The organism is Nostoc sp. C117 (assembly GCF_043099735.1).
Lineage (GTDB): Bacteria > Cyanobacteriota > Cyanobacteriia > Cyanobacteriales > Nostocaceae > Nostoc.
On record NZ_CP170991.1, the window covers coordinates 4847916 to 4963258 of the forward strand.

Consider the following 115343-nt stretch of genomic DNA (forward strand, 5'->3'; position numbering starts at 1 on the left):
AATGCTGCAATTTCTAGAATTAGGACGAGAGTTTACGAATAATTCTGCCGATCTAATATTACTGAAAAATGTTGTTTTTCAGCATAGCAAGCATATTAAAAGAGCGCTTGGTGTTAATTTCGCTGGAGAGAAAGAACAACTTTCGGGAATCAAAATACTCAGCCGACTGTTAAATTTATTGGGTTTAAAACTAAAGCGAGTAGATGAAGTTTATCAAATCGATTCAGCAACCCTAAATGATGGTAGGGAAAAAATATTTGCAGTTTGGCAGCAACGAGATGAGTTAATGTTGGCTCATCTTAAGAGTGGCGGCTATAGAGTGACCAATTATTCTTTAGATTGGAAGCTTGAGATTATCCAAACGAAGCCTGAAAAGGAAGAAAATAGATTATCTACACCCAATACAGTTCGGATAAGATAAGTTGCCTATCGATGCTTATTAGAGATGTTGCATTGCAACATCTTTACACACTATGAGAGATATACTTATTAATCAAATCTGGCAATATGACTAAAATTTATCTTGCTTGAATTGCAGGTTTTATCAGATTAAATACAGCTTTTAATGGACGGTTATAAAAGATTTAGCGAAGATTAATAATGAGCTATGGCAGCATATGGCTTAGTTCCCCGCATCAAAAATCTGTTGTGCAGTTAAATTTAATTGGGGAAAGGTAGGTGATAAAATCGCAGTGTTGCCTTGAAAGGGTGTCATTTGATATTCATCATCAACTAATTCGCATACGAAAATAGTGGGTTCTTTGGGGTTACCAATAAACTTTCTTGCACCCAAGGCAGCATAATCAACAATCCAATATTCAGGAATGCCCATTTCTTCGTAATCTCTAAATTTATTGTAGTAATCATCTCGCCAGTTAGTTGAAACAACTTCAATAACTATTGGAACCGATGCTGCAAGGCTTACTGTTGACTGTTTTTCAAAAAGCAGTTCATTGTCGAGATTATCAAGATTTAGGAGCAACACATCAGGCGAATAAGCCGATTCGGCAGAAGGAGTTTTGATTAATGTAGTTTTGGGTATAGTGTATGGCAGGTTTAAGCGATCGAACTCGACAGTTAGCTTACGGGCTATAAATCCTACAACTTTCTCATGTTTTCCGGTTGGAGGTGGCATTTCAATAATTACTCCCTTATGCAATTCATAGCCTTTATTATCGTCAGGATACCATTCAATAAATTCATTGAAGGTAACTAATTTGGGTAAAGCTTGGGTCATAATCTTACCTCCACATAGGTTTTACTTTCTCAAAATTGTCTATGTAAAGCAGTATTTTGATCGTCAAAAATTACATATACCGAGTTAGTTGCACGCGGTAACGGTCTTTTTTTGTAACAGCAATTTCCCCAACTTCTAAACGCCCTTTAGAGCGAATGGCGATTAAGTCGCCTGATTTCAGTTGAGAACTAGCTTGGGTAACTTCCTTCCAATTGACGCGGACATCGCCAGCATCGATTAAATCAACCATTTTGCTGCGGGACATGCCAAAACCAGCAGATGCGATCGCATCTAATCGCAAAGAAGCCTCCACAGTCGTTAATTCTTTTTTCTTCGGTTCTCGAACCTTTAACTCCGTTATCTCAATTTGCTGAGTTTTCACCGGAACCGATCGCACCTGTTGCAGACTCATTGCCAAAAACTCTACCAACTCTGGCGCTACAATGGCTTGCGCCCCTCTTTCTCCCAAGACAATAATATCTCCCGTCTTTTCACGGACAATTCCCGTCCCCAGCATTGCGCCTAAAAAGTCGCGGTGAGAGGCGGTATCAAACAGGAAATTGCCGGCAATTTCTACTGCAACCAGGCTGACTTGAGATTGATCTAACGGCAGTTCCGAACGAGCGATCGCTATTCTTTGGCGTTCAGCTTGGGGATATCCACCCCATACAACTAATTGCACATCCGTTAATCGACTAAACACCCGTTGAATTTCCGCCAATTCCGGAGGAGATAAAAAATCCGTTACAACCACTTCCCAAGTTTTAATAGCTTGTTCTGCCTGGTCAATTACACGGGCTACAGTATCTCGATTTTCAACACCTTTTAAAAGTTCTTCTCGTGGTAACATTCTGAAAAATTATGAATTAGTCATTTGTCATTTATCTTTTACCAATGCCCAATGTTCCATGCCCCTCTTTAAAACTGTCTTGATTGTAACTTCAATTCCCATTTCAGCAGATTTTCATCTCTAGCAATTTGTTGCATTCCTAGCTTTTCCAGAATGCGAATTGAAGCACTAAGATCGTCTGGAGAATGAGCGATAATTTTTTTGAGTTCTGGTTGAGTAAAGGCAAAATTCACTAATGCTTCTACTGCTTCAAAAGCAAATCCCTGCTGACGATAGGCCGATATTACTTCATAACCAATTTCTACAGTTCCTTGTTCATTCGGTTTGCCTCCAAATCCCAAATCACCAATCAGGGTAGAATCACCAATGTGAATCATCAGCCACATACCCCAACCTAACTGGGAAGGATCGTCTATTAGCATCTGGGCATACATTGGGAAAAGATCTAGCACCTCACATGCATACCAATCCTCAGGAACATTTACCCCTAAGAGGGTTTCTAGTTTAGATTTATTTTTTGTCACAGCAGCTTGCGCCACTTCCAAAGAACAAGGAAGCAACTCAAGTCGCTGTGTTGTAATATGTAAACTATGATTCATTTGCTACACGCTAGTTGTGTCAGCATAACCCTGAATATTTTCTGGTTCAAATTGTCGTAATATTTTGGTTGCTTGCCGAGTTAGAGTTTCAGAACCTTCAACGGCAACTAAATATTTTCCTGCATCCAAGCGGTTGCGGTAGGGTAAAGCATCACCACTACCCACAAGTAAACCAACTCCACCACCGACAAACACACCACCCATAGCACCACTAGCAGCACCCAGCAACCCTCCAACAATGTGATTGCCAACTTCACCCGCCCAGGCAAAAGTATCTAAACCAGTAATCAGGCTGAAGGTAAAACCTGCAAAAAAGCCGAATGGTATCAGCCAGGTTGCCATGATTTGTGCTTGTTTTTTGGCTTGGTCTTTGGGGTCAATTAAGCCAAATTCGTCAGCAGTTTTATACCCTTTCCCCAAGATAGTACTCTTTATACCTTCTTTTTCTAAAGCTAAATAAGCAGCTTCAGCTTGAATGCGGTCTGGTAATACGGCAACAAGGTAATTCATTGATTTTACAATAGTCATCTAATAGAAGTTTTGCCTTAATTAACAGCGTATCAGTCCTGGGGCAATACGGTTCGGTTAAGCCAAGAGACGCGATAAATCGCCGTCCAGACGAAGGATTAATTATTGTAGATACGGCGATTTATCGCGTCTTTGTGATTGAAAATTCTCATCAAAAAGCCATAACCGAACCGTATTGAGTCCATTGACATAAGCCGATCACTTTAACAAATCGAGTGGCTCACAAAAATTGTTCACGCCTTGCTTGAGGACATAAATTAAAACAGGCGTTGCCAAAATTTTCGGAAATGTTGGCGTTGTTTTTAAATGTTCCATCATCTTCTGAACTGAAGTATTCAGCAAATCTTCCCGATATTCTTGTTCACAAATGACTGCACGCCACCTTCTAGCCAAAGCATCTAACCACTCGGAATTTGCCCTTTCTGGTTGTTGTCCGGCGCGGATAGCTAGCGTCATCGCTGCATCCTCTAAATCTCCATCACAGTCTTCAATCAAGTCCAGCGCTTCCATATCGCTGGGATCATCTGCCAATTGAGAACGAAACTGGGCAATTTCTTTGGACGTTACTTTAGTCATGAGTCTTTGACAAGGCGAGCAATCGAACATTCAGTTATGTTAGTTCAATTTTCAGTAATAATTTACATGAAAATTGGGGATAGAGCATGGGGCAAAAGAGTGCTGTTAGCGATAGCTGGGCGTTTAGCCTGTGCTGAGTTAGGAGTTTTGTTTGTCCCCTTGTCCCCTCATCTTTTTAACAAAAAGCCTCATTTCCCAGTCTAATAACTGAAAAATGAGGCTTCTGGGAGCTTTTCATAAGAAATGCAAAACCGTAATTACGAATTACGAATTACTACCGTAGTCCTCTGACGGTAACAGAACGTTGTAGTTGAGCTAAAGCACGGTTGTAATCCAAAATTGCAGTGACTCGATTACCTTCAGCTCTTGTTAAGTCGTTTTCAGAGTTAATAACATCAGTTTGAGTACCTACACCAGCTTGGAATCGTAAACGTGCTAAACGTAAAGCCTCCCTTGCTTGTTCTAAAGCGGTATTAGCAGTTTGAACATTCTCCAAATTAGATTGCTGGTTAGAAAAGGCTTGTTCTACTTGAAAGCGAATTTGGTTACGCTGCTCAGAAAATTGAGTTTCGGCGATCGCAATATTAACTTTCTGTTGATTTGCCCTTGCCCTTGCTGCTCCCCCATCATACAAATTGAGGGTTGCTCTAACTCCGAATGAATAACCATCTGTAACGCTGACGCTATCATCAAACTGGTCTAACAGGTCATAGCTGGCTACCAAGCTGATTTGAGGACCTAACTCTGCCAGAGCCTGTCTACGCTGTTGCTCGTTGATATTACGTTGCGCTAGCTGTTGTTGAAGTTCTGGACGATTTTGAAAAGCTAGTACAATACTTTGTTCTAGCGTCTGGTTCCAAAGACCAGCTAATTGTACAGGGTCGGCGGCACTGATGTTGATCCCCTGGGGTAAACTGATCCGAGTAGCCAACTGACGACGAGCAATTTGCTGCTGAGATCTAGCATTAGTCAAATCTTGTTGGGCATTTGCTAAGTTTACTTGCGATCGCAGCACATCAAACCGCGTACCAACTCCCGCTCGCTCTAAAGCTTCTGCATCACGTAAACTAGCCTCGGAGTTCTGTACAGCCGACTGGGCAATGCGTACTTGTTCATCTGCTTGTTGTAAATTGTAGTAGTCAGTCGTCACATTCAAACGGATTGTCTCGGACTGAGTTTCTACAGCCAACTCATTGAAGCGTACCTGTTCCCTAGCAGCGTTTCTACGAGCTGTACCTAATCCAGAAGTGTATAGGTCATATGACAGTTGTGCTTGACTAGAAAAAGATGTACTAGGTTTATCTTGGTTAGAAATTAAGCCATTTTTGCTACTTAGTGCATCCTGAAGCTGACTACTAGCAGATTGACTACGAGTTAGATCTGCACTAATTCCCAAAGTCGGCAATAAACTCGCTTCCTGCTCTTTTAGGGCATATCGGCTGCGTTCTAACTCCAACAGAGACACCTGTAGATCGTGGTTATTACGCCGTGCTAACTCCAAAGCCTGTGCCAAAGTAATCGGCTGATTTCCCTTGAATGTCACTTCCTCCGGTTTAGTAGGAAATTGCAGGGGATTGGCATTAGGAATCAGGTTCTGAGGAATTTGCACCGGACCTGAGGGCACAGGAGTAACAGTTGTTGGCACAGTGGGAGCTGGTGTTGAACCTGCTGGTGCAGGAGTTACGCTTCCTGGTACAGTCAGAGTCGGCGTTGAATCTGTCGGAACCGGGGTGGTATTCTGAGCCAGACGTTTACCAACATCATTTTGTTGTAAGCACGTACTTGAGGCCAATAGCAAAGAAGCCAAGCCATCAGTTTTGCTTTTTCCCAACTCTTCCTGTTGACACCTCTGCGCTGACATTAGTTTTGCCGACCCTACACCTGTGGGTGAAGTTTGTAAAAATGTCTGCAACTGAGTTATATTACTTACCTTTGGAACCACTGGCTGCTGTGAAGAAGACAGGGACAAAATTTCTGTCTGGACAGAAGGGGATTTTGCAGTGTAGTTGGGAACTACTATGCTTTTTACTTTCTGCCAGCTACTTGAATTACTCTGTTTTTGGTTCCTTTGGGCAGAATGGCTAATATCTGGTTGTTGGGAAGAACCAGAAGTGGGTGTCAAATTAAAAAAGTTACCTTCATTTTTGTGAGGTACTTGTCCTATTGGCACATCAGTATTTCCAGCCATAAAAACTGGAATACTCTTATTACTTAAAGGCTTGACACTTAACTTAGTAAAACCAGGAGCAGGTAATAGGGTTGGAATACTAACATCTGCCGTTTTTGGCAATTGCGTATTCATGATGTCCACACCCAAGGCTTGACCATAGATAGAAGTCAAAACACTAGGAGAAGACGCCAGCTGTACCCCAGTTACTTTCACAGTCCCAGCCCACGCAGGCTGAGTTGTTAAGACCGCTGCTGTCACACCAGGTAAGAAACTATGGAATAATTGCTGTCCTTTCACCGCATCCCCTCACACGAAAATCAATCTAGCGGCAGAAAACCTTTCTTCACCACAGAATATAGCACGATACTAAATTTAGGAAAGAATATACTACGATACTAAATTTAGGGTTCGGAACTCTGTTTGTCTTCAAAACGTCTAACAATGCGAGAAAGTTCCGCCTTTTCATCGATACTAACGCGAGTAGGAGCACCGCTGATAATCCGTTCGTAGTTTCGGAAAGAATCTTTAATATCGGGCCCGTCAGCAGTGATATTATACTCACGAATCCCTTTATCATGCCAAGACCCGCGCATTTTAAATACGTTAACTGCCCGCGACATTTCTCCGCGAATTTCTACGTACTGTAACATTAAAATTGTGTCGGTGATCGTGGAAATATGAGAGTCAGTAATCGAATGCGCTCCCAAAAATTGGTCGGTTGTGTTAGTAAAGAAACCAGTAATTTCTTCTTGTTTAGCATAACCTGTAACACCAATCACAAACTGCCGAAATGCATTATTGCTCACTCCTCTCGCTAGAGCAGAAAGTGAGTCAATGGCGATGCGAGCTGGTTTAAAAATGGCAATTTCCGATTTAATAATTTGTAAGTGGTCTTCTAAACCAGTAGATTCAGGATAGGTACAAATGATTTTGAGTAAACCCTGATGTTCTAATTCCTCAAAATCAATTCCCCAAGAAGAAGCATTCCGAGATAGTTGGGCACGTGATTCTTCATAAGCAAATAATATCGCTTGTTCTCCATTTAGGCAGCCATCTTGAATAAACTTACTTACTAACAGCGTTTTACCTGTACCTGTCGCTCCTGTTGCTAAAATAATTGAATCTTTAAAGAAGCCACCACCACACATTTCATCTAAGGTTTTGACACCAGAAGATACCCTGACATTAGAAGAACGTTGAGTTAAGCGCATTGCTCCCAATGGAAAGATGTTGACTCCTTCGTTAGTAATTGTGAAGGGATACTCGCCTTTCATGTGAGTTGTACCGCGCAATTTGAGAATTTCAATTGTCCGACGGCGACGTTCTCCTTCTAAAACGTTGCGAACAATTACTACATTATCGGAAACAAATTCTTCAACTCCAAAAGAGGCAACAGGACCATATTCTTCGCTACGTTCAGTGGTAATAATAGTCGTTACACTGAGTTGTTTCAGACGTGCTACTAGCCGAAAAATCTCGCGCCGCACTACTCCCATAGCTTCATACTGCTGAAATACTGCTGTTATGGAGTCAATGGAAACTCGTTTAGCTTTATATTTGCGAATAGCATATTGTAAGCGTTCAATAAGTGCAGAAAGGTCAAAATTACCAACGATATCTTGACCTTCTGGATCGGGAGATGCATCCAAAATAAATAACTTGCCTTCCTCAATGAGGCGTGGCAAGTTCCACCCGAAAATATGAGCATTTTTAATAATATCGCTTGGCGATTCTTCAAAGGTAACAAATACTCCTGCTTCATCAAAGTAGGTAATACCGTTATAAAGAAACTGTAGAGATAATAAAGTTTTTCCTGTACCTGAAGTACCGCTAATCAAGGTAGTTCTAGCAATGGGCAATCCACCATGACTAATATCGTCAAACCCCTCGATCATCGTCCGAATTTTTTCTACACCCCCAATTAACGGTGCTTTGTTTGGTTCTAGTTGCTCTTTTTCACTCATTGCTTGATAACAAATAGGTATTAAACCCGGTTTTTTACTAAAGTTTGCGCTCAATTTTATTTATAATTAAATGTTTTATTCTTCAAAATTTTCTTCACTTAGTTCTTCATACAGTAAATCTAATCCAATCAATACTCTTTCTCTATCTGAAAGATCTCCAATAATTTTGCGAACAGGTGGAGGCAAAATTTTAGATAATGTTGGCGTCGCCAATATTTTATCTTCTTCAGCCAACTGCGGGCTTTTCAGGACATCAATCACTTTTAAAGCATAAACACCTTTAAACTCTTGTTCTAAAATCTCTTTGAGTGTTTTTAATGCCCGTACTGAGTTAGGAGTGTTCCCTGCTACATAAAGCTTGAGAACGTAGGTCTTTCTGGCTTTATTCATACTAGTTACAGGCTAATTATTAAGAAGATAAATACAAGATACATTTGGGAATTGAAAGTAAGTAACAGAAGTAGATTGTGCAGATTTGAACATTGATAAATTTAATTTATTTAGGAATCGAACATCTGTAGACTTCGCACAAATGAGCCAGTATATCTATCAAAGTCAGACGGTAATCAAGTAACGTTTCATCGCTCCTTCCTTCTAATTTTAGCTGTTTGGAAAATTCATCAATTACTTCCATGTGAATTTCGATAATTTGTGGCACAGGAATATTAGCATAAAATATAGTGTTGATAAATTTATCAATTTTTTCCTTGAGTGTTTTATCTGTGGTAAAATAATCTATAATAATCTGACTATAAGCTGATTTAAGCTCGTTCAATAGTTGTTGACGTTCGGCTGAAGTCATTTGCTGGAAATGCTGCTGGCTTTTTTGCATATTACTGGCAAATACATAGAAATACTTGCCATTGTGTGGCTCAATTTGGTTTTGTTGAAGCTTATTTGGTAAATAGTTGATTGTTACAGAGGTAGTTGCAGCAACAGGGAGGTAGCAAAATTGGGTAATAATGGCGTAAATAAACTTACCTATCCATTGGCTGACACCTTTTTCGTTGGCTAAGTCATATGGATTACTTAAATCTTTATTAACATCAGGTTGTAAAAACAATATAGGTAATAACATTTATTGTCTATCTATCTTGTCGATCGACTTGACCGAGAAACGTCCGCTGATATTTATGGCAAACGCTTCTAGGGTAATACTGAGTGTGCAGTAAATTTGTGGTTCCACCCCAAAAAAAATAACGCTCTGCGTTAACAGATACTTTTAGCCACTCAATAACTTGGCGTAGCGACTGGGTGGTAGGACTTAGGAGGTATTGGATAAGGTCTGTCTGGGTAATTTATTACTTGTCTATCTATATCTATGTATACAAATAGATAGACTTTTTAATTTTGCTCCTTGATAAGATACTTAAACGAACTTAAAGGATTGTCGCATTCTAAATCATTATAATTCCTCAAGGTTCTAAAGCGAATCTTTGGAGCCATAATTGTTTTAGCCGTCGCTATCGATGAGGAGTTTAAATACCAGTAAGACACTGGTGAGGCTAGTTGCTAGAAATAAGGAGCAGCAAAAACAAAGGTCGCCTCTCTGAAAAACGTAGGATGCAATACAAGTGTCCACGATCGCAAATCCCGTTGTTTTAATGGCGTTGAAATCGTAACCAAAATTGCTTATATGAGTCTTCTTAAAGGATATGGCTTCAGGCACACAGAACATCAGCAGTTGGCAGATGGCAATGCCGGACGTTTCCACAGGAAGAATGAGCCCCAAAGCCTTATGTCAATGCTAGATTATCCGCTTTATGACTTTCAGGCAACCGTACCTAGCTGCCCCCAAACAACAACTCTGGCAGTGGTGCTGGAAATTTTTGAGCAAGAGCAGTGCGATCGCCTGGTAGTGGTCAACCAACAGCAATGTCCCATCGGATTGCTGTACTCTGCTCGTTTAATCCCAAAATTATTAGGCCATAGTGACGATAAAAATTTAAATTTACAGCAATCACTCTCCATCTGGGGGGAAGCTCTCATTGAGCCAATACAGACAATACCAGCTTGTGAGTGTGTAGAGCAATTGAGCTGGCGTTTGTCCGATGGACAAGCCCAAAAGCAGCAGAACTTAGATTGGGCGTTGATTGACTCCAATGGTGAATATTTGGGGCTGGTGGATACTTCACGCTTGTTACGATTTTTAGCTAAGGAGAAAACTACTGGGTTACTGAACTCTGGCGAGCATCGCCATGAGTACGATCCTGTGCCAAGAAAATCGCGATCGCAGACGCCAAATCAACCCAAGCCATTCATACATCAACCACTAGTACAGTTGCTAGAAAGACTACCTTGGCCTTTGATGTTGGAAACAGGTACTGGCGAGGTAATAGCTCAAAATCCTGCTTGGTGGCAGCAATTAGGAATTTTAAAAGACCCAGAAGGAGTTAAGCAACAGGTGGAGGCAATACTTGCCCCCATCGGAGCCAAAAAACCAGAATACCTCAACCGACAAGCAATTAAGGTTCATCCCAATGGTGGTGAAGAGCAATCAACGCCACGGCTATCTGTCAAGAGTGAAGCGATCCAATCAGGCTTGTCTTCCTTCTCACCAGGGACTCATGAGCTTTCCGAACAGCAAACAGCCGAAGAAACAACATCTACTCGCTGCTTTTTGGATAGCCAGGTGGGTACTTGTACTTGCGTTGTCGAAGTGCAAAATGGTCAGGAAAGAATTTGGCAGTTTGCCAAAATCCCATTAGATAACCCTGAGTTAAAAGCGATGAGTACTGAGTCAGAAGTTCTACTTACCACTGATTTGTGGTTAGTATTAGCAACTGACGTCACCGAGCAGCAACAGCTTTGCAAAGAACTAGCAGCCAAAAATGCCGATTTAATTCAACTAAATCGCTTGAAAGATGAGTTTTTAGCTTGTATTAGTCATGAACTGAAAACTCCTCTAACTGCCGTTTTGGGATTGTCGCGGTTGTTAGTAGATCAGCAGTTGGGAGAACTAAACGAGCGTCAAGCCCGTTATGCCGGGCTGATCCATCAAAGCGGACGCCATTTGATGAGTGTGGTCAATGACATTTTGGATTTGACCCGTATGGAAACCGGACAAATGGATCTAACATTAGCTCCAGTCACAATTCGGGCGGTGTGCGATCGCGCCTTATCTGAGAGTAAAGCCATTCACACTCAAACCGGGAAAACCACATCTTCCTCCCGAAGCCAAAATGTCCGTTCATCTGCTCCCCAATTCAGTCTCTCCATTGAACCGGGTTTAGACCAGATCGTGGCAGATGAATTGCGATTGCGCCAGATGCTCATACACTTACTTTCCAACGCCTTTAAATTCACCGAAATATCAGGCGAAATCGGGCTGCGGGTGAGTCGTTGGGAAGGATGGATTGCCTTTACAGTTTGGGACACAGGCATTGGTATTCCCGAACATCAGCAACATTTAATCTTTCAAAAATTCCAACAACTAGAAAATCCTCTCACTCGCCAATTTGAAGGCACAGGTTTGGGGCTGGTATTAACTCGCGCTCTGGCTCGCCTCCACGGAGGAGATGTGAGCTTTTTATCTCGTGAAGGTAAAGGTAGTCAGTTCACATTGCTGCTACCCCCCAGTCCCCCAAAAGTAGGTTTTTCTGAGCCAGATATAGAAGTCATAGAAGACACACAAACACAACATCAACAAACCCGAACTCGTCAGCATATGACGACATCTACACAGTATTATCCTGCTAGTTCTCAACGGTTGGTTTTAGTAGTCGAGGCAGTAGCTCGATATATTGAAGATTTGACCGACCAACTTAAAAGCTTAGGATATCGCGTAGTGATTGCGCGATCGGGGACAGAAGCAGTAGAAAAAGCTCGGCGCTTGCAACCAATAGCAATATTTCTCAATCCGTTGTTACCCTTGCTCTCAGGCTGGGATGTCTTGACCTTACTCAAATCGGACACTGCAACCCGTCATATATCTGTAATTTTGACAGCCACAGCAGCCGAAAAGGAGCAAGCATTTGCCAACCGAGCCGATGGTTTTTTAAGCTTACCAGTAGAGCATCAGCTTTTGGCGCCAGTCCTAGAAAAATTATGTACTGCACAAGCAAGTCTTCAGCTAGGGTTAAACAACGGCGCAAGTATCCCCACTAAGACACCACTGCGAATTCTCCGGTTGGTGAATCCTGAGTTGGAACTCGTCAATCCCCACTCTTCACTTCGAGAACATCGGGTAATTGAAGTAGATGACCTAGATCAGGCAGAACTCTTGGCGCGGGTGTGGCAGTTTGACGTAATTTTGCTAGATGTAGACACCACCACTGCCCAAACTTATCTCCAACAACTAATCCAGCACCCACGCTTAGCGGCTATACCGTTGGTTACTTGCGATGTCGCAACCACCTTAATAGCCTCTAAAATACCAGGGTTATCTGTATTTCCTTACTTAACACCATTTGGTAAAGACAACAGCAGTCGTACCGAGAAAACAGATGCCTTGCTATCAGTACTGCAAATTGCTTCTGGTGTGTGTTGCCCTCCCAACATTTTAGTAGTGGATTTGTCCATGCTGCGTGATTTACCACAGGGAAGACGCAAGCAAATCAAAGGCGATCGCCCAGAAAAAAATTGCTCAATCAGTAGTGAAACTGCTGAACGAGGAGCTGAATGGTTCCAAGCTTTAATTCAGTACCTACAAACAGCAGGTTTCAAAGCGGCAATGAGTCCCTGTTGGGCAGAAGTGTTACAACAAATTCGTCATCAAAGCGTTGACTTAATCCTAATTTGCTTAGGAGAATCTGCTATTCATAAAGACGTACTCAAAGCATTGAAAACCTTGGGAGAGTCGCCTTTGAAGTTACCACCAATTTTAGTACTCAACCAGAGATTAAATCCTTCGGAAACTATTTCCCAGGGTGGGGTAACTTACGATAAAATTGACGACCGGAAGAAGAATGCTTTGGAATCGATAGAAACTATTGTGCGGACGATCGCTACCCAAATATTACCGCGATCGATATCAATGGAAGACCTATTAAACCAGATCAATCAAGCTCTAGCTGTCAATGGTTACAATCACAAATGTTAATCGGCATTGGGCGTTAGGAGTGCTGTTAGCGATAGCGGGGCGTTTAGCCCGTGCTGTACATAGATAGCGGGGCGTTTAGCCCGTGCTGAGTTAGGAGTTTTGTTTGTCTCCTTATTCCCTTGTCTCCCTCATCCCCATTCCCAATCCCTATGCCCCATTACGATATGTCTATTTTTTCATTTTTCTTTTTAATAAAAGGAACGCGAATCAAATTATAAGCACCCTTGGTAGATAAATTCTTGTAATCATCTGGCTGTAAATCCATTTGTAGAAGCTTTTTCTGCTCAGCCAACAACAGTAGTGAAGGAGGTTTTAGTGCTTTGGCTGCTTGATTTTGAAGATGCTCTAGAGTCTCTTGAGGAAATCTGAAATAATTTACCTGACTGTGACTATAAAATACTACACTAGGCTTCTTAAAGCCAAGCATCACCACTTCTTCATTTGGTTGTTTTACTTGGTGTATAATTGCAGACAATTCTCTTAAAGGTAATTGTCGTTCGCGATCGATAAAAAAGGAAGCAGGGGTTAAAACAAAAATCAAAAATCCCACAAATCCCAATAAATTAATACCGATGATGTAGTTCCAACGGCGACTTAGTAGTAACCCGGCAACCAAAATAGCACAAACAAGCCAAGTTACGCCACCGATGACTGGTAATCCAGATTCCTGAATTAATTCGTGGAAGTTAGTTATTGCTGGATCGCTACCTAATATTTGGGTGATGTTAAACATTGCCGTTGATAAAACGGATAAAACCACTACATTCACCCAACCACTAACTCGCAGAAAAGAGGAGGAAACAAGAATTGTTCCTTTGTCTTTGGTATTTTGAAAAATATCGCTCCAGAAAAGCGCCACTAGAATGGCTGCTGCTGGCATTAAAGGCAATACATAACTGGGGAGTTTGGTAACCGCAATGCTAAAAAAGCCAAAGACACCAGCAAACCAGAACCAGGCAAATAAACTCAATTGCTGAAAACGCTCAAGGGATCGCCAGTGCGATCGCTGCCAAAATTTCAGCCTGAATATTGCCACTGGTAAATATACTGAGTATGGTGCAAATCCTAGCAGTACGATCAGAAAGTAAAAATACCAAGGTGCTGAGTGACCATTCACTACTTCTGTAAAACGTTCCAGGTTGTGATAACCAAAAAAGGCATTAATATAATCCCAGCCATTGCGCCAAGTCACTAATGCATACCAAGGCACTGATAAACCAAAAATTACCAGTATACCTACCAGTGGGCGCATTTCCCGGAATACCTCTCTAAACCTGCCCACATAAAACAAAAAAGCGACAACAATCAGCCCAGGTAAAACAATCCCCACTGGACCTTTAGTTAAAATCGCACCAGCAATTAGCACATAACAAGCTAAGTACCACTGATTGGGAAACGGGGATCGGGCATGGGTTATTTCCCTTGTATTCCTAGTCCCAAGTCCCCAGTCCCCAGTCCCTTCCTTTGCGTAACCTAGAAAGAAACACAACAAAGCTGATGCCATGCAGCCAGTAAGCAGCATATCGGATACACCAGTTCTCGCCCAAATAATTGTTTCGCCATTGAGCGCCATAATCGCTGCTGTTAACAAAGATATTAAGTAGCGGCGAGTAGGACGCGAAACTTGCTCTAATTCGTCTTGTTTAGCCAAATACCAATGTATGGTGTAAAAAGCCAAACAAATTAACCCGAATGCGGCGATGGCCGAAGGAAGGCGTACTGCCCACTCATTCACGCCAATAACTGCATAGGCGATCGCCTGACACCAGTAAATTAAAGCAGGTTTATCGAAACGAGTGTCACCATCGAAAAATGGGGTGATCCAATCGCCTGTGATTAACATCTGACGCGACGCTTCTGCAAACAGTGGCTCTGTCTCATCAATCAAGCCAATGTTGCCCAAATTCCACCCAAAAGCTATCCAGCCAATCAGTATCAACAACAAAACCGACATAGTTACACCAAGGGTTGGATTCCTTGCTATTTTGTTGAACCACTGATCGACAGTGCCTTTAACACTCAATTTCATTCTCATTAGTCAATAGTCAACAATCATTACTCAATAGTCGTTAGTTAGCTATATTTTGTTCTTCTTAAAGAAAATAAGTGCTGAATCAGCGATCGAGCAAAATTAATTATACGTGTTTAATGGAGTATTGGGCATGGGGAGATGAGGGAGAATAATAACTCCTAACTCAGCACTCCTAACTCAGCACTCACTACTCAGCACTCAATACTAGTTGCCATTCTTTGTTTTGGGAATTCCACTGAGGTAATTGAGTTTCACCAACAACATAGGGACCCCAGTAGCGGCGGGAACCATCTTGTGCAAAAGCAACTAAAATATCTCCCTTTTCCAATTTCAAATTATTTTGAGGTAGAGATAAAATCAGCCCCTTGTCACTACCTTCTTGGGGAGCAAAATCCCAATGTGCTGGGACATCATATTGAGTCTGTTTAACACCAGAGCCTTTTGCTACAGACTGTCGCGCTAGTAAAGCTAGGCGCACAGGCTGATTTGTTCGATTGCTCATCCGCAAATTTCCTTGATTTTTGGCTTTCGTAGTTGATTTATCTCGATTTGCCAAGACAGGATAAGTCTTTTCTCTAGTGCTATGTTGTACTTCTTTGCTTGGGTTCGTTGGTAGAGCCGATATGCTACTAGGGGAGATATCTTTTGCAGTTGAAATTGTTGTAGATGAAGTTGTCTCCAACTGTTGAGTATCAGGTGGCAGTTGTGAAGATGTATCTGGGTTGGCGGACTCAAATGATACGCTCACTCCCAAGCATCCCACTAGAGCAATAAGCAGTCCCAAGCAACAAGCCGTAACACCGACGTTACGATAAATTGAAGATTTCATATTGATAGTTTTTAGAAATAAATATTTGTCTAGACTTGACCAAATAGTAGCCTATTATCACAAAAGGCAATCACAAAAAGTAGCCTAATATAAATTTTCCGAAAATTAGGGTGAGGAATGTATTATAAATATCATTTGAAGTAGGAAACATTTGGAGGAAATAATTCTTTGGCTCTTTGATTAACAAGGGATGTGTAGATCCATTGCTTAGTATTTTGTCCATAATTTTGCATAAAAATAAGAAAATTAGATACTGAATCAGGGAATTCATTTGTATGTATCAAACAAGAAAAGTTACCTGAAACTGCTAGTACAGTACGGCATAAATCCAGCTACCATCTCAATTAACTCCACAAGGGATAAGCAAGGTGCTTGAGCAACTCGTCTTAAAGTTAGGCAAACTTCCGCTACAGTGTCTTAGCGGCATCAACAAGCTATCGATCGCCTAACCTTAGCCAAACCTTAGATAAATCTAGGTCATATGTTTCATCTGGGAACTGAAAAACACCCCATTTAAGAAGCTCTGTACTTCCCTAAAGATGATAAGATATACGAAAAATTTGAGTAAACACTGGAAACCCAGTAGACATCTACTATTTATAATAGTAACAAATAAGCTGATGCTAAAACCAATATTTTCAATCTCAATATAAATATATTTCAAGATATGTTGACTTTTTGCCAGAAGTCCCTTTAATGCAAAACACTCGTCTCAATAACTTGTTCGATGCCATTGCTAGAGTGTTGGGGCAATGGTTTTTAAATCCTTGGCGGCGACTATCGTTGCTGATAATTAGTTTTTTATTCGGTTTTTTTCTGGGAAACGCAGTTTCCACCACAGCCGGTCAAAGGGCAGAATTAGACATTGTGGCAGCTGGTTTTTTTGTACTATTCACGGAAATTACCAGCAGAATATTTTATAGTCGCAGGTTTTTGGAAAGGCGATCGCTCTTGGTGGACTCATTAAATCTACTCAAAGTTGGTTTCACCTACAGCCTGTTCCTCGAAGCCTTTAAGCTGGGATCGTGAAAAGAGGCAGAGGGGCTGAGGGGGGAATTTATGAGTTTGTGGCTGAGTGAAATTTTAGTTTCAGAAGTAACTGAAAGTTGGCAGCAGGAATCAAGAGAAGCGGCTTTGGCAGATAAGTTGAGGGCTAAAGCTTTTGGCATCACGCCGGAAAATGTCGATGAGGCGATCGAAAAGCGATGGCATTTACTAAAATCTGTGTTCCCAGCTTTTAGTGAATTTTGCCAAACTACCTTCCAAGTAGAACCCAAAGAAATGTTACAGGTTTTGTGGGACTTGTGGTTGCCTTTGGGAATCAAACTCGCATCGCATCGCCAAGAGTTGGGACGCCCTCTGATTCAGGGCATATTGGGAGGACAAGGCACCGGTAAAACCACAATGTGCAAAATTCTCAGTTTAATTCTCGATCGCCTGGGATACCGGACTGTGAGTTTGTCTTTGGATGACTTATATAAAACTTACAGCGATCGCCTACTTTTAACACAACAAGATCCCCGCTTGATTTGGCGAGGGCCACCAGGAACCCATGATGTAGATTTAGGCTTAGATTTACTAGATCAAATCCGTGAATTGCAAAGCCCAGTCATGGTTCCGCGCTTTGATAAATCTGCTTATGGAGGCGCTGGCGATCGCACTACTCCAGAAATCGTTACCAATATAGATATTGTACTATTTGAAGGTTGGTTTGTGGGTGTACGACCAATTAACGCAGATATATTTGATACTCCACCACCGCCAATTGTCACAGATGAAGATAAAGCATTTGCCCGCGACATGAATCTTCGCCTCCACGATTATCTACCACTGTGGGAGCGATTAGACAGCTTAATTGTGCTATATCCCACCGATTACCGCTGTTCTTTAGAGTGGCGCAAACAGGCGGAACAGCAGATGATTGCTGCGGGTAAATCGGGGATGAGCAATGCAGAGATAGAGCAATTTGTCAATTATTTTTGGCGATCGCTTCACCCTGAATTATTCATCAAGCCGTTGGTAAAAGATGCAACAGCGGTTGATTTAGTTATTGAGATTAATGGCGATCGGAGTATTGGTACAATAATTCGTAATTCGTAATTCGTAATTCTTGTAGAGACGCGATTCATCGCGTCTAACTCCTACGGATTTGACCCCGATTTAGAAGCATTACTAAACAACCAAGACAAAAGATTAGCAACCGTAGCAGCCCCAAAAGAAAATAACGCAATAATTGCATCACGAGGTAAAACGCCATCTAACCAGCTACCCTGTATTTGAGAAACAGGAAAATTCTGATCTAGACCAATTTGAATCTCTTTAGTTTTCCCAGAAAAGCGGGCTTCTATACCCTTTTTAGGAACAATTTGTAGATGGCGTATCAGTTCAATATTTAGAGGAGTATCAGGGTTTTCTCCCATGAGAAACTGATTTTGCTTAATGTCCTGTTCCTGATTTACCATGCGGATTTTACCTTCCACAATAGTAGAAATTTTTAAATCGTCTCTGGCATCTTTACCATTTCTGTCCAAATCTAGAAATTTCACATCTTTAGTTTCTATCTTTTCTCTAAACCATTGTTCTGATTCATATTTGGGAGCTTTGGCTAGGGTGAAATAAATATTGGTATTTTGCGCGATTTCTAAGTTAAATTTTTTGGTTCTTCAGTACATAATATGCTTAACTAATAGGTTAAATGCCAATTTAACAAGCATCTAACTCGGAAATTATCAAAGTTTCTAAATCCATAGCCGGAACGTTTAATTAGCTTAAGTTTGTTATTAATGCCTTCCACAACACCACTAGTTGTCCCATTATCAAAGTAAGCAATAATCTCATCAAACCAACGGATAATAGTATTGTTACTCTTGGGAAAATATTTTTTAGCTTTTGCTAACCACATCCCGAGTTTAAAAACTCCCGGATACCAGTTATCTGTCTTATTGAAAATCTTTCTAATTTTTTCTTTTAATTCATGCATTTCTTTGAGAATAGGAGATAAATTTTTCACTTGATAAAGTTTGTTTATCTGCTCTTCATTTAAGTCTGACTCATTTTTCAATAAAACGTATTTACTATTTTTTAGTCCCGACAATACTTTTTCGTACTTAGATTTTTTTGATAATGATTGCGCTTTTTTAACTAATTCTTCTAGATTCCGCTTCTCTTGTTTTCTTTGTGTATCTAGTTCTTTATTGATTTGTGTCATCACATGAAATCTATCTGCTACTACTTGAGCATTGGGCATTAATTCTGTTACTACATTTTTGTAACCTACCCACAAATCTATACTCACTTCCTCAATTCGTGCTAAAACCTCAGTTCCCCACTCTATAAGGGTTTTCTTTACTACCTCTTGTGTGCGCCCACTTAACAAAGTTATTAATTTAGATGTATCTAAATCTATTAATACTGCACAGTAATTACCCTTGCCTTTAACTAGAGCTATTTCATCAATTCCAAGCCTTTTTATAAAATCAGGTTTGTTATCAGATAATTTTTCTGAGGCATCTTTTAACATTCTTTCTATTTCTTCTGTTGTCACTATCCCTTTATTTGCTACACTATGGATATCATTTTCTACAACATCTTGTATTATCTTGTCTGCTAGCCGTTTTGTATAAGTTCTTTTCTTACTTACAAAATCTAGCTTTTCACTAAACGGTTTTTCACATTTTTCACATTTGAATTGTCTCCTATTTATTTCTAAAAATACTGGCTTTTCTCCAAAAGGTAAGTCTTTAACAACGTATCGATGATTTTGATGTAATCTATGGCTTTTTGTACCACAGCGAGGACAATTACTGTATGATTTTGTTGATTCAGTTTGTAAAATCATTCCTATCCCCTCATGAATCCGATGAGATATAACTTTCACATCTTTTAAATCAAGAAGCGCTGTTAGGATTTTAATATTTTGTTTCCTATTCATGACTGTAAATACACCAAAAAATATTTCTCTTGTAATTACAGCTAATAACAAATATGCTTTATAAGTCAATTAGGTCAAAGTTTTTTCTCAATAGCTGATACGATTATTTTTATTTATTAAGCTTTTTGGCTAACAATTTAGCATAACAAGTGCTGAAGAACCAATTTTTTATTATTTGGATTGACAATAAATTCTAATGGTGTTTGCGTATCAGGTTGATTTGGTGATTTTGAATCTAGTAATTCATAGCCTTCTACTATAACTTTGATTGGTTGTTCGCCTAAATATAGTTCTAATGTATTTTGGTTGCTTTTTAAGTCTAATTTAGAGCTAGATTGCAGAGAAAAAGCCAATTGATTGCGATAAAAGTCATAACTTAACCCAGATACTTTTGTATTTGGTTGCAGCCGTAGTTCCTCTAGGTTGATATCACTTCTTGCTTGGAGATTAGCCGGGGCAATAATCCATCTACTCTCGCTATCTTTAAGCTGAATTTTTAAGGAGTCTAACTGATTAAGTTCTGGCCAAGTTTCGCTTTGAAAACTGCCTGTGAAAGTTAGAGTTTGTCTGCCTTCATTTTCTAGTTCTTTAATGCCGCGAATATTTTGAAGAAAGAGTTTTGATTGTTCTCCGTTATAAATAAAACTCATTTCTTGAAAAATGATATTCCCTTCAAATGTATGTGTGCCAGGTACAACAGCAGCAAAGGTTACGATAGTCAATAATAAAAGTAACAGCAACACCAACAATAATTTTTTATGATTTGAAATAGTTCGTAGTAAGCGTTTTAGCACTGAAGTGCTTACTACAAACAAAGCAGTTAGATATGTTTTCAGAGAATTCAACAATTGGCGAATTTTGATGAAGTTGGGAAACTTGTGTTTGGCTTTTTGCCGAGATGCCATGATTTATTTCAACCAATTTGGGTTATGTTCAAATACAATTCGCCTTTCGATGCGATCGCTAGGTTCATCTCTTCGGTCAATATTAGCAACATAGTGCAGTTCATAGCGCCCTGCTGGGGCATTACCATCCCAGGTAAAAATAGTTTCACCTTTTTTCGGGTTAGGGCGGGAAGTGCTATAGATTGCTGGTTGACCTTTGGAGAGGATTTCAAAGGTAGTAAATCTAACTCGGTCTTGGGAATAAAAGACAAATTCATACTTACCAGAAGTTTGCCCCAGAATGACTGGAACATAAACAGGCTGGGAACCAAGGTTATAGGATGCCACAGCGCGAAGGCTGTTAGCTGGGATTTTTGCTTGTCTGAGAACATAAGTATCCCAGCTAAAGCTGAAACGCGAACCATTATTAGACAATAACAAGTCATCCATTTGATAGTGATAATTATCACCCAATGATTTCACTATTACTTGAGGATTTTTACCGCCACTGATGCGGGGAATTTGCACCGTGAGGGTTTTGCCAAAACTGGTTAGGTTTCGGGTAGCAATAGAAATCAGGTTCAAGCTATTGCCGCTTAATTGTTCTTCTTTGATTCCTTCGCAGCGATTGGGTGGTTTGCGCTGGATATAATCGGTAGATTTGGGGTTCCCTTCTGGGCAAGCAGCAGCAGGAAGATGGCTGACGCTAAGAATTAATAGGCTGGCAAGAATAATTTTATAATTCATAGTTTGTTGTAGAGACGCGATTCATCGCGTCTATTTAATGTTCCAAGTGGACAGTTGTTTTTGAATCTCAGACATGGGATAAGCGAAATCTCGGCCTTCACCTTTTCTTGCAAAGACGATGCCTAAAAGTTGATTTTGCGAGTCAATTACAGGACTGCCAGAATAACCTGGTTTGAGTCCAGCTTGAGATATTTCTAATCGCTGGTTTTGATAGCTGATTTTTCCTGATTGCATAGACCAAGATTTATCTTCACCCCTTTGAGCAGAATGACCGATAATCCGAATGGGCATTTTCGGGTTGATCGCACTTGAGGAAATAGGTAGAGGCTGGATATCTTCTGGTAGATTACCACTAACTTCCAAAACAGCTAAATCGAGTTGTTCGTCAACAGAAGTCATTTTGAAAAGCTTGGCATCTCGCCGCATTCGCACTCGGTTTGATGGCGGTGAACTGAAAAATTCAATTTGAATATTTTTACCCTGTTCATAGCCATCAAAAATGACATGACGATTAGTGAGGATTAATGTTCGGTTGTCTTCTCGCTTAATTACTACACCAGTGCCGATCTCTGTTCCCTGGCGTTCGCGGGTAGAAAACTCGGCAGTGATGCGTACCACAGAACGCTTAATGGGTAAAGTTGGATCGTTCTTAGGCAACCATTGGCGATCGTCTTCTACCCCCTTAGCTTGGGTATCGTCTTTCGTTTTCCATAACTGCCTTGCTTCTATATTATTGTTACTGGCATAGATAAAATTGGGGTCAATCTCTTCTGCTTTGTCAAACTGTTCAATGGCTTCTTTTAGTTTCCCTTGCTCTTGGAATGCTAAACCTAAGCCATTGTGAGCAGCAGTATGAACTCTGGTTATATTTACAGAATTATCGTTTATAAATATTGGCAATATTAGGTCTTTTTGGTAGGCGGTAACTGCTGCATCTAATTTATTCTGCTCTCTCAGGGCATTGCCGAGATTGTAGTAACCTACAAAAGCGGAGTTGGGGTTGAGTTGAATTGCTTTTTGGTAGGCGACAACTGCTGCATCTAATTTATTCTGCTCTCTCAGGGCAATGCCGAGATTGTAGTAAGCATAAGGATTGTTGGGGTTGAGTTGAATTGCTTTTTGCAAAGCGACAACTGCTGCATCTAATTTATTCTGCTTTCTCAGGGCATTGCCGAGATTAAGGTAAGCCAAAAAAGTTAAGTTGAGGTTGAGTTGAATTGCTTTGTGGTAGGCGGCAACTGCTGCATCTAATTTATTCTGCTCTCTCAGGGCATTGCCTAGACCGTTGTAAGCCAAAAAAGTTAAGTAGGGGTTGTTGGGGTTGAGTTGAATTGCTTTTTGGTAGACGGCAACTGCTGCATCTAATTTATTCTGGTCACTCAGGGCATTGCCTAGACCGTTGTAAGCCAAAAAAGTTAAGTAGGGATTGTTGGGGTTGAGTTGAATTGCTTTTTGGTAGGCGGCAACTGTTGCATCTAATTTATTCTGCTCTCTCAGGGCATTGCCTAGACCGATGTAAGCAAGAGCATCGTTGGGGTTGAGTTGAATTGCTTTTTGGTAGGCGGCAATTCCTGCATCTAATTTTTTTTGGTCACTCAGGACATTGCCGAGATTAACGTAAGCCTTAACATAGTTGGGGTTGAGTTGAATTGCTTTTTGGTAGGCAGCAACTGCTGCATCTAATTTATTCTGCTCTCTCAGGGCACTGCCGAGATTGTAGTAAGCAATAGCATTGTTGGGGTTGAGTTGAATTGCTTTTTGGAAAGCGGCAATTCCTGCATCTAATTTTTTTTGGTCACTCAGGACATTGCCTACACCGATGTAAGCATTAGCCAAGTTAGGGTTCAATTGCAAGGCTTTCTGGAAAGATGCTAATGCCTCCTTTAGTTTACCTTGAATATTTAGCGCACTCCCTATACCAATGTAAGCTTCAGCATTATTAGGATTGAATTGTAAGGCTTTCTGGAAAGATGTTAATGCCTCCTCTGATTTCCCTTGAGCATTTCGCACATTCCCTATACTAACGTAAGCTTCGGCATCATTAGGGTTGAGTTGTAATGCTTTCTGGAAAGATGCTAATGCTTCCTCTAGTTTCCCCTGTCGTCCCAAAGCATTACCCAAACTGTTATAAGCTTTGCCATTATTGGGTTCAACTTGTAAAACTTTACGCCAAATTGTCTCTGCTTGGGAGTTATTACCAAGTGTTTCGGCAGCCTCCCCTTGTTGAAATAGCTGTTCAATATTGTTTTGAGCAACTACAAACTGGGGTGTGGTAGTCAAAGATAGAATTAAAAATAAAGTAGTAAATATACGGTTGTGCATATTAATGCTAATAAGTTGCCTGATTGTATCAGGATTCACAAAAAACTCGCCAAAAACCGCATGAATCTTTAATACATAGTTGTGAACGAGGCTTTGAACTCCGTTAACGAGTCTTTGATACTCGTGAATGAGGTTTTGAACTCCATTAATGAGTCTTTGATACTCGTGAATGAGTCTTTGAACTCCATTAATGAGTCTTTGATACTCGTGAATGAGTCTTTGAACTCCGTTAACGAGTCTTTGATACTCGTGAATGAGGCTTTGAACTCCATTAATGAGTCTTTGATACTCGTAAATGAACCTCAGAGCTTCGCCGATGAACCTCAGAGCTTCGCCGATGAACCTCAGAGCTTCGCCGATAAACCTCAGAGCTTACGGTTTACACAGAAGTCTAAAGTAGTTTATAAATCTGGGTTTTACCCCACCCTAACCCTCCCCTTGGAAAGGGGAGGGAACTGGATTTCCGGTTTCCCCCCTTTCTAAGGGGGGATTAAGGGGGGTAATTCACACCGTAGCCTTTTAGGAGAGAGGAATAGAAGTGAGGTAAAAGTTTATTACATACAAAAGCGATCGCTGAAATAATTCTTAGAGGGTAATTGTTACCTTAGCTTGTATGTTGCCTTAATCATCAATGATTTTAAAGCTGACAAATTGCTTTTAAAGCTTGTAGCAACTGACTCGATCGCTCTTTTTCCATTAAGTTTAATTCTGGCAATAAATAATAAATAGGGGGATTTCCTCGTTCGATATAGACAAACTGATAACTTCTACCATTAGTTGCTAATCCCCAAACTGATTTTTGATTCTCTAAATTCTTATAAGAGTATGTAAGTAACTGAGGCAAACCTGTTGATATATCAACTTGACAATTTTTCGATTCAATCAACAGTACCCAAAAATATGTTTGAGGTTTTGTATGTTTACCTTTACTAACAGCTCAAATATCAAATCTACCTTTAATTTTGATATCTTCATCTTCAACTTCAATCTCGGCAATATTCTCCTCTAAAACAATCTCGATCGGATAGCGATAAAAACCAGCTAATCTTAGTAAAGGCGCAACTGCAAGAAACTTTACCTGACCCTCAGAAACTTTGCCTATTGTAAGGTATCTATCAAAGTCATTCTGAATTTGTTTGAGTTCCTGCTGTTTTGCTTCCGTGAGAGGTTCGAGAGATAAGTAGTTAGAAAATGAGTCACTATATTGTTCTTGAAAGCCAAACAGACGCTGAACTTCTTCTAAGGATAAATTACGAGCGTTGAGAATTGTCATACATTTTTGATTGATTCAGGTGCAACTAAATTCAAATTCTCTATATAAAATCTATATTAACCCCTGGACGATTACATGGAATACAAACAATTAGTAGGGTGGCACAGATGTGCCACCCTACCGTGAGAGAAATTCAATCTAGCTTGAAAATACTACACAGTAAATGGTTTGCGATTACGATCTATCAGACGATCCCATTGCATAGTTAAGGTGCTTCCCATTTTTTCCTGTTGTTTTGCCCACACCGATAGTAAGTCTAGGCAAGAGTGATCTATATAAGCCAAGTCTTGCATATAAACATGCAATTCACTTCCTGGAGGCACAAGTTCTAAAATGTTCGCTAATTTTGGTAGTCTCACAAATGTTGCCGCGCCTTGTAAATGAATGTCTATTCGCTGATTGTCTTCGTGCTTAATAACTTGGATATTCAGCACAGACATTTTGTGAATTAGCAACATTCCTGTTAACAGAATACCAATTAAAACACCTGTGATTAGGTCAGTAACAACAATCCCGATGAAAGTGGCAAAAAATATGATCATCGGAAAACGTCCATACTTCTTTAACTGGCGAATATGTTCTACTTCGATTAGTTTGTAACCAGTAACAACTAGAATTGCTGCCAGACTAGAAATCGGAATTATTTTTAGCAAGGTTGGAGCTGCAATTACTAAAATTAACAGCCATACACCGTGAAGTATTGTTGATAATCTCGTTTTAGCACCAGCTTCTACGTTTACAGAACTGCGGGCTATCACTCCCGTCATTGGTAAAGCACCCAACAACCCACATATAACGTTACCAATTCCTTGCGCTCTTAATTCGCGATCGAAATCGGTTCTTCGACCGGTATGCAGTCGGTCTACTGCTACGGCTGAAAGCAAACTTTCTGTACTAGCAATGAATGCAATCACCAGCACATCAAGCAAAACTGGTGCCTGAATGAGGCGTGGTAAGCTGGCAGGTATTGGTAATTGAATTGTTTGTGCCAGATTTGCAGGTATATCAACATACTGAATTGGCAATCGATACACTGTAGCAATGGTGGTGGCAATTACAACACCTACAAGCGCGCCAGGTACTAACTTCAAACTACTGGGTTTAAATTTTTCCCACAGCACAAGAGTGATGATAGTTGTTAGACCTATTAATGCTGCAATGTGATGAACGCTACCATTAATAGGAAACAGAGCTTTGTAAATGGCGTTGGGAATAGAAATTAAATTCTCGATGCCGTGTACACGTGGTTGATCGTCTAGCATGACATGAAATTGGGAAGCGAAGATTAATATCCCAATACCTGCAAGCATTCCATAGATGACAGCCGGTGACATGGCGCGAAACAACTGGCCAAGTTTAAATATACCTGCGAGTAATTGAATTAAACCCGCTAGCAGTAGAATTGGCCCAACCATTTCAATGCCATATTGTTGAACTATTTCGGCGACAATCACCGCCAGTCCCGCAGCCGGTCCGCTGACAAGCAAAGGTGAACCGGAAACAGCACCAACAACAATTCCGCCTACTATTCCTGTAACTAAGCCGCGAGATGGGGGAAGCCCTGAAGCGATCGCAATACCCATGCAAAGAGGGAGGGCGACAAGAAATACCACAAATGATGCTGGTACTTCACTAGTAAATGAGGATTTATCTATGATTGCTTTCAAATTTCTCATTTGCTTCTCCTCCAATGAAAAGTTTTTAATTTTTGGCTAGCAAGGTGAACTGTTCCAATGCAGCGGAAACTAGGTCTGCATTGAATAGTTCAAACATATTTACGGAGTTTTTATTACAGCATAATTGTACTGGTATGGTTAGCCCTCAAATAGTAAGCTAAAAAGCATCAAGTAACTTGACTTACAGTTATAGCGATTATTTACCAGTTATAGCTACTATTTACACTTCTTAATGATTACAAACGAATCTATGATAACAATATGGTTATCTGATTGGTATGACATAACTTTTTTATTCGATTCGTTGTAAAATCTTAAGTTAAACTAAACAATAAGTTATAGTTACCCAAAATAAGGTATAATATAGTTCGTTATAACTTGATTTGATCTTGGGAATCTTAACCTCCAACTGCTACCTATCCCAAAAAATCAACTTAACAAGCATATTGCTCATCATTCTCGGTATTTTGAGAAATTATTTTTGAAATTCTCTCAGCGTTTGACGGGATTCATCCAAGATTCTAATCGGCTAAATGCTTGGGAAGAAAGTAACGTCAAACATAAATAAACCACTGCTACACCTGCGTAAATCTCAAAGGCGCGATAGTTGTCAGCAACAATTAATTGTCCTTTACGTAGCAATTCTTCAAACCCAATCACAGAAACTAAACTAGTATCTTTCAATAAACTGATAAACTCATTACCTAATGGTGGAATCATCCGCCGGAAAGCTTGGGGAAAAATCACATACCTCATGGTTTGCACAGAACTCAAACCTAATGATTGTGATGCTTCTGCTTGTCCTGGTTCAATTGATTGAATTCCAGCCCGGACAACTTCGGCAATATATGCAGCACAATTCAAACTTAAAGCAATCACCCCAGCAGTTAGGCGATCGAAACTAAATGTAAAACCAAGTTCTTGCAAAATTGCTGGTAATCCAAAGTAAATCATAAAAATTTGCACCAGCAAAGGTGTTCCCCGAAAAAAATCTACATACGCCCTCGCTAACCACCGCACAGGTGCAATACGAGAAAGGCGAATAATACCAATGAGTGAACCGCCAATTAAACCAAATACTACAGAAAGTACCGTTAATTGTAACGTTATTAATGCACCCTGCAATAGACTGGGAAAAGCTTGCAAAATCACACTAACCGAAGTCAATTGTTGGGCTGCGTTACTGTTAGCTTCATCCTGAAATGGTAATTTAGCTGGTAATGATGGCGGTTCAGCTTGAAACCATTTTTGGTATATTTGGGCATAAGTGCCATTTTTCAGCACCCGATCTAAACCATCATCGATCAATGCCAAATTGGGCGAATTTTTAGCTGTAGCAAAGCCATAAAATTCCTCTGTTAGCAATTGCTGTACTACTTTTATTCCCTTGAGATTGCCTGTATTAATAGCATATAAAGTTACAGGTGCATCATTAATTACTGCATCTACATTACCATTGGACAATTCTTGCAGGGCTATGGGTGCTGAATCAAAACTGCGAATTTGCACTCCAGGAACACTCTTAGCTTTTGCAGCCCCAGTTGTGCCAATTTGTACTGCAACTTTTTTATTTTTGAGACTGTCCAAACCAGTAATATCTTGATTGTCTGCGCGAATTGCGATCGCCAACCCAGCTTTAAAATAAGGACGGGAAAAAGAAACTGTCTTCGCCCTCTCCTCTGTAATGGTGATGGAACTACTAGCCACATCTACAGTTTTGGCTTGCAAAGCTGAAATCATACCATCAAAAGGTAGACTTTGGAAATCAACTTTAAACTTAGCTGCAAGTGCGATCGCATTCATCAAATCAATCGAAAAACCTTGTAATTCACCACCTTCTTTTTTAAACTCAAATGGTGGAAACGTCGGTTCGGTAGCAATCCGGAGAGTTTTTGTCCCGCCAGGGTTCACAGCACAGCCAGCTAGTAATAAACAACTAAAACTTATAACTATAGATAGGCGCAGCCAACGGATAAAACCAAATTTAGTCATATTTATCAATACTTTTTTCTCACGCAAAGGCAAGGCAGCGCGGTCTTCTCCCAAGGGGAGACACCAAAGGCGATAGCGGAGCGTTAGCGAGTCCGCGAGCGTCTGGGGATTTCCCCAATGAGCGACTGCCGCGCAGAGGCGCAAAGAAGAATATTTCCCTCTGCGCTCTTGGCGGTTGGTTAAAAACACTACAATCAACTGTAGAGCAGCTTGACATAAGTAATGAATAATTCTATCCCCGCTATTATTTTTGACAATATCGAAAAAAACTTTGGTTCTCTAAAAGTTCTCAAAGGAATCAGCGGCGAAATCCATCGGGGAGAAGTCGTTGCAGTTATCGGTTCCTCCGGGTGTGGTAAAAGTACTTTACTGCGCTGCTTTAACCGTTTAGAAAGTATTGACAAAGGACGCTTGATAGTCAATGGTATGAACGTATCCCAACCCAATGTCAACTATACTCAACTGCGGGAACTACGCACCCAAGTAGGTATGGTTTTTCAGCAGTTCAACCTGTTTCCCCATCTCAGTGTCTTAGAAAATATGACACTCGCACCGCGTAAAGTCTTAGGTAAAACAGCGAAAGAAAGCGCCCAACTAGCGGGATTATATCTGGAAAAAGTCGGTTTATTTGACAAAGCCTCAGCTTATCCCGAACAACTTTCTGGGGGACAAAAGCAACGAGTAGCGATCGCCCGTAGTTTATGTATGAATCCCCAAATTATGCTATTTGACGAACCCACAAGCGCCTTAGATCCCGAACTCGTTGGGGAAGTTCTGCAAGTCATGCAACGATTAGCCGCAGAAGGGATGACAATGGTGGTTGTCACCCATGAAATGCAATTTGCCAAAGAAGTAGCCCATCAAGTGATATTTTTAGACAAAGGTATTGTGGCAGAACAAGGTTCAGCCTATGAAGTTCTCACCAATCCGCAAAGCGATCGCTTACGTACTTTTCTCAGTCGCCTGCAAATAATTCGTAATTCGTAATTAAAGACCTCCTTTAAACTTACAACTTTTCTACTAAAATTCAACTCATCACTCAGCACTCAGTAAGCACTCACTACTCCTCAAAGGTATTCACGCAAGAAATCAAAGGGATCGTCTTCCCAACAAGGTTCAGGTATTAACCAAAGCAAATTAGTGTGGATGTCGGTTTCAATGTCATCGCCATCATCCCTATCAAATAGTTCTATCAAAGCTGTCCAGTCACGTTCTCTAAGTGATGTTAACGATGGGGCATATACTTGGATATTATTTGGGTAATTCACACGCTAATTTATAATTTAGTGCTGCAAAAAACTAGTTTAAAGGTTTGGAAATAATCGAATTTTAGCTTTTATAAGCGCAGTTTAATAGTTACATTGATATGATAATTTACGACCACTATTATGAGTGTCTCACAACTTAAATAGGACTACTATAGTATTTCTTACATAATTCCCAGCTTAATTTATTCAAACCGGAAAAATCTTTCGGGTTGCATCTCTACTACTTCTACCCCAAAGACTTCTGCAAAAGACTGTGCTATGTAAAAACGCACTTCTTGGCAAGTGATACCTGGAATCCATTCGGCTAAACTGCCTACAGCTTTATCGGGGATGCCGCAGGGTACAATGCGCTCAAAGCCTGTCATGTCTGGACACACATTTAATGCAAAGCCGTGCATGGTAATCCAACGGCTGACTTTAATCCCAATAGCTGCAACTTTTCGCCCTTGTAACCAAACGCCAGTAAAAGCCGGAATTCTTTCTCCCTGCAATCGATAAACTGCCAATACGCGAATTATTACTTCTTCAAGTTGCCGTAAGTACCAGTGCAAGTCTTTACGATAACGTTGCAGATTTAAAATTGGATACCCCACCAGCTGACCAGGACAATGGTAAGTAACCTCGCCACCTCGTTCAACTCGACGCACATCATATTGACTTTTGTCAATATCAAATTTGAGAAAATCTGAGTTGGCTCCTTGTCCCAAAGTGTAAACAGGTGGATGTTCTAACAAAATTAACACGTCATCTAGAGTTGGGTCTTGGATGCGCTGATTCAGGAGCGATCGCTGCCATCCATGAGCTTCTAAGTAAGGGATTAATCCTTGGTTATATAACAAACAACGGTTTAAGTGTGGACTGATACTATAGATCATGTCAAAAATCAACTGTATAACGAACTAAATATATTTCAACTTCCAAGCTTGGAGTCAACAATTGTCAAGCTTTGCAAAGGATTTTAAAGGAAAGTCAAGGGAACATGCATTAGAAAATACAAAGTGCTAGCTTGAATATATAACCTCAATAGGTTTTTAGGAGGAATTCTCTGCAATAAGCATCAGGCCAAGAGAAAAGAAATCAATGCACTGGCTGATGACTCCAATAGCATTGTTTGCTTATCCAACAAGAGCAACTTCCACAAGACTTGTGTTCTTTATCAACAACGAGCAAACCTCAACCGAACACAGAAGGAGCAACTATCAACAGTTCTGTAAGCCTTGCTTTAAAAGAAAAGGTAGTCACAGGAGCTACAATTAGATTTACTCACCAAAGAGTTCTAAGTAGACATCCAATTGGATATCAGCGCAGACATGAGGAGGTAAATCAATGATATATCTTGATAAAAACTCAGACGCAGCAAACTTAGAGACAGCTGACCAGCAGTACATAGAAATACTTCACAATTTGTTTTGGCGGGAGTAATATACATTACCGCAACTTCTTTTCATACAAAGCAAATTCACACATCCAAATATTCAGCGGGAGAGTTTACATGAAGCTTGTCATCCACGGCAAAAATATTGAAATCACGGATGCGATTCGTGAGTATGTACATCAAAAGATTGAAAAAGCAGTTAGTCACTTTCAGAGCATTACAAATGAAGTGGATGTGCATCTTAGCGTCGCCCGTAATCCCCGAATTAATACTAGACAAGCGGCTGAAGTAACTATTTATGCTAACGGTAGCGTTATCCGTGCGGAGGAAAGCAGCGAGAACTTATACGCCAGCATTGACTTAGTTGCAGATAAAATTGCTCGTCAACTGCGGAAATACAAAGAACGGCGTCAAGACCAGAAAACTCATGCCCTACCAACAGAAGTAGTTGTTACAGAGTCGGTGGTCACAGATTTAATTGGCGATCGCACTCCCGAACTACCCAACGAAGTTGTTCGCACCAAATATTTTTCTATGCCGCCGATGACACTTGCAGAAGCTCTTGAACAACTGCAACTCGTAGGACACGATTTTTATATGTTCCGCAACACTGAGACAAACGAGATTAATGTCATTTACGAACGCAATCACGGCGGTTATGGCGTGATTCAACCCCGCAACAGTAACGGTCATACCAACGGCAATAACGGCAAGTCAGCCCACGCTAATATTGTCATGCCGGAAAAATCACATTCTAATAAATAGGGTATGGGATATGGGGATTGGGAGGATGAGGAAACAAGAGGACAAGGTAGATTACTAAACCCAATCCCCAATTTCACAACTTGTTGCAAAGTTTTCAGTGCTTCCTCAACATGACCTTATGAGAATTGCTGCAACTACCAGTTGTGCTGGTCAAGAACGATAACGTTCCTCTTCGACTTTAGTTTTAGCGATCGCGCACTCACCTGTTCGATTGAGCCGCTGGGATAGCTGCCTCTATTGCTTGGAATATCTCAGTATTTTGTATTTTGTGAGACACCAATGACAATTCCTTGAGATGCACTGTATTTGATTTCTATTTTTGGAAACAATACTTAATTTACAACTATTTGAGCCTTAACTGAACCGTCTTGTGTTATAACATTGTACGGATGATGTTCAGTGAATCTCGCATAACTTAAGGAGTACTCAGAGTGAATCAGATACAACTAACTTTGATTATTGGTTACTTGTTAATGACATGCTATTTTTTAAGCAATTGGTTTATATTTTCGCTACGTCATCCTACTTCTGCTCCAGAAGATCAATTTTTATCGTTTGTGATGTTTTTGATCGCCACTATCTTCTGGCCTCTGATGATTATAATGTCTTGCTTAGAAATGTTAAAAAATAAGAAAATAGATATTAGTAAAGTAATTCCTGTTCTATTAGCAATATTTGTATTTAGTATTTCTTACTATCTGACTTATCTTTATGAACACGGATTTTGCCCTGATTTCGTATGTTACTATGCCTCTTAATTAAGCTACTTGAATTTGTCTCTTAGAGAAATTTGACTACTATTAAATTCGTCTTTAATTTTTCTTAGTATTACTTTTTAAAATCACTTCTGCAAAATATTTAAAAGTTCTAATTTGTTACGAACAACATATATACAAAAAGAAGTCCGACTATCGAACTTCTCTCTACAACAGACTACCTAATTTTACTTATCAGGCATAGCCAGTCACTTTTCAATTTGGAATTTACTTATTAACGGCGTCTACCGGAACCAAATGAGCGAGTGCCTGAAGAACGTCGGTTAGTACCAAAACCACTACCAGAATTACGTTTGGTAGTACTAGATTTGCCAGAGGGTTGCAAGTTACTACCACCAAAACCAGAACCAGAAGGACGGTTATTACCTGTAGTGGTACGGGGTGTATTGCGTACAGTTGAACTACCAGGATATGACCTTCTAATTGTTCCTGTACTGCGGAAAGCGGTGCGATTTCTCTCAACTGCGGGTGGTTCGTTATAGCGAGTTTGGTAGCTTTGAATTGCTTGGCCATAGCTGCTACCGTATCCACCGAAACCACTTAACCCTCCTCCTGGTTGATAGACAGGGGGTACATAGTATTGGGGTCTAAACAATAAACTACCGATCGCCTGACCCGCCAAACTACCAGCCACAGACCCGGCAAACGGTGTCCAGAAGCTATTTTCTTGGCGGACTACAACCGTTTCTTGTTTTCCTGTTTCGGGATTAGTTTTGTTCTCAGTAACATTGTGGACATACTGAATTTTAAAATCTTCCGTTAGATATAAAATTGGCTGTCCCTTTTCTACCTTCAGATAAGTCTTCTTACCTTGCTTGATTTCATCATCAGTTAGCCGTGCCATTTGCAAATTTTCAGTTGCAAAGGTTGGGGGTGTGTTGTTGAGTAAAAACAGGCTGTATTCCCCACTTGCATCGTCATAAGTAGCTTGTTGTATTTGATACTGCCCATCACTCAATTTGCCACTAGCCGCAGTTTGGCTAACGTTCTTAGCTGGAGGATTAGCTTGCTCTGGGCCTCCACAAGCGACAGTTGTCAAACACAAACTCAGTGCTAAAAAAACGACTGTAAATTTACGTACTATCGTCATGATCATTGCATTATTGTCCTATCTCCGAGCTTAACAATTTCTGGATGTGAGTAGTAAGTAGGGACTACCCAACATATAGCAGAATTCAGAAGTCAGAATTACTATAGGCTGAGTTTCTCTAGTTCACTAACTTGAAATCTGCTGTATTACAAAGGAATCAATTCGGGATAATATTGCAACAGATGATCGCTAGTAAGTTCATCGCCTAACTGCGCTGGCGAGAAATGTACTTGGATTGCTCGTAGTTTACGTTTGTAATGCAAATTAATTAAAGCTTTCAAAGCTTCTTTCAGTGATTGAACGTTAGAAAGAGCGGTTTCCAATTCTGGTACTTCTCCTTCATAAGCTACTGTAATCATCACAATTACGTTGCGAGTTACGGGTATAGATAAAGGTTCATTAAATCCAGAGTCGGAACTGTAATCTGGTTCGCTAAGATATCTTTGGGCGGAGTCGGTAAATAATTCATTTACATAATCTCCTGCGTCCCCTTCATCCCAAAATACATCGCCTTCATTAGCAGCAGAAAGCCAGCAATCATCATATTGCAAGAGGGTTTGGGAGAGTTCTACCAATGCTTCTCCTAAAACTTCTAAATCCCCATCGGCATCGATCGCATCTCGTGCTGCACTATTTAACGATCCCAAAATTGGTGCTACCTCACCTCCCCCTAAGTGCAGAAATAGCCGAAAGACCACATACCGATTTCGACCAATCATTTTATTAAAGGTATCGCGCATCTGTTTCTCCAAAATTTTGTTTTGTCATTTGTCATTTGTAATTTGCTAGTCTTCCAATGCCCAATGCCCGATAACTAATTACTAATATAATGAAACCCTTTAACAAAATCCATAATCATATTTAACGAAGGTAATATATATTTTGTTGATTCACTAGATATATCATCATAGCCTGAAGCATTGAGAGTAGAACGATTAATAAATCTTTTACCAAAATTGGGATTGTCATAGACAATCAAAGTGTGGGCGCTGGAGTTTGTTAAAATTATTTGGGTTGGGGCTTTACAAAAATTCAACTTTGCAGCTACTTCTATATTTTTTTTCATCTGTTTAATTGTTGTAGCTTTACTCATAGCTTGCTCTAGAAGAATATTTAATTTTTTCACAATATCGGGTGATTTTAGCGAGCTTAAATCTGGGTTGGTAACAATCTCATTGTTAATTATTTCCAGAATATTGAAAATATTATTTTGGGTAGATACCGCATCGAGAAAAGGAAGGATGGCAATATAAGCAGTGGGAAATAATGCTTCGTCGCTATCTACGCGGAAGCTAAAAATAGTGCGACGAGACCCATTTTCCATGCTTGGGGGTTGTTTTATTCCCCGATATTCTTGAGCAATTTGATAGTAAGCACCTGCAAGGGCAAAGTTAGCTTCGTGTTCTAGGGCTGCATCAACAATAATACGGATTGTTGGCGGTGTTTCGTTAAAGAAATCTCGTGAGTCTTCGGAATGAAATTTTTGAATGATTGAGCGATCGCCTGTAGGGCTAAGATCGATCCATTCACAAGTCATACCTTCGGTTTTTAAACCAAATCTAGAGGTAGCATAAAGTTTTGCACCTGTTAAAGTGGCTCCTGTTAAGTCAGCACCAATCCATTCCGCCCTAATTAATTTTGCTTGAGTTAAATTCGCATGTACTAAACTTGTATTCGTTAAATTGGCATTGCTTAAATCTGCACCAATTAAATTCGCACCGCTCAATTTTGCGCCACTCAAATCTGCCCATCGGAGGTTCGCGCTGCTCAAATCTGCCCATCGGAGGTTTGCGCCGCTCAAATCTGCCCCGCTCAGATTAGCATGGCAGAGATTCGCTTGTCTGAGTTCGGCATCTCGCAAATTTGCGCCGGTGATATCAGAACGATTGAGATCGGCAGCATTTAAGTTAGCCATTTCTAAGTTAGCCCCGGTGAGGGAAGCGCCTCTCAAAACAGCCTCATTTAGGTTAGCGTGACGGAGATTCGCTTGACGGAGAGTCCCCTCTCGCAAATCAGCACTGCTGAGGTTAGCCTCGAACAGATCGGCACGACTGAGATCGGCGCGAATTAACTCGGCACGGATTAGTGAGGCTCCTCTGAGTTGAGCGCGACTAAGATCTGCCCGAATCAAGTTAGCTACGTTCAGACTGGCATTATTCAGGATCGCGCTGCATAGATTTGCACCACTCAATCTTGCTACATTCAGCTTGGCATTGCTCAAGTTAGCTTCACTCAGATTTGCACCGCTCAAGTTAACTATACTCAAATTAGCATGGCTCAAATTCACGCCACTGAGTTTAGCTCCACTCAAATTAGCCTCAGAGAGTTCAATACCACTAAAGTTTAAGACTCCTGCCGCGTATTTTTCTAGTAATTCCTCTACAGTCATTGATGCTACCTCTGGGATGCCAACTTATAAGTTGGTAAAGTCATAAAAAATAGAATGTCAAAATCGAAAATGAATATTGGAATTTTAGGACTAGGACTGATAGGCGGATCTTTAGGTTTTGATTTGCGATCGCAAGGACATCATATCTTAGGAGTTAGTCGCCGTGAAACCACTTGTCAAAAGGCTGTTGCCCTCGGCAGCGTTCATCAGGCATCAGTTGATCTGAGCTTGTTAGCAGCCGCAGAAGTTGTATTTATTTGTACACCTTTAGCCCTTATTGTGCCCCAATTTGTAGAATTAATCCCTCATTTGTCTCCCACTACAGTTGTGACTGATGTGGGTTCGGCGAAAGCACAAATAGTCGAAGCTATTTCTCCCCTTTGGGATAACTTTATTGGTGGTCACCCAATGGCAGGAAGCACAGACAGTGGAATCGAAGCTGCACAACGAAATTTATTTGTCGGTAAACCTTATGTACTAACACCCCTTACCACAACACCAACCACTGCAATTACAATTATTGAAGAAATTGTGCGATCGCTAGGGGCGAATATCTTTCATTGTCAGCCAGAACAACATGACTGCGCTGTAAGTTGGATTTCTCATTTACCTGTAATGGTTAGCTCTTCGTTAATTGCTGCTTGTTTAAATGAAACCGATCCAGAGGTTTTACAATTAGCCCAAAAGCTAGCTAGTTCAGGTTTTCGAGATACCAGCCGCGTAGGTGGTGGAAATCCAGAGTTGGGAATTATGATGGCACGCTATAATCGTCAAGCATTACTGCGATCGCTCCAACAGTATCGCCACAATCTCGATGACTTAACCAACTTAATTGAGCAGGAAAATTGGGCACTTTTAGAGCAAAAGTTCAAATTAAGCCAACAGGCACGACCTAATTTTGTTGAGTAGTTGTAATCGGGTACGTTAGGCTATTGATAACGTACTCATTGCTATATTTGGTTAATTAATTGCTGATTCGTTGTAAATGCTTTTTGAGGTAGTTGATGAACTTTTCTACCTCCTTTTTTGTCAAATAAACCTCAAAATTCAAAATTTATCCGTCAGAAATTATCCAAAAATGCTACTCAACAGTTTGATAATTACCAAATCGATGTACGATACAAATAAAGAGGAGTCAGTATTCAGAATACCCCATGTCTAAAGCCAAAAGTTTTATAGAAGAAGAATTCAGGGGTCAGAATGGGCTACGCCCCGCTACGCTAACAGAAATCAGAATCAATGGGAATTGAAACCGATCTCTGATTCAATATCTCTCAATTTGTATAAGTGGTGGAATTCAAGCCGTTTATTCATCCAGGATTTGCACAAAATCACTTCTGAACTCTGGCGACTGACGCCTTTATTCTTTCTTGTTAAAATCCGTTGCTCTAGACTCTTATTCATCTGCGAGTTCTCTACTAGTTATTCTGATGACTGACGCCTTTATTCTTCTGTAAATTTCTAAAAATAAACAATGGTAGAACGCCCAATCAAGAAATCAGAACGTCAGTCTCAACCAAGTACTGACAACAATGCGGAAAATTTGGATTCTAAACCTCCTATTGAATCCAACCCCAAAATCTCAAAACCAAGCCAGAATCGCTCATCCGATCGCTCATCCGGTAAAGGAAAAAAAGGATCGTTTGGGGATGACAACAGACCGCCCTCTAATCCTGCACTAATGCGGGGACCAAAACCTGTTAAACCTCCAGTCAAAGTCCAAACAGAAGTTGAAACTGAATCTGTTTCTGAACCTGTTTCTGAGGAATCTCAAGATTAACATTTTGCAGAAGTCTTCACCACAAAAAAGGCATTTATGCTGAAGGCAAGGTGAGCTATATTTACACGTTTTTAAGCGGATAAATATAGCTCCCTTAATGATTGTTCTGGATCTAATAAATTACTTAATGTAATTTTATCTTGATTATTTAAGCTATTTTGATTTCTGATTACTGAAATATTGGCAAGTTAATATCTAATTACTACTTGATTGACTTTAGCATTATTCTCGATGAATTCCGGAAAAACATATAGATTTATCAGTCAATTATTGACTATCAAAAAAGCACTACATGAACGTGGGGAGACATATTCACTAATAGCGATCGCCTTTGCAATAGTTATAGCTTTAGAATACATGACACCGCCTGAGTACGTCTTTGGTTACCTTTACACAGGCACGATTTTGTTAGCAGATTCTCGATTGAATCGCAAAGCAGTATTGGGAGTAACTTTTGCAGCTACAGGATTAACATTGTTAAATTTGTTTATCCCAGGAGGAGAAATAATTAATCTCCCAACATTAGCAAATAGGTTAATTGCAGTATTGGCTTTGATAGTAACTGCTTGGTTAAGCAATCGCAACCGCCGCAATGAAGAAGCGATCGCTTATACTCAAGCACAATTACGCTCCCAAGAACAACTAGCGGCAATGCGTGAAGATTTTGTTTCTACTCTGACTCATGACTTAAAAACACCCCTACTTGGAGCAATTGAAACCCTAAAATATTTGCAAAATGAGCAATTTGGTGAAGTCACACCAATGCAAGCAAAAGTACTGCAAACAATGGCTCGTAGTCATCACAGTACACTGCAATTAGTCCAAACTCTTTTAGATGTATACCGCAATGATGCCGAAGGGCTAAAACTACAGATATCGCCGATTAATTTAGCCACTGTGGCAGAAGAGATCGTAGCCACCCTGACTGAATTAGCGAAAACACGTCAGGTTTATATTTCTCTACACTATGGCGAATCAGATTTTCGCAGCTTTCTTTGGGTAAATGGCGATTCCTTGCAACTAGGGCGAGTTTTCACCAATCTTTTGAGTAATGGCATTAACCATACTCCTCGGGGCGGTAAAGTAGAAGTAGTACTTGAAAGTAATTCTAGCGATCAAGTGGTAAAAATACTCGATACTGGTTCGGGCTTTACTGAAGAAGAGTTGCCACACTTATTTGAAAGATTTTATCAAGGACATAGCGATCGCCACCTCTCAGGATCGGGACTAGGGCTTTATTTGACCAGACAAATTATTACAGCTCATGGGGGTACAATTTGGGCAGAAAATCGCTCACCACGAGGCGCAGTGTTTGGTTTTCGACTCCCTGCTTGTCCACCACCAGGGAATTGAGGAGATGAGGAAGAAGAGAGAGAAATAAATAACTAATGCCCAATGCCCAAATAAGAAATAACAAATGACAAAAATCTTACTGGTTGAAGATGATGAATTATTTCGGCTTGGTTTGCGGATGCGGTTGCAACAAGAACCCAGCTTAGAAATTGTCGCAGAGGCAGAAGATGGGGAACAAGCTGTAGAGTTAGCAAATCGTTATCCCCTGGATTTGGTTTTGCTGGATATAGGTTTACCAGGCATTGGTGGGATTGAGGCTTGCCGTCAACTCAAGCAGAAACACCCAACTGTACCAATTCTGGTTTTAACGTCTCGTTCTGAAAAACCCCTGATTTCGCGGTTAATTGCGGCTGGGGCACAAGGTTACTGTCTCAAAGGTATACCAGCTGAGTCTCTGATTTTAGCAGTGCGATCGGTTGCAGCAGGTGCTTCTTGGTGGGATCAAACGGCGACAACAGAAATTAGAGCAGCTTTTGAGGGTAATTCTACGGCAGTGCTAACTGCAAAAACTGACGAACACCTAGAAAATCCTCTAACAAAGCGGGAACAAGAAATTTTGGCACTGGTAGCAGCTGGCAAAAGCAATCAAGAAATTGCTGAAATTCTCTACATCGCCCCTGGTACAGTACGAGTTCACGTCCATGCGATATTGCAAAAATTAGAAGTACGCGATCGCACTCAAGCCGCAGTCTTAGCGATCCAAAAAGGATTGGTAGCACCAGAATTATTGATTAATTAGATTCATTCATCTAGCTGCTAAGGCTGATTTAAGTGCAAATATCGTGTTTTTTACTTACAAAGAGCATAAGTTGCTTTTTTAATAAAGGCGATCGCTAAGTCCTAAAAATAAATCTTAAAGACAGAAAATTTCTAAACTATATTAGAGTCACTCTCATTTATTTAAGTATAATTACGGTTGATTGTATTCTCTCTACAGTATAAATTTTGTTATCCTGGCAAAATATAGATAAAACATAGCTTAATTTTTCTAGGGTGTATTTAATCGTATAAAAACTAGAAATATTGCGGTTTTTTCCAATAAACAAGAGGTTTTATTACCAATTGGATTTGGCGATGGAAGCGAATGATTCAACATTCGCTTCCTGTTTGGTGTTGTGTGATAAATGCTATTAACGTAAACGCTTAGAACTAACAAGTATCTTATTCAATCCAGAGTTTTATTACAGGACAAAAATATATGACCACAGAAAATAATCCTTCTAAAACCCTAAATAATTCTGCTAAAAAGTTGCTAGAAGCAGGTAGAAATATTGTCTTTATAGATACAGCAGTTCTCGATTACCAAAGCCTGGTAGCTGGTATCACACTCGGTAGTGAAGTCGTTATCCTTGACCATAATCGAGACGGTTTAACGCAAATCAGCGAATTTCTGGCAGGATGTAAATCTAACTCAGTTCAATCAGTTCATATTGTCTCCCACGGCGGTGAGGGAAGTTTGCAATTGGGGTCAACTTACCTTAGCCTCACTAACCTTAATAGCTATGCAAATCAGTTACGAAAGTGGGCAAATGTTTTAACTGATAAAGCTGATATTTTACTTTATGGCTGTGATGTAGCTAGTGGTGAAGGCACAAAATTTGTACAGCAGATTAGTCGAATTACTGGAGCAGATGTTGCGGCTTCCACAGACAAAACCGGAAGTGCAGCTTTAGGTGGTGACTGGGATTTAGAAGTGAAGACAGGGAAAATAGAGGCTTCTCTGGCATTTAAACCGGAAGTAATACAGGCTTACCAATCGATTTTGCCAGTTAGTTTTACTGGCACATACACTCAAAACTTCAACACATTAAATACTGCCGGAACACCAGCTTGGGTTAATGATTCAACTCTTTCAGGCTGGTATTCCACAAGAACAACTTACAGCCTTGGTTCAGGCACTAATAACACAGGTGGATTGTACAGTTTTGGTACAACCACAGAGCGGGCACTCGGTTCTGTAGCTTCTGGCACTACAGGAAATATTTATTATGGGTTGCGCCTCCAAAATAATACAGGTTCACCTATTACTAAGTTGCAAGTAAATTATACAGGTGAACAATGGCGTAATGGTGGAAATACATCGCAGCAACAGCTCAAATTTAGTTATCAAACTGGGTCAACTGTCACAAGTTTAACAACAGGAACGTGGACGCCTGTCACATCACTAGATTTCACCGGGCCAATTGCAAATGCAACCGCAGGTTCTCTGAATGGTAATCAAACTGCCAATCGAACTGTCATAACGCCTGTAATAGTTAATCTAGCTACCCCAATCGCTAACGGTGAAGAGATTATATTGCGTTGGGAAGATATAGATGATGGAGGTAACGATCATGGTTTAGCCATTGACGATGTATCTGTCAAAGTAGATGGCACTACCTATATAGTAACTAACACCAATGACAGCGGTGCTGGCTCCTTAAGGCAAGCTATTATCAATGCCAATAACGATCCAGGGATTGAGACAATCCTCTTCGATCCGACTGGAATATTCGGTGATGCCACCCCCGACACCATTACCCTCACTTCTGGCGAATTGGATGTTACTCAAGGAGTCATCATTCAAGGAACTGGGGCTAATAAACTTACCATCAGTGGTAACAATACTTACCGTGTTTTTAATGCCAGTGCCTCCCTCTCAATTGATGGGTTGAATATAACTGGGGGAAAGGCAGCAAATGGTGGCGGGATCAACAGTACCAGTAGTGTCACAGTCAGTAATAGCACTTTTTCTGGGAATACTGCCACCACCAGCGGCGGCGCCATTTATAGCAGTAGTAGTGTCACAGTCAGCAATAGTAGTTTTTCTGGTAACACCGCAAACACTAACGGCGGCGGGATTTACAGCAGTAGTGCCACAGTCACCGATAGCAGTATTTTTAGCAACATAGCCAACCTTGGGGGAGGTATTTACAGCACCAATGCCACAATTAGCAATACTACTATTTCTGGCAACACTGCTAACAGCAATGGCGGCGGCATCTTCAGTAGCGGTAGTAATAGTAGTGTCGCTATAAGCAACAGCACTATTTCTAGCAATACGGCAAAAACTCATGGTGGCGGCATCTACAGCACCAATAATACTACAGTCAGCAATAGCACTATTTTTGGCAACACTGCTGATAGTGATAACAATACCCAAGGTGATGGCGGCGGCATTTATAAATCTGGCGGCACAGCAAGCATCAGCAATAGCATCATTGCTGGCAATATTGACCCAGGTAATGAAGGAGCCGATGTCTATGGTAATAACTTCAATACCAATGGTTACAACCTAATTGGCAAAATTGCTGGTAAATCATCTGGGACTCTGGGTACGGGTACAGATATTATTAACCCCAACCCCGGACTCAAACCGCTAGGAGATTACGGTGGTTCTACACAAACTCATGCTCTATACTTTAGCAGCCCTGCCAGGAATGGTGGCGATCCGGCTTACAGTGGTGGCTTAACGAACGATCAGCGTGGCACAGATTTTAACCGGATTGAAAGCGGGAGAATTGACATTGGAGCATTTGAATATGTGCTTCCAAAACTCAACTTTGGTGCTGCTACATACAATACGACAGAAGATACTACCGCCACTACAATAACTATTTCTGTTACCTTGGATGCCTCTCCGGAAACTGCTGTCACAGTTCCTATTGTTGTCAAAAACACTAGCACAGCTACTAATGGCAACGATTACACTTTTTCCCCCACTAGCATCTCTTTTACTGCTGGGGCGACAGGCGCAAATTTAACACAGCTAATTACTTTTACTATTAACCCAGACGATTTACCTGAGAATGCAGAAACAGTTGTACTCAACTTCGGTACGCCAACAGGCGCTGATTTGGGGACAATAACTGAAACTACTCTAAATATTGCTGCTAATGATGCGATTCAATATGCAATTTCTACTCCTACCTCAAGTTTAACTGAAGGTAATAGCGGGACTCAAGCTATTACCTTCACGGTTACTCGCAGTGGTGGTATTGGCGTGGCTAGTACCATAGATTATGCTTTTGGCGGTGCGGCAACTTTTGGCAGTGACTATAACAATATTCAAGTTACGGGTGGAGGAACTGCTGCATCCGGGACTTTAAGCTTCGCTGTTGGGGAAACCACAAAGACAATTACAGCTAATGTTTTGGGTGACAACACATTTGAAGCCAATGAAGACATTAATGTTATTCTGAGTAACCCCAGTATCATAACTGGAGCGCCAAATTCCACAATTACTAACAGTTCGGCGACAGTAAACATCATCAATGATGATAGCCAACCAACTATTAGCATCTCAGATGTCTCGGTTACTGAAGGGAATACAGGTACAACAACTAACGCTAACTTCACTATCAGTCTTTCTAATCCCAGTTCTCAGCAAGTTACTGTAAATTACAACACGAGTGATGCCACTGCTCAAGTTGCTGACTCTGATTACAATTCTGCTTCCGGGACAGTTACTTTCAATCCTGGGGAAACCAGTAAAACCCTTAGCATTGGTGTTGTAGGCGATAACAAATTTGAAACCGACGAGACATTTTCCGTCAATCTTTCGGCTCCGACAAATGCCACAATTACTGATGGTTTAGGATCTGCTACCATCATTAACGATGACAGCCAACCAACTATCAGCATCTCGGATGTCTCAGTTGCTGAAGGTAATACAGGCACAACAAATGCTAACTTTATTGTCACTCTCTCCAATGCCAGTTATCAGCAAATTACTGTAAATTACAATACTAGTGATGGTACTGCTCAAGTTGCTGACTCTGATTACAACTCTGCTTCTGGGACGATTACTTTCAATCCTGGGGAAACGAGCAAAACTCTTAGCATTGGCGTCATCGGTGATAACAAAGCTGAAACCAACGAGGCATTTTCTGTCAATCTTTCGGCTCCGACAAATGCCACAATTACTGATAGTTTAGGAGTTGGTACTATCATCAATGATGACAACCAACCAACTATCAGTATCTCAGATGTCTCAGTTAGTGAAGGCAATACAGGTACAACAACTAATGCTAACTTTACTATTAGTCTCTCCAATCCTAGTTATCAGCAGGTTACTGTAAATTACAACACGAGTGATGGTACTGCTCAAGTTGCTGACTCTGATTACAACTCTGCTTTAGGGACAATTACTTTCAATCCTGGGGAAACGAGCAAAACTCTTAGTATTGGCGTTATCGGCGATAACCAAACTGAAGCCGACGAGACATTTTCTGTCAATCTTTCGGATGCGACAAATGCCACAATTACTGATAGCTTAGGAGTTGGTACTATCATCAATGATGACAACCAACCAAATATCAGTATCTCAGATGCCTCAGTTACTGAAGGCAATACAGGTACAACAAGTAATGCTAACTTTACTATTAGCCTCTCCAATCCTAGTTATCAGCAGGTTACTGTAAATTACAACACGAATGATGGCACTGCTCAAGTTGGTGATTCTGATTACAACTCTGCTTCCGGGGCGATTATTTTCGCTCCTGGTGAAACGAGCAAAGTTATTAGTATTGGTGTCATCGGCGATAACAATTTTGAAACCGACGAGACATTTTCTGTCAATCTTTTGGGTGCAACAAATGCCACAATTACTGATAGTTTAGGAGTTGGTAGCATCATTAACGATGACAGTCAACCAACTATCAGCATCTCAGATATCTCACTTCCTGAAGGCAACACAGGCACAACAAGTAATGCTAACTTTACTATCACTCTCTCCAATCCTAGTTATCAGCAGGTTACTGTAAATTACAACACGAGTGATGGTACTGCTCAAGTTGCTGACTCTGATTACAATTCTGCTTCCGGGGCGATTATTTTTGCTCCTGGCGAAACTAGCAAAACTCTTAGTATTGGCGTCATCGGCGATAACCAAACTGAAGCCAACGAGACATTTTCTGTGAATCTTTCAGGTGCGACAAATGCGGCGATTGCAGATAATTTAGGAGTTGCTACCATCATTGATGATGATAACCAAACAACTATCAGCATCTCTAATATTTCCCTTCTTGAAGGGAACGCAGGTACGACAACTAATGCTAACTTTACCGTCACTCTCTCCGCAGCGAGTTTACAGCAGGTTACTGTAAATTACAACACGAGTGATGGCACTGCTAAAGTTTCTGACTCTGATTACAACGCTGCTTCCGGGACGATCGTTTTCAATCCTGGCGAAACCAGCAAAACTCTTGGTGTTGGTGTCATCGGCGATAACAAATTTGAAGCCAACGAGACATTTTCTGTGAATCTTTTGGGTGCTACAAACGCCACAATTACTGATAGCTTAGGAGTGGCTACTATCATCAATGATGACCAACCCCCAAGCATCAGCATTGCAGATGTATCACTGAAAGAAGGCACAACTGGGATGACAACTAATGCTAATTTTGTTGTCACTCTCTCTAATGAATTCTATCAACCGATAGTCGTAAATTACAGCACGGCTGATGGTACTGCCCAAGAATCTGACTCGGATTACAATTTTGGGTTGGGTACAATTGTTTTCAACCCTGGCGAAACTAGCAAAGTTATTAGTATTGGCGTCAGAGGTGATAATAAAGTTGAAGCCAATGAAACATTTTTTGTCAATATCTCTGGTGCGGCAAATGCTACGTTTGCTAATAACCAAGGAATCGGTACTATCCTCAATGATGACCGCTAATGGTTGACATGTTAGGAGCATCCTTTTTTGGAAGAGATAAAAGATGATCCATAATTATATAGCCATTTATTAAAATCATCAGGAAGTGTCGTTTGCTGCTGCTGTGTCTGCTCACTAGATGTCACAGTATTGACATCATAGTAGCGCATCTCACCCAAAGCACTACGAGCTTGAATGATTTTTGTACGCTCAATGCGACTCTGTTCGTAGCTAGTTAGAGCATCTTGCAGAGTAGCTGAGTGGGAAAAACACTCTCCGAGTTCGTATGCATCTTCAAAAGTGGTATTGGCTCCTTGTCCCATAGCCGGTGCCATCGGATGAGCGGCATCACCTAAGAGAGTGACTCTGCCTTGGCTCCAGTGGGTTAAGGGGGGGCGATCGCAAATCGGTCCTTCCCAGATTTGCTCGGCTGGTGTCGCTTGAACCACCGCTAGAAAAGATTCGTCCCAATCGGCTAATTCTTGGAGAATGCGAGATTTGACCTCATCGGCGCTGTGAGAAAGAGAGTAATCAGGTGACAACTTCCGACTAATCCAACTGGTATAACCATCCCCCACATTCAGAATGTACATGAACTGTTTGTTGCCCTTCACAAAAACGAGTTCATATTCATTAAATAGCTCGTGGTGATATTTGATGACGGCACGCCAACACATACTACCAATATAGTTAGGCTCACTCTCGCCAAATAAAGTTTCTCTGATTACAGAATTGACGCCATCAGCGCCAATCAGCAAATCTGTATATACTGGTTTTTGACCATCAAAATGAATTTCCACACCGTTTTCATCTTGCTCAAAACCGATGCAGCGATGATTGAGGTGAATGATTTCAGAGGGCAATCTCGATGCGATCGCTTGCTGTAAACGATACCACCAAACTGTCAGTAATGGCTGTCCGTATTCCTCTAAGTATTTAGTTTGGTTAGCACGAATTGTTTCATTGCGAATATTCTTTAAAACCGTGTGGTGAACCTCACAGCCCGAACTTTTGAGAGTTTCAACTATTCCCGGTGCGATCGCCTCCAAGGAGTTCAAGCCATTAGGAGCCAGTCCTAGTCCCGTTCCCGCCGGACGAAATTCTTGGGCTTTTTCGTACACTTGAACATCAATACCTTGGCTTTTCAGTGCTATGGCAGTAGCCAAACCGCCCAGACCTGCACCGATAATCGCAACTTTATTTACTATTGGTTTAGATAATTTCTGAGTTAGATTTATGTTCATAATGAGAAATCAGGCTGACAAACTCAAATAAATACAATTGCGTCGATTTTGGTAGTAAACTCTGAAAATTCGACTTTACATATCTCAAAAACCTACTGTACTGAACAAAACTTACTGTATCATTTTTGTATTCAAAAGAATTGTGGACAGGAGTTTGTATTAAATATGGAAGAAAATTCCTTAGCTTCAATCAATTCAAACTCTCTGACCCAGGAATTGAAAATATCCGGTTCAGAGGAAGTAGAATTATCACTGAATATCAATAACATATCCTACTCACTAAAGCTAGAACCTCGGGTCACTTTACTTGATGCACTACGGGAAAAGCTGGGTTTAATGGGTACAAAAAAAGCTTGCGATCGCGGTGAATGTGGTGCATGTACTGTACTAGTTAATAATCGGCGAATTAACTCCTGTATGACCTTAGCAGTCATGCACATTGGCGCTGCCATCACCACAATTGAGGGAATAGCCCAAGATGGGAAACTCCACCCTTTACAAACAGCTTTTATTACTCATGACGCCTTTCAATGTGGATACTGCACATCGGGACAAATTGTATCTGCCGTGGGGATGATCTTAGAAGATATGCCAAAATCTGAAACAGAAATTCGCGAAAAAATGAGTGGAAACCTTTGCCGCTGTGGAGCATACCCGAATATTATTGCAGCAATTCAGAATGTGGTAGAGGAAATGGAAAATGCAGCCATTTAGTTATGCTAAAGTTAGCTCACAAGAAAGAGCGATCGCCACAATTGAGCAAGATAAAACTGCGGTATTTATTGCTGGTGGTACTGATTTATTGGGGTTAATGAAAGATGGAGTACAAACAGCGAAGAAATTAATTGATATTAATAGCTTACCTTTAGCAGATATTGAATTTCAAAATAATGGAGTTTCCATTGGTGCAATTTCCCGAATGAGTGATGTAGCTTTTCATCCTCAAGTTCAAGAGTGTTATCCAGTAATTAGTCAGGCTTTATTACAAAGTGCTTCACCACAGCTGCGAAATATGGCAACCGTAGGCGGTAATTTACTACAACGAGTCCGTTGTGGCTACTTTCGCGATCCAGTTTTTCCTTGTAATAAACGGACTCCAGGTATAGGTTGTGCAGCCATTACAGGTCATAATCGAATGCACGCAATTTTCGGAGCTAGCGAACATTGTATAGCCGTTCATCCCTCCGATTTAGCTGTAGCTTTGACGGCATTAGATGCAATTATTTGCATTCAAAGTGTAGAAAAATCACGTCGAATTTCAATTCATGATTTTTATCTGTTACCAGGCGAGACACCAGAAATAGAAACTGTATTGCAGTCGGGAGAATTAATTGTTGCCATTGAAATTCCCAATTTTGCATCTAAATCTCATTATTTAAAAGTTAGGGATCGTGCTAGTTATGAATTTGCTCTGGTTTCCGTAGCTATTGCCTTAGAAGTAGAAGAAGATATTATCAAATCAGCCCGAATCGCTTTTGGTGGAGTAGCGCCTAAACCTTGGCGTGGATGGGAAACTGAGGAATTCATCAAAGGAAAACCAATTAATCTAGCTACATTCACAGCCGCTGCGGAAGTCGCAATCAAAGAAGCGAAACCGCAAACACACAACGAATTCAAAATTGAATTAATCAAACGCGCTTTGATCCGTGCGTTGTCAAATTCTTAGCCTCACGCAGAGGTGCACAGAAGTGCGAAAAATCGGACAAACCTCTCCAAAATTTAACTTTCCAGTTATGAATAAAATTATCGGAGAACCAATAGATCGCGTTGATGGTAGGCTGAAAGTAACGGGAGAAGCACCATATACAGCCGATGTACCCATAGAGAATTTGACTTATGGCGTAATTTTTGCAAGTGCGATCGCCAATGGTAAAATTCTCCAAATAGACACATCCGCAGCCGCAGCCGTTCCTGGTGTAATAGATATCATTACTTACGACCAAACACCATCTTTGGTAAAAATACCCTTCTTTTCTTCTCCAGAAAGTCAGTCAATTGAGAAAGATGACAACATCTACTACAATGGTCAACACCTGGGCATTGTAGTTGCCCAAACTTTAGAACAAGCCCAAACCGCCGCTTCTCTCGTAAAAATTATCTCCGAGGAAGCACCGCCAACAATGACATTGGCACAGGCTGAAATATTTGAGCCAGAAACACTATATTTTGGTATGATGCCAGGTACAATTACCAGAGGCGATATTGAATCAGGGAAAGCACAAGCAGATATTCTCGTGCAGCAAGTTTATTCCACGCCAATGGAACATCATAATCCCCTAGAACCTTCTGCAACCATAGCCATGTGGGAGGGGGATAATTTAACATTGTATGAAACTACTCAAGGCGTTTCTGCAACTCAAAGAGCGATCGCATCTGTTCTGAATATTCCCCAAGAAAATGTCCGCGTCATCTCCAAATATTTAGGCGGAGGATTCGGTTGTAAAGCACTATTAAGGTCTCATACTATTCTGGCAGCGATCGCCGCCAAACAAGTCAATCGACCTGTAAAAGTTGTCTTAACGCGATCGCAAATGTATACAAGTTGCGGCTACCGTTCCCAGACGCAACAGCATCTAACGCTAGGTGCAACCAAGTCAGGTAAACTAACAGTCATTACTCACACTGGCACATCCTTAACTTCTCTATTTGGGGACTTTGTGGAACCCGTTGGTGCGGCAACAATAATGATGTACGCTTGTGACAACTTAGAAGTAAAATATCGTTTGGGACGGATCAATGCTGGCACACCAACCTTCATGCGCGGTCCTGGAGAAGCAACAGGAATGTTTGCCCTGGAATCGGCAATGGATGAACTAGCATCTGCCTTAAATATTGACCCCATTGACCTGAGACTGAGAAATCATGCAGATGTCGCTCCCAATACAGGATTACCTTGGTCAAGTAAATCCCTGAAACAATGTTATCAAAAAGGCGCAGAAATTTTTGGTTGGTCACAACGTAACCCAATTCCCCGTTCCCTGCGAGAAGGTAATTTTTTCATTGGCTGGGGAATGGCAAGTGCGACATTTCCCAGCAACTCAGCTTCAGCATCAGTCAAAGTAGAAATTTTTGCCACTGGAGAAGTTAAAGTCCAAACTGGGACTCAAGACATCGGTACAGGAACTTATACAGTGATGACTCAGGTAGCTGCTGAGGTATTAGGCTTACCAGTGGAATTTGAACTCGGTGATAGTCATTTTCCCAAAGCCCCCATCACCGGGAATTCAATGACAGTAGGTAGTGTTTCCCCGGCGGTACATCAAGCAGCGATCGCCGCACGAGATAAAATAATTAAAATGGCGATCGCCGATGTAGATTCACCTCTGTATCAATCTCAAGCAGAAGATATTACAATTGAGTCAGGGCAAATATTCTTAAAACAAAATCCATCCCAGCGAGACAGTTACACCGATATTTTGCGCCGTCAGGGATTAGAAAGTTTAGAAGTCACAGAAGAAACCTCACTTAACCCAGAAAGTAAAAAATACGCCAAACATTCTTTTGGTGCCATCTTCGTTGAAGTCGCTGTTGATGAACTTTTGGGAGAAATCAAAATCAGACGTTGCGTAGGCGTTTATGATGCAGGACGAATTCTCAACTTCAAGACAGCACGGAGTCAAGTTTTGGGTGGAATTACTTGGGGAATCGGGATGGCCTTGATGGAAAAAACCGTAATGGATGCGAATCAAGGCAGAATAGTTGGTGCAAATCTTTCAGACTACTTGATTCCCGTTCATGCAGATATCCCAAATATGGAAGTCCAATTTATTGAAGAACAAGATGCTTATGTAAACGCGCTAGGAACCAAAAGCCTCGGAGAACTTCCCATAGTTGGCGTAGCCGCAGCCATATCGAATGCAGTTTATCATGCTACAGGTAAACGGATTCGTGACTTGCCAATTACACCAGATAAGTTGCTGTGAGTGAAATTGAAACCTACAGAAGAATTGAGCCGATAACCTTCACGGCTTAGTAATTTAACTGACCACTTTTACCACTATTTTCATAGCATCTTGTAATTTTGCTTCACCTTCTGAATCAATACAGTTCAGATAAGCCCAAAACCCTCATGTAGAGACGCGATTTATCGCGTCTTATCTACGACCAATGACCTTTAAGTAAACCGTGTTGCCTTCTGAATCTAAATTAGCTAAATTAGCTAAATTACCTTCAAGAACAAGTAGTGTTAACACAGATCCTTTGCTAGGATTGTCAGGACAGTTAAAACATTTATCATCCTTTTGAGATAGAGACGTCTTGCTTTTTCTATTGTTCACTTCACGCTTTTTTTTTGTATCAAACATCTTCATATTTCTCACAAACTTAAGTGCCGTTCCTAAAGCAGACAAGCCCATTATGCTAGAAATGATCGCTATAATCTCCATAATTTCCTCCGAATTAAGACATCGCTAGATACTTGCAAAAAAGACTGGTAGCAAAAGAAAAGAAAAATATAGCTGCCGTAGTATAAAATATCATTCTATAATCGGGTGGACTAGTTGTTGTTCGACTATCTACTCCAAGGTACCTGATGAAAGGATAAAGCAGCCCAGCAGTTAAGGTAGTCAAAAAGCAACTACCGACGATTAGAATTTCATACCATTGATTTAATTGAGACCTAATTAGGATATTACCTATTGATTCCGCCCCAAAAGATACAGCAATTATTAGTAACTGCCCATCTTTGTAATGTTCATAGTCAAACCATGGTTTTGCGTCAAATAGCCTAACCAGACAATCAATTCCTAATGGAAGCACTGAGACTACAAATGTAAATAATAGCCAAACAAGTACTTCTTTTGGTATTGGAGGCAACATAATTATGTTAGATCAATATAATAACGTATTGTCTAACAAAAAATAAATTCAAATTGCAGAAAACATACAAAAAGCTTAGTCAAAATTGTTTGTTAATGTAACTTTTTTAGGAAAAAAATTGTTCGTTAGTATAACTTTTTTAGGAAAAAATTATATTTATATTTTCCGCTTACCTAATTCCTGCAAGCGGTTTATCTTTGAAGTCAACAACCCAGCAACAGATGCGTAGGTTAGGTGAAAAGTAGTGAAACCCAACGTCAAAACTTTAATTTTGACGTTGGGTTTCGTTCCTCAACCCAACCTACATATATCTCTTCCTCTCTGCGCCGATCACTGAGTGTTGATCATTAAGGGTAGCCGAAATGAGCCGAAATGCTGCGCCTCTGCGTGAGATAAAAAGTATTCCCCCTCGGCAACTTTCTAAACTTCCAACTTCACACCTCGAATGGAATAATCCAACAACTCCATCGGATGAATAACCGAAATTTTCTTCCCCTGCAACTGCAAATGCTTAGTAATTTGCAAAGTACACCCCGGATTAGCAGAAGCAATTAATTCAGCACCAGTATTTAACAAATTTTGTACTTTTTGCTGACCCAATTCTTCCGAAACTTCTGGTTGCAACATATTATAAACCCCAGCGCTGCCACAACACAAAGCCGCATCTATCGGTTCTTTCAACTTCACTCCTGGAATTTGGCGTAACAACTGACGCGGTTCGACGCTAATCTTTTGTCCGTGCAATAAATGGCAAGCATCTTGATAAACTAAATTCAGAGGTTCATCAGTCAACGGTGATAGTTTCGTTGTTAACCCAACAGTTGCCAAAAACTCTTGAGCATCTTTCACCTTCGCCGCAAAATCCTTTGCCTTTTCCCGATATTCTGCGTCATCTTCTAAGATATGTCCGTATTCTTTCAAAGTATGACCGCAACCAGCAGCATTGATAATCACAAAATCCACATCAGTCTCAGCAAAACTATCAATCATCTGCCTTGCTAAAGCCTTCGCCTGTTCTGTTTGTCCTTGGTGTTCGGGAAGCGCTGCACAACAACCTTGAGATTTGGGAATCACAACTTCACAACCGTTCGCTGTTAAAACTCGCACCGTCGCTTCATTTACTGGAGAAAAAAACAGCCGTTGCACGCATCCCAAAATTACCCCAACCCGATAACGTTTCTCACCGTTAGCAGCAATCACAGTCGGCAAATTATCTTGAAAAGATTTGAGAGTAATTTCTGGCAGAATAGATTCCATTGCTGCCAACCGGGGAGATATTTTCTTCAGTAAACCCGTAGTGCGAAATAACTTAGAGAAACCCAACTTTTGATAAACCAACAACGGAACTAATAAAACGCGTAAAAGATGAGGATAAGGAAACAGAGAAAATATCAATTGACGAATTAATTTATCTGGTAAACTGCGGGGATAATTGCGTTCAACTTGGTGACGAGTTGCAGAAATTAACTTGTCATATTGCACACCAGAAGGACAAGTACTCACACAAGCCAGACACCCCAAACAAGAATCAAAATGTTCTACAGTTGCCGTATTGAGAGCAATTTCACCCTCATTAATTGCATCCATCATATAGATGCGTCCTCTCGGAGAATCCATCTCCTTACCCAGCACCCGATAACTAGGACAGGTCGAAAGACAAAAGCCACAATGCACACAACTATCAATCAACTTAGGCTCAGGTGGATGATTTTCATCAAACCCTTTCAAATTCTTCAAACTAGCCGTCTTCTTAACAGAATTTTCAGAAACTTGCATAATTAATTCTTTTCCCCTCTCTTCCTTAGCACCCTTTGCGTCTTTCTCCCTTGGCGTTAGCCTCTCCCTTTGGGAGAAGGGGAGACGCTAACGCAAATGCGGTTCGTTTTCTTCCAACTTAAATTCCACCCACAAACCGACCAGGACTTAAAATATTCTTACTATCAAACTGTTCCTTAATCCCACGCATCAACGGCAAAGCATTCCCCGTATAACCCCAAACATCTACTTGTTCTTTAACCCCCACTGGTGCATCCAGAATTGTTAAAAAACCACTATTAGCTTGAGTCCTTAGGCGCAGCCCGCCGTAGGTATCGCCTCCGCCGGAGTGTAGCTTATCGCGCATTTGTAAAACCTGACTTTTATCCTCTAATTGTAACAAACCTAAACCACTACTAATATGAATTAAACCCAACTCCACCTGAGACAAAATCTCTATGGCAGCAGTAGGTAACACTCCTATCTTGCAGGTAATTACGGATTCTTGCACAGGAGAATGTATTCGTTCTTGCAATCTTTGCCATAGATTAGCTTCATCTGCATCAGCATAAATTGCCCCATCTAAATCCAACTTTTCTCCTAATGACAAAACTCGGTTTGACTGTTCCTTAACACTTTCACTAATACTTTGAAACCGAGCAATTAAGCCCAACCCTTCACCCAAACCCAAGCTAGACACCAACTTAGTTGATAACAAATCAGCCTGGACTGGTGTTAATGCCGAACCTCGCAGAATATCAGCGGCTTGAGATACAGCCTCAGCTTTCCCAGTTAGTACCACCGTTGCCGATGCTTCTTGTAACGGGTACAGTCGGAAAGTTAGTTGACTAATAACTCCTAATGTGCCGTAAGACGCAGTAAACAACTTCATCAAATCATATCCGGCGACATTTTTAACTACTCTTCCTCCAGCTTTGGCAATTTGTCCATCAGCACGCACAAAAGTAATACCTAGTAATTGGTCGCGCACACTACCATAACGTTGTCGTAGAGAACCTGTATCACCTGTAGCGACAATACCGCCAATAGTTGCCGACTCTGGTGCAGTGGGGTCAAGGGCGAGAAATTGCCGTGACTTTGCCAAAAGTGCTTGGAGATGAGAAAATTTCATCCCAGCTTCTACAGTGACAGTCAAATCACCCACAGCGTGTTCAATCAGTTGGTTAATGCGTTCTGTACTGACTACAACATCAACGCCCTTAGCTAAACCACCCCAAGAGAGTTTACTACCACTACCACAAGGGAGGACGCCCCAGTTATTTGTGTAAGCTGTGGCAATAACTGCGGCTAGCTGTTCTTGGGTGCGGGGATAAACGATACAACTGGGGGAATGTCCAGAAGCTATTGCCTGTTGAATACGTTTTTGCTGACCGAGTTCGATATTTTTCCAAAGGCAAACAGCATTTTCTTCACCGACGATAGATGTAAGAACAGAAGCGCACATGCCTTGCGGCTTGTCGTTAGACATCGCTTTCATTAAGTTTATTTTTTTACGCCCTACATCTAATTTACTGGTTAACCTGACCAAAAAAGCGCATTCCCAATGTAACAAAGACGCAGGTCAATGCAACAAAGGCGCAGGTCAATGCAACAAAGGCGCAGGTCAATGCAACAAAGGTACAGGTCAATGCAACAAAGGCGCAGTTTAAGACAATACGGTTCGGTTAAAGGGGAAAGGTTAAAGGGACCCATGTTTTGAATACATCCTTTCCCCTTTACCCCTTCCTTTCCCCAGACCACACTCGATTGTGAAAAATGCTTATCCGAACCGTATTGCAGTTTAAGAAACTTGTATGTACACAGATTAAATATTTTCGGACTTAGACTGTCTAAGATCAAGACTCAAAAATCTAAGCCAGCTTTTGACTCTCTTTAAAAAAAAGTAACAGATGGGTAAAAATTACCCCTCTGCTACAAACAAACGGAGGTATAAACTTTGATTATTTAATTGGCATGAACCAATTCTTGAGGCGCAGCAGCATCGTATTCTACAGCTTTCACAAATTCCTTGAGAACGTCTTTAAGTCTTTGGTCAATTTCTTCATCTAACAGAAGGCTATTGTCAGCTTGTCGTTGAATTTGTTTATCTACCGCATAAACAGTAGCTAGAATATGCCGCGCTCCTAATTCAGATAACACAGGTTTTAGGGCATATTCAATTGCCAATAAATGAGCGATCGTACCACCAAGAGCAATTGGTAATATGGGTTTACCTGTTAATGATTTTTGTGGCAACAAATCTAAAAATGTTTTCAGTACTCCTGTGTAAGCAGCTTTGTAAATTGGGGTGGCAATAATCACACCATCTGCCTTTGCCAGTAAAGCTTTTGGTTCTTCTAAAGCAGGACTATCATATCGTCCAAAAACTAAATCTTCAGCAGGTAAGTCCCGAACTGAAATAATGTCTACATGCAAGCCTTCTTGTTGTAAAAGCTTGGCGGTATATTCGACAAGACCGTAAGTTCTAGATGGATGAGTTGGACTACCAGCGATCGCTAAAACATTTGTCATTTTATCAAACTCCTATTAATGGGTATGCGGATTGGGGACTGGGGACTAGGGACTAGGAGACAAGGAGATAAACAAAACTCCTAACTCCTAACTCAGCATTCCTAACTCAGCACGGGCTAAACGCCCCGCTATCCATGTACAGCACTCAGCACTCCCAATGCCCAATACCTTAAACTTTACTAGGATATGGATGTAGCTTTCTGTTTGTGTTGCTGAGGAAAATCTTCATTTGCCACAATCTCGCCAAATGGACTCAAGACATGTTGCTTTTGTACTGCGGGTAGATTTTCTAATGGCAGGTGAGGGAATAGAAGTTCTGCAACTCGATAAGCTTCCTCTAAGTGGGGATAACCAGAGAAGATAAAAGACTCAACACCCAAAGCAGCGTATTCCAATATCCTGGCTGCAACTGTTTGCGGATCGCCTACTAAGGCAGTTCCGGCACCACCCCGTACTAAACCAACTCCCGCCCAGAGGTTCGGACTAATCTCTAATGCCTCTCGATTACCGTGGTGTAATTGAGTCATGCGCTGTTGTCCAACTGAATCCATCCGCGCATAGGCTTTTTGGGCTTTAGCGATCGCTTCTTCATCTACATACTTAATCAATTGATTCGCCGCATCCCAAGCTTCACTCTCGGTTTCCCGTACAATCACATGTAGCCGAATCCCAAACCGCAAGGTTCTTCCTTCGGCCTCTGCCAATCTGCGAACTGAGGCAATCTTCTCGGCTACTTGCGCTGGTGGTTCGCCCCAAGTCAGATAAACATCTACGTGTTTAGCAGCAATTTTTTGAGCAATGTCAGAAGAACCACCAAACCACAAGGGCGGATATGGCTTCTGCACTGGTGGAAACAGCAGTTTACCATCTTGAATGTTGAAATAGTCGCCCTGAAGATTAGCTGATTCACCACTGGCGATCGCTCGCCATACTGTCAAAAATTCATCTGTTAATTCATACCGCCGATCGTGACTCAAATGCAAGCCATCCCCCGCTAACTCTATGGGATCGCCCCCTGTGACTACGTTAATTAGCAAGCGTCCTCCAGAAAGGCGATCGAAAGTTGCCGCCATTCGCGCTGCTACTCCCGGTGACACCAAACCAGGACGAATGGCTACCAAAAAACGCATCTGTCGCGTTAGTGATACCAGCGTTGACGCTACAATCCAAGCATCTTCGCAAGAGCGACCTGTAGGTAGCAATGCCCCTGTGTAGCCAAGGTCATCCACCGCTTGAGCAATCTGCCGCAAATAGGGAAAGCTGACTGCTCGTCCGCCTGTAGCAGTTGCAAGATAGCGCCCGTCACCGTGGGTTGGGATGAACCATAGTAGCTGCATAAGTTCTGTCCTTTTAAACTACGGTAAACACACAGAAATACCGCTCTTTGTTTATCGCTTTAGAGTATTGCATATTCCACTTAACTAAGCAAGAATTTTTAACTCCTGTATCTCTATCAATTAAATGTATATTTAAGTTGTAAGCTGTTCTCACTTTTCACAGGAACTAGTAAAATCCTCATCCCCTCTACTCAAGTGGATCGGATTCCCGTCCAGTATTTGGCTGAAAAATAATTTGTTGTTTCTTAGCTAATTTTAATCAGACTATCAGGGCTAATTCAGAGCGATCGCTGATTCTAGTACTTAAAGCAGGGAATACCGTACTGGAGTTGATTGGCCAGTTAACCAGAAAATAGAAAATAATAGATGTATGGATAAACGGTATTTTTTACAAGCTAGTGCAGTAATAGTCGGCACAGCAGTGTTATCAAGGTATATCAATTGGGAGTCAGAAGCGATGACAACTTCTAAAAGTGGATTTGAAATTACCAAACCGGAAGAAGAGTGGAAGACGATTTTAACACCAGAACAGTTTAGTGTATTGCGTAAACATGGGACTGAACGCCCTTATACCAGCCCACTTGATAAGGAATACGACAAAGGTACTTATTTTTGTGCTGCGTGCGAACAACCACTTTTTACATCTGATACCAAATTTAACAGTGGTACTGGCTGGCCGAGCTTTTTTAACCCGATTGAAGGTGCGATCGCCTTCACTGTAGATAAATCGTTGTTTATGACCAGAACTGAAGTGCATTGTAGTCGCTGTGGTGGTCATCTAGGTCATGTCTTTGATGACGGTCCTGCACCCACCGGCAAGCGCTACTGTATGAATGGTGTTTCGCTGAAGTTTGTTCCCGCGTAATTTTAGGATGCGTAGGTGCAGCCCGTCGTAGATATCGCATTGCCAACCATCAAAGGTGAGACAGTGCGATGGCTCTAGCCTATTCTCTGAAAAAGTGCGCTAGATATTGGTCTAGCGCACTTTATAACTATTCCTTTGATTGATTCTGAATTCTTGTTCAACTATGCTATGTCCGATATTTTATCTAAAAGTTATTGCTCAAGAAGTTGATCCTACCTTGTTCGCGATCGGCTGCTGAGTCTGCAAGATTTTGTCTCTTTTTTCTCCAGCGATCGAGAGAGTAAATATTAAAGCTATTGGCTGCAAGCAAAATAAACAGCACAATCCCGTAAAAAAGCATAGAAGTAGCTGCACTCCAGTTTTGTACCGATGTTACCCCCAATTTTAGAACAATCATCAAGACAAAGGTGACAATCAAAGCGCTTCTGGTTGCTAGCCCAAGTGTGATTAACACACCCACAATTAACTCTATCGGGGGCACTAGGTAGGAATTAATTCTCACCAAAAATTCTGGAAAATAAGAATCTGCCAATTGTTTGACAGTTTCTTCAGCGAATCCAGGGATGTTCAAAATCCGAGTGAATCCGTGATTGAAGTAATTCACACCGATGAGAATTCGTAGTAACAAATAAGCGATCGCAACATCCTTTGGTTTGAGACTAATATAGGTTTTATTTTCAGTCATTTTCTGAACTCCAACTATGGTATGCCAACGGTGATTGATGAAAAGAAAGGCAGAAGGCTTTGAGGGCTAACGTTTTTTCACAGACAGAATTAAGCGAACAGAGCGATCGCGTAACAAGTAAGTGTGAAGCCAAGTGAGTAAGACTAACAAACGACTGCGGTAGCCGGGAAGATATACTAAATGAACTCCTAGCCACATCAGCCAAGCCAAACAGCCAGTAAAAGCAAATGCCCCAATTTTTCCTACACCTGAATAACAGCCAATGATTGCTAATCTTCCCTTGTCAAAATAACTAAAAGGTTTTGGCAATTGACCTCGAAATTGCCGCTGAATATTTCGGGCTACAGCAACACCTTGCTGAAGTGCTTCTGGTGCAACTCCAGTTAATGATTTACCGTTCTTTTCTACTACATAAGCTAGATCTCCAACAGCATAAACATTGGGTTGCTCTAGCAATTGTAGGGTGGGATGAACGAGTAACTTTCCCTTATTTGCGAAAGATACCTCTTTTGATGTTGTGGGATAATTTGCCTCTAATCCCGCAGTCCAAATGACCGTTGCAGTGGGAATTACCTCATGGTTTTGCAGATGTACAGATTCAAAAGTCACTCTAGTGACTCTCGTTTGCAGATAAACCTCCACTCCCAGCTGATGTAATCGTTTATGGGTGTAGGCTCCCAACTTTTTTGGCAGTTCGGCTAATAAGCGATCGCCAGATTGCATCAGAATCAACCTCACTTCCTTTACAAGTGTGGGATAGTCCCGACGCAACTGACCTCGAACCATTTCCACAAAAGCACCCACCACCTCAACACCGGTTGCGCCACCGCCGACAATCGTAAACGTCAGCAGTTGTTGGCGTCGTAATGAATCTGATTCTTTGATAGCTTGCTCAAAACAAGAGAAAATCTGATTGCGGATGGCGATCGCTTCTTCTAATGTTCTCATCGAGAAAGCAGATTCTGAAGCTCCAGGAACTCTCAAAAACTGGGTGCGGCTTCCAGTTGCTAACACCAGAAAATCATAGGTGATTGAACAACTATCTGTTTCAACAGTTTGTCCTGAAAAATCAATTTGCTCAACCTCAGCCATCAAAAACTGAACCTTCGGCTTATTTCCCCAGAAAGAGAATGGCCGTAAAATCGTGCGGATCGGATAAGCAATGTACTCTGGTTCCAATTGACCTGTTGCAACTTGATACAACAACGGTACAAAGGTGTGATAGTTGTGGCGATCGATTAATAATACATCTGCACCACAATTAGCTAAAGATTGGGCAGCTTGCAACCCACCGAATCCAGCGCCAACAATGACAACGCGGCGACTGTTCATCCTTCCCCTCTTGATTTACTTAGCTAGTCAGTCAAGTTATTAACTGTCAATATATTGATAATAATGGCACTAAGATAAGTTCACTGTTTCCGGTAAAAATTTGCCAGTCAGTCATAAAATTAATCAGTTTAGAGTTTGTTTTCGGTTAGTAGTTGTTCGGGTGGTAGTAAATTGGGATCATCCCACAATAAGCATAAATGGTTAATATTCTTGTTGCCTTCTGCTTTTTTGTTTTTAAATTGGGAGGGTAATTCTTTTAAAGATATATCATTATCTTCATTTTTCAAAATCCTATTGAATTCGTCTTCAATATCAGGAATATGTTTACGAGTGCATAATGCTAGAGGAAGAGCAGATTTGAAAATAATCTTTCCCAACACCTCTTCTTTTTCAAAAACACTTGTGATTTTTACGGCGATTACATCTTCATGTTTGACTTGATCGAATAAAGTTTTTTGATTATCACTAGAGGCTAAAACAAAAATACTATTAGCATATTCTTCTGATTGATTGTTGAATATATTTGCTTTTTCCCGCCATTGAAAAACAGGTGAACTTTTACCTCTTAATCTATCTGAACAACGAATCACTACTTCATAATCTTCAGAAATTCCTGTGGTAAAATCTTCTGCACCTTCTTCATATTATTCAGTTTTCCAACAATCAAAATCATGATTCATTAATTCTGATTGCAATAAAATATGAATTCTTTTTATTGATTTATTAGCTTTAATTAAACTTTGTTGGAGGAAATTTATTGTAATCTTAGGTAGATTACTTAAATTTTTATCTGTAATAATTTCTGATTTATTTTCAACTTTAAGTTGTTCGCAATCTGAGAAAGAATCTCGATGATTTAGATTTTCCTCTAATTCAAACTGAACCATCATTTCTAAATCATTTTTAGTGGGATAGGCACTAACAATGGCTTTAACTAACTTTTTGAGTTCAGCACCAGATAGGTTCATAATCAATCTTAACGACTTATGTAAAAATTATCCCCAGAGGGGACCCCACCTTCCCTTTTTCCCGACTTCTGCAAGAAATCTTTTGAATTGTTACCCCTTCCCCAAGCGGGAAGGGGTTTAGGGGGTCAGGTCTATTTGCATACCTGTACCTCACCAGATTCAAAATAGCTATAGTTTCATCAGGGGAAACATCTACAACGTCGCCACAAGTTCCTTTAAGCGATCGCATCCATCCCGAAAGACAGGCCAGCCATCCCCCACCAACACCGCTTCTACTCGACTGAGTTGTGCCAACCTCTGCACCGAAGCAACAGCTTCCTCTCGATTCAGCAGCTTGTCATCTGGTAAAATCGTCAAGCTACCTGCTTTACGTGCCCGGACTAAATCCCCTGTAATCAACGTTGTTTCCTCCAGTAGTAGAGCCAGTTCACCAGGTGTTTTCGAGCCTTGAAGTTCAATCACCTTTAGTCCAGGTACAAATTCTTCCCCATCAGACAGCCAGCGATCGCAAGCTATGGGGAAAGTGTCTTTTTCTGCCACAGGACCAGCAATTTTAGCATAGGTTTGATCGGCAATTTCTTTAGTTGCCCTGACATGCTCAGAATTCGTCAGCACAATCCAAACTACACCACCAAGGGATTTCAGATGATTCCAATCATGGTTTGATAGGGCTACTGGGTCAATCAAGATGTTGCCATCTGGGCGAATCCAGGCAATCCCATTGAAATCAATATTTCTTGCCGGATTGAAATTAGACCAGCTATAGAGATCGGGACGGTGCAAAGATTTCATGATGATTCTGGATTAGTACCTTCAATAATTGACTATTAATCTCAATAATTTAGTATATAGATAATAGGGGTATTGGGGACTAGGGATTGGAGACTGGGTAGTGGGAAAGAGGATATGGAGACACAGAGAAAAATTACTCACTGTATCGCCGTGTCTCCCACTATCCCTTGTTTTCTTCATGTCCCTTGTCTCCCCAATCTCCAATCTCCAGTCCCCAGTCCCCAGTCCCCAGTCCCCAGTCCCCAGTCCCCAGTCCCCAGTCCCCAGTCCCCAGTCCCCAGTCCCCAGTCCCCAGTCCCCAGTCCCCAATCCCTAATCTTTCCTCTGAATCTGGAATTTGAGTATACTACGATAAGTCTATCGATATTATGGTACATATTGGGTTTACAGAAATTCCCCCATAAGTGCAATATAAATCAACAGAGGCATAGGGTGAGTCAGATGCAGCGCCAAAAAATATCAGCGAAGGCAAACCAGTTTACAGAGTCGGTAATTCGAGAAATGACAAGAGTGGCATTGCAACACGATGCAGTGAATTTAGCTCAAGGGTTTCCTGATTTTCCGTGTCCGCCTGAGTTGAAACAGGCAGCATATGAGGCAATAGAGGGGGATGTGAATCAGTATGCCATTACTTGGGGCGATCGCTCATTTCGTGAAGCGATCGCCAAAAAAGTCCACTGGTATCTCGGCTTAGATATCAACCCCGAAACCCAAATCACCGTCACCTGTGGTTCTACAGAAGCAATGGCAGCTGTGATGCTGGCGACAGTCAATCCCGGTGATGAAGTAATTGTGTTTGAGCCGTATTATGAAAACTATGGCCCCGATGCGATTTTAGCTGGTGCTAAACCTCGCTACGTCACACTGCATCCCCCTCTTTGGACATTTGATGAAGCACAGTTGCGTCAAGCTTTCAACGCCAATACCAAAGCCATTATTATTAACACACCCCACAACCCCACCGGCAAAGTCTTCACCCGTGAAGAACTCACCCTAATTGCTGAACTTTGTCAAAAGTGGGATGTACTAGCTTTTACAGACGAAATTTACGAACATATTCTCTATGATGGCACTCAACATATTGCCTTAGCGACCCTTCCGGGAATGGAAGAACGCACCGTTACCATCAACGGTTTATCGAAAACTTACAGCGTCACCGGATGGCGAGTCGGCTACATTTTGGCAAACTCTGAATTGACAACAGCCATTCGGAAAGTCCATGATTTTCTAACAGTCGGTGCCCCTGCACCATTGCAACGAGCCGGAGTTGCTGCTATGCAACTACCGCCATCTTATTATGAAGAACTAGGCAAACTTTATCACCAGAAGCGAGACAACATCTTACAAATTTTAGATCGAGTTGGAATTCGCTACTTTCTTCCCCAAGGAGCTTATTACGTACTTGCAGATATTTCCCAATTCGGCTACAAAACCGATATTGAATTTACTTATCACCTAATTAAAAATATTGGTGTTGCAGTAGTTCCTGGTTCCAGCTTTTTCAGTCAACCAGAAAAAGGACATTCATTGATCCGCTTCTGCTTCAGCAAAAAACCTGAGACATTGCAAATCGCAAGCGATCGCCTACTAAAACTGCAACCCACTCTACAACGGGGACTGGGAACTGGGGACTGGGAGAAAGTTTTTTAAAATTTGGTGGTGGGTAAAAGCCCCCATCATAATTTTTCGATTTTGCACCCAATCCCCAGTCCCTTTTAGGCATTTATTAAAAATAATGACATTATTTTATCTTCATATTGAACTCTAACTTTTGATTTTCAACGGAAACTTAACTTGCTTAATAAAACCCCACTCCCAAACGGGAGTATCTAAGCTTTAATATGTAGTCATCGCCAGAAAAATAACACTAAATATCTGTAGAATTAGTCTAAATTTCCGGTAATTATATCGGAATGGTAGGTTTATTAATTCTGGGGAAAACCCCCATTGACTACTTAAAAAGATTGAACTACTGTTATAAGTAGTCCCTAAAAAGACACTATTTATCCATCAACAAATCAAGAGGTATTTCCTATGATGATGATGATGACTGAAACCATGACTCCCGAAATGCAAGCTTGTATGGATGTTTGCATGAACTGTCATAAAATGTGCATGGAAACCATGACTTACTGCATGAACAAAGGTGGTAAGAATATGGACAAGAGCATGATGAGTATGATGAGCATGATGCGTGATTGCGCTGAAATGTGCATGATGTGCATGAATATGATGATGAGCGGTTCTGAGTTCATGGGAAGCACTTGTATGCTTTGTGCAGAAATGTGCGATCGCACTGCTATGGCGTGTGACATGATGAGCGATGACGCCAAAATGATGGAATGTGCTGCTACTTGCCGCAAATGTGCAGAATCTTGTAGATCTATGCACATGATGCCTGCATAATTCTCGTACTTCGCAGAAGTTTCTCTGCAACCTAATATTCAAGCGCTCAGACTCTTTGGGTCTGGGCGCTTGAAGTAAGTAATATTATTTTAATGAATTAAGCTGTTGTACATTTACCTGATGACTGATGACTGAAAACCCCTCAACAGTCAACAGTCAACGACCGTCAAGAGTGTTTATATACTTTAGACGCACATCAGCTTACCGATGTGTATACATCTGTGCGTTCACTGCATCAAAATTAAGCGGAGAGAATCTAAACGCACATACCAAGGAAAAGGTTGGTCTTTCATCGTCACCCATTTTTCTTTAAAAACTTCAGCTTGCAGATCGTAATCTTGAGAGTTAATGGCAGCAGAATGTAGTTTGAGAAATAATGTCATTCGGTGAGGCGTTTCACTTATCCGTACTACCCAACAAGGAAAAGTATTTTCACGGGATGAGTCATTGGTAAAGATAATTTGATGGGCACGAATGCCAACGTAGGATAATTCACTATTGATTGGTTCAACAACTTGCAGAGTACAACCCCAATCAGTGGCTTCTACCTGTTGGGATGACTGGAAAATAACGCGGGAAAAGTTTTTACAGCCGGTGATTTGAGCAACACCTACAGTTAGAGGATGCTCAAAAATATCGTACTTGCTGCCATAATGAATGGCTCTACCATGCTCTAATACCAATAGATTTGGGCAAAGCCGATAAGCTTCTTCCATATTATGCGTAACAAATAAAGTCATACCTTCGTAGTCAGCCAGAGTTTCAGTCATTTGTTGCTCTAATTGACTACGCAGATGGGTATCGAGTGCTGAAAAGGGTTCATCTAAAAGTAATGCTTCTGGTTGGCTGGCTAATGCTCTAGCTAAAGCGACCCGTTGTTGTTGTCCCCCAGAGAGTTGGTGCGGATAGCGATCGCCTAATCCCTGCAACTGCATAGTTAATAATTGTTCTTCTACCTGCACCCTAATACTCCCGGTGGATAATCCTTTGGGTAAGCCAAAAGCAATATTTTGCGCCACAGTTATGTGTGGAAAAAGGGCATAATTCTGCACTAAAAAACCAATGCGGCGATCGCGGCTGGGTACATTAATTCCTTTTTCCGAGTCAAACAAAACTCTCCCATTTAAAACTATGCGTCCTCTAGTTGGTGTCTCTATTCCCGCAATGCAGCGCAGAATCATACTCTTACCTGCTCCCGAACCTCCCAATAAACCTAAAGGCTGTTCATCAGTGTTGAAGCAGACTTGTAGATGAAAACTTGCCAGTCGTTTCTCAATATCTACAAACAACCCACGCGACTCAAAAGCAGAGTCTGGTATAAAGAAAATTTCTCCCCCTTGTCCCCCTTGTCCCCCTTGTCCCCCTTGTCTCCCTTGTCCCCTCTTCTCCCTCAGTTCTTGCCAGAAGTTAACCCCAATAATTCCAGATAGAGAAATCACCATAATAGCGATCGCCCAAAACCAAGCTTCATTCATTGCTCCCGCTTCCACAGCGAAATAAATCGCCATTGGAATTGTTTGGGTTTGTCCAGGAATATTACCAGCCAACATCAACGTCGCACCGAATTCTCCTAAAGCACGGGCAAAAGCTAGCATTGTAGCGGCTATAATCCCAGGTAGTGCTAGGGGTAAACTAATACGCCAAAAAATTGTAGCTTCACTTGCACCAAGGGTTCGGGCTACTCGCAGCAAATTGCTATCTATTTGTTCAAAGGCTCCCAGTGCAGTTTTATACATTAACGGGAAAGAAACAACTGTAGCTGCGATCGCTGCACCATACCAAGTAAAAACAATGGTGAAGTCAAAAGGCTGCATGAGTTTCCCTACAGGGCCATTTTTACCAAAAAATAGCAACAACAAAAAACCGACAACCGTAGGCGGTAAAATCAGAGGAGCAATAAAGATACCCTCAATTAACGATTTACCTTTGCCCCGATATCCCAGCATCCAGTAAGCAGCAGCGATACCCAAAAAGAAAGTGATAAATGTGGCAAGTAATGAAGTTTTGAGTGATATCCAAAGAGGCGATAAATCCAATGGCATAGTTGCGTAGGCAAGAATTAGCTCAACTAATCCTTAATTTACCAACTTAATCTTAAAAAGTTGGTAAAAATTGGTAACTTACATTACAAACAATGAAGAAAATCTGAAAAAGAGAATATTGACATTGGAGAATGTGTCAGAACTGACGCAACTATTACATATATCTTCTGTTATGGGGTCTAGACAACCCCTACGAAAAAATACGATATTTGCGTAAATCCCAAAAAAAGCAAAAGGCTACTTTTATGGCTATCTTCGGCACTTCTGGCAATGACATTCTAAATGGTACTGAATCTGCGGACATCTCCATTTTTGGATATGGAGGTAACGACAACATCTATGGCAGAGGCGGAAACGACATAATCGATGCTGGAGAGGGAGATGACTATGTTTATGGCGGTGAGGGCGGCGATACCATCCTCGGCCGCGGAGGCAAAGATTACCTTTTTGGAGACAACGGCAATGATGTTATTTTCGGTGAAGCAGGTGATGACTTTATATGGGGTGGAGGAGGCACAGATATTTTAATTGGTGGAACAGGTAACGATACTTACCTCATTTCTGCACTGACAGGGGATACAGCTGACACTATTACCGAGTATGGTAACGAGGGCACTGATACTGTTTTATCTTATTCTAGCTACACTCTAGGGGCTAACCTGGAGAATTTGACATTATTGTATGCGGATACCGCTTACTATGCGATCGGTAACAGTCTCAACAATGAAATCACAGGAAATGATTACTCAAACTATCTCAATGGTTTGGCAGGAAACGATTACCTTCAAGGCAAGGGTGGTAACGATTATATCTATGGTGGCGATGGCATCGATAACCTGATTGGTGGAGCTGGTAATGACTTTCTTTATGGTGGGACAGGTGGTGATATACTCTTCGGCGACGAAATCACCATTGGTAGCGGTACTCCGGTAGGTAATGATTACTTAAGTGGTGAAGACGGTAACGATCTGCTCTATGGGGGACGTGGAAATGACACAATGGTTGGTGGTGCAGGGAATGATTTTCTTAGTGGCTACGGCGGTAGTAGTGGCGAAATTGACAGGTATACTGGCGGAACTGGAGCGGATACATTCAGCCTTGGTTACAATGGTTCTTTCAGCACCAATATTGACTATTTGGGCACTGGATATGCCATAATCACAGACTTCAAGTGGTCAGAAGGCGATAAGATTAGGGTTGGTGGTAGTATTAGTGACTACACTCTCCAAAAAACCTCAAACTTCAGCGGCACGGCAGCCTTGGATACCCTCATTTACAGATATAGTGACCTAATTGCTGTTGTCCAAGATACTACCAATGTATTTGCCTCTTTAGATTTTATTGTCTAATGAATTTATGTTTCATGTAGCTTGCTGAATAAAGTCTGTAAACATTTAGTGTAAAAAAGCGCAATCACAATAATGTTATCCAGATGTGGATTGTTTATATAGGGTTCCTATTTGATTTTTGAAAAGACCCTACAATACCTAATTTTTTTCGTAAATCAAACTCGATTCCTATATTCCAATACGCTTGGTTTAAGGGCTACTGGCAAAAATTTTGGGTTTTCGAGACGCGATAAATCGCCGTCTCTACAAGTGTTTTGGTCTTATCTGAACTGTATTGGTTTATATTCACTTAATTTGAAAAACCGTATAGCAATCCTGAATCATTCTTGAAAAGCAAGATCCCCAAATTATCAAATAATTCGAGGATCTGGGACTTGCAATTATGATAAATGAAATAGGATTGCAATTTACCTGAAAAGTGGTGTAATTAATCCAATTGAGTGCTGTAGGCACTAAAACCATAAGCCAAAGTTTCTTTTAAAGCATCTGATGGTTTAAGACTTCTGTTAATAGCATTAGCAAAAGGCACTGGAATTCCTTTAATGGTTTCCGGCAAAATTGCATATTCTTGGGTTGGTTCAACAGTGTATTGTGGACACTTAGCTTTTATCCCAGCAGTGACTAACATTTCATTTATTTCAGCAGAAGAATATTGCTTGAGATAAACTGGATTTCTCACAAATGGGTTCAGCCTTCTAATAAAATTATGGATAACATGAGAAGGACAAGACTTATTGTGAAAGGAATGATTAAAAACAAAAATTCCACCGGGTTTGAGTACGCGAGAGATGTCAGCCAACAAGTTTCTTAATTGTGCATCTGGTATATGCATAAAAACACAATTAGAAATTACTAAATCTATAGAATTATCTTCTAAAGGCAATATTTCAGCCGAGTTGCAAATTAAGTGAAACTCAGAACCTGGGAAAAAATCGTATTCTTGTTTAACTCTGATTAATCGACGCAATAAAGGTTCAGAAATATCAATACCATAATATTTCTCACATCTCAAATTTTTCGCTTTAGATAGATGCAAAGGTGCGCGACCATAACCGCAACCAATCTCCAAAATCGAATCAACAGATTTATTCAAAGGAAATTTATTCCAAGTACCTCCAGGCGTACCAGTTAGCAGAGTGTAATCTTGTTTGATGGGCGATTTATCTGCAACTTTTTCAATTTTTTGGGAACCATAATATGTTTTACCAATTCTATCCCAGGTTTTTTTATGTTGAGTACTGTTCAACTCTTCGTAATCGCAGGGAAAATAAATTCCATCTCGTAATTCAAAGTCATTCAAACTGGGTTTTACATTTGCTAATTGAGTCATTAGGATTATTCTCCATAAATAATTAATCTGTTTTCTGTTATACTCTTAACTCAGCATTAACCGCAAGGAATTTTTACGGAACCCCTTCCCCTGAGCCTTTCTCCAGATTCTATAGATATTTTCAATTCAATTAAATACATTCCGTAGGGTAGCACAGCTTTGCTACCCTACGGAATGTATTGCATTCATACGCAAATCGCTATAATAACCAGCTTTTGCGCGATCGCAACACAAGTTCGTATACATTAGTTGATGGACTGCAACAATTGGAGGCTGTGATGGTAGAAGGGTCACAACAAAAACGGGTAGTAGTTGTGGGTGCAGGTTGGGCTGGTTTAGGAGCAACCTACCATTTGGCAAAACAAGGTTATGATGTGACACTTCTAGAAGCAGGTCCTTATCCCGGTGGATTGGTAGCAGGTTGGCAAACAGCAGCCGGAAAATCTGTTGAAGCTGGAATTCATGGCTTCTGGTATCCTTACAAAAATATTTTTTCCCTAATCAATGAATTAGAAATTAATCCTTTCACTACTTGGACTCGTTCTTCGCAATATTCACCTGCAGGGTTGGAAGTTGAATCACCAATTTTTCAAGACTTACCGCGACTACCATCCCCGCTGGGAACTTTTCTCTATACTCAGTTTAAGCGGCTACCACTAATTGACCGTCTTAGCGCTCTACCTTTACTTTATGCTGTCGTTGATTTTGATAATTCTGATGCGGCTTGGCGACGCTATGATTTTCTAACTGCGCGTGAATTATTCAAAGATTTTAATGTTTCTGCACGGCTTTACCGCGAGGCTTTTGAACCAATGTTATTAGTGGGCTTATTTGCCCCTGGCGAACAATGTTCAGCCGCCGCAACTTTAGGGATGCTTTACTTTTTTATTCTGGCTCATCAACCAGATTTTGATGTGGTTTGGTGTCGGGGAACTGTGGGAGAAAAGATATTTCGTCCTTGGGTGGAACGTATCGAAAAGGCTGGTGCGCGAGTGTTATCCAAGCGTCGAGTTACAGATTTAATTGTTGATAGTAATCAAGTTAAGGCTGTAGTTTGTGGTGATGAAGTAATTGAAGCAGATGCAGTGATTTTCGCAGTTGGAGTCACCGGGATGAAGAAAATTGTCTCAACTAGCCCTAGTTTACAAAGCAATGAAAAATTCCGTAATTTGAACAATTTAGGAGCAATTGATGTTTTAGCTACGCGACTATGGTTTGACCGTAAAGTTGATATTCCTCGCCCTTCTAATGCTTGCTTTGGATTTGACGCAACTACAGGTTGGACATTTTTTGATTTGAATACCCTACATGATGAATATCGAAAGGCTCCAGGAACAGTGATTGAAGCTGATTTCTATCACGCAAATCAGTTTCTTGGTTTGAGTGATGAGGAAATTTTACCAATAGTCCAGCGTTATTTAACAACTTGTGTACCCGCGTTTCGAGAGGCAAAGCTAATTGATAGCAGTGTCATTCGGCTACCTCAGGCGGTGACTCACTTTGCACCTGGTAGCTATCGTTATATGTTGCCCGCAAAGACCAGTTTTGAGAATGTGTTTATGAGTGGGGATTGGATTGTGAACCGTCATGGTTCCTGGTCGCAGGAAAAGGCTTATGTTACTGGTTTAGAGGCGGCCAATTTGGTGGTGTCTTATTTGGGAGAAGGTCAGCCATCTGAGATTTTAGCTGTAGAAGAGGATGAAGCGCATATCCAAGTGGCGCGATCGCTCAACCAAACAGTGCGTAATTTCGGCAAATCTATCTTACCTGACTTTTGGTTGCCCTAATTCAGTAGCGTGGTACAGCTGTGCTACCCTATTTTTTCCAAATATAGTGGATTATTAATTGTAATCTAAATTCGGTAAGCTAAAGAAAGCGATCGCGATACCATCTTTAATAATGTAAATCAAATCACATCAGCTTATGGAACCAGACTCTTTACAAACCGAGGTGATTCTGACACACCCGCGTGAGTCTCTCGGTAAAGTGCAACTTGATTGGACACCCCAACCTGGAAACTATCTTGATTTTCAAGGTAAAACCTACGCGGTTTTAGAACGTCGCCATCGATACCAACTAAAAGCAGGACGCTACCGTTTGCACAATATTGCTATTTACGTCCAGTCTGCTAAACGACCATCGGAAAAAAGTTTGGTAGGAGGACGTTGGGTAATCGGCGATGCCACCTGCTGTTACAATGCTCATTCAGAACTCATTCGCTGTGCAGTCAATCCAGATGGCCCTTGCGAATCTTGCCGCTTTTATGAAAAGTCCGAAGCCATTTAATTTTGGATTTTAGATTTTTCCTTTAATCCAAAATCCAAGTTGCGTTGGAAGCGGATCAAAGGTGCGACCCCAAATCTAAAATTGGCAACCCCTCAACTCCCCGCACCAAAAACTTCTCCCACAGTTAAGCGAGTACCATTAACAAAATCCCATCCGGACTGGGGACGTTTACCAGCTAGCTGAATCTCTCGCAACAGCAACAAACCCTCTCCAGTTTGGACGATCGCCCCAATTCCCTTGATAATACTCACTACAACTCCTGGTTTGTTCGATGCATTTGACAAATCAGGCAATTTATGCAGTAATTCTTGTAATTCTGATGGTAGATCGCGATCGCTTACAGAACCAAGGGGAGCAGAAGCAGTGATTTTCAGTAGGTTGTCACGAAAGGTAGCCGTGCAGTTAGGATAAAAGCCTCTGATTTGATTGTGTAATTGGATAGCGCTTTTTGACCAATCCAAACCATAATCTTCTTTTTGAATCAGAGGTGCATAAGTAGCTTCTAAATTATTTTGGGGTATTGGTTGAATTTCTTCAGATTCCAACTTCAACACAGTGTCCACTAACAAATCCCCACCGATAGCAGCTAGTCTTTCAGCTAGATCTTGGGCATTATCTAGTAATCCAATGGGTGTAGTGGCTATTTGTAGGATTGCCCCGGTATCCATCCCTACATCCATTAACATGGTAGCGATCCCCGTTTCCCTCTCACCGTTATACAAACACCACTGAATCGGCGCTGCACCCCGATATTTAGGTAAAATCGAGCCATGCACATTAATGCAGCCCAACTTCGGCATATTTAAGATTTTCGATGATAAAATCTGTCCATAGGCAACAACAACAAACACATCTGCACCTGATTGTTGGAGTTTAGTTAAAGTTTCAGTATCTTTTTTCACCCGTTCCGGTTGCCATACTGGCAAATTATGAGCAGTGGCGATCGCTTTTACTGGTGAAGGACTTAATTTATTTCCCCGTTCCCGGCGTTTATCAGGTTGGGTGACAACTGCCAACACCTCAAATTGGGAATTATTTAATAATTTTTCTAAAGTCGGAACAGCAAACTGTGGAGTACCAAAAAATACGATTTTCATTAGCCATTAATCATTAGTCACTACTCACTAGTTAATAGTAAGTGCGCCCCTCATAACTGACAATAGTCAGGAGGCCGCGGGCGAAGGCAAAAGGCAATAGATAGAAACTTTTTATATAGGATCTTCAGTCTTACATTTTGTACCTCAGTTACTTGCAAACTACTTTATTTGCTGAATAGAGGCGATCGTGTTCACTGACCAAATGAATTTATAAAATAGCTAAAAAATATCGGTTGTTTGATGGTAGAATATCACAGTATTCTTTAACCTCTAGGCTAGTTGATTAACTTCATATTTAAGTTGGCAAGAGTAAAAGCTGTTATAACCTGCATCTCATCTACTTAAGCTTGAGGTTTGGCGCTGTGCGATCCAGACTGGCTAAAGCATCTACCCAGTAAATGTTGCTGTACTTTCTCACGATGTTCCCAAAGTTGGCATGAAGCGCAGTTGCCTTTGTAAAATAGCATTGCCTTCAAAATGCTTAACTAATTTAGATTGAAATTTCTAAATTAGGGTTGCTGGCAGCAATATTTTCTGAGTATCATGTATTATGTATTGGCTTTCCCAGCTTTTCAAGTAACGCCTCACGTTTACCATTACCAGGGTTTGCACTGTTATAGTAGTGTGTTAACTGGTTTATTTACCTTGTGTATAAAGCCATTCGACTACTGTTAGCTGGGGCTATGGCTAGCCCTAAATGTAAGCTGAATACGCATTCACTAATACATAGTTTTGGTGTTAATTAAGTCCGTCTACACCAGGGTTATATATCGTGTAGTAATTACTGAGTTATCAGAATATTTACTATACTCGCATATTTTCGGAAAAAAGCATTCAGTAACATAGCAATAAAAGGTGTACTCAATGATACGTAATTTTTGTAAAGCTTTGCAAAGGAAGAAATTATTTAGTAAAAGCTTTTAGTTTCTTGTTATACATATAATTATCGCCTGCCCCATTGCTGCATAGGTATTGCTCCTCACATAAGCAACCCCCCCCTCTAGAGAGTCTACAAATGCTTAAACCCCTTTTGCTGTCAGGATGGTTCCGCGCGCAACCATTTCTCAAATACGTTGTAGTTGTGATATTGATCGCACCCTTTCTAGGGGGATCGGGTCACTCGACTACAGTAAAACCCGAAGTTGCTAAAGAAACTTCAGTTACTGAAGAGTCTGACCATATGTCAAAGGAAATAGCTTTAGTTGGGGAACCGGAGACAGCCGAAATATTCAAAGTAGATCAAAAAGCAGATCAAACCAACTCTTCCAAGGATGAATTTGATTCTGTACCAACAGAAAGTAGTGCTGTTCAGGAACCGCAAGTATTACCAGAGAAAAAAATTGAGCTTTCGGCTCAAACAGATAGTTCTGAATCAACCAGTAATTTAAATGTTGCCGATCCTTTGGCAGTAGTTGAACTCGCACCATTAACAGATACTCCGGTTAGTCAGCTTAATTTAGTGCAAAAACTCAAAGCTGCTAATATCAAATCTTTGAGAGAAGAAAAGAACTCTGTTTCTCAAGAGAAGTCTTTTAATAAATCATTGGTAGCAGTTCAAGTACCACCAACTCTGACAGAATCACAACCAACCACAACAACAGAAATACCTGCTACTGAACCAACTGAGGAATCTGAAGCAGAACAAATAGATCCTATCGGTAGCCCTCATCCTATTCCTTGGAAATGGATCACAGCTACTCAAGAAGCTATTGGTTCTAAGGGTGGTTCTGGAGTCCGCCACTACCGCAGCGTACCTGTAGTATCTCCAGATGGGAAATATGCTGTTTATAGCCGGGTGCAACTAGAGGTAAAACCAGAAATGTACAACAGTCGTGTTACCAGCGTTCTGTTTGTACAAGATATGCAAACCAAAAAATTGTGGGTGATGGCTTCAACTACTCCTGTTAGCGATCCCCTATTAAAAACCAAAGCTTTAAAAGCGGTATCACCAGAAGAAACTGATACAAACGGTCAGATTGGCGTGTTAGTTCCCGTTAGTTGGTCAGAAAAAGGCGATCGCTTTTTGGCACGCAAATTTGAAGGTGTATTTAACACAGGGGATTCTACAGATAGTGCAGTGATTTGGGATCGGCAAAATAATCATACCAACATTGTCGCTCCCGCTAATAACGAACATGAAAACGAGAAAGTTGCAGTATTGTTAGGCTGGAGTAAAAGCGAACCCGATCGCGTGCTATTTCGCGCTGGCGAACTAGGCGAGGAAAACTGGCCTTTAGTGAAAGTTGCGAATGATGGCAATACTGTCATCACAACAGATGACGATCAGCCAATTACTTTTGGTAAAAAGGTGACAGAAATTTGGGCTGGTCCACAAGTTGCTTATCGATAGTTTAGGGAAAATCTGGCTTGGCTAATTCATGAGATCAATTTTGTCTCAGGCAAAAATCAGGCAGTTGCTGACTGAGGGCTTTTCAAAGAGTAGCAACTCTCATCGCCAAGATTCAAAAGTGATATAGCAATTTTCATTTGAATAAGACAATTAGTAGGGGTGCATAGTTAACTGTGCGCCCCTACTAATTGTCTTGTCATTTATCAATCAATAAGCTTTTACGCATTTTGTACGCTTACCTGATGACTGATTATCTGATAACCATCAACCATCGTAAAGAGTGTTTATGTATTGAGCCGAGATATATGTAAAAACCTGCATTCCTGGTCTGGAAATGCTTGCTTATCTACGTTTTAACGATTTTGATTCACTGTTTTATCAGCCCTTCCGTACATTGAAAAAAATTTATACCTGGCGAACGCTACTAACTCGCCACAGGAGCGCAATTAGCGCATAGTTGTGTCCCGCAAAGATAACAATACTTAGCTTTAACGGTACAATAGATTGTTAAGACCCGGTGCATCTCCTTCACCATACCTTTTATGTCAGATCAACCTGCACCAGAAATCGAACTCCTTCGTGCGGCTTACGCGGCCTTCAACGCACGAGACATTGATGCTGCCCTTGCCCTCATGACTCCAGACGTGGCTTGGCCGAAAGCGTTCAAAGGCGGTTTTGTCCGTGGACCTGAAGAAGTTCGCGCTTACTGGACGGAGCAATGGAGCGAGATCAATCCGCACGTCGAGCCGGTTTTCTTTTACTCGGAGGAGGGCGGGCGTATTTTAGTCGATGTGCATCAGGTCGTGCGTGACAAGGCTTACGCAGTTATTGCCGATGAACACGTGGGTCATCGATTCACCTTTGAGCAGGGCTTGATTCAAGTTATGGAAGTGGATAGACTTCCATCGTCCACACCAAAGGTCTAACCACGCGCTCCAGCGAACAGGGCATTGAGCCGAGATAAGATATATGTAAAAACCTGCATTGCCGGTCTGGAAATGCTTTCTATGATTAGATTTCAAATATTTCCGAAGGTAGATTAATCGAGGCTTATAACGGCTGCAGTAGAGATATGCAAATTCTACAGAGATTTATTTGTCACCTCGTTCCCATTCGGGTATAGCGCCTTTGACCCGGCGGATGGGTAGGTTGGCAATTAAAGCTGTGGTTCGTTGGTTGCTTTCTAAAGAAAACTCTAAGCCGTCTGTCTCAACTTCAACATAGCGACAGACGACATCTAGGATTTCTTTACGCATTTTTTCCAAGGTTTGAGGGTCTATATCAGCGCGATCGTGAGCAATCACCAATTGCAGGCGACGTTTGACTTGAGTTCGACTGCTATCAGGACCGCGAGAAAAAAGTTTTTCTAGAAGTTCAATCATTACGAATAGTCTGGGGAGGAGACTGGAAAATTAAGTTAAACAATCTTTGTCCACAACAACCTTCGTAAACGGGCGAAGATGCTGTCTTGGGACGAGTCGATCTCCAGAAATTCGACATTTTCCCCTTCTAATCTACGAGCAATGTTCTCAAAGGCTGTGGCAGCTAAAGAGGGATTTTCTGCTAACACTAAGGGTTCGCCGCGATTGGTAGATACAATAACACGCTCGTCGTCAGGGATTACCCCGATCAAGGGGATGGCGAGAAGTTCCTGAACATCTTGCACTGACATCATATCATTTGCCTGAACCATTGCGGGTCTAATGCGGTTAATTATTAAATGAACACGCTTGATGCCTTGTGCTTCTAGTAATCCAACTACTCGGTCAGCATCGCGAACTGAGGAAATCTCTGGTGTGCTGACAACTAGTGCTTCTTTTGCCGGGCCGATCGCATTTTTAAATCCATTTTCAATACCGGCGGGGCTATCAATAATTACATATTGATATTTTTGCGCTAATGCATTCACCAATAACTTCATCTGTTCAGGTGTGACTGCATCTTTGGAGCGATTTTGGGCTGCTGGCAAGAGTACCAGATTGGGTTGTCGTTTATCTTTTACTAAAGCTTGTTCTAAACGACACTCTCTAGCTAAGACTTCCACCGCAGTATAGACAATGCGGTTTTCCAGCCCTAGCAGCAAATCCAAATTTCTCAAACCAAAATCCGCATCAACCAAGGCAACTTGACGACCCATTTTGGCTAAAGCCATGCCCAGATTTGCTGAAACGGTGGTTTTACCCACTCCTCCTTTACCGGAGGTAATCACAATAATGCGAGTCATGATAGAAATGCGGTCAATGAGGGTTCAGGAAATATAAAACAGTAAATTGCAGTATAAAGTATGAAGTATCGTATCAAGTATGAAGAAATATCTGAATTTTCCTGATAGGTGAAGTATGAATATTTTTATAGCGCTTTTTGGTTGTGTGCAGCACACTTTCTTAGAGGCTAGGGATTAGAGTAGTGTATTCCATCTGCATGAAAACCGCTATATCTTATCCTGCATATCCTTCATCCTTTAAGTAAATATCAGGGTTGTTGATTGACCTTGGTTAATTGGTTTCGGGAAAAATCAGTAGCCCTAGCGATGCGAATTCCTTGGGGCGTAATATGTGCCACTTCTGGAGAAAACTGCATCGGCAGTTTTTCTGGTGCCCTAGCTACAGCATCGGCGATTCGCAATTGGGTTGGTTCCATTTGCAAGGCCATAATTAGACACTCACGATTACCTCCGGCACCAGCATGAGCGATTCCCCGTAGACGACCCCAGATAATAATATCTCCATCTGCAATTACAATACCACCTGGATTTAAATCTCCCAAGAGAATTACTGTGCCAGGATGACGAATTTCTACTCCAGAACGTACAGTCATTTCCAAATAAAGGGCATCTGCCTGGGGTATGGCTGTCGGTTTGGACTCTGTATTCAGGGAAGTTATGGGTTGTAGCTGTTCTACAGAATAACCAGAAGTGACAGCGGCGATCGCAGTTTGCCGACGACTAGTGGATACAGATGTCAGGCGGAGTTGAACTTCACTTAAAGCTTCGGCGAGTTCTTGGAGTTGTCTGGCATCTACTAGACGGTCTTGTGCCAGGAGATGTACAGGGGTATTGGATATGCGGAAGCGATCGCCTGCGTTCAAACGTTGCCTAATTTGTTGCCAAATATCAGACCAACTGAGTTCTGACGCAGATACTTGAGATTCCGAGGGCAAAATCAATAACAGTCGTCCCTCGTTACTTTTTAACTGGACTTGAGTATTATCATTTGCCCGATGCGCTGGTAATGCTGACTCATTGGGATTTAAATCAGTGAGGATAAAATCTGATACTGCATTAGGATTTGACTCTATATTTGGGTTAGCAGGATTTGATTCTACATCCCCAACAAGAGTATTTGATTTTAAATACAGTAGGACAGAATTTAATTCAGCATCTGGGGGGATAGAATCTGACTCTACATCAGAAACAGTCGGATTTACCTCTACCTGAGAAAGGATAGAGTTTGGTTCTGCATTCGGAAGTGCAGAATTTGACTTTAGATTGGGAATCGCAGAATCAGAAGTCATATAGTACTAGCCAAAAGACAACAGATTTTAAATTTTGGGTCGCACCTTTGGTGCGCTGACAGCGCAACTTGGATTTTGGATTTGTGTCACCGATAACGGGTGTTGGCGTAGCGGGATGTTAGTCCGACATCAACCAAAAGACTCTTTAATCTAAAATCTTAAATCTTAAATTGGCACGGTCAACCTTTGATAAACTATCCCCAAGGCATCAGCATCACCGACGTTCCCGGGAAACAGCACCACAGGTAGATCGGGAAACTGGGGATGATCGGATGGTGTCACCACCATTGAGCAACCAGCTAAAATTTGACCGAGTAAGCGGGCTGAATTTAAAGCTAGTCCAGTACTCAAGACATCGTTTGAAGTAATACCACCCTTGCTGATTAAAAATCCAATATCAGATGGTAAACCGCGCACAATGTCCATCAATAAACTTGAAACTTGTACCCCAAACTCCAATCGTGTCTTGACATCTTTAAAATTCAGTTCTTGACGGCTAGTATAAACCACTGGTGTTTTACCGGCCTCGTGTGCGGCTCGTGTACTTTCTTTGATTTCTGTTAGCAATACCGCAGATTGATTTGCATCATCAAGTAATCGCCCTACATTCACTTCGATTCCCAAAGTTCCCTCTAATTGCAATAGCACTTCTAACTGCTGAGTAGTCTTTTTCACATGGGAACCAACAATCACTACACCTGGTTTCCCTTGGCGGACGTACTGCGCCATGTTTTGGGCGGCAATAGGTTGGGGTGGTAAAGCAGCTAAAGCGGTTAAAATACTGGCAGCACTGCGAAATAGAAAGCGTTTCCCTTGACTGGCTGCTGTTAATATATCCACTGCAAAGCGGTTGAGATCGTCTTGAGTTTCACCATCGACGACAGCGCACTGATTACCACTCAACTTTAGCAACCGTTCCAGGCTACCAGCGCGAATATCAGCAAGCAGAAACCTTTCTACTGCTTCGGCATTAATTTGTCCTTGAGTCTTTTCTTCAACGTACTTAGGTAAGTAACTGTGATGGTAACTGAAAACTGAATCACGGGCAAATTCTGTTTCATGCACTGGGGTAGGTACACCGTCAACAATCAAGTAATGTACGCTGTCACGGGTGATGCGTCCACCGTCAAAAAAAGCTGGGACGAGAAAATGAGCGTCAATTGGGCCGAGTTCTTGAGCGATCGCATCTGTTTCAATGGGATAATGTCCCCGCAAAGTAGAATCAGAACGGCTGACAATTAGAAAATCGACAATTCCTTCGGCATTCAAGGCGATTTTCAGGTTTTGGCAAACTTCTTTGGTGACAGATGCAGCTGACTCTGGCGTTAAGGATCTAGTATTAGTCAGCACAAAGAAAATCGGCGAATCATCCTGCAAACCGCTACGTAAAGTGTCCACATCCCAGTGCATTAGCAGTAAGCAGCTGTGGACTGTTTGAGAACCTGTAGGGTCATCATCCAGGACAATTATTTTGGGTTTGTTGCTCATTTAAGTCAACCGGGCGATTGTTTTTTCGGAAAGTATTAGGCGACTAGAAGTCTACTACACAAGCAAAGTCTTAAGAGAAAATCAAGGGTTTTTCACCCAGGTCGGTGGGTTTTGTCTGTGTAGCTGCGACTTATAGTCGTCCAAGGTAGTAACAAATTAGACTTTACAAACATCTACTTAGCCTTTCTGCAATTTTTTAATTTCTGCTTGCACATCGATTGCAATTTGCAATGATTGATTTAGGATTTGAGCATATTCGCCTGCTTTACTACTAACTTCTAAGGCTTGGAGACTGGCTAAATTATTGACAAATAACTCTTGGTTATTAGCAAGCAATTTTTTATTATCTCGCAAAATTCGTTCTGTTTTCAAAGCGCGAACTAAATCTTCTCTAATAAGTTGCAGGGCCGCAGTGACTTTATCTCGGTCATGGATACTACTTTCTACGTTCCCTGATGCTGCCAATTGGTCATTAATATCGATAGCACCAACCAGGTCATGATATTTATCAACTTCATCTAAAAGTATTGTCAGTCCTTCGGGACAGGTTAATTGTCGCCACAGCCATCGCCCCACCAATATCGGCATTGGCACTAAAATTAGTAAAAGAATTCCAAATTTAATTGAAGAGCCAATTGTTGGTAGAATAACAAACAAATAAATAAAGCCAACAATTATTGGCGTTAGCACCAGCGTCACCAGCATTTCATTAATCAAAAACCCTAATCGCTTCTTCCTATCTCGCAAAACAGAGGGACGAAAAACGTCTTCTGGATCGAACCCAGTCAAACGTCTCAGTTCCCCCTTACTAATTTCCAACCCTATTAAGTCCGGCTGCACGGCTGCATACTCCTATGGAAACCCCTGTTGCGTATTCATTTTAATCGGGTTTAACGTCACGATTGTGGTTATATTCAGGAAACCAGTTTTCATCTAAAATTTGCTCTAAAGAGCCAATGGGTATGAAGGGAAATATGTCAATGAAAAGTTGAGAGCGATCGCTTGCTTCTGCCCTTGCTTCTTGGTAACACGCATCAAAAATTTCTAAGATGTAAGGCTTAAGACTAGGACTATCTTTGAGTTGATCCTTTGCTTGACGTAGAAGCAATAATCCCGTTTGTGGAGGTCAGTTACCATATACACTAAGTATTTGTTAGGTATTTTTATTGTAATATTAAGGACAGATAGTAATGTTGGAGCAATCATCTGTTTTTCCATAAAAAAAGCCCTTGCTTTTATGCAAGAGCCTATAAACGATTGATTGTCAGTGATGAGATAAATCTTGCAACCTAGTCTAGGTCGTTCATGAACATTACTGGTTCAGTATCACGATTGATACCCTTCTCAAAACCACCAGCCGCAGCCCGTGCGCGACCAGCATGCCACAAATGACCAACTAGGAAGAAGAATCCTAGTACGAAGTGAGAAGTCGCCAACCACGCGCGAGGAGATACGTAGTTGAAGGAATTAATTTCAGTAGCCACACCACCCACGGAGTTCAGAGAACCCAAAGGAGCGTGGGTCATGTATTCAGCAGCACGACGAGCTTGCCAAGGCTGAATATCATTCTTGATTTTGTCTAGGTCTAGACCATTAGGACCACGCAGAGGCTCTAGCCAAGGACCACGGAAATCCCAGAAGCGCATGGTTTCACCACCGAAGATGATTTCACCTGTTGGAGAGCGCATCAGGTATTTACCCAAACCTGTGGGACCTTGTGCAGAACCAACGTTAGCACCCAAGCGTTGGTCACGGATCAAGAAGGTCATAGCTTGAGCCTGAGAAGCTTCAGGACCAGTAGGACCGTAGAATTCGCTGGGATAAACAGTGTTGTTAAACCAAACGAAGATAGAGGCAATGAAGCCCATCAAGGAAAGAGCGCCCAAGCTATAGGAGAGGTAAGCCTCACCAGACCAGATGGATGCACGACGCGACCAAGCAAAAGGCTTGGTGAAGATGTGCCAGATACCGCCAGCAATTAAGATAAAGGCAATCCAGATGTGACCACCGACAACATCTTCTAAGTTATTGACGCTGACAATCCAGCCTTCGCCACCGAAGGGAGACTTGATCAGATAACCGAAGATGACTGCTGGGTTCAGTGTTGGGTTAGTGATAACCCGAACATCACCACCGCCTGGTGCCCACGTATCATATAAACCACCAAAGAACATTGCCTTCAGAACTAACAGCAATGCACCGAATCCCAAAATAATCAAGTGGAACCCGATGATGTTGGTCATCTTGTTTTTGTCTTTCCAGTCGTAACCAAAGAATGAAGAATATTCTTCTAAGGTTTCTGGACCACGAACGGCATGATAAATACCGCCAAAGCCCAAGACTGCTGAGGAAATTAGGTGGAGTACACCGACAACAAAGTAGGGGAAGGTGTCGATGACTTCACCACCAGGACCAACACCCCAACCCTGGGTGGCAAGGTGAGGTAGCAGGATAAAGCCCTGCTCGTACATCGGTTTTTCGGGAATGAAGTGAGCGACTTCAAACAAAGTCATCGCTCCAGCCCAAAATACAATCAAACCTGCGTGGGCAACATGAGCGCCCAGAAGTTTACCAGACAGATTAATTAAACGGGCGTTACCAGACCACCAGGCAAAGCCGGTAGATTCTTGGTCGCGTCCAGAGCCGCCTAAAATAGTTGGTCTATTAGAGAGCGTTACCACGTGGTAATACCTCCTCAGGGAATACAAATTGTTCGTGGATTTGATCTTGAGGAGCCATCCAAGCGCGGATACCCTCGTTAAGCAAAATGTTTTTGGTATAGAAAGTTTCAAACTCTGGGTCTTCCGCCGCCCGCAATTCTTGGGAGACGAAATCATAAGCCCGCAGGTTGAGTGCCAAGCCGACAATACCGACTGCTGCCATCCACAAACCTGTAACTGGCACAAACAACATGAAGAAGTGCAACCAGCGCTTGTTTGAGAAAGCAATACCGAAAATCTGTGACCAGAAACGGTTTGCAGTCACCATTGAATAGGTTTCTTCTGATTGGGTAGGATTGAATGCTCGGAAGGTGTTAGCACCTTCTCCGTCTTCAAACAGGGTGTTTTCTACGGTGGCTCCGTGAATCGCACACAATAGCGCACCACCCAATACTCCTGCTACCCCCATCATGTGGAAGGGGTTGAGGGTGAAGTTATGGAACCCTTGCACAAACAGAATAAACCGGAAGATTCCCGCTACACCAAAGCTGGGTGCAAAGAACCAAGATGATTGTCCCAACGGGTACATCAGGAATACACTGACGAATACCGCAATCGGGGCTGAAAATGCCAATGCGTTGTAAGGACGAATCCCTACTAGCCGAGCAATTTCAAATTGCCGCAACATGAACCCGATCAAACCGAAGGCTCCGTGGAGGGCGACAAATGGCCACAATCCTCCTAATTGGAACCAACGGGTGAGGTCGCCTTGAGCTTCTGGTCCCCACAACAGCAATAGCGAGTGTCCTAAACTGTCTGCGGGGGTGGATACTGCCACTGTTAAGAAGTTACACCCTTCTAGGTACGAGGAGGCTAATCCGTGGGTGTACCAGGAGGTGACGAAGGTTGTGCCGGTCAGCCAACCGCCTAGTGCTAGGAAGGCGCAGGGAAATAGTAGTATCCCTGACCAACCTACGAATACGAAGCGATCGCGCTTGAGCCAGTCGTCTAGAACGTCAAACCACCCTCTACTGGGCGCGCGTCCAACTGCGATGGTCATCGGACTAAAATCCTCTTTTTTTACTAAAATTGCAACGTTTTTGAACCAGCGCCGCCTTAAAGGTTTACTTTATTTAACGACTGCCGTGAGGAATTAACGTTTTTTTGACAATCTCAATTGCTTTTAAGCAATTGAGATTCTGAGTATTTGCTGTCTAGTGAAGTCAGCATTTTTCAGTGTGTATACCACTACACGTACCACTGGCTAGTAATGTAGCTTGTGGTAACTTAATGATTCTTAACTTATCACATTAGCTCGGTTTTAGGCCGGACACACGGAAGCGAATCAGGTATTGAACACGAATGTATATTAATAATATCAATATCAGAATTTTTACAATTTGACACAAGTTTTCTCAGAAATCTAAATAATTGGGATTGAGGATTGAGGATTAGGCATTAGGCATTAGAGATTGGAAAATTCTTTCCCAGTCTCCAGCGATGCACTGAGCTTGTCGTTGGCGCAGCCTCTCGCACAGAAGTATCCCGAGTCCCTAATCCAGTTGCAATATATCCCGATTCAATGGCAGACTTTTAAAGAGAGTATCTCACAGGTCAAGGTAGTTAAATGACGGCATCAACAACGATTAACAAAGGCGATCGCCTCCTGCATCAAAACGTTCTCGGTTCTCGTCGGTTCAGTAACTACTCGTGGGCAACTATCGTTACCTTGGGAGCAACGGGCTTTTTACTGGCTGGTATATCCAGTTATCTAAAAATTAATTTACTCGTAGTTAGCGATCCAACTCAACTGATATTCGTTCCCCAAGGACTAGTAATGGGGTTATATGGCACCGCTGGATTGCTACTAGCCACATACCTGTGGTTAGTAATTTTATGGGATGTAGGGGGCGGTTACAACGAATTTAATCAAGAAACTAGCACAATCAAAATATTTCGTTGGGGATTTCCTGGCAAAAACCGCCGAATTGAAATTGACGGCAGGATAGAAGACGTACAATCTGTACGAATAGCCGTCAAAGAAGGTCTTAATCCCCGTCGTGCCCTCTATCTACGCGTTAAGGGTCGCCGAGATATACCCTTAACACGGGTAGGACAACCTTTATCCTTAACAGAGTTGGAAACAGAAGGTGCAAAGTTAGCCCGCTTTTTAGGAGTATCCCTAGAAGGACTTTAAGGAATTGGGGACTGGGGACTGGGGACTGGGAACTGGGGAATGGGGACAAATCAATTCAAAATTCAAAATGACGCTCTCTACGAGACGCTAAAAGCGTAGCTTGCAACTCTTACAGAGTACGCGGACTCGCTAACACTGCGCTAACAAAATTCAAGCATTTTAGAACTCCTGCGTTCTGCCTTCTGCCTCCTTTTTCCCAATGCCCAATTACCAGTCGCAAGTACCCAATTCCCCAGTCCCCAATCCCCAGTAATACCCATCAAAACGATAAGATACTCTAGTTGAATCAGTAACTAGTAATGCGGTTGAAAATTTCACAATTTTTGCTTTCTTTTGCGATCGCTAGTGCCTTGATGTTGGGAGCATGTTCGACACAGCAAGTCGCTTCTAATGCTTCTTCTCCAACATCCACAGCTACGTCGACCACCAGTGAGGGAACCATCAAGACAACTACTGAAGCAACATCTGTATCTCAAACTACTAATGAGAACATTCCTGGAATCACAGATTTACCACGGCTCGAAGGCAAGGCGACTGTGGTGCTTACAGTTAAAGGCTCACCGATTACGATCGAAGTAGACGGCACTAATGCTCCAATTACGGCTGGTAATTTTGTAGATTTAGTGCAAAAGGGCGTGTATAACGGCTTATCTTTCCATCGAGTTGAGCGCGGAACTGAGGAAAAACCCCAACCTTTTGTAGTTCAAGGGGGCGATCCCCAAAGCAAAGATCCGAAATTTCCGGCAGAACAACTGGGAACAGGTAGTTATATTGACCCAAAAACAGGAAATATTCGCTACATACCTTTAGAAATCAAGCCAAAAGGTTCAGATACACCGATTTACAATAAACCATTTGATGCTACTGCTCAACCCGTCGTATTGCCCCATAAGCAAGGTGCGGTGGCAATGGCACGATCTGAACAACCTGACTCCGCTTCTTCTCAGTTTTACTTTGCTTTAGCCGATATAGGATTTTTGGATGGTAACTACGCCGTATTTGGCTATGTCACTAAAGGCTTTGATGTGGTTAACAAAATTCAGCGAGGCGATCGCATTGACTCTGCTAAAGTTACCCAAGGTGCAGAAAATCTGAAAATACCCGGGAAATGACGGAGTAAGGGAGATAAGGGAGTAAGGGAGCAAACAAACGATTATTATTCCTCCTCATCCTCCTCATCCCCCTCATCCCCCCAAATTAGAAAGTCGTGAAGGTTCTTGTCACTGGTATTGGTCTAGTTTCCGCTTTGGGTGGAAGCTTAGAGGGTAGTTGGCAAAATTTGCTAGCAGGTAAATCTGGAATTCGATTACGTCAACCATTTCTAGAACTTACACCACTTCCTCTAGGTTTGATTGGTCAACAACCAGCTGAGTTGACGATGCTAACTGAGCTGGTTGTTACTTCTGCTTTGCAAGATGCTGGCTTAGTTCCACCTTTAGCTGATTGTGCTGTAATCATTGGATCGAGTCGATCTTATCAGGCGTCTTTGGAAGCCATAGCACGTGTCAGAGCGTCCTCTTTAGAAAATTGGCTGAATATATTGCCTCACATGAATGCGATCGCAGCTGCGCGACAAATTAGTGCATCTGGGATAGTGTTAGCACCAATGGCAGCTTGTGCTACAGGAATTTGGTCTATTGCTCAAGCAGCTTTACTTATAAAAACTGGGGAATGTCAACAAGCGATCGCTGGCGCAGTGGAAGCACCAATTACACCCCTGACTTTAGCAGGGTTTCAGCAGATGGGTGCTTTGGCAAAAACTGGAGCTTATCCTTTTGATTTGCACCGTGAAGGCTTGGTGTTGGGCGAAGGCGCCGCTGTGTTTGTCTTAGAATCAGCAGAGTTGGCAAAGCAGCGTCAAGCAAAAGTCTATGGTGAAATTCTTGGTTTCGGCTTAACTAACGATGCATATCATAGCAATTCACCGGAACCTGAGGGAAAAAGTGCGATCGCCGCGATCGAACAATGTCTAGAACGTAGTTGTCTATCAATAACGGATATCGATTATATTCATGCTCATGGCACAGCTACCCAGCTAAACGACCGAATGGAGAGTATGGTAATCCAACGTTTGTTTCCCCAAGGCGTGCCGATTAGTTCCACCAAGGGAAGTTCCGGTCATACACTAGGAGCATCAGGAGCCTTAGGCGTGGCTTTTTCTCTAATGGCTCTAAAGGATCAAATATTACCGCCTTGTGTGGGATTGCAGCAACCAGAGTTTGATTTGGACTTTGTGAGAGCAGCACGTGTCAGTAAAATTCGCCAGGTCTTGTGTTTGGGTTTCGGCTTTGGTGGGCAGAATGCAGCGATCGCCTTAACAAGGTAAAAAATTGTTATTTTAATAACATAGTAGAAAATATAAAACTGTAACAAAAACTACAAAATTCCTATTTTCTCAAAAAAAAGGATAAGCTAGGCAATATATGACATCCGGTTCGCAAAGATACCGTGATTAGGAGAAAATTTTATGACTTTAACATCTGTTTTGCCGTTGGAAGCAGCTTCTCCAGCGCATATTTGTCCATTCGATCAAGCTTGTAGTTATCTAGAGGCCGCAGCTAAGGAATTAAGGTTAGACCAAGGATTGTTGGAAATTCTTAGCCATCCGCGTAAAGTTGTCACAGTTTCTATACCAGTCAAACTAGATAATGGGGAAATACAAGTTCTTGCTGGACATCGGGTGCAGCATTCCGATGTCTTAGGTCCTTACAAAGGTGGAACTCGTTACCACCCAGCTGTGACACTGCGGGAAGTATCAGCCCTAGCAATGCTGATGACCTGGAAATGTGCATTGTTAGGTATTCCTTACGGTGGTGGTAAAGGAGGTATTGCCATAGATCCAAAACGCTATAGTGTTGGCGAATTAGAGCGGATCACCCGTCGTTATATGAGCGAGTTGATTAAAGATATTGGGCCTGCTGTAGATATTCCTGCACCAGACATGGGTACTTCAGCCCGTGAGATGGCTTGGATGATGGATACTTATTCTGTGAATGTCGGTCATGCTGTACCAGGTGTTGTGACTGGCAAGCCGCTTTCCATTGGTGGTTCTTTGGGACGGGAAATGGCCACCGGACGCGGTGTAATGATTATTGTCCGTGAGACGCTAGCAGACCAAGGTAAATCTTTGGCGGGAGTGCGAGTAGTTATTCAGGGCTTCGGTAACGTTGGCAGTGCCGCAGCTGAATTACTATACGAAGCTGGAGCGAAAATTATAGCTGTTTCCACGGGTGCAGGAGGAGTATTTTCCGAATTCGGTCTTGATATTCCCAAGTTAAAAGCTTATGCCGCAGAGAATCGCAAGAGTATTGCGGGTTTTCCAGAAGCAGTAGCAATTAGTAATGCAGATTTATTAACTTTACCCTGCGATGTCTTGATACCAGCTGCTTTGGAGAACCAAATCACTGAAGAAAATGTAAATCAAATACAAGCGCAGATTGTTGCAGAAGCGGCTAATGGTCCGGTTACTCTTGAGGCTAGCTTGGCGTTAGAAGCGCGGGGTGTGATAGTGCTACCAGATATTTTGGCTAATGCTGGTGGCGTAGTAGTGAGTTATTTAGAGTGGGTGCAGGGTCTTTCCTACCTATTTTGGGATGAAGAACGCGTTAATAGGGAAATGGAACATTTGATGGTACAGGCTTACCGCCATGTGATTCAGCAGTCGCAGAAGCGGCAAATCTCTTTAAGGTTAGCAGCTTACACTCTAGGAGTAGGTAGAGTTGCCCAAGCGCTGACTGACAGGGGTCTTTATCCTTGAGATTTTAGGTATGGGGCAAAAGAGTGCTGTTAGCGATAGCGGGGCGTTTAGCCCGTGTTGAGTGCTGAGTTAGGAGTTTTGTTTATCTCCTTGTCCCCCTCCCATGTCTTCCCCGCCCCTATGCCTCTATGCCCTATACCTACGAAATCATCAACTTGCTCCCACATTCATCGCTGCCATAAAAGCTTTTTGGCTGACATCTCTGTAAACTTTATTCAAAGAGTTCATTACCAAATCACTGGAAGTTGGATTTACTGCGTTTTCCTCTTCCTTTGCTAGGGGAACTGAGCCCAATACATCTAATATCGTCTCACTACTGGAGGGTGTAATCACTACCAAGGATGACTCTAGCGGCTCATGATATTGCCAGAAAGAGTCAATTTTTACCAAGTATTTACTATGAGGAGGTGACTGTTGAATATCGGGCGTTTCTGAGATATCGGCTTCAATTTTTTGACTCCGTAACTGCCGTAAATCGCTGATAATTTGCTCTTTGGTGCGTCCGCGTAATTGAAATAGTACAAATGGATCTTCGCTGAAGCGATCGCCTAACTGATAATATATTGCACCAATATGTTTACAGGGATTTGCTTTATCAGGACAAGAGCATTGACTCTGGACATCACCAAGAGTAAAAGGAAATATCGAAAGACCATTAGCCGTAAAGACTTCTTCGATATTTTGTGGCATTTCTCCTGCTAAAAGTTTGGCAGCAAAAATTGCCCTTTGGGACATGGTTTCAATGACATAACCCCACTGCTCATCGCTAAAAGGTTCAAGAGAAAGGGAAACTTTATAAGGTTCTACTTCACTACCTTGTACCCTAGCCAATACTTTTGCACCTTTAAACTCAATGCTCAAAACGTTTCCCTGACGAGCATAGTTTCTCGCACGTTCCAAACGCTTTTTAAAACGATATGAATCTAGCAAATCTAGCCATTGTTGTGACCACCATTCTCGACTTGCTTGTAATGTGTAATTAGTCATAATCAATTCAAAAACTTAGTAGTCTGTATCATTAATTTTATGAGTTCGTAGTGAGCGCTTTAGCCCTCAAATCAAGGACTAAAGTCCTGACTACGAACTTATTCTGTATCGTCGTCAATTACAGCACTGCGGTCAAGTAATAGTAAGTTGCGAAGTTGGTCTGTATCCATTTCAGTTAACCATTCTTCACCTGCACCTACAACTTGTTCAGCTAGTTGTTTTTTACTTTCAATCATGTCATGAATTTTTTCTTCTAAAGTGCCAGTACAAACAAATTTATGTACTTGCACATTCCGGGTTTGACCAATCCGAAATACTCTATCTGTCGCTTGATTTTCCACGGCTGGATTCCACCATCTATCAAAGTGGAATACATGATTTGCTCGTGTTAAATTCAATCCTACTCCACCTGCTTTTAGGGAAAGAATCATAATCGGTGGCCCTTGGGGATCGTGTTGGAAACGGTCGATCATTTCCTCCCGTTGTTTTTTGCTTGTGCTGCCATATAAAAAGAATATTTCTCGGCCAAGCTGTTTTTCTAAATGAGGTTTAAGTAATTTACCCCACTCAGCAAATTGGGTAAAGATTAAAGCTCTATCGCTTTCTGCTAAAACTTCTTCTAACATTTCTTCTAGCCGCAGAAGTTTAGCGGAATGATGTTGCTCTAATGTCCCTTGTTTCAAGTATTGGGCTGGGTGATTGCAGATTTGTTTGAGTTTAATTAGTAAAGCTAAAATCATCCCTCGACGTTGCAATCCTTCAGCAGATTCTATCTCTACTAAAGATTGCTCTACAACTTGTTGATAAAGTGCAGCTTGTTCGCCAGTCAGACCGCAAAATACGGTCATTTCTTGCTTATCTGGTAAGTCTTGAATGATGTCGCGATCGCTTTTCAATCGCCGCAGTATAAATGGCTGAACTAATGAACGTAATTGAGTCAAAGAAGCCGTATCACCATACTTTTCTATTGGCATGGCAAACCGACGCTGGAAAAATTGCTTATTGCCTAAATAGCCAGGATTGAGAAAATCTAAAATAGACCATAACTCTTGGAGTCTATTTTCCACTGGTGTCCCGGTTAAAGCAATGCGAAATGTCGCTGATAATTGGCGAACAGCTTTTGACTGCTTCGCCTCTGGATTTTTCACATTTTGGGCTTCATCTAAAACAATTATCTGCCAAGAAATACTTTGTAATGACTTGATATCTCGATGAAGAAGTGAGTAGCTAGTGACGATGAGATCGTGATTTTTAACAGATTCTAAAAACGCTTTACCTTTTGGGCGTTTATCACCGTGATATTGCGAAATTTTCAGGCTTGGTGCAAATTTATTGACTTCCCTTTCCCAGTTGCCTAAAACCGAAGTTGGACAAACTAACAGTGTTGGATTTTCTAGTGCATCCTGTTCTTTAAGATGTAACAAAAAAGCGATGAACTGCACGGTTTTACCGAGTCCCATATCGTCGGCGAGACACGCGCCTAAGCCCCAACGTTCCAAGAAGGATAGCCAAGCAGCACCACGTTCTTGATAAGGTCGCAACTGTCCTTTAAAGCCTGTTGGTGTGGGTAAAGGTGCGATCGCCTGATTATTGTTCAACGCCCCAATCAACTCTTGCAATGCCCCAGATGCATCAAAGCTAACCACTGGTAACTTTTCAATTGCTTGGGTATCCCCTGTACTCAAACGCAAAGCATCTTCCAGAGAAAGCGCCATTTGGTCTTTGCGAGTGGTAAAAAATGTTTGGGCTGTCTTAATATCTTGGGGTCGCAATTCCACCCACTCACCGTTAATTTCTACTAGGGGACTATTTAAAGCCACAAGTTTATCAAACTCGGCTTTGGAAATAGTTTGTCCACCAATTGCCAATTGCCATTGGAAATTCAACAGACTTTGCAACCCTAAGCGTCCTTGTTTTGTCTTTGGAGTTTCCGCTGTAATTTTTAAACCCAAACGATTCGCCCATCCTTCACGGTTCGCTAAACTGGGAGGCAAAATTACTCCCAAACCACTGTCTTCCAGCCTCCAGGCTACAGCTTTGATAAACTCATAAGCTTGGATGGGCGTAAGACGAGAAGATTGAGGATATTCCGTTTCAAAACTGGGTGCGATCGCTGGATATAATCTGGAAGCTACGCCCAACCCTCGCAAAAATGTTTCTTGTGGTTGGTCAATTGTCCGATTTTCATACACCAATCGTTCAACTGGATTGTTCCAAATAGTTGCTGCATCGACCAAAAACTCAGCATTGTCAGCCGCTTGCAGGAAATATGCCAATGTCCAATCGGTTTCACCAGACTCAGGAGAACGCAACTGAAAGCAGGTACGAAAGAGAGTTTTAAGAGTTAATTGGTATTGTAGCGGCATTGTCCAAGCCTTGAGTGCGGCTTCTAGTCTTTCTACTTCAATTGCATCTGCATTGACTGTACCTGATGCAGTAGTTAAACCTTGTAACCATTTTTGCACCGCAGTTGGTAAAGATGCGATTGCCTTAGCTTCAATTGGCGGTTGAGAACCGAACAGCGATCGCACTTGGGCATCTATCGTACTGTTGAGAAATCCCAGTAACAATTCTTGAGGTTCAGATGGTAAGTCTACATAAAGTAGGGATTGGGAAAATTCCTCCCCAGTCCCCAATTTCTCCTGATAAGTCCGACAAACCAAAGGCATGTTCTCAGAAAATTTTTCTAGGCGAGTTCCATCTACAGCACTGTCTAGAAGTACTTCCCATTTAGCAACAAATGCACCGTCTGATTGTCGGTCAATGGTTGGTAAAAACTTACACCGCGAGATTAAATCTAAACTCCAGCGGGAAACCTGCGACCAAAAGCGTAAATCGCCTCCTAAAAAAGCATCTTCTCCTTTAGCAGCATTTAAGGGAACAGCAGCCAGAAATTTTGCTGCTTCGCTGGGGTTGAGACAAAAACCCTCAACTCGCCAGGGTTGTAAATATTGCGGCGAGTCTTCTTCTAGCCCCAAGCTGGCAGAATGTACGGGGAAAATTCCTGCTGTTCCTTTGCTACTGCCTTCTGGGATATAAGTTGGTAGGGCAATGATTTGGGAGTCAGTGGGGAAAACGATCTCAGTATTACTGGCGGCTTTGCGCGTTCGCCCAGTTGTTGCTACAGCAATTTGGGGCTGCTGGATGAAGTTGGCAATTGGCATATTCTGGAAACGCAACCACTCGCTTAACTCCATTGATGTCATTGCCAATGGATGTAGTGGTATGTCTCCAGATTCACTCGACTCTAAATTCACTCGCGGCGATCGCCAAGTTTCCCCCCAAATAAATAAACAACCATTCTCATTTTTTAGTAACCAATTACCGTGTAAAATCGCCATTTTCTAACTGCTCAAATCTCGTAAACTTAAATAATTTCAATCTCTAGTATTTTACTGTTTAAATTTTTGCCATAAGAATATTTATCAGGCAAATATTACATTATAATTAAGGGCTAATAATTCATGATTCAACATTATTAATAATGAATTTTCCTTTGGTTAAAGTTTTAAAAAATGGACTAAAAGTCGAACTAGATTATATGCATTCTCAAGAGGAGGAGGTGGTAAGAGGAATACTAAATAATGTGATTGTTGAAGGTAAAACTTATCCCCAAATACAACCTTTATCTCAATCAGAATTTTCAGCTTACTGGTTGAGCAAAGATGCCTTTGTTGTCAGGACATCAGAAGATGGTACACATAAGACAAAAGAAATATTCGGGGCATTTTATTTAAAGCCAAACTTTCCCGGTCGATGTAGCCATATTTGCAACGCTGGTTTTATTGTACAAGCTGGTTTACGGGGTCAGGGTATAGGGCGGTTTATGGGAGAGGCGATGCTGTTGATAGCAGCAAACCTTGGCTACGAGGCTGTAATGTTCAATTTGGTCTTTGAAACTAATATACCTTCAATTACACTTTGGCAGTCTTTAGGATTTGAAATCGTTGGGCGCATTCCTGGTGCTGCAATACTAGAAAATTACCATATGGTAGATGCGTTGATCTTTTATCGCACTTTACATTAAACGACGCCAATCGATCCCGTTAACTGATGACTGATGACTGTTAACCGTCAACAGTCATCAGTTAACTTTGTATGTACCACAAGTCAGCCATAGGGCATAAATGTTAGGATTGCCACAGAAAGAGAATAGCGAAAGAGAAGGGAAAAAAACTGAATGGCAGAAGTTGATAAGTCAATATCCTTCGATGGAAGGGATATTCGACTGAAAGTAGGCCTACTAGCTCCCCAGGCAGGTGGGTCGGTTTTGATAGAATCAGGGGATACATCCGTTTTAGTGACGGCTACGCGATCGCAAGCCAGAGAAGGTATTGATTTTCTTCCCCTTACAGTAGATTACGAAGAAAGGCTATATGCCGCTGGTCGGATTCCTGGAGGAATCATGCGCCGAGAAGGTCGTCCACCAGAAAAAACAATTCTTACCAGCCGTCTGATAGATCGTCCCCTGCGTCCTCTGTTTCCATCATGGTTGCGCGATGACCTACAAATTATCGCTTTAACGCTATCAATGGACGAGTTAGTACCGCCTGATGTCCTAGCAGTAACAGGTGCTTCCATCGCCACTCTCATTGCCCAAATTCCTTTTAATGGGCCAATGGCAGCAGTAAGAGTTGGTTTAGTCGGAGATGATTTCATTATTAACCCTACTTATGCAGAAATTGAAGCAGGAGACTTAGATCTGGTAGTAGCGGGTTCACCATATGGTGTGATCATGGTGGAAGCGGGAGCCAATCAGTTGCCCGAGCGAGATATTATCGAGGCAATTGACTTTGGTTATGAAGCGGTACGGGACTTAATCAAAGCGCAGCAAGATTTAGTCGCAGAACTCGGTCTAGTAATAGTGCAAGAAGCACCACCAGAAGTAGACCAGACGCTGGAAAATTATATCCGCGATCGCGCCAGTGGTCAGATTAAGAAAATCTTGTCACAATTTGAATTCACCAAACCCGAACGCGATGCAGCTTTAGATGTCGTCAAGGATGAAATTGCCACGACCATCGCCGACCTACCACAAGAAGACCCAATTCGAGTTGCTGCAACTGCAAATAGCAAAGCACTTGGTAACACTTTTAAAGATATTACCAAACACTTTATGCGGCGACAAATCATCGAAGATAACGTCCGAGTTGATGGTCGCAAACTTGATGAAGTGCGTCCAGTTTCTTGTCAAGTCGAGGTATTACCAAAGCGAGTCCACGGCAGCGGTTTATTTAATCGGGGACTAACTCAGGTATTATCCACTTGTACTCTAGGTACACCTGGGGATGCTCAAAACCTCAACGATGACATGCAACTAGATCAGCAAAAGCGCTACTTGCACCATTACAACTTCCCTCCCTTCTCAGTCGGGGAAACTAAGCCACTGCGTACTCCAGGAAGGCGTGAAATTGGTCATGGGGCATTGGCAGAGCGATCGCTGTTGCCTGTGCTACCAACAAAAGAACAATTCCCTTATGTAATTCGCGTTGTCTCCGAAGTACTTTCTTCCAATGGTTCCACCTCAATGGGTTCAGTCTGCGGTTCCACCCTCGCCCTTATGGATGCAGGTGTACCAATTCTCAAACCCGTCAGTGGCGCAGCAATGGGTCTGATTAAGGAAGGAGACGAAGTGCGAGTCCTCACTGACATTCAGGGGATTGAAGACTTTTTAGGCGATATGGACTTCAAAGTTGCTGGGACGGATACCGGGATTACCGCCTTGCAAATGGATATGAAAATCCCTGGTTTGTCTTTGGAAGTTATTTCGCAAGCCGTCCACCAAGCCAAATCAGCCCGGTTGCACATTTTAGAGAAAATGCTCGCTTGCATCGATGTGCCACGTACCGAAACTTCGCCCTATGCTCCACGTTTGTTAACGATCAAGATTGATTCAGATATGATTGGTCTGGTCATTGGTCCTGGAGGCAAGACTATTAAGGGCATCACAGAGGAAACTGGTGCAAAAATTGACATTGAAGATGACGGCACCGTGACAATTTCGGCTGTGGATGAGAGCAAGGCCAAGAAAGCACGTAATATCATTCAAGGCATGACCCGAAAACTGCACGAAGGTGATGTCTATGCAGGACGGGTAACTCGGATTATACCAATAGGTGCATTTGTGGAATTCCTGCCTGGAAAAGAAGGCATGATCCACATTTCTCAACTAGCTGACTACCGCGTTGGCAAAGTTGAGGATGAAGTAGCGGTGGGCGATGAAGTGATTATCAAAGTGCGCGAAATTGATAACAAAGGTCGGATTAATCTCACCCGGTTGGGTATCCACCCAGATCAAGCAGCAGCAGCACGAGAAGCTGCGGCGGTAAATCGTTAAATCGATTTGGGATTTTAGATTAGATTAAATCTAAAATCCGCGATGCCTATTGTGAAGGCATCGCCGTATGCTTCTCTAAATTAGTTGCACGACATTCATAACAGACATTAATCGAAATCAAATTAATAAAACTTAGTTCTAATAATCCTGAAGAAGCAATAAATCCCTCACTACAAACGCTTATTCAGACTAACTCTTAATAGACATCTCCGAAAATGAATGTAGAGACGTAGCATTGCTATGTCTCTATATTCATTTCTGGAGATCTTTAATGTTTCTGATGGCAACTCACCGAACATTTCTTTGTAATCTCTGCAAAAATGTCCAGTGCTGCAAAATCCCCATTGGTGGGCTACCTGCATCACCGTTGTTATTTTAGGATCAGCATCTCTTAAAGTGCGGCGTACTCCATTCATGCGTTGAATTTTCAGATAAGCGATCGGACTTAATACATCGAACAAGTAATACCAATTCTTTATGAAGCTGCATAGAATTCGATCCCCCCTAACCCCCCTTATTAAGGCTACGGTATATACACAAGTCGAATTACCCCCCTTAATCCCCCCGATATATTGGGGGGAAACCGGAAAATCTAGTTCCCTCCCCAATACATACGGGGAGGGTTAGGGTGGGGTAAAACCCTGATTAATCAGCTATTTCAGACTTGTGTATACACCGTAGCTTATTAAGGGGGGAACCAAAAAAATATCTATCAAAGTCCCCCTTTTGAAGGGGGATTTAGGGCGATCGAGATATCTGCAACTTCACATTAAATTGGTATAAGAGGAAAATACGATAATTGGGTATCATTTTACGATCAGGAACATTATGATAACGGTTGGACGATTTTACTCAAGCATGTTGCTTACACTTTAATATCGTATTTAAAAAAAGACGATCTGATTTTAGATTTTGGATGTGGTACAGGGTTATTAGGTCGAGAACTCAGTTATTACGGTTCAAAAAACCTCCAAGGTCTCGATATTAGCCAACAGTCTTTAGACATATTAAAAGACCTAGATATATACAATGCTTTGCATCTTGAAGAGTTGGGTAACACTCTTTCTTTTGCTGATAATACGTTTAATGCTTTAGTATCAACTGGAGTTTTTACTCGCAACCAAGTTCCTTTAGAAAGCTTTCAAGAACTGATTCGGATTCTCAAGCCAGGTGGTATTTTTGCTGTTGTTCTCAGAGTAGAAGATGATGGCTTATTATAACCCTATCAAAAATTATTGTGCAATGAAGATATGGCAAGAAGTTTTAAAAACAAGAATTAGTGTGTTAAAAAGCTGTAACCATGAACTAGTGATTTTGCAAAAGCAGAATATTTCGTAGATGAAATTAAGGTAAGGTAAGGTAAGGTAAAGAAACCTAACACTCTCCGTCTCTGGTGTTAGGTTTAACACACCCTATAATTAATTAGTTTCGTCGTCCCATAACAGCAATTTAGTCACACCATGAATAATCTACAATCTGCTCAACCTCCAAAACTTGATAGTTGCAATAACCAAGTTATCCTCGATTACTTTGAGAATGCTTGGGAACTGGAAGATATTTTATTGAAAAGTCTGGTTAGGGAAGAGACATTTTATCTAAATCCCGATCCTTTGAGAAATCCTCTAATTTTTTATCTAGGACATTCAGCTGTTTTTTACATCAATAAATTAATCCGGGTGGGATTATTAAAAAACCGCATCAATCCCGACTATGAAATTTTGTTTGAAATTGGAGTAGATCCAGAAAAACCTGAGGAATTGAATGAAGCGATCGCTCATTTGGAATGGCCGCAAGTTGCACAGACTTGGGAGTATCGAGAACAAGCATATTCAGTAATTTCCGAACTGATTCAAACTACCCCAATTACTCTGCCAATTCATTCCACTCATCCCCTTTGGGCTTTAATGATGGGGATAGAACACCAGCGTATTCACATTGAAACCACGTCGATGTTAATTCGCCAACTGCCAATAGAGAGAGTGAAACGTCCCCAAAATTGGCAATATGCCCCTTTTAATGGTTACACTCCTGAGAACGAAATGATCGAAGTTGCTGGTGGGGTAGTAAAACTCGGAAAAGCCTTTGATGACTCGACTTATGGATGGGATATTGATTATGGCGATCGCACTGTGGAAGTTGGATCTTTTTTCGCCAGTAAATATCTGATTACCAATGCCGATTTTATCTATTTTGTCAAGGCTGGTGGTTACGAAAATCAAAACTATTGGGATGAAGAATCTTGGAATTGGAAAACTCGATACAATATTCAACAGCCCAAATTTTGGCTACATGAGAATGGTAGCTATAAATATCGAGCCATGTTTGATGAAATTGACTTACCCCTCGATTGGCCTGTGGAAGTTAATCATTACGAAGCAATGGCTTATTGTCGTTGGCAAGGTAAAGATAATCGTTTAATGAGTGAAGCCGAGTACCATTTAGCTACTTATGGTAATAGTTCATTAGATGATGTAGAAAATTATAATGTCAATTTCAAATTTGGCTCACCTAGCCCCGTCGGCATGTTAGAAACAGCCAAAAGTTATTCTGGATTGTACGATTTGCGCGGTAATGTTTGGGAATGGTTAAGTGAGAATTTAAACCCTCTTACAGGATATCAACCTCATTTTCTTTATGAAGATAATTCTGCCATCTTTTTTGATGATAAACATCAGATGATGTTAGGCGGATGTTGGATAACTAATGGTACAGAAGCCTTAAAATATTATCGCAACTGGTTCCGTCCCAATTTTTATCAACACGCTGGTTTTCGGATTGTTCAAGATATCAAAGATTAACAGAATATGCCGAAGTCACATACCATAGGAATCTGATTTTGGAAAACTTATTTGCGTAGGAAGGCAATAGGCTCACTGAATGTTTTGCCTATTTTTATATTTGGATATGATATTACTCAACTATAGCAGTTCTTGCTTGGGTGAAATACAGGCGCTCGTAGGGTTACAGCATTGCGGTGCTACTAGTATGTATCGTCAGGTATTGCATCCAAACGAGAAGCGCTATATGTGTATGGTGGGTTATGGGCAATGCTTATAACCTAGAATACCAATTCAGTAATCCTAGAAGAACTTCTCCCCCAATCTCTCGACCTTGGCGTCAGATTGCCGTTAGGCAAGCCCAGAGGGGAGTTTTGCTGCACCTTAGTAGTGCCGTTAATTAAAAAAAATTAAAAATAAAAAAATTAAAAATGAGGACAACGTAAGCGTTTCGTTGATTTGGAATGCGTTGTTTATTTACACCGTGCTGTACTAGTAGGGAAGGAGGCTGGGGGGTTAGGTTAGGTTTTTGATTACTGAATCGATGCTCTAGAAGGTCAATCCTCCTACGAATAAGCCGTAAATTATGTTTCTTGTGAGCGTTATAAAATAGAAGTAGAGCGACGCAAATAAAGCTAACTGGTGGGAATGATCATTCGTTATTTGTACTTGATAATTTGTAACGGTTTCAGGTGTATTTATCTTTTATAAGATAAGTTTGTTTATTCTTGCCGATTTATTTTTAACTATTAAATTGTCTATTAGCGATGACACAGAAAACATAACACAACTAAAAAATTATGATTTGGGCAAATTAGGCAGTAAATTAAGTTTTGTGTGTACAAAGTGATTGAGGAGGTAGAACAGCAGTTAAAAGCAGATGAGCCAGATGTACTTGAAGGCACACAAGTAGATGGAGTAGAAAGTCTTGGATAGTCTAACTTGTTGCTGCGGACATTGACACAAGTTAAACCAGGAAAACATCTTCAGATTTAACGCATTCTGCGGAAGATTTTTACAGCTCCCCTGCTGCGAGAAGGAATTATAAATCCTATTGATACTGAAAGTACTGAAGGCTAATTTGGCAATTTTTGTTCAATAAATTATTTGAAATAGCAATACTTAAAATAGGCATCCATGAATTATAGTCTCATCGCCCAAGCGGCAGAATCTGCATCAAAAACCACCGTAGTACCACCACCTCAGACTTTACCAACTGGCGCACAAATTAGCTCTTTTTTCTATACATTTGGTGCATCTATAGTTGTTGCTTTTGTACTTTACATATTACTGTTCTGTATACTGCGAGCGTTTCTTCGCCGCACAGAAAAAGATGTAGTTCAAATATATGAAAACTGCTGTAATGATATAATTTTTATTTGTCCAGGATTTTTAGCGATCGCAAATCCTAAACTTAACACAGCGAATGATACAATTTGGATTGAATTAATGCGAACTTCCTTTACTTTTAAATTGTCATGTAGAAAAATACATAAAATTATGAAAATCGGATTAGTAGAACTTCCCGAACTAAAAATCATAAATTCTGGAGGCACTAACTGTACGCAACAAAGCCAATATTCTTTATGCGATCGCATTCTCTATGGATGTAAAGAAACATTATTCAATCAATTAGTTTAATGGAAAATAAAAATACTTTACATTTAAAAGGAATAATGCTGCTTATCCTTGTCAATGTAATTAGCGCTACAACTTTTCCATTAACTAAAGACATCGTTACTGACCTTTCGCCAAGTACATTGATTGCCAGTCGTTTTGTCATAGCAGCAGGGGTTTTTACCCTAAATTTACGTAATATTAATGCACTTTTAGTTCGTGATGGTATATTACTAGGGCTTTTGCTTTTCTTTTTCTTAGCTATAGAAACAATTGCACTCAAGACTATACCAGCAAATCGGGCGGCATTCATTGGCAGTTTGAACGCCCTCATCGTCCCCCTGCTGGGATGGCTGAGTGGTCAGCGCGTACCTTTGAAAACTTTCCTAGCTGCTGGAGTAGCTGTGATTGGTATTGGTGTGATGTTTTGGGAAGGGGGAGAACTAGCTATTGGCGATTTATTGATGTTCGTTGATGCTTTTGTCTATGCAGCTTACATACTTTTCCTAGAGCGAGTCGCCTCTCGTCACCCCACTTTAACGCTCACTAGTGTTCAACTTTTGTTCATTGCAACGATAGGGGTACTCTGGAGTAACACACAAATCTTTAACCAGTTTGAGGTAATTCGCCAGCACTGGGGAGCGATTTTCTACTTAGGGCTGTTGGCGACTGCTGCTGTTATCTGGCTTCAAACAATGGCACAGCAATGGGTTTCATCTGACGAAGCTGCTTTACTTTTTACACTTGAGCCATTGTTCGCCACAATTTTCTCGTTTTGGCTACTTGGCGAACATCTGGGAATACGCGGTCTAATTGGCGCGATTCTTGTCTTAGTTGCTCTGCTTCTAAGTCAAAGCTCTCAAAAGATTGAGCCGGAAGCAAAAGTTGAGGTACAAAGCGGTTAACGGACTGTTACCTCGAAAGTGAAATTTAACTAAGCCAAGTTTGAAATTTGGAAGCCGCAAGAAATTTAAACAAACATAGTGGGTCTTTATCTATGACTACAATAGAGTCAATTTCAGCTGTAAAGCTCAATTCTCATGTGACAATTCAGGAAACAGCAAAAGGACGAGGAGTTTTTGCTAGCAAAAAATTTGCCCAAGGGGAAACTGTCGTAGTGGGTATTGCCATTGAAGCAGTTCCCGAACGAACAAGTCATTCCGTTCAGATGGATTTTAATTTGCATATCAACCTAGATGAACCTGCTATTGTCATTAACCATTCTTGCGAGCCAAATACAGGGATAAGGAACAATCAGTTTGGGGGATATGACTTCGTTGCTTTGGGCGATATCGAAGTAGGTGAGGAACTTAGTTGGGACTACGAAACCACTGAATATGAATCAATTTCTGTTTCCCGGTGCTTGTGCGGATCTCTATCTTGTCGAGGGAAAACATTAGGATTCAAATTCCGCGAACAAATGTTGCGTGATACTTATGGAGAGTACATTGCAGATTATCTCAAAACTCAAAGCAAATGATGTTTGCTGATTTTAGCCGATGGGTGTGTCAATAGACGACTTCATGGTTATATACTCCAAAGAAGCTTGTAGTATTCTTTAACAAGAGAGGCAGTATTTCTGAGAGCCGTTTAAGAGAGACGAATATTGCCCTCAGCAAGACTGCGGCGATCGCAAGCCCATAGGATAAACGGCTATACACCTAAAACTATCCTTACAGCTATTTTCAAATAAATAGCTGTAAGGATAATTGTAGATTGAGTGTCCGATTGCAAAACCCAACATTCAATGTTAATTGTGGAGTTACCAGAAGTCAATTCGCTTTTAGGCTAGTGTTGCTCCAATAGCAGTTCAACTCACCCTTTTGCTTAAACTTTTTTCAACCAGCTAAACATAGCGCGTAAATCTTTACCGACTTCTTCAATTTTGTGTTCAGCTTCTTTGCGACGCAAGGCGGTAAATCCTGGTTTACCAGCTTGATTTTCCAGAACGAATTCTCGTGCAAATTGTCCAGATTGAATTTCGCTGAGAATCTTCTGCATTTCCGCTTTAGTTTGTTCGGTAACAATCCGCGGCCCACGGGTATAATCTCCATATTCAGCGGTGTTAGAAATGCTGTCGCGCATTTTAGCTAAACCGCCTTCTACAACCAAGTCAACAATTAGCTTGACTTCATGCAGACATTCAAAATAAGCCAATTCTGGTTGATAACCAGCTTCTACCAAAGTTTCAAATCCGGCTTTGATTAAAGCACTCAAACCACCGCACAATACCGCCTGTTCGCCAAATAAATCTGTTTCGGTTTCTTCACGGAAAGTAGTTTCGAGAACACCAGCGCGAGTACCACCGATACCTTTAGCATAAGACATGGCGCGATCGCGTGCCTGACCACTGGCATCTTGATAAACTGCAAACAGCGCTGGTACACCTTCACCACTTTCATAAGTCCGGCGTACCAAATGCCCCGGACCTTTTGGTGCAACCATCACCACATCTACATTAGCCGGTGGTACAACTTGCCCAAAGTGAATATTGAAACCGTGAGCAAAAGCTAAGACATTTCCTTCTTCTAAATTGGGTTCAATCTCGTTTTTGTAAATCGTTTTTTGGACTTCATCAGGTAACAAAATCATGATGAAGTCAGCAGCATTAGCAGCATCTGCGACATTCTTCACAGTTAACCCAGCTGCTTGGGCTTTTGCAACTGACTTACTACCCGGATATAGTCCCACAATCACATTCAAACCACTATCTTTGAGATTGAGAGCGTGGGCATGACCTTGGGAACCATAGCCAATGATAGCAATAGTTTTTCCAGCCAAAAGGTCTAAATTGGCATCTTCGTCATAATACATCCGGGCCATAGAAGCATCTCCTGTCAGCAAGCATCGTCATTAATTGGCAGACTTACGATTGTACCTCAAATTGAGTAACCAGAGATGAACTGTCAATCATTGAATTTATTTCTTTGAACTCAGGGGAACAAGGGGAATAACTATGGCCAATGACAATAGACTTCTTGCAGAAGTCGGGAAAAGGGGAAGGTGGGGTCGCAAGAAGGGGATAAGGGGCGGGGGAAAGGGGGAAAGGTTTTGTATTTTCCCCTTCCCCTTTAACCTTTTCCCACCTCTTGCAAAAAGCACTTTTGCAAGAGACTAACCCTGTTACATAAATCGCAACAATCCAGGCTTTGAGTTTTACTTCAGCAATACTGGGGTTAACTTCATCCATCTGGGGGATAGATTATGTACGCTTCGACTAAATTACCGCGCACATCTGCTTTATTTATAAGTGCATTATTAGGAGGGGTGATTTTCACTAGTTGCGCCTCGGCCGATCGCTCAACAAATAAGGCTTTACCTCCCATTGCAGCCGATAGTGCAGGAAATTCCTCCTCTGCACCTGCTCGTGAAAGCAGGATTTCCCAAAAGGCGGAACCTACAGCAATAGCTCGTTCTCGTCCCCAACTCATCAAAAAGGCAGCAATTTCTTTGACTGTCAACTCTGTAGATCGGACTGTTGATGCTGTTTCGCAAATTATCAATCAACAGCAAGGGGATTTAATTGGGTTGAAAGAACAACAACCCAAAAACGACAATTCGCGTCACACAGCAACAATCCAATTGCGGATACCAGAGAATCGGCTAGAACCTACCCTGGAAGAACTGGCTAAATTAGGCACTGTTAATAGTCGCAGTATCACTGCCGAAGATGTGGGCGATCGCCTCGTGGATTTCCAAGCTAGATTAACTAACTCCCAGAAAACTGAAGCCAATTTGCAAAAAATTATGGATCGGGCGGGTTCTATTACAGATGTGCTTAGTGTTGCCCAACAATTGAGTAATGTCCGAGAAACAATAGAACAAATTAATGCCCAACTCAAAAGCTTACAAAATCAAGTTGCATATTCGACTATTACGCTGAACATAGAAGCAGCAGTTTCTAGCACCAGTCCACAACCTGCCTTGGGTTTGCAAGTACAGGAAACCTGGAATAACTCTACCCATTCTTTGAGTGCATTTTCCATTAGCTTACTCAAGCTGGGTATTTGGTTAATTGTTTACAGTCCCTATTTGTTAATTTTTGCTGCTTTGATTTATGGCTTTAGCCGTTGGCGGCGAACTCATTTACCACGTTTGACACAAACATCCGAATCAACTAGTTCTGAGTGAAGTTACGTAAATACTACATCTTGCTTTGATAAATTTACATAAGTAAATAGGCATTGAAATATTCCAAGCTCTTACTTCTCTACACACCCTCTTCAAAAGTTTTATTTTTCTTGTAGTTTTAATTACTTTAATCTTTAATCAAATGTAAAAAACAATACAAAATATATGATGACAAGTTTGATACAAATTTGTTAAGAATAGTTACAATAGTCGGCATCCCGGATAATATTTCTTATGGTAAATTCACTTGACAATAGTCCACCCCATCAAGTAATTATTGTTGGCGGTGGTTTTGGTGGACTTTATGCGGCAAAAACACTCGCCAAAGCGGCAGTAAACGTTACTCTGATTGATAAACGTAACTTTCATCTATTTCAACCTCTGTTATATCAAGTCGCCACAGGTGCCCTGTCTCCCGCTGATATTTCTTCACCGTTGCGTTCTGTACTCAGCAAGAGCAAGAATACGAAAGTGCTGCTGGGAGAGGTGAATAATATCGATCCAGAGGCGCAAAAAGTGATTGTGGGCGATGAAGCAATAGCTTACGATACGTTAATTGTTGCCACAGGTGCGAAGCATTCCTACTTTGGCAAAGATAACTGGGAAGAATTCGCCCCAGGCTTGAAAACTGTAGAAGATGCCATAGAAATGCGTAGCCGGATTTTTTCAGCCTTTGAAGCCGCAGAAAAAGAAACCGATCCAGAAAAACGCCGTGCTTGGTTAACTTTTGTAATTGTGGGTGGTGGCCCTACAGGTGTAGAGTTAGCTGGTGCGATCGCCGAATTAGCAAATCAAACTCTCAAAGATGATTTCCGCAACATCGACACATCGGAAGCCAAGATTTTGCTCTTAGAAGGTTTAGATCGGATTTTGCCACCCTTTGCACCAGAGTTATCACAAGAAGCAGAAGTATCCTTGACGCGGTTGGGGGTGGTTGTGCAGACAAAAACATTGGTAACAAATATTGAAAATGATATTGTTACCCTCAAACAAGGCGAAGAAGTTAAAGAAATTGCCTCAAAAACGGTATTATGGGCAGCAGGTGTGAAAGCTTCGGCAATGGGAAAAGTGCTAGCAGAACGCACAGATGCTGAATGCGATCGCGCTGGACGAATTATCGTTGAACCAGACTTGAGTATTAAGGGACATCCCAATATTTTTGTAATTGGCGACTTAGCAAATTTTTCTCATCAAAATGGTAAACCCCTACCTGGTGTTGCACCTGTAGCCAAGCAACAAGGTGAATATGTAGCGACATTAGTCCAACAGCGGCTAGTGGGTAACAGCTTGCCACCCTTTGCTTATACAGATCGTGGTAGTTTAGCAATGATTGGGCACAGTTCTGCTGTAGTCGATTTAGGCTTTATCAAGCTGAAAGGTTTCTTTGCATGGCTGTTTTGGCTGTTGATTCACATCTATTTCTTAATTGAATTTAACAACAAATTAGTAGTAATGATTCAGTGGGCATGGAACTATTTCACCCGTAATCGCGGAGCAAGATTGATTACAGGACAAGAATCAATCACGCAGTTGGGAATTGGCGATCGCAACATTTATTACGCATCAGAAACTAATAAACAGCCAGTAAATATCTAATTGGCAATTGGGCATGGGGCGTTAGGAGTGCTGTTAGCGATAGCGGGGCGTTTAGCCCGTGCTGAGTTAGGAGTTTTATTTATCTCCTTGTCTCCCTTGTCCCCCTTGTCTCCCTCATCCCCTCATCTCCCTCATCTCCCTCATCTCCCTTGTCCCCCTCATCCCCTCATCTCCCTTGTCTCCCTTGTCTCCTCATCCCCACTCCCCGCCCTCATAAATTAGCAGTAAGCTATTTGAGGGCGTTTTTCATAATCTACATAATGGCAACTATTAACGACAACTACCTGAAACTGAAAGCGGGTTATTTGTTTCCAGAAATTGCTCGGCGGGTGAATGCCTTTGCAGAAGCCAATCCTGATGCTAAAGTTATCCGGTTGGGTATTGGTGATGTTACTGAACCTCTGCCAGAGGCTTGCCGCACAGCGATGATTAAAGCTGTGGAAGAAATGGGCGATCGCAATACCTTCAAAGGCTATGGCCCAGAGCAAGGCTACGCTTGGTTACGGGAGAAAATTGCTACTCATGATTTCCAAGCACGAGGAGCCGATATAGATGCTTCGGAAATCTTTATCTCCGATGGTTCCAAGTGCGACACAGGCAATATTCTAGAAATCTTTGGTCATGACAATATAATTGCCGTTACTGACCCAGTTTATCCTGTGTATGTAGACACTAACGTTATGGTGGGAAATACGGGAGATGCCAACGATAAAGGCGAGTTTGAGGGTTTAGTTTATCTGCCAATTACGGCTGATAACAACTTCACCGCCGAGATTCCCTCAAAGAAAGTCGATTTAATTTATCTCTGCTTTCCCAATAACCCCACTGGCGCAACTGCTACCAAAGAATATCTCAAAGCATGGGTGGACTATGCCAAAGCTAATAACTCGATTATTTTCTTTGATGCAGCCTACGAAGCTTATATTACCGATCCATCGATTCCTCACTCAATTTATGAAATTGAAGGTGCAAGAGAAGTTGCGATCGAATTTCGGTCTTTTTCCAAGAACGCAGGTTTTACAGGAACCCGTTGCGCGTTAACTGTGGTACCGAAGACACTCAAAGGAAAAGCCGCAGACGGTTCCGATGTCGAACTGTGGAAACTGTGGAATCGTCGCCAGTCTACCAAATTTAATGGCGTTTCTTACATCGTCCAACGGGGAGCCGAGGCGGTTTATTCTGAAGAAGGACAAGCGCAAATTAAGGAATTGGTTAGTTTCTATTTAGAAAACGCCAAAATTATCCGCGAAAAACTCACAGCCGCCGGATTATCAGTTTATGGTGGCGTGAATGCACCTTACGTTTGGGTGAAAACTCCTAATGGTTTATCCAGTTGGGAATTTTTTGATAAATTGCTGCAAACTGTCAACGTTGTCGGCACACCTGGTTCTGGCTTTGGTGCTGCGGGTGAAGGTTACTTCCGCATTTCAGCATTTAATAGTCGGGAAAATGTCGAAGAGGCAATGAAGCGAATTACCGAGAAGTTTAAGGTGTAATACCAATTCTGTATGAAGATGCGCTAAACCATATTTAAGTACAAGAAAGAAAAACGAACCACAAAGGACGCAAAGGACACAAAGAAAGAAGTTAAAAGGGTTTGGCGCAGCCTCACAAAGAAATGGTATAAGGCATTTTTTGCATTAAGTCTGACTATCTTAGTTAAACTCAATCTGGAAGTCTCAAAGAATAGGGTGGACACTGGCCACCCTACTTGAGAATCCAAGATAGTTAGTATCAAGTTGGCAATAGGAGCTTTTTATGAAATTACTACGAGTTCAAGTTCCTGATTTTCGCATTTTAAAGAATGTTGATATAACTTTTGAACCAGAATTTATCCCTAGTATTTTTCCCCTTGGTAGTCAAAATGGTGGTGGTAAAAGTACACTTCTGCAATTAATTTTTATTTTACTGCATTGTTCTATTGATTCTGATAAAAAATATTTTGTGAAAAATATACTTGATGGATTTACGATTAAGAACAATTATTACAAGAGAGTATTAGCCATAATTGATATCTGGAATGAGGATAAAATTATACAGCTTGAATTTTTATCTTACAATGACTCCTATCTGAGGAAATTATTAATATCCAATGATAAGACTGAGGTTGAAAATGATAATTATCTACAATTCTCTGCTTCCAATAGATTAGAGAATATTATCAATAAAATCTCAATTACTGAAAAAGAAATACAAGATTTAGAGAAACCTCTTAATAGATTAGATAGTGTGAAAAAAATTGAGAGTAATCAGGATAGAAATTATATATTTAGAGAGTTAGTGTTAGAACTTCAAAGATTTAAATTTAGAACTCCTAAACTAAGATTATTACAGGCAGATACATCTACTATAGAAGACTTTCGAGATGAAATTCAAACAAGACTCGATATATCTAAATTAAATCTGGAAAAATATTATGAACAACGTGAGCAGCTTGAGCGTATATTGCAAAGAGTTTTAAAATATTTACAATCAGAAAAGCTACTATATATTTGTAATTATTCAGCTAATGGGAATAAAGATGAAGAGGAAGTTTTACTTTGCCGGATAAATAATATAGATATAAATATGAACAAAGTAGAAATCTTCATGAAGGAGTTATCACAAAAAATATTTCTTGCGGCTCCTTCTACACAAGTTTTTCTTTTTAATTCTAAAGAGTCTAGAAAACTCTTATTTAAAAAGCAGGATAACGAAATTGACTACTATTCAAATCTTAAATTAGCGAAATCAAAACTATCAGGTTTTTTTACCTATGATTTTCTGGCTGTAGATATCCTTATTGAAGCCTTTAAGTCTGCTAGAGACAAAGACTTTGCCGAAGCTATAAAAAAAGGGGAGTATGGTAATAGCTATAAAACCCTAATAAATGATTTAAATATAATATTGTCTAATAAAAAAATAAATGTAGATGCAGATTTATCAGGTGTCAGTTTTAAATTAGACAAAGATGGCTTAGAACTATATCCCGAAGACTTAAGTCATGGCGAGTTAAAAAGATTGAGTATTTATATGTGGATAAAGTACCATAATATAGAAAATGCAATTGTACTGATGGATGAAATTGAAATAGCATTTCATCCAGATTGGCAATATCAAATAATTGCAGATATCAACCAATGGTCACCAAGTAATCAATATATTCTTGCAACTCATTCATACGAATTATGTCAAGCTCTTACACCTGCTCACGTTAAGGAACTAGAACCAAAACTTTTAAAGCCAGAAGCTAAAAATTAAATATGAGTCTTAAGCCGGAACAACTAAAACAACATTGTGAAATAATCATTGGCTCTCGTAGAATTAAAAATAAGATTGTTGTGTTGTGCGAAGGCGAAGGTGGTATTTGGGACACTGAAGGCAGACCATCACCTCAATCATATCGTAAGATGGAACAGATGCCAGATGCCAACTTTTACAAGGCGTGTGTTCCAAAATTATGGAGTCAATATAGACCAGAGTTTTTTAACTGCGGAGATCGTAAAGATGTATTAGATACATATTTTACTCTTTCAAAGTTGCATGATGAAAATAAGAATAATTCATATTTAAGTTTAGAAAAACTTTTTGCAATTGTAGATGTTGATTTACAAACACAAAATATAACAAAAGAATATAGTTATAGCTTTTCAGATACAGAAGAAATTTTCTGCGATCTTTATACAAAACTCAATATAAACGAAGAAAATGCCAAACAGCATCGTATATGGGTTACGGGTTTAATACATAAAGAAGCATATTTTTTCATACCTGAAATACAACCAATATTTGATACTTTTTCTACACTTTATAGTAGTAATTTTCTAGTACTTAGAGAGATTTATCTGACGATGGCAGATGGTATCATTACTGATTCTGATTTAAAAAGTAATTTATCAAAAGTATCTAATCGTATTAGTCATTGCTCTGGATTAGATTGTAGTGCAATAGATAAATTGAGAGATTCATGGAAAGAACAATTTCAAAATGCTCAAAATGATATGCAGGAGAATGAGTTAATTTTAGCTTTATTGACATTCAAAAAAGCTAAGTATTACTGGAACCAAATTCAACCCCCAAGTGACTGGACTTCTTCAGTTGAGACATTTAAAGATCAACTGTTGTTAGAAATATGAAGATTTTATTCAGAACAAAATAATCATACTAAATATCATATTCCTTGCTTTTTTAAAATTTTAAGAGAATTTGCTTAATAGCTCTAATAGATAAATCATTTTATTGGTTCTCGTTGTTCATACTCTCCTTAAGGATGTCTCATGATTGGGTCAATAAATTTAATTTACAGATACTTTCTGTAATGTAAGCGATCGCTTTAAGCATAATCCAGAAGAAAACCGGAGGTAGATTGAAGCCGCCAGTCCTTATTTGTTAAGATTTCCAGTGCGACAACATTCAAACAGGGCAACTCTTCATCATGCCAACATCTACACTTGACGATAAAGACGCAGCAGCGATCCAAGCCGCAAAAGAAGGGGTTGCAATATGCGATCGCTCCAGCTGGGGACGCATCAAAGTGGCTGGCGACGATCGCCTCCGTTTTTTACACAACCAAAGTACTAACGATTTCCTCATACTCAAGCCAGGACAAGGTTGTGATACAGTTTTTGTCACTTCCACAGCTAGGACAATTGACTTAGTAACCGCCTACGTTAGAGAAGATGCCGTCATCCTCCTAGTTTCGCCAAACCGCTGCAAGTTTCTCATCGAATGGCTGGATAAATATATTTTCTTTGCCGATAAAGTGGAATTATCTGATATCACACAATACACCAACACTCTCAGCCTGATTGGGCCAGGAAGTGACGCTGTAATCGAAAAGTTGGGTATTGGCGAACTTATCGGTCAACCTTATGGTAGTCACCAAGTATACACCATCGCTCCCGCTGAAGGAGTGCGGATTGCTGTAGGAAGTGGGTTAGCGATTCCTGGATATACGTTGACTTTTCCTTATACTGACAAAGCAACGGTGTGGAACAAACTGTTAGAAGCTGGAGCAGTAGAGATGAGCGATCGCGCTTGGGATGTGTTGCGAATCTTACAAGGACGCCCCGCTCCAGATGCAGAACTGACAGATGATTACAATCCGCTGGAAGCTGGTTTATGGCAAACAATTTCTTTTAATAAAGGTTGCTATATTGGGCAAGAAACCATTGCTCGATTAAACACATATAAAGGTGTAAAACAACACTTATTTGGTGTGAGCTTAAGTGCTGCTGCGGAAGTTGGAAGTGCGATCGCAGTGGGAGATGAAAAAATCGGCAAACTTACTAGTTATACAGAAACCGCTGATGGTTATTTTGGACTAGGTTACATTCGTACCAAAGCTGGTGGCGTAGGTTTAAAAGTCCAAGTTGGAGAAACTGAGGGTGAAGTAGTACAAATCCCCTTTGTTTCTCACGAGTACCCATAATATTAATTCGTAATTCGTAATTCGTAATTAAGTAAAGACGCGTTGGCGCAGCAGGATGAGGTGCATTTTCGCGTCTCTACTAGTAATTGCTTTTTGGCGCTTTATCTGTTGTGAACATTCTTCAAATAAGGGACAGACAAATAAAAGGGAAAAGGTTAAAGGGTAAAGGGGAACGTGGGGTCCCCTCTGGGGATAAGGGGCGGGGGGAAAGGTAAAAACCGTACTTCGTCCCGCTGCACGCTTTCGCCCGAAGTCAAGCGACCTGTTCATCCCTTTCCCCTTTCCCCTTTAACCTTCCCCCTTTAACCTTTCTCCCTTCCCCTTCCCCCCTTCCCCTTCTTCATAAAAAATATTCCACTGTTCACAGTCAACAACTTCAAGCGGTTGTTTTTATTTCTTGGGGTTCCCTAAAAATATTCTCCTCTCGATCGCATTTAGTACCTTGACAAAATTCATCTATCCAAGAAGCTAGACTACGGGCATTAGTGCTTGGTAAATTTACTTTGGTTTTAACGTCTTGTGGTGGCATATTGATCTGATTACCGTTGTTTTTCATTTCGGTGGTAATTGCTAGCGATGGCTGCGCCAACGTCTTCGACGAACGCACTGATTTACCGTTGCTCTGAATTTCGGTAGTAATTGCTAGCGATGGCTGCGCCAACGTCTTCGACGAACGCACTGGTTTACTGTTATTAGAAACTTCAGTAGTCAATGCCATCTCTGGCATCGTTTTGGCTTTATTGTTTACTCTGGAGTTAATTGTCAGCGTTCCGCCTGAAGAAAAGCGATCGAAGGACGACCTGACTGGTTTCTCTTGGGTTAGTAAACCGGAATCTGGCTTGACTGAATGTAACGGTTTTACGGAAGTATTGGGAGTAAACTTAGTAATAACTGCAACTAAAGTTTCAGGTTTGTGTGTAGGAGCTAGTTGTGTGCCAGCTATAAATGATGCTACAGGTTCCTGTAGGCGTGGAAAATCAGAATGTAGCGTTTTGACAGAAGAATCAGGTATAACCTTGGTGGCAGTTAAAACCAACGGTACAGCTTTCCTGTGCTGAGAAAGTCTATCTTGTGACGAATCGCTTTCAACTTGATTTTCTGATTTGATTAAACGTAACTCTTCATCAGGATTAAAATTGAGGCCTAAAGCTGCAACTATTTTATCAGGATTATTACTTAAATCCATCATAAAAGAAAGTATCTCATCAAACTGGGGTTCTAAAACAGATAGGGTTGCCAAAATAAAACCAGACGAAGGACGGCGCAGACCATCGTAAGTAGCCCAAATTCGTATTTTGACCAGCCAAGAACTATTTTGCTCATAGTAAATTAGCCACTTCTGTTTCAAGGATTGACGCAGTTGCTGGATATTCATTAGATGCCTCACTTCAGTCAACAAGAGTGCAGACGTTATTTCAGGGGATGAAACCGATAATAAAGCATCTGTTTGACTCTTTGGCCACCTAGCAAATGCTGTTCTACCAGTAGAGATACTTCATTGGGTTGAACGCCGCTATACCAAACCATATCGGGCAATACCAGCACTATTGGTCCATTGCCACATTGTCCCAAACAACTGCTAGCCGTTACTGTTACACCAGGAATTGGCAAAGCCGCCAAAGTTGCTAAAACTTTAACAGCACCTTGCTTTTTACAAGTGCGATTTTGACAAACCCGCACACATTTGTTACTGGAGGGTTGGTCTATTATGGGGAAGTTTGATGGTTGAGTGATGTTGGTCATTTGTCATTTATCGTTTGTCATTTGTCAAAAGTGGGAAGCTAACTCCCATGCCCCATGCCCACTTGCCCTGAGTGCCGAGTGGACTTGTACTGAGTTTCGACTACGCGGAAATCGAGCGACTTGCACTCAGGGGCGTCGAAGTGAGTAGAGATTCAACTACCGCAAAGCCGAAGTAGCTGAGGTAGAGAAGTCGTTCGCGTAGCGTCTCGCCGAGAAGGGATGCCCCATACCCAATAACTAATCTATTGAAAGTCCTTTTAAAGCTAGCCATTCGCGGTTGAATATGCGCGACTGATAGCGGGAACCACTATCACATAAAATGGTGACAATAGTATGTCCAGGACCTAACTGCTTGGCTATGGCAACAGCCGCCCCAACATTAATGCCGGTTGAACCGCCCATTAATAAACCATCTTTTCTCAGCAATTGGTAAACTACCCGCAAAGCTTCTTGGTCATCGATTTGGATGGCGTCATCAGCAGGTGCGCCTTCCATATTGGCTGTGACACGACCGTTACCGATGCCTTCGGTGATAGAACTCCCTTCCATCTTGATTTCACCAGTTTTGACATAGCTATAAAGTCCACTACCCAAGGGGTCGGCAACAACGCATTTAATTGCCGGATTCTGTTCTTTCAGGTACAAGGCCACACCAGCAAAAGTACCGCCAGTACCAGTTGCAGCTGTCCATGCATCTATTTTACCATCTGTCTGAGTCCAAATTTCTGCCCCTGTGGTTTCGTAGTGGGCGCGGCGGTTGGCTAAATTATCAAACTGATTTGCCCAAATGGCGTTTTCCAATTCAGCAGCGACTCTACCAGATAGCTTGACGTAGTTGTTCGGGTCTTTGTAGGGTACAGCGGGGACGCGACGAACTTCTGCGCCTAGGGCTGTCAGTGCATCTATCTTTTCTTGTGATTGGGTATCGGGAATAATAATTAGGCATTTGTAGCCTTTGGCGTTGCAAATATGCGCCAGTCCAATGCCAGTATTACCAGCGGTTCCTTCGACAACAGTACCACCGGGTTTGAGTAAACCTTTTTCTTCTGCGTCTTGGATGATATAAAGTGCGGCGCGGTCTTTGACGGAACCGCCAGGATTGAGAAATTCTGCTTTACCGAGGATTTCGCACCCTGTTTCTTCACTAAAGCTGTTTAAGCGAATCAGAGGTGTGTTACCAACAGCGCCAACAAAGCCATTTTTAATATCCATTTTCACTGTACCTGTGTGAGTATCTATAAAAATTTTGGCTTATGGCGGTGGCATAATTTACAGTTGATTTGTCTAAAGAGTGAGAATTAGAACAAACGTTGGTGAATCGCTTCACAAATATTTTCTAATGCCTCTTGCTCTGTTTCTCCTGCTGAGACACAACCTAGTAACTCTGGGCACCAAATAGCCCAATCACCTGTTTTTGAATTTGGTTCAAGAATTACACGCCATTTCATTTGCTTTTACAAACTTTACTCATATTTAACCCAAACCCAGGTAATACTGGTTCACCGCTGACAGTCACAGGATTTTCTAGACGTTCCTCTGAAACACCAGGACGATAAATATAGACATGGCAATGTTTGCGGTCAATTAACAAGCCTAGTTGTATTCCTGGTTCTCTCATATATTCCTCCATTTTCTCTTTCAAGGGTTGGAGGTTATCAGAAGATGACCTCAGTTCAACTATAAATGGACAGATGGGGGCAAACTTTTGCTGTTGTTTTAGACCAAAAAATTAATTTTATAGTACACAAGTTCCTATTTTATCCAAATCCATAACTGCTATAAATAAACAATTTGAGGAAATTGTGAGGTTATATCAAGTGCAATATGCGATCGCTTTTTTCTGAGGTTGTTGTTACTC

At 41.4% G+C, this 115343-nt stretch carries 90 protein-coding genes and 4 pseudogenes (1 of these 94 only partly in view); 39 read left to right on the top strand and 55 right to left on the bottom strand.

Annotated features, from left to right (window positions below; genetic code table 11):
* Positions 1–421, top strand: partial view of a plasmid replication protein, CyRepA1 family gene (locus tag ACFG4S_RS20895; protein ID WP_392530932.1) — the end only. 2843 nt of this gene lie to the left of the window's left edge; the window shows 421 of its 3264 coding nt (coding positions 2844–3264); its start codon lies off the left edge, out of view; it ends in the stop codon at positions 419–421.
* A gap of 201 nt (positions 422–622) precedes the next feature.
* Here the strand turns inward: ACFG4S_RS20895 and ACFG4S_RS20900 are convergent, their stop codons facing one another.
* From ACFG4S_RS20900 to ACFG4S_RS20940, 9 genes are all read right to left on the bottom strand, one after another.
* Positions 623–1237, bottom strand: coding sequence for a Uma2 family endonuclease (locus ACFG4S_RS20900; RefSeq protein WP_392530933.1), 615 nt, complete (start codon positions 1235–1237; stop codon positions 623–625).
* A gap of 70 nt (positions 1238–1307) precedes the next feature.
* Positions 1308–2087 (bottom strand): photosystem II S4 domain protein, encoded by a 780-nt coding sequence (locus tag ACFG4S_RS20905; RefSeq protein ID WP_392530934.1) that lies wholly within the window; start codon positions 2085–2087, stop codon positions 1308–1310.
* Positions 2088–2155: 68 nt separating this feature from the next.
* Positions 2156–2686 carry a GNAT family N-acetyltransferase gene (locus ACFG4S_RS20910; RefSeq protein ID WP_392530935.1) on the bottom strand — a complete coding sequence of 177 codons (531 nt, stop codon included), beginning with the start codon at positions 2684–2686 and terminating at the stop codon, positions 2156–2158.
* Between the two features lie 3 nt (positions 2687–2689).
* Entirely contained in the window at positions 2690–3196 is a 507-nt protein-coding gene (locus ACFG4S_RS20915; protein WP_392530936.1) for a hypothetical protein, read from the bottom strand.
* Between the two features lie 216 nt (positions 3197–3412).
* The gene (locus ACFG4S_RS20920; RefSeq protein WP_392530937.1) at positions 3413–3790 is read right to left on the bottom strand and encodes a hypothetical protein; all 378 of its coding nucleotides are present in this window, start codon (positions 3788–3790) and stop codon (positions 3413–3415) included.
* A 274-nt stretch (positions 3791–4064) separates the two neighbouring features.
* Entirely contained in the window at positions 4065–6257 is a 2193-nt protein-coding gene (locus ACFG4S_RS20925; protein ID WP_392530938.1) for a TolC family protein, read from the bottom strand.
* A gap of 104 nt (positions 6258–6361) precedes the next feature.
* Positions 6362–7924: a circadian clock protein KaiC gene (gene kaiC / locus ACFG4S_RS20930; protein ID WP_392530939.1), complete on the bottom strand. Its 1563-nt coding sequence runs from the start codon at positions 7922–7924 to the stop codon at positions 6362–6364.
* Positions 7925–7999: 75 nt separating this feature from the next.
* The gene (gene kaiB, locus ACFG4S_RS20935; protein WP_392530940.1) at positions 8000–8314 is read right to left on the bottom strand and encodes a circadian clock protein KaiB; all 315 of its coding nucleotides are present in this window, start codon (positions 8312–8314) and stop codon (positions 8000–8002) included.
* Between the two features lie 106 nt (positions 8315–8420).
* Positions 8421–9002, bottom strand: a complete 582-nt coding sequence (locus tag ACFG4S_RS20940; RefSeq protein ID WP_392530941.1) for a KaiA family protein — start codon at positions 9000–9002, stop codon at positions 8421–8423.
* 660 nt (positions 9003–9662) lie between these two features.
* Between ACFG4S_RS20940 and ACFG4S_RS20945 the strand changes: the two genes are divergently transcribed.
* Complete coding sequence (locus ACFG4S_RS20945; RefSeq protein ID WP_392536042.1) at positions 9663–12965, top strand: ATP-binding protein; 3303 nt, start codon at positions 9663–9665, stop codon at positions 12963–12965.
* A 157-nt stretch (positions 12966–13122) separates the two neighbouring features.
* Here ACFG4S_RS20945 and ACFG4S_RS20950 read toward each other — a convergent pair whose 3' ends face one another.
* Together ACFG4S_RS20950 and ACFG4S_RS20955 are read right to left on the bottom strand one after the other, a co-directional pair.
* Positions 13123–15000, bottom strand: a complete 1878-nt coding sequence (locus ACFG4S_RS20950; RefSeq protein ID WP_392530942.1) for an ArnT family glycosyltransferase — start codon at positions 14998–15000, stop codon at positions 13123–13125.
* A 184-nt stretch (positions 15001–15184) separates the two neighbouring features.
* A complete protein-coding gene (locus ACFG4S_RS20955; RefSeq protein WP_392530943.1) occupies positions 15185–15826 on the bottom strand; it encodes a hypothetical protein in 642 nt (213 codons plus the stop codon).
* 696 nt (positions 15827–16522) lie between these two features.
* Between ACFG4S_RS20955 and ACFG4S_RS20960 the strand changes: the two genes are divergently transcribed.
* Both ACFG4S_RS20960 and ACFG4S_RS20965 read left to right on the top strand, forming a co-directional pair.
* The gene (locus ACFG4S_RS20960; protein WP_392530944.1) at positions 16523–16855 is read left to right on the top strand and encodes a DUF565 domain-containing protein; all 333 of its coding nucleotides are present in this window, start codon (positions 16523–16525) and stop codon (positions 16853–16855) included.
* Positions 16856–16885: 30 nt separating this feature from the next.
* Positions 16886–17926: a glycerate kinase gene (locus ACFG4S_RS20965; RefSeq protein ID WP_392530945.1), complete on the top strand. Its 1041-nt coding sequence runs from the start codon at positions 16886–16888 to the stop codon at positions 17924–17926.
* 41 nt (positions 17927–17967) lie between these two features.
* On the opposite strand, the gene ACFG4S_RS20970 is transcribed toward ACFG4S_RS20965, so the two are convergent.
* The 8 genes and pseudogenes from ACFG4S_RS20970 to ACFG4S_RS21005 form a co-directional block, all read right to left on the bottom strand.
* The gene (locus tag ACFG4S_RS20970) at positions 17968–18372 is read right to left on the bottom strand and encodes a hypothetical protein (RefSeq protein ID WP_392530946.1); all 405 of its coding nucleotides are present in this window, start codon (positions 18370–18372) and stop codon (positions 17968–17970) included.
* 137 nt (positions 18373–18509) lie between these two features.
* Positions 18510–19757, bottom strand: coding sequence for an ISL3 family transposase (locus tag ACFG4S_RS20975; RefSeq protein WP_392535572.1), 1248 nt, complete (start codon positions 19755–19757; stop codon positions 18510–18512).
* 137 nt (positions 19758–19894) lie between these two features.
* Positions 19895–20662: a hypothetical protein gene (locus ACFG4S_RS20980; protein WP_392530947.1), complete on the bottom strand. Its 768-nt coding sequence runs from the start codon at positions 20660–20662 to the stop codon at positions 19895–19897.
* Between the two features lie 3 nt (positions 20663–20665).
* Positions 20666–21388, bottom strand: a complete 723-nt coding sequence (locus tag ACFG4S_RS20985) for a hypothetical protein (protein WP_392530948.1) — start codon at positions 21386–21388, stop codon at positions 20666–20668.
* Positions 21389–21418: 30 nt separating this feature from the next.
* Positions 21419–23749 (bottom strand): tetratricopeptide repeat protein, encoded by a 2331-nt coding sequence (locus ACFG4S_RS20990; RefSeq protein ID WP_392530949.1) that lies wholly within the window; start codon positions 23747–23749, stop codon positions 21419–21421.
* 598 nt (positions 23750–24347) lie between these two features.
* Positions 24348–24983, bottom strand: a pseudogene (locus ACFG4S_RS20995) (restriction endonuclease subunit R).
* Positions 24984–25135: 152 nt separating this feature from the next.
* Positions 25136–26659: a SulP family inorganic anion transporter gene (locus ACFG4S_RS21000; protein ID WP_392530950.1), complete on the bottom strand. Its 1524-nt coding sequence runs from the start codon at positions 26657–26659 to the stop codon at positions 25136–25138.
* Between the two features lie 492 nt (positions 26660–27151).
* Positions 27152–28651 carry an ABC transporter permease subunit gene (locus ACFG4S_RS21005; protein ID WP_392536043.1) on the bottom strand — a complete coding sequence of 500 codons (1500 nt, stop codon included), beginning with the start codon at positions 28649–28651 and terminating at the stop codon, positions 27152–27154.
* 222 nt (positions 28652–28873) lie between these two features.
* Between ACFG4S_RS21005 and ACFG4S_RS21010 the strand changes: the two genes are divergently transcribed.
* Positions 28874–29638: an amino acid ABC transporter ATP-binding protein gene (locus tag ACFG4S_RS21010; RefSeq protein WP_392530951.1), complete on the top strand. Its 765-nt coding sequence runs from the start codon at positions 28874–28876 to the stop codon at positions 29636–29638.
* An 80-nt stretch (positions 29639–29718) separates the two neighbouring features.
* Here the strand turns inward: ACFG4S_RS21010 and ACFG4S_RS21015 are convergent, their stop codons facing one another.
* Complete coding sequence (locus tag ACFG4S_RS21015; protein WP_392530952.1) at positions 29719–29919, bottom strand: hypothetical protein; 201 nt, start codon at positions 29917–29919, stop codon at positions 29719–29721.
* 182 nt (positions 29920–30101) lie between these two features.
* Positions 30102–30794 carry a lipoyl(octanoyl) transferase LipB gene (gene lipB, locus ACFG4S_RS21020; RefSeq protein WP_392530953.1) on the bottom strand — a complete coding sequence of 231 codons (693 nt, stop codon included), beginning with the start codon at positions 30792–30794 and terminating at the stop codon, positions 30102–30104.
* 617 nt (positions 30795–31411) lie between these two features.
* On the opposite strand from lipB, the gene hpf reads away from it, so the two are divergent.
* A complete protein-coding gene (gene hpf, locus ACFG4S_RS21025) occupies positions 31412–32059 on the top strand; it encodes a ribosome hibernation-promoting factor, HPF/YfiA family (protein ID WP_392530954.1) in 648 nt (215 codons plus the stop codon).
* 990 nt (positions 32060–33049) lie between these two features.
* On the opposite strand, the gene ACFG4S_RS21030 is transcribed toward hpf, so the two are convergent.
* From ACFG4S_RS21030 to ACFG4S_RS21040, 3 genes are all read right to left on the bottom strand, one after another.
* Positions 33050–33931 carry a hypothetical protein gene (locus ACFG4S_RS21030; protein ID WP_392530955.1) on the bottom strand — a complete coding sequence of 294 codons (882 nt, stop codon included), beginning with the start codon at positions 33929–33931 and terminating at the stop codon, positions 33050–33052.
* Positions 33932–34071: 140 nt separating this feature from the next.
* Positions 34072–34665 (bottom strand): DUF1517 domain-containing protein, encoded by a 594-nt coding sequence (locus ACFG4S_RS21035; protein WP_392530956.1) that lies wholly within the window; start codon positions 34663–34665, stop codon positions 34072–34074.
* Between the two features lie 74 nt (positions 34666–34739).
* Entirely contained in the window at positions 34740–36314 is a 1575-nt protein-coding gene (locus ACFG4S_RS21040) for a pentapeptide repeat-containing protein (RefSeq protein WP_392530957.1), read from the bottom strand.
* 69 nt (positions 36315–36383) lie between these two features.
* Between ACFG4S_RS21040 and ACFG4S_RS21045 the strand changes: the two genes are divergently transcribed.
* The 5 genes from ACFG4S_RS21045 (at position 36384) to ACFG4S_RS21065 (ending at position 46105) form a co-directional block, all read left to right on the top strand.
* On the top strand, positions 36384–37223 hold the full coding sequence (locus ACFG4S_RS21045; protein WP_392536044.1) for a prephenate/arogenate dehydrogenase: 840 nt from the start codon (positions 36384–36386) through the stop codon (positions 37221–37223).
* A gap of 565 nt (positions 37224–37788) precedes the next feature.
* Positions 37789–38094, top strand: coding sequence for a hypothetical protein (locus ACFG4S_RS21050; RefSeq protein ID WP_392530958.1), 306 nt, complete (start codon positions 37789–37791; stop codon positions 38092–38094).
* Positions 38095–38325: 231 nt separating this feature from the next.
* Positions 38326–39447, top strand: a complete 1122-nt coding sequence (locus ACFG4S_RS21055; RefSeq protein WP_392530959.1) for a sensor histidine kinase — start codon at positions 38326–38328, stop codon at positions 39445–39447.
* 64 nt (positions 39448–39511) lie between these two features.
* Positions 39512–40186, top strand: a complete 675-nt coding sequence (locus ACFG4S_RS21060; RefSeq protein WP_392530960.1) for a response regulator — start codon at positions 39512–39514, stop codon at positions 40184–40186.
* Positions 40187–40645: 459 nt separating this feature from the next.
* Complete coding sequence (locus ACFG4S_RS21065) at positions 40646–46105, top strand: Calx-beta domain-containing protein (protein WP_392530961.1); 5460 nt, start codon at positions 40646–40648, stop codon at positions 46103–46105.
* An 11-nt stretch (positions 46106–46116) separates the two neighbouring features.
* Here the strand turns inward: ACFG4S_RS21065 and ACFG4S_RS21070 are convergent, their stop codons facing one another.
* On the bottom strand, positions 46117–47328 hold the full coding sequence (locus ACFG4S_RS21070; protein ID WP_392530962.1) for an FAD-dependent oxidoreductase: 1212 nt from the start codon (positions 47326–47328) through the stop codon (positions 46117–46119).
* A gap of 165 nt (positions 47329–47493) precedes the next feature.
* Here ACFG4S_RS21070 and ACFG4S_RS21075 point away from each other — a divergent pair, with 165 nt between their 5' ends.
* From ACFG4S_RS21075 to ACFG4S_RS21085, 3 genes are all read left to right on the top strand, one after another.
* Positions 47494–48042: a (2Fe-2S)-binding protein gene (locus ACFG4S_RS21075; RefSeq protein WP_392530963.1), complete on the top strand. Its 549-nt coding sequence runs from the start codon at positions 47494–47496 to the stop codon at positions 48040–48042.
* On the top strand, positions 48029–48994 hold the full coding sequence (locus ACFG4S_RS21080) for an FAD binding domain-containing protein (RefSeq protein WP_392530964.1): 966 nt from the start codon (positions 48029–48031) through the stop codon (positions 48992–48994). The genes ACFG4S_RS21075 and ACFG4S_RS21080 overlap by 14 nt, the downstream gene beginning before the upstream one ends.
* Before the next feature lie 67 nt (positions 48995–49061).
* Positions 49062–51251, top strand: a complete 2190-nt coding sequence (locus ACFG4S_RS21085; RefSeq protein ID WP_392530965.1) for a xanthine dehydrogenase family protein molybdopterin-binding subunit — start codon at positions 49062–49064, stop codon at positions 51249–51251.
* Positions 51252–51422: 171 nt separating this feature from the next.
* On the opposite strand, the gene ACFG4S_RS21090 is transcribed toward ACFG4S_RS21085, so the two are convergent.
* The 5 genes from ACFG4S_RS21090 to ssuD form a co-directional block, all read right to left on the bottom strand.
* Positions 51423–51713, bottom strand: a complete 291-nt coding sequence (locus tag ACFG4S_RS21090; RefSeq protein ID WP_392530966.1) for a hypothetical protein — start codon at positions 51711–51713, stop codon at positions 51423–51425.
* An 853-nt stretch (positions 51714–52566) separates the two neighbouring features.
* Entirely contained in the window at positions 52567–53922 is a 1356-nt protein-coding gene (locus tag ACFG4S_RS21095; protein WP_392530967.1) for a (Fe-S)-binding protein, read from the bottom strand.
* 118 nt (positions 53923–54040) lie between these two features.
* Positions 54041–55399, bottom strand: a complete 1359-nt coding sequence (locus tag ACFG4S_RS21100) for an FAD-binding oxidoreductase (protein WP_392530968.1) — start codon at positions 55397–55399, stop codon at positions 54041–54043.
* A 467-nt stretch (positions 55400–55866) separates the two neighbouring features.
* On the bottom strand, positions 55867–56433 hold the full coding sequence (ssuE, locus tag ACFG4S_RS21105; protein WP_392530969.1) for an NADPH-dependent FMN reductase: 567 nt from the start codon (positions 56431–56433) through the stop codon (positions 55867–55869).
* 179 nt (positions 56434–56612) lie between these two features.
* Complete coding sequence (ssuD, locus tag ACFG4S_RS21110; protein ID WP_392530970.1) at positions 56613–57770, bottom strand: FMNH2-dependent alkanesulfonate monooxygenase; 1158 nt, start codon at positions 57768–57770, stop codon at positions 56613–56615.
* Between the two features lie 370 nt (positions 57771–58140).
* On the opposite strand from ssuD, the gene msrB reads away from it, so the two are divergent.
* A complete protein-coding gene (gene msrB / locus ACFG4S_RS21115; RefSeq protein ID WP_392530971.1) occupies positions 58141–58635 on the top strand; it encodes a peptide-methionine (R)-S-oxide reductase MsrB in 495 nt (164 codons plus the stop codon).
* A gap of 184 nt (positions 58636–58819) precedes the next feature.
* Here the strand turns inward: msrB and ACFG4S_RS21120 are convergent, their stop codons facing one another.
* From ACFG4S_RS21120 to ACFG4S_RS21140, 5 genes are all read right to left on the bottom strand, one after another.
* On the bottom strand, positions 58820–59320 hold the full coding sequence (locus tag ACFG4S_RS21120) for a DoxX family protein (RefSeq protein ID WP_392530972.1): 501 nt from the start codon (positions 59318–59320) through the stop codon (positions 58820–58822).
* Between the two features lie 66 nt (positions 59321–59386).
* On the bottom strand, positions 59387–60652 hold the full coding sequence (locus ACFG4S_RS21125; protein ID WP_392530973.1) for an NAD(P)/FAD-dependent oxidoreductase: 1266 nt from the start codon (positions 60650–60652) through the stop codon (positions 59387–59389).
* Positions 60653–60780: 128 nt separating this feature from the next.
* Complete coding sequence (locus tag ACFG4S_RS21130; RefSeq protein ID WP_392530974.1) at positions 60781–61242, bottom strand: hypothetical protein; 462 nt, start codon at positions 61240–61242, stop codon at positions 60781–60783.
* 54 nt (positions 61243–61296) lie between these two features.
* Positions 61297–61620, bottom strand: coding sequence for an effector-associated domain EAD1-containing protein (locus ACFG4S_RS21135; RefSeq protein ID WP_392530975.1), 324 nt, complete (start codon positions 61618–61620; stop codon positions 61297–61299).
* Between the two features lie 192 nt (positions 61621–61812).
* Positions 61813–62412: an MBL fold metallo-hydrolase gene (locus ACFG4S_RS21140; RefSeq protein WP_392530976.1), complete on the bottom strand. Its 600-nt coding sequence runs from the start codon at positions 62410–62412 to the stop codon at positions 61813–61815.
* Between the two features lie 441 nt (positions 62413–62853).
* Between ACFG4S_RS21140 and ACFG4S_RS21145 the strand changes: the two genes are divergently transcribed.
* Positions 62854–64062, top strand: a complete 1209-nt coding sequence (locus ACFG4S_RS21145) for a pyridoxal phosphate-dependent aminotransferase (RefSeq protein WP_392530977.1) — start codon at positions 62854–62856, stop codon at positions 64060–64062.
* 384 nt (positions 64063–64446) lie between these two features.
* On the top strand, positions 64447–64818 hold the full coding sequence (locus tag ACFG4S_RS21150) for a four-helix bundle copper-binding protein (RefSeq protein ID WP_392530978.1): 372 nt from the start codon (positions 64447–64449) through the stop codon (positions 64816–64818).
* Between the two features lie 227 nt (positions 64819–65045).
* Here the strand turns inward: ACFG4S_RS21150 and modB are convergent, their stop codons facing one another.
* Positions 65046–66860 carry a molybdate ABC transporter permease subunit gene (gene modB, locus ACFG4S_RS21155; protein WP_392530979.1) on the bottom strand — a complete coding sequence of 605 codons (1815 nt, stop codon included), beginning with the start codon at positions 66858–66860 and terminating at the stop codon, positions 65046–65048.
* Between the two features lie 245 nt (positions 66861–67105).
* Between modB and ACFG4S_RS21160 the strand changes: the two genes are divergently transcribed.
* The gene (locus ACFG4S_RS21160; RefSeq protein WP_392530980.1) at positions 67106–68209 is read left to right on the top strand and encodes a calcium-binding protein; all 1104 of its coding nucleotides are present in this window, start codon (positions 67106–67108) and stop codon (positions 68207–68209) included.
* 427 nt (positions 68210–68636) lie between these two features.
* On the opposite strand, the gene ACFG4S_RS21165 is transcribed toward ACFG4S_RS21160, so the two are convergent.
* Positions 68637–69539: a class I SAM-dependent methyltransferase gene (locus tag ACFG4S_RS21165; RefSeq protein ID WP_392530981.1), complete on the bottom strand. Its 903-nt coding sequence runs from the start codon at positions 69537–69539 to the stop codon at positions 68637–68639.
* Between the two features lie 278 nt (positions 69540–69817).
* Here ACFG4S_RS21165 and ACFG4S_RS21170 point away from each other — a divergent pair, with 278 nt between their 5' ends.
* Together ACFG4S_RS21170 and ACFG4S_RS21175 are read left to right on the top strand one after the other, a co-directional pair.
* Positions 69818–71326 (top strand): FAD-dependent oxidoreductase, encoded by a 1509-nt coding sequence (locus ACFG4S_RS21170; RefSeq protein ID WP_392536045.1) that lies wholly within the window; start codon positions 69818–69820, stop codon positions 71324–71326.
* Positions 71327–71462: 136 nt separating this feature from the next.
* Positions 71463–71825, top strand: coding sequence for a DUF6464 family protein (locus tag ACFG4S_RS21175; protein WP_392530982.1), 363 nt, complete (start codon positions 71463–71465; stop codon positions 71823–71825).
* A 92-nt stretch (positions 71826–71917) separates the two neighbouring features.
* Here the strand turns inward: ACFG4S_RS21175 and fmt are convergent, their stop codons facing one another.
* Positions 71918–72922: a methionyl-tRNA formyltransferase gene (gene fmt, locus ACFG4S_RS21180; RefSeq protein ID WP_392530983.1), complete on the bottom strand. Its 1005-nt coding sequence runs from the start codon at positions 72920–72922 to the stop codon at positions 71918–71920.
* Between the two features lie 1015 nt (positions 72923–73937).
* On the opposite strand from fmt, the gene ACFG4S_RS21185 reads away from it, so the two are divergent.
* Together ACFG4S_RS21185 and ACFG4S_RS21190 are read left to right on the top strand one after the other, a co-directional pair.
* Positions 73938–75272 carry a hypothetical protein gene (locus ACFG4S_RS21185; RefSeq protein WP_392530984.1) on the top strand — a complete coding sequence of 445 codons (1335 nt, stop codon included), beginning with the start codon at positions 73938–73940 and terminating at the stop codon, positions 75270–75272.
* A gap of 542 nt (positions 75273–75814) precedes the next feature.
* Positions 75815–76198, top strand: a complete 384-nt coding sequence (locus tag ACFG4S_RS21190; RefSeq protein ID WP_392530985.1) for a nuclear transport factor 2 family protein — start codon at positions 75815–75817, stop codon at positions 76196–76198.
* A 165-nt stretch (positions 76199–76363) separates the two neighbouring features.
* Here the strand turns inward: ACFG4S_RS21190 and minE are convergent, their stop codons facing one another.
* The 8 genes and pseudogenes from minE to psbD form a co-directional block, all read right to left on the bottom strand.
* Positions 76364–76654, bottom strand: a complete 291-nt coding sequence (minE, locus tag ACFG4S_RS21195) for a cell division topological specificity factor MinE (protein ID WP_392530986.1) — start codon at positions 76652–76654, stop codon at positions 76364–76366.
* 35 nt (positions 76655–76689) lie between these two features.
* Complete coding sequence (minD, locus tag ACFG4S_RS21200) at positions 76690–77496, bottom strand: septum site-determining protein MinD (protein ID WP_392530987.1); 807 nt, start codon at positions 77494–77496, stop codon at positions 76690–76692.
* 248 nt (positions 77497–77744) lie between these two features.
* Positions 77745–78785 carry a septum site-determining protein MinC gene (gene minC / locus ACFG4S_RS21205; protein WP_392530988.1) on the bottom strand — a complete coding sequence of 347 codons (1041 nt, stop codon included), beginning with the start codon at positions 78783–78785 and terminating at the stop codon, positions 77745–77747.
* A 165-nt stretch (positions 78786–78950) separates the two neighbouring features.
* Positions 78951–80273 (bottom strand): four-carbon acid sugar kinase family protein, encoded by a 1323-nt coding sequence (locus ACFG4S_RS21210; RefSeq protein ID WP_392530989.1) that lies wholly within the window; start codon positions 80271–80273, stop codon positions 78951–78953.
* A gap of 177 nt (positions 80274–80450) precedes the next feature.
* Entirely contained in the window at positions 80451–81113 is a 663-nt protein-coding gene (locus tag ACFG4S_RS21215; RefSeq protein WP_392530990.1) for a hypothetical protein, read from the bottom strand.
* A 40-nt stretch (positions 81114–81153) separates the two neighbouring features.
* Positions 81154–81372: pseudogene (locus ACFG4S_RS21220) on the bottom strand (DUF29 domain-containing protein); the annotation flags it as partial.
* A gap of 190 nt (positions 81373–81562) precedes the next feature.
* Positions 81563–82954, bottom strand: coding sequence for a photosystem II reaction center protein CP43 (gene psbC, locus ACFG4S_RS21225; RefSeq protein WP_392530991.1), 1392 nt, complete (start codon positions 82952–82954; stop codon positions 81563–81565).
* Positions 82938–83993 (bottom strand): photosystem II D2 protein (photosystem q(a) protein), encoded by a 1056-nt coding sequence (psbD, locus tag ACFG4S_RS21230; protein ID WP_392530992.1) that lies wholly within the window; start codon positions 83991–83993, stop codon positions 82938–82940. The genes psbC and psbD overlap by 17 nt, the downstream gene beginning before the upstream one ends.
* Positions 83994–84560: 567 nt before the next feature.
* Between psbD and ACFG4S_RS21235 the strand changes: the two genes are divergently transcribed.
* The 4 genes from ACFG4S_RS21235 (at position 84561) to ACFG4S_RS21250 (ending at position 88887) form a co-directional block, all read left to right on the top strand.
* A complete protein-coding gene (locus ACFG4S_RS21235) occupies positions 84561–85130 on the top strand; it encodes a photosystem I assembly protein Ycf4 (RefSeq protein WP_392530993.1) in 570 nt (189 codons plus the stop codon).
* Between the two features lie 299 nt (positions 85131–85429).
* Positions 85430–86242 (top strand): peptidylprolyl isomerase, encoded by an 813-nt coding sequence (locus ACFG4S_RS21240; protein ID WP_392530994.1) that lies wholly within the window; start codon positions 85430–85432, stop codon positions 86240–86242.
* A 95-nt stretch (positions 86243–86337) separates the two neighbouring features.
* Entirely contained in the window at positions 86338–87456 is a 1119-nt protein-coding gene (locus ACFG4S_RS21245; RefSeq protein WP_392530995.1) for a beta-ketoacyl-ACP synthase, read from the top strand.
* Between the two features lie 141 nt (positions 87457–87597).
* Complete coding sequence (locus ACFG4S_RS21250) at positions 87598–88887, top strand: Glu/Leu/Phe/Val dehydrogenase (protein ID WP_392530996.1); 1290 nt, start codon at positions 87598–87600, stop codon at positions 88885–88887.
* A 150-nt stretch (positions 88888–89037) separates the two neighbouring features.
* Here the strand turns inward: ACFG4S_RS21250 and ACFG4S_RS21255 are convergent, their stop codons facing one another.
* Positions 89038–89874: an SWIM zinc finger family protein gene (locus ACFG4S_RS21255; RefSeq protein ID WP_392530997.1), complete on the bottom strand. Its 837-nt coding sequence runs from the start codon at positions 89872–89874 to the stop codon at positions 89038–89040.
* A 98-nt stretch (positions 89875–89972) separates the two neighbouring features.
* Entirely contained in the window at positions 89973–93215 is a 3243-nt protein-coding gene (locus tag ACFG4S_RS21260; protein WP_392530998.1) for a DEAD/DEAH box helicase, read from the bottom strand.
* 143 nt (positions 93216–93358) lie between these two features.
* Between ACFG4S_RS21260 and ACFG4S_RS21265 the strand changes: the two genes are divergently transcribed.
* Together ACFG4S_RS21265 and ACFG4S_RS21270 are read left to right on the top strand one after the other, a co-directional pair.
* Positions 93359–93901, top strand: a complete 543-nt coding sequence (locus ACFG4S_RS21265; RefSeq protein WP_392530999.1) for a GNAT family N-acetyltransferase — start codon at positions 93359–93361, stop codon at positions 93899–93901.
* 153 nt (positions 93902–94054) lie between these two features.
* Positions 94055–96211 (top strand): polyribonucleotide nucleotidyltransferase, encoded by a 2157-nt coding sequence (locus tag ACFG4S_RS21270; RefSeq protein WP_392531000.1) that lies wholly within the window; start codon positions 94055–94057, stop codon positions 96209–96211.
* A gap of 170 nt (positions 96212–96381) precedes the next feature.
* Here the strand turns inward: ACFG4S_RS21270 and ACFG4S_RS21275 are convergent, their stop codons facing one another.
* Positions 96382–96672, bottom strand: a complete 291-nt coding sequence (locus tag ACFG4S_RS21275; protein ID WP_392531001.1) for a helix-turn-helix domain-containing protein — start codon at positions 96670–96672, stop codon at positions 96382–96384.
* A 384-nt stretch (positions 96673–97056) separates the two neighbouring features.
* On the opposite strand from ACFG4S_RS21275, the gene ACFG4S_RS21280 reads away from it, so the two are divergent.
* The 5 genes from ACFG4S_RS21280 to ACFG4S_RS21300 all read left to right on the top strand — a co-directional run bounded on the left by ACFG4S_RS21280 (position 97057) and on the right by ACFG4S_RS21300 (position 102085).
* Entirely contained in the window at positions 97057–97431 is a 375-nt protein-coding gene (locus tag ACFG4S_RS21280; protein WP_392536046.1) for a class I SAM-dependent DNA methyltransferase, read from the top strand.
* Positions 97432–97671: 240 nt separating this feature from the next.
* Complete coding sequence (gene ovoA, locus ACFG4S_RS21285; protein WP_392531002.1) at positions 97672–99009, top strand: 5-histidylcysteine sulfoxide synthase; 1338 nt, start codon at positions 97672–97674, stop codon at positions 99007–99009.
* Positions 99010–100125: 1116 nt separating this feature from the next.
* The gene (locus ACFG4S_RS21290; protein ID WP_392531003.1) at positions 100126–100629 is read left to right on the top strand and encodes a hypothetical protein; all 504 of its coding nucleotides are present in this window, start codon (positions 100126–100128) and stop codon (positions 100627–100629) included.
* Positions 100630–100664: 35 nt separating this feature from the next.
* Positions 100665–101510 (top strand): DMT family transporter, encoded by an 846-nt coding sequence (locus ACFG4S_RS21295; RefSeq protein ID WP_392531004.1) that lies wholly within the window; start codon positions 100665–100667, stop codon positions 101508–101510.
* Between the two features lie 92 nt (positions 101511–101602).
* Positions 101603–102085: an SET domain-containing protein gene (locus ACFG4S_RS21300; RefSeq protein ID WP_392531005.1), complete on the top strand. Its 483-nt coding sequence runs from the start codon at positions 101603–101605 to the stop codon at positions 102083–102085.
* Positions 102086–102432: 347 nt separating this feature from the next.
* Here ACFG4S_RS21300 and ilvC read toward each other — a convergent pair whose 3' ends face one another.
* A complete protein-coding gene (gene ilvC / locus ACFG4S_RS21305; RefSeq protein ID WP_392531006.1) occupies positions 102433–103428 on the bottom strand; it encodes a ketol-acid reductoisomerase in 996 nt (331 codons plus the stop codon).
* Positions 103429–103809: 381 nt separating this feature from the next.
* Between ilvC and ACFG4S_RS21310 the strand changes: the two genes are divergently transcribed.
* The 6 genes from ACFG4S_RS21310 (at position 103810) to ACFG4S_RS21335 (ending at position 111742) form a co-directional block, all read left to right on the top strand.
* Positions 103810–104736 (top strand): DUF4349 domain-containing protein, encoded by a 927-nt coding sequence (locus tag ACFG4S_RS21310; RefSeq protein ID WP_392531007.1) that lies wholly within the window; start codon positions 103810–103812, stop codon positions 104734–104736.
* A gap of 234 nt (positions 104737–104970) precedes the next feature.
* Positions 104971–106332, top strand: a complete 1362-nt coding sequence (locus tag ACFG4S_RS21315) for an NAD(P)/FAD-dependent oxidoreductase (protein WP_392531008.1) — start codon at positions 104971–104973, stop codon at positions 106330–106332.
* 260 nt (positions 106333–106592) lie between these two features.
* Positions 106593–107828 carry an LL-diaminopimelate aminotransferase gene (locus ACFG4S_RS21320; protein ID WP_392531009.1) on the top strand — a complete coding sequence of 412 codons (1236 nt, stop codon included), beginning with the start codon at positions 106593–106595 and terminating at the stop codon, positions 107826–107828.
* 262 nt (positions 107829–108090) lie between these two features.
* A complete protein-coding gene (locus ACFG4S_RS21325) occupies positions 108091–109572 on the top strand; it encodes an AAA family ATPase (RefSeq protein ID WP_392531010.1) in 1482 nt (493 codons plus the stop codon).
* Positions 109573–109574: 2 nt separating this feature from the next.
* Complete coding sequence (locus tag ACFG4S_RS21330; protein ID WP_392531011.1) at positions 109575–110447, top strand: hypothetical protein; 873 nt, start codon at positions 109575–109577, stop codon at positions 110445–110447.
* 299 nt (positions 110448–110746) lie between these two features.
* A complete protein-coding gene (locus tag ACFG4S_RS21335; RefSeq protein WP_392531012.1) occupies positions 110747–111742 on the top strand; it encodes a YgfZ/GcvT domain-containing protein in 996 nt (331 codons plus the stop codon).
* 376 nt (positions 111743–112118) lie between these two features.
* Here ACFG4S_RS21335 and ACFG4S_RS21340 read toward each other — a convergent pair whose 3' ends face one another.
* The 5 genes and pseudogenes from ACFG4S_RS21340 to ACFG4S_RS21360 form a co-directional block, all read right to left on the bottom strand.
* Positions 112119–113117: a DUF5331 domain-containing protein gene (locus tag ACFG4S_RS21340; protein ID WP_392531013.1), complete on the bottom strand. Its 999-nt coding sequence runs from the start codon at positions 113115–113117 to the stop codon at positions 112119–112121.
* Between the two features lie 35 nt (positions 113118–113152).
* Positions 113153–113485: a ferredoxin gene (locus ACFG4S_RS21345; protein ID WP_392531014.1), complete on the bottom strand. Its 333-nt coding sequence runs from the start codon at positions 113483–113485 to the stop codon at positions 113153–113155.
* 237 nt (positions 113486–113722) lie between these two features.
* Complete coding sequence (locus ACFG4S_RS21350; RefSeq protein ID WP_392531015.1) at positions 113723–114697, bottom strand: cysteine synthase A; 975 nt, start codon at positions 114695–114697, stop codon at positions 113723–113725.
* Positions 114698–114801: 104 nt separating this feature from the next.
* A pseudogene (locus ACFG4S_RS21355) lies at positions 114802–114933 on the bottom strand (type II toxin-antitoxin system HicB family antitoxin); the annotation flags it as partial.
* A pseudogene (locus ACFG4S_RS21360) lies at positions 114930–115202 on the bottom strand (Uma2 family endonuclease); the annotation flags it as partial. The pseudogenes ACFG4S_RS21355 and ACFG4S_RS21360, both read right to left, overlap by 4 nt.
* Positions 115203–115343 lie beyond the last annotated feature (141 nt).

Coding starts and splice junctions, on each gene's coding strand:
- ACFG4S_RS20900 (WP_392530933.1), bottom strand. CDS start 1,237: ATGACCCAAGCTTTACCCAAATTAGTTACCTTCAATGAATTTATTGAA.
- ACFG4S_RS20905 (WP_392530934.1), bottom strand. CDS start 2,087: ATGTTACCACGAGAAGAACTTTTAAAAGGTGTTGAAAATCGAGATACT.
- ACFG4S_RS20910 (WP_392530935.1), bottom strand. CDS start 2,686: ATGAATCATAGTTTACATATTACAACACAGCGACTTGAGTTGCTTCCT.
- ACFG4S_RS20915 (WP_392530936.1), bottom strand. CDS start 3,196: ATGAATTACCTTGTTGCCGTATTACCAGACCGCATTCAAGCTGAAGCT.
- ACFG4S_RS20920 (WP_392530937.1), bottom strand. CDS start 3,790: ATGACTAAAGTAACGTCCAAAGAAATTGCCCAGTTTCGTTCTCAATTG.
- kaiC (WP_392530939.1), bottom strand. CDS start 7,924: ATGAGTGAAAAAGAGCAACTAGAACCAAACAAAGCACCGTTAATTGGG.
- kaiB (WP_392530940.1), bottom strand. CDS start 8,314: ATGAATAAAGCCAGAAAGACCTACGTTCTCAAGCTTTATGTAGCAGGG.
- ACFG4S_RS20940 (WP_392530941.1), bottom strand. CDS start 9,002: ATGTTATTACCTATATTGTTTTTACAACCTGATGTTAATAAAGATTTA.
- ACFG4S_RS20945 (WP_392536042.1), top strand. CDS start 9,663: ATGTCAATGCTAGATTATCCGCTTTATGACTTTCAGGCAACCGTACCT.
- ACFG4S_RS20950 (WP_392530942.1), bottom strand. CDS start 15,000: ATGAGAATGAAATTGAGTGTTAAAGGCACTGTCGATCAGTGGTTCAAC.
- ACFG4S_RS20955 (WP_392530943.1), bottom strand. CDS start 15,826: ATGAAATCTTCAATTTATCGTAACGTCGGTGTTACGGCTTGTTGCTTG.
- ACFG4S_RS20960 (WP_392530944.1), top strand. CDS start 16,523: ATGCAAAACACTCGTCTCAATAACTTGTTCGATGCCATTGCTAGAGTG.
- ACFG4S_RS20965 (WP_392530945.1), top strand. CDS start 16,886: ATGAGTTTGTGGCTGAGTGAAATTTTAGTTTCAGAAGTAACTGAAAGT.
- ACFG4S_RS20975 (WP_392535572.1), bottom strand. CDS start 19,757: ATGAATAGGAAACAAAATATTAAAATCCTAACAGCGCTTCTTGATTTA.
- ACFG4S_RS20980 (WP_392530947.1), bottom strand. CDS start 20,662: ATGGCATCTCGGCAAAAAGCCAAACACAAGTTTCCCAACTTCATCAAA.
- ACFG4S_RS20985 (WP_392530948.1), bottom strand. CDS start 21,388: ATGAATTATAAAATTATTCTTGCCAGCCTATTAATTCTTAGCGTCAGC.
- ACFG4S_RS21000 (WP_392530950.1), bottom strand. CDS start 26,659: ATGAGAAATTTGAAAGCAATCATAGATAAATCCTCATTTACTAGTGAA.
- ACFG4S_RS21005 (WP_392536043.1), bottom strand. CDS start 28,651: ATGACTAAATTTGGTTTTATCCGTTGGCTGCGCCTATCTATAGTTATA.
- ACFG4S_RS21010 (WP_392530951.1), top strand. CDS start 28,874: ATGAATAATTCTATCCCCGCTATTATTTTTGACAATATCGAAAAAAAC.
- lipB (WP_392530953.1), bottom strand. CDS start 30,794: ATGATCTATAGTATCAGTCCACACTTAAACCGTTGTTTGTTATATAAC.
- hpf (WP_392530954.1), top strand. CDS start 31,412: ATGAAGCTTGTCATCCACGGCAAAAATATTGAAATCACGGATGCGATT.
- ACFG4S_RS21030 (WP_392530955.1), bottom strand. CDS start 33,931: ATGATCATGACGATAGTACGTAAATTTACAGTCGTTTTTTTAGCACTG.
- ACFG4S_RS21035 (WP_392530956.1), bottom strand. CDS start 34,665: ATGCGCGATACCTTTAATAAAATGATTGGTCGAAATCGGTATGTGGTC.
- ACFG4S_RS21040 (WP_392530957.1), bottom strand. CDS start 36,314: ATGACTGTAGAGGAATTACTAGAAAAATACGCGGCAGGAGTCTTAAAC.
- ACFG4S_RS21045 (WP_392536044.1), top strand. CDS start 36,384: ATGAATATTGGAATTTTAGGACTAGGACTGATAGGCGGATCTTTAGGT.
- ACFG4S_RS21050 (WP_392530958.1), top strand. CDS start 37,789: ATGGTAGAACGCCCAATCAAGAAATCAGAACGTCAGTCTCAACCAAGT.
- ACFG4S_RS21055 (WP_392530959.1), top strand. CDS start 38,326: ATGAATTCCGGAAAAACATATAGATTTATCAGTCAATTATTGACTATC.
- ACFG4S_RS21060 (WP_392530960.1), top strand. CDS start 39,512: ATGACAAAAATCTTACTGGTTGAAGATGATGAATTATTTCGGCTTGGT.
- ACFG4S_RS21065 (WP_392530961.1), top strand. CDS start 40,646: ATGACCACAGAAAATAATCCTTCTAAAACCCTAAATAATTCTGCTAAA.
- ACFG4S_RS21070 (WP_392530962.1), bottom strand. CDS start 47,328: ATGAACATAAATCTAACTCAGAAATTATCTAAACCAATAGTAAATAAA.
- ACFG4S_RS21075 (WP_392530963.1), top strand. CDS start 47,494: ATGGAAGAAAATTCCTTAGCTTCAATCAATTCAAACTCTCTGACCCAG.
- ACFG4S_RS21080 (WP_392530964.1), top strand. CDS start 48,029: ATGCAGCCATTTAGTTATGCTAAAGTTAGCTCACAAGAAAGAGCGATC.
- ACFG4S_RS21085 (WP_392530965.1), top strand. CDS start 49,062: ATGAATAAAATTATCGGAGAACCAATAGATCGCGTTGATGGTAGGCTG.
- ACFG4S_RS21090 (WP_392530966.1), bottom strand. CDS start 51,713: ATGGAGATTATAGCGATCATTTCTAGCATAATGGGCTTGTCTGCTTTA.
- ACFG4S_RS21095 (WP_392530967.1), bottom strand. CDS start 53,922: ATGCAAGTTTCTGAAAATTCTGTTAAGAAGACGGCTAGTTTGAAGAAT.
- ACFG4S_RS21100 (WP_392530968.1), bottom strand. CDS start 55,399: ATGAAAGCGATGTCTAACGACAAGCCGCAAGGCATGTGCGCTTCTGTT.
- ssuE (WP_392530969.1), bottom strand. CDS start 56,433: ATGACAAATGTTTTAGCGATCGCTGGTAGTCCAACTCATCCATCTAGA.
- ssuD (WP_392530970.1), bottom strand. CDS start 57,770: ATGCAGCTACTATGGTTCATCCCAACCCACGGTGACGGGCGCTATCTT.
- msrB (WP_392530971.1), top strand. CDS start 58,141: ATGGATAAACGGTATTTTTTACAAGCTAGTGCAGTAATAGTCGGCACA.
- ACFG4S_RS21120 (WP_392530972.1), bottom strand. CDS start 59,320: ATGACTGAAAATAAAACCTATATTAGTCTCAAACCAAAGGATGTTGCG.
- ACFG4S_RS21125 (WP_392530973.1), bottom strand. CDS start 60,652: ATGAACAGTCGCCGCGTTGTCATTGTTGGCGCTGGATTCGGTGGGTTG.
- ACFG4S_RS21135 (WP_392530975.1), bottom strand. CDS start 61,620: ATGAACCTATCTGGTGCTGAACTCAAAAAGTTAGTTAAAGCCATTGTT.
- ACFG4S_RS21140 (WP_392530976.1), bottom strand. CDS start 62,412: ATGAAATCTTTGCACCGTCCCGATCTCTATAGCTGGTCTAATTTCAAT.
- ACFG4S_RS21145 (WP_392530977.1), top strand. CDS start 62,854: ATGCAGCGCCAAAAAATATCAGCGAAGGCAAACCAGTTTACAGAGTCG.
- ACFG4S_RS21150 (WP_392530978.1), top strand. CDS start 64,447: ATGATGATGATGATGACTGAAACCATGACTCCCGAAATGCAAGCTTGT.
- modB (WP_392530979.1), bottom strand. CDS start 66,860: ATGCCATTGGATTTATCGCCTCTTTGGATATCACTCAAAACTTCATTA.
- ACFG4S_RS21160 (WP_392530980.1), top strand. CDS start 67,106: ATGGCTATCTTCGGCACTTCTGGCAATGACATTCTAAATGGTACTGAA.
- ACFG4S_RS21165 (WP_392530981.1), bottom strand. CDS start 69,539: ATGACTCAATTAGCAAATGTAAAACCCAGTTTGAATGACTTTGAATTA.
- ACFG4S_RS21170 (WP_392536045.1), top strand. CDS start 69,818: ATGGTAGAAGGGTCACAACAAAAACGGGTAGTAGTTGTGGGTGCAGGT.
- ACFG4S_RS21175 (WP_392530982.1), top strand. CDS start 71,463: ATGGAACCAGACTCTTTACAAACCGAGGTGATTCTGACACACCCGCGT.
- fmt (WP_392530983.1), bottom strand. CDS start 72,922: ATGAAAATCGTATTTTTTGGTACTCCACAGTTTGCTGTTCCGACTTTA.
- ACFG4S_RS21185 (WP_392530984.1), top strand. CDS start 73,938: ATGCTTAAACCCCTTTTGCTGTCAGGATGGTTCCGCGCGCAACCATTT.
- ACFG4S_RS21190 (WP_392530985.1), top strand. CDS start 75,815: ATGTCAGATCAACCTGCACCAGAAATCGAACTCCTTCGTGCGGCTTAC.
- minE (WP_392530986.1), bottom strand. CDS start 76,654: ATGATTGAACTTCTAGAAAAACTTTTTTCTCGCGGTCCTGATAGCAGT.
- minD (WP_392530987.1), bottom strand. CDS start 77,496: ATGACTCGCATTATTGTGATTACCTCCGGTAAAGGAGGAGTGGGTAAA.
- minC (WP_392530988.1), bottom strand. CDS start 78,785: ATGACTTCTGATTCTGCGATTCCCAATCTAAAGTCAAATTCTGCACTT.
- ACFG4S_RS21210 (WP_392530989.1), bottom strand. CDS start 80,273: ATGAGCAACAAACCCAAAATAATTGTCCTGGATGATGACCCTACAGGT.
- psbD (WP_392530992.1), bottom strand. CDS start 83,993: ATGACCATCGCAGTTGGACGCGCGCCCAGTAGAGGGTGGTTTGACGTT.
- ACFG4S_RS21235 (WP_392530993.1), top strand. CDS start 84,561: ATGACGGCATCAACAACGATTAACAAAGGCGATCGCCTCCTGCATCAA.
- ACFG4S_RS21240 (WP_392530994.1), top strand. CDS start 85,430: ATGCGGTTGAAAATTTCACAATTTTTGCTTTCTTTTGCGATCGCTAGT.
- ACFG4S_RS21250 (WP_392530996.1), top strand. CDS start 87,598: ATGACTTTAACATCTGTTTTGCCGTTGGAAGCAGCTTCTCCAGCGCAT.
- ACFG4S_RS21255 (WP_392530997.1), bottom strand. CDS start 89,874: ATGACTAATTACACATTACAAGCAAGTCGAGAATGGTGGTCACAACAA.
- ACFG4S_RS21260 (WP_392530998.1), bottom strand. CDS start 93,215: ATGGCGATTTTACACGGTAATTGGTTACTAAAAAATGAGAATGGTTGT.
- ACFG4S_RS21265 (WP_392530999.1), top strand. CDS start 93,359: ATGAATTTTCCTTTGGTTAAAGTTTTAAAAAATGGACTAAAAGTCGAA.
- ACFG4S_RS21270 (WP_392531000.1), top strand. CDS start 94,055: ATGGCAGAAGTTGATAAGTCAATATCCTTCGATGGAAGGGATATTCGA.
- ovoA (WP_392531002.1), top strand. CDS start 97,672: ATGAATAATCTACAATCTGCTCAACCTCCAAAACTTGATAGTTGCAAT.
- ACFG4S_RS21290 (WP_392531003.1), top strand. CDS start 100,126: ATGAATTATAGTCTCATCGCCCAAGCGGCAGAATCTGCATCAAAAACC.
- ACFG4S_RS21295 (WP_392531004.1), top strand. CDS start 100,665: ATGCTGCTTATCCTTGTCAATGTAATTAGCGCTACAACTTTTCCATTA.
- ACFG4S_RS21300 (WP_392531005.1), top strand. CDS start 101,603: ATGACTACAATAGAGTCAATTTCAGCTGTAAAGCTCAATTCTCATGTG.
- ilvC (WP_392531006.1), bottom strand. CDS start 103,428: ATGGCCCGGATGTATTATGACGAAGATGCCAATTTAGACCTTTTGGCT.
- ACFG4S_RS21310 (WP_392531007.1), top strand. CDS start 103,810: ATGTACGCTTCGACTAAATTACCGCGCACATCTGCTTTATTTATAAGT.
- ACFG4S_RS21315 (WP_392531008.1), top strand. CDS start 104,971: ATGGTAAATTCACTTGACAATAGTCCACCCCATCAAGTAATTATTGTT.
- ACFG4S_RS21320 (WP_392531009.1), top strand. CDS start 106,593: ATGGCAACTATTAACGACAACTACCTGAAACTGAAAGCGGGTTATTTG.
- ACFG4S_RS21325 (WP_392531010.1), top strand. CDS start 108,091: ATGAAATTACTACGAGTTCAAGTTCCTGATTTTCGCATTTTAAAGAAT.
- ACFG4S_RS21330 (WP_392531011.1), top strand. CDS start 109,575: ATGAGTCTTAAGCCGGAACAACTAAAACAACATTGTGAAATAATCATT.
- ACFG4S_RS21335 (WP_392531012.1), top strand. CDS start 110,747: ATGCCAACATCTACACTTGACGATAAAGACGCAGCAGCGATCCAAGCC.
- ACFG4S_RS21340 (WP_392531013.1), bottom strand. CDS start 113,117: ATGAATATCCAGCAACTGCGTCAATCCTTGAAACAGAAGTGGCTAATT.
- ACFG4S_RS21345 (WP_392531014.1), bottom strand. CDS start 113,485: ATGACCAACATCACTCAACCATCAAACTTCCCCATAATAGACCAACCC.
- ACFG4S_RS21350 (WP_392531015.1), bottom strand. CDS start 114,697: ATGGATATTAAAAATGGCTTTGTTGGCGCTGTTGGTAACACACCTCTG.